The sequence below is a fragment of the Leptolyngbya iicbica LK genome (assembly GCF_004212215.1).
In the GTDB taxonomy this organism is placed as follows: domain Bacteria; phylum Cyanobacteriota; class Cyanobacteriia; order Phormidesmidales; family Phormidesmidaceae; genus Halomicronema; species Halomicronema iicbica.
The window spans coordinates 89,601-183,807 of record NZ_QVFV01000008.1; the positions used below are offsets into that span (position 1 = coordinate 89,601).

Sequence of the window (94,207 nt, forward strand, 5' to 3'; positions counted from 1 at the left end):
GGTGTAGACATAGGAGTGCTGACGCTGAACGCCCCCCTCGCAGGGCAATGGCTCCCCCGTTTCAGGATCACACGCCAAGCCCTTGTCGTTGATCACGTTCGTAAAATGCTTGGCACAAATCACGCTATTTTCGCGGTCTAAATAGATCAAAAAATAACCGCCCGGATCAAGCTCAATAAAGCGGTGAGAGAGTCGGTTATCGAGATCAGTCAAAGCGTTGGGACTCAATTTTTGCGGCGTAGAGGTCTGTACCATTCAACAATTCTAGAAAAAATATTGGCAACGATGCGGCACTGAGTCGTGGAACTTTTGCCGGATGACCATTCTAACTTGAATGTCTGCGCGGCTTGGCAGCGGGGCCAATGACTAGGGCTATGCCAACGACGCCCGCCCGGTCTCGCAGCCAGCGCCATGAGCGCTGGTGGCAAGATTCAGGCTCAGCTCAAACTTTTAAGCGGCAAATCAGCGTTAATCGCATCAATTTCGTGCTGTTCTGCGACGTTAATTTCATCAATGTAGCTCACCAAAATCTTTTGCAGGCGATCGCTATAAAAGCGATGCAAACTGTAGTTTGGTCGTGCCGGAAAGCCCCGACGTTTTTTGTGACGCCCCCCCGCCCCTGGATCAAAGAGTTGGATGCCGTGGTCGATCGCCCATTCAATCGGCTTGTAATAGCAAGCGTTGAAATGCAGGTGGTTGTACTCTTCGCGGCAGCCCCAGTAGCGACCATAGAGGCGATCGCCCTTATACAGACAGAACGACATGCCGACGGGCTCATCCACATCGTCACTGTAGGCGGCAAACAGCGCCACCCGATGGGCATAGTCGGGATACAGCTGTTCAAAAAACTTGCGGGTGAGATACTTGCTGCCCCACCAGCCAAACTTGTTGCAGGTGTCGGCATAAAAGTCATACATCAGCGAGCAGTTGGCGCGGTGCATGTCGTCGGTGGTGATGGGTTCCAGCCGCAGTCCGGCTTTCTCTAATGATTTGCGCTCCCGCTTAATATTGCGGCGCTGATTGGCGTTGAACCGAGCGAGGTAATCATCAAAGGTGTCGTAACCGTCGTTTTGCCAAATGAAACTGTGGTGCAGCCACTTTTTGAACCCAATTTCTTCCATCAGCGATCGCCACTCGGGGTCGGCATAGAGAAAATGGCACCCGGAGATATGGTTGCGATCGCAAAACTGATCGATCGCCGCCACCATCATTTCGGTAATCAGGCGCTCATCTTCCCCCGGTGCGATGAGAAAGCGATAGCCTTCGGCGGGGGTAAACGGCGACATGCCCAGCAGCTTGGGATAATATTCCACCCCCAAGCGGCTCGCCAACTCGGCCCACTGATGGTCAAACACAAACTCGCCGTAGCTGTGGCTTTTGAGATACATCGGCGCGGCGGCGATCAGCTCTTGATTGCACCACACAGTCAAGTGGTTGGGCAACCAGCCCGCATTCGCCACCGCACTGCCCGAGTGCTCCATATTGTGCAGCCACGTCCATTCCAGGAAGGGTGTTTTCAGCGGCAACGCCATCGCATCCCACGCCGCTTGCGGAATTTCATGAATTTGGCGAATCCAGGCGAGAGTGTACTGGGGCTTCGGCTGCGGAACCATAGACTTTGGGGTGACAGAACGGCGATCGCAAAAACTTTCCCTAGCGTAAATCAATCCCCCTTGGGATGGCAGCGACGGTAGTGCAAAAACACCTCATGCTCGACCTGCCGCACGTCCACTAGCTGCAACGGTAATGCTTGGGCGATCGCCAATCCCTTCCCGTCAAAAGGCGTTGGCGCAGTTTTTCCCCCCAGCAGCAGCGGACACACCGTTAAATACACCTCATCGATCAAATCTTGCTCGGCAAAACTCGCGACCAAGGTGCCGCCCCCCAGCAACGCCACTCGCTCAAGTCCCATTGTGTGGAATCGTTGCAGCAGCGATCGCCAATCCATCGGCTCCGTCAAGTCCGGTACCACTCGATCAAAATAGGAAGCGTCATGCTGGGCGATCGCTGACCAGCGTTGCGCCCCCGCCGCTGACGTCAACAGCCAACGTGGCACCGATTGCTGAAAAAAACGCCACTGCGGATCGACATTGCCCGACTGCGAACACACGATCTGAATCGGTTGCGAAGTCTGATTTCGAGCTGCCCGCCGCTCCAACAATGCCGGCTGTCGGACAGATAGACAAGTCCCGTAAGCCTTGAGCGTACCAGCCCCAAACAACACCGCATCCGCCTGCGCCACCAGCGTTTCTAAATGGGCCAGGTCATTTGTAGAAGAGAAACGGGCGGCAGTGCGATCGCGATCGGCAATTTTGCCATCGGCACTCATCGCCAACACCACCGTGACCTGCGATCGCTCCTGACCTGTGTGCTCAATCCTCATTCGTGATCGCTAGACTACCCATCCAGTCGATATTACGCTTCTGTGGCCAACCACTCCGATCCAAACCTCACCGCCTGCGGCACCTCTCCAAATAAGGAGAGGTTTATGCACATGCTGGCAAAAATTTTAACCACATCAAGTAGGGCTTCCGGTTCCTCTCCTTACCAAGGAGGTACGTGTTTAGCGTCGATTTAAGCAGCGCGATTTTGCCGCACCATGGCTTGGGCGACTTGTTCGATGAACGAGTCGCCTCGTTNNNCCTATCAGCGCGATAGTCACTACCTTAAGCCTCCTTTTCTCTGCTGGGAGGAATGACAACCGAACACAGACGCTAAACACGTACCCAAGGAGAGGCTAGGTGAGGTCCCGTCAAGACTTCATGACAAAGCCGAGTGATTGCTTCAGTTTTATTAAAGAAGTGGCCGCTACCCCGGATCCGGCATATTAGGATGCACCTCTAAGCAACCACAGCCAAGAGGGCAAAAAGCGTATGTGTGGAATTGGTGGAGTCCTGTATGCCGATCCCCAACGACCCGTGAATCCGGAGGTGTTGGTGGGAATGGCGGCGATCCAGTATCACCGGGGGCCCGATGGTTTTGGCTATCAGGTGATCGACGATCGCGGCATTGGCTTTACCCATGCGCGACTCTCCATTATTGACCTCAATCCCGAGCGGGGACGGCAGCCCTTTCGCTCGCCCGATGGTCAGTACCTGATTGCTCACAACGGCGAATTTTACGACTACAAGCGGTTACGGGCCGATCTGGCGTCACGGGGCTATCAGTTCCGTACCAAAAGCGACACCGAGTTGGTGATGCACCTGACCGATCGCTTGGGCCTCGATCAAGCCCTGCCCTGTCTACGCGGTGAGTTTGCCTTTGCGCTGTATGAACGGCAGCAAGATCGACTGACCCTGGTACGCGATCGCTTTGGCATTAAACCGCTGTATTACGCGCAAATTCCTGGCGGGCTGGTGTTTGGATCAGAAATCAAAGTGGTCTTGGCCCATCCCGAAGTCAAGGCGCAGTTTTCGTCAGAGGGACTGTATCACCAGCTCATGCAAACGATGGTGCCCGGTACTACCTGCTTTGAGGGCATTTATGCGGTGGAGCCGGGGCAAAAAATTACTGTGCAGCGGCGCGATGGCGAGTTGCTGTTGCACAAAGAGCAGTACTGGGATCTCGACTTTCCGCTCAAGGGCACCCGCGACCTGCACCGCAGCGAAACGGACTATATCGAAGAGTTTCGGGCGCATTTTGTCGAAGCGATTCAACTGCGGCTAGAGGCGGATGTCCCGGTGGCCTGCTATCTCTCCGGCGGCATTGATTCTTGCTCCATCATGGGGGTGGCGGCCGCCTGCCAGCAGTCCGCCGTCAAAGCGTTCACCATCGGCTTTGATGACACCGATTACGACGAAACGGCGATCGCCCGCGAAATGGCCGAGGCGGTGAAAGCCGACCAGGACATCCTCGCGGTGGATGGCACCCAGCTCTACGACCACTTTGCCCGCACCATCTGGCACACCGAACGCAGCATCTACAACACCTTTACCGTCGCCAAAATGCTGATGAGTGAGCACGTGCGCGACGCGGGCTACAAGGTCGTGATCACGGGCGAAGGCTCCGACGAATTGTTTGCCGGGTATCCGCAACTGCGGCTCGACATGATCCTCCACGGCATGGACGACGCCACCCCCGAAGAACGCGCTGGTTTAGAAGCGTGGCTGGCGGAGAGTAATCGCCTATTTAAGGGCAATTTGCTGGCGGAAAAGCAACTCGATGATCCCGCTTTGACAGAACTCATCGGCTTTACCCCCAGCTCCCTCCAGTCTTGGCTATCCTCCGCCAGCCACGTACCGGGATTGTTGCATCCGCAGCACCGTCTGAAACTCGATGGCTATGCACCCGGACAATCCATTGCCGCCGCGTTGAATGGCGACCAACTGGACGATCGCCATCCCCTCGACAAAGCTCAGTACGTGTGGATCAAGACCCAGTTTGAGTCTCAAGTGTTGGGTTGGGCGGGCGATCGCGTCGATATGGCCAATTCCCTCGAAGCCCGTCCCGCGTTCCTCGATCATCCCCTGGTGGAATTTGCGGTGACCCTGCCTCCCTCGATGCGGTTGCGCGATCGCCAAGACAAATACATCCTGCGGGAAACCATGAAACCGCTACTGCCGGAGACCCTATACAAGCGCCAAAAATTCGCGTTCATGGCTCCCCCCTCCCACACGGATGAAGTCAAAGAGGCCGCGATGCGATCGCTCGCCAGCAACTACCTCTCCAAAAACCGCGTGCGGGATGCCGGATTACTCGACCCCGATGCCGTCCAGGCCATTCTGGATCGCCACGGTGATACTGCCACGCCAGTGGCTGAACGAGTCCAACTCGATGCCGTCATCAACCACATGCTGAGCGTGCAAATCTTGCACAATCATTTCGTCGCTAATGACGTGACCCAGCAAGCCCAAGCCGACGCCAAACGCTACGGCTGGTCAGCTCACGATCTGTCCGCAGTCTGACCGGCTTATTCACGCCATGCTGGCATTATGCCGTTCTTAGGGGTTGGTCAACGGCTTTAAATAGGCGTATTAATTGCGGCCAAGTCGAGCTGGTAGCGGTATAGGGCGACGGGGCGGTTCCCAGCGTCAAAATAGTTGGGCTCTTGGGGCGACAGGTAAACTGCGGTGACCTGATCGGCAGTCACATGATCGTCATCGACTTGGTGGTAAGCCGTGGTGGTTTCGACCTCGTTGAAATAGGGCTTGCCACCACCGCGAAACATCTGTTGGAAGAATTCGGTGGTGATAAATTCAGTGTCTGAAGGGGTTTCTGTAGCGCGCCCCGTCACTGTCGATTCCAGCATGTGATAATCCGCCAAAATCGTCAGTTGGCGATTGGGATCCTTTGCATCGACGACCACTTTTTTAACCGCTTCTTCGCCGAGATAGGCCTTTGCCAAGTTCAAGCCGTTGAAGGCGCGATCGGCCACAATCTTCTCTTGAGCGAGTCGGGGCTTTAACAAAAAGCTTTGGGTATACGATGTCAGGCGGGGTTCAAACCGCACTTTGCAGGTAATCGGCTCGTTCAACAGACTTTGGTTGCTTTCAAAGCCAGGTGTTTCAATCTCGGGGGCCAGTGGTGCGGCGATATCCACCAGGGTGCTGGTCATTTCCCACGTTCCGGCCAGCCAGTCAGGATACACGAGATCACCCGTTGCGGGTTTGGTCGGCGGTTTACTGTTCCAATCGGGAAAGGTTGCTAAGCGATCGCTCAATGGCCCCGCCCAGGCCGTGCCACTGCACAGCAACCAGACTAAGGCTAACAGCACCAACCAAACTAAATATCGACGGTTGCGCTTTGTTGGCTGTCGAGTCATATCACCTCACCTGGCAGTCGCCAATCAATAGTGTCAAAGGTAGGGCATTCAACCTGTAACATCAAACGCATTTATCCGTGCAAACCAGGCGTTGCTGGCGAATCACTTAGATGCCCATAGGGAGGATTGGCGAGTATTTGCTAGATGGCCATCATGGCCTTTCCAGCGTGCCTGGAAATTGATTAGAGACAAGGTGCGATCGCCCTGTGGCGTAGTAGTAAAAATCCATGATTTGACAGAGTCATGGACAAACTTTCAAAGGATGCTGCCAGTCCTGCTTGGCTGTGTCAGCAACGTCCTGCTGGTGTCTAAATCAGCGCCATTGATCTCACCACAATCATCTTTTTGCGAGAGATCGCGTGGGGTGAGGTATCCGATCGGATCAGACTGACATACACTTGCAGTGCATCATCGGATCTCACTAACCGCAGTGTTTCCCTCCGCGTCAGGGGGCCGAGCGAAATGACTGAATTACCGCTGCAATCCCTATCACAGCGCTCGCGCTATTCTGTTCACCGATCGCCTTGGTTGAGGCTAGCAGTCATTTGTGGCGGGGGCGTGATGGGGGGACTGGCCGCTTGGTTCGTGAGTGAACTTTTGCTCAACCGCGTCAGTTTTATCTGTTCGGTACCGGGATTCGCCAATCAGCAGATCGCCGCTTGTCGAGTGCCCGCAGCCAACCTGCCGATGGTTTCGAGTATCGTCGATCCTTTCCAAAGCACAGCTGCCTGGCTGGCTCAGGCTGACGATGGGCAAGTTCAGGGCATCCCATTGCGTCCGATGAAGGTGATGCCTGAGCAATTGCCCCAAATGCCGCCGGTAGCGATCGGGTCGACGTATCCGTTTGGACCACCCTCCTTTACTGACTCAGAACGTCTACAGGCTGTGGTCGCGCAACTAACCGCGATCGCTCAGGCGTCGGAATATCCGGTTGATGCTCTGAGTATTTCTCTCGTGGATTTGAGCACTGGAGAATACGCGGGATGGCACGATCGCACGCCACGTTATCCAGCGAGTGTCATCAAACCCTTTTGGGCGATCGCTGCCCTGGCTTACGGCGAAACCGGGCCAGATATCGAAGCCGCCATTACCCTTTCCGATAATGCGGCGTCTAATCGGCTGCTAAACGGTGTCGGCCATACAGTGATGAGAGATTACTGGCAGGCTGCAGGCTTTTCGATTAGTGCTCAATATCCAGTCGATGTCTGGGTGAGCGATCGTCCGGGCAATCGAGTGACGACCACTGATTTGGTGCGTCTGCTGCACGATCTTCATTCACCCCAGGGTCATCCCCGGATCGCCCAGGCCATGTGGCACGACATTGAAACTGAACGTCATAATGCAGCCGGAGCCATTCAGGGCTTCCTGGGGGCGGGACTGCCGGGGGGTGCATTACTCACGAAAGTCGGGCTCACGTCCGGAGTGCGGGCAGAAATGGCGATTTTGACGCTGGATGATCGGGCTTATGCGATCGCGATCGTGGGCGCTGATTCTACCTTTGCCCAGTCCGAAAGTATTTTCCCCGCCTTTGGCGACATCCTCTTTCAGCTGTTATCGTCACCGCCTGCGTGAGCAGAAAAAGTCTATTGGCAACTTAAAAAGGCGCCCCTCCGAAGAGAGACGCCTTTCATTAGGTTCTCAGACTAGCTGAGCTTCGAAGACTAACCGATGATTTCGGGAGCCTCAGCCGCCGCCAAGTCGAGGGGGAAGTTGTGAGCATTACGCTCGTGCATGACTTCCATACCCAAGTTGGCGCGGTTGATCACATCCGCCCAAGTGCCAATCACCCGACCCTGAGAGTCGAGGACGGACTGGTTGAAGTTGAAACCGTTCAAGTTGAACGCCATGGTGCTAATGCCCAAAGCGGTGAACCAGATGCCAATCACCGGCCATGCACCCAAGAAGAAGTGCAAGGAACGAGAGTTGTTGAAGCTCGCGTATTGGAAGATCAAACGACCGAAGTAGCCGTGAGCCGCCACGATGTTGTAGGTCTCTTCTTCCTGACCAAACTTGTAGCCATAGTTCTGAGACTCGGTCTCGGTGGTCTCACGCACCAAGGAAGAGGTCACCAAGGAACCGTGCATGGCGGAGAACAAGCTGCCACCGAACACTGCTGCCACACCCAACATGTGGAAGGGGTGCATCAAGATGTTGTGCTCAGCTTGGAAAACCAACATGAAGTTGAAGGTACCGGAGATACCCAAAGGCATCCCGTCAGAGAAGGAACCCTGACCCAAGGGGTAGATCAAGAACACTGCGGTTGCAGCTGCAACGGGAGCAGAGTAAGCAACACAGATCCAAGGACGCATACCTAAGCGGTAGGACAGTTCCCATTCACGACCCATGTAGCAGAAGACGCCGATGAGGAAGTGGAAGATGACGAACTGGTAAGGACCACCGTTGTACAACCACTCATCGAGGGAAGCGGCTTCCCAGATGGGGTAGAAGTGCAGACCGATGGCGTTGGAGGAAGGTACCACTGCACCGGAGATGATGTTGTTGCCGTACATCAAGGAGCCAGCGACGGGCTCACGGATGCCGTCGATGTCAACGGGAGGTGCGGCGATAAAGGCGATGACGAAGCAAGTGGTTGCAGCCAAGAGAGTGGGGATCATCAACACGCCGAACCAACCCACATACAGGCGGTTTTCGGTGCTGGTCACCCACTGACAGAACTGTTCCCACAAGCTAGCGCTTTGGCGCTGCTGTAAGGTAGTTGTCATGATGAATAATTCCTTTTTCAAGGTCAATATGTACTCAGAAGTTCAAGAAACATGAACCTCTGTATAACAACATTAACGAGATTGCTGAGTTTTGTAAAGCGAATTCATGTGAAGCTCATCTTAAGAAGTCGCTCTAGCTTGCTCTGGAGCGCTTGATTGCCAGGGGGGTGCGAGACGAGCGTCCATCGTCTGATATGAGAGGCGTGTGGGCAGAGTATTTCTTTGGCGGCGGAAAGCTTCTTGTTACTTCATGAATCTGGATGATTTTGTTACGTACCTTAGAAGAGGACGAAGCGATCGCTCCGCCCCTCACGCCGAAACTACGACATTTATGTTGACTGACCCGGATCGCGTCATCACTTACAGTCCAGCGCTCACTGTAGTGCCCACCTATGAGTGCTTTAACCGCTGCACGTACTGCAACTTTCGAGCTGAGCCGGGTCAGGCTACCTGGTTGTCGCGATCGCAGCTGGCAGAGCAACTCGCCAGGGCAAAATCGCACGGCTTGGTAGAAATTTTGGTGCTGAGTGGAGAAGTCCATCCCGAGAGTCCTCGCCGGGCGGCTTGGTTGCAGCATATTGTGGATATCTGCGACTACGCTCTGCAACAAGGCTTACTGCCCCATACCAATGTGGGGCCGCTGAGTGAAATGGAAATGGCTCAATTGCGAGCGGTCAACGTTTCCATGGGATTGATGCTGGAGCAGATGACGCCTAGCCTCTTGCAGACGGTGCATCGACACGCGCCCAGTAAAGTGCCAGAACGGCGTTTGGCGCAGATTGAGCAAGCTGGGCGGCTCCGGATTCCCTTTACAACAGGACTGCTATTGGGGATTGGTGAGTCAGAGCATGATCGGCTTGAGACGCTACGGGCGATCGCTCAGAGCCATGATCGCTGGGGCCATATTCAAGAAGTGATTTTGCAGCCGCATCAACCGGGTCATCGCCAACAGCAAGCTCGCAGTGGGTTTAGTGCAGCCGCATTAGCCGAGTTTGTTAAAACGGCCAAACAATATTTGCCCGCTGAAATTACGGTGCAAATTCCTCCCAATTTAATTGCCGACCATCAATATGTATTGACGGCGATCGCCAATGGAGCGCGTGATCTTGGCGGACTGGGTCCGAAAGATGAGGTGAATCCGGACTATCACCATCCTACGCCGGAGCGTTTGCGTCCGTTTTTGCGGTCGGCGGGGTGGCAGTTGCGTCCCCGCTTGCCGATTTATCCGCAATATGATGACTGGCTAACCCCCCAATTACAGCAGAGGGTCAAGGCTTGGCGCGGTCGGTTAGTCGAGGCCCCCTCCCCTGACCTGACGCCACATCCCAGCTATGAAGCGGTATCTCGATAGAGGAGGATGCATGCTGCGTTGTCGATCGCTGCTGGTTGGGAGTGAGCTGTTGTGACAATGGCGATCGATGCGGTCTTGATTCCGGGGGGTGGCCTATCGGCATTGGGTGAAGTCACGCCCTGGGTACAGGCGCGATTAGAGCGGGCGATCGCCCTCCAGCCTGCCCCTCGGTGGTTTATGCCGTTGAGTGCGGGCACGACGCATAAACCACCGCCCCTGGACGCCCACGGTTTCCCGATTTTGGAGTCGGTGGCGGCGGCCCATTACTTGCATCAGCGAGGCATTGAGGGCGATCGCATTGTGCCTGAGACGGTTTCGCTCGATACGATTGGCAACGCCTATTTTGCGCGGGTGCAGCATGTGGAGCCCCTGTAACTCAAGCGTCTGCACATCATCACCTCAGCGTTTCACCTGCCCCGAACGCAGGCAATTTTTGACTGGATTTTTTCTCTCTCCCCGCAAACGATATCCTGGCACCTCACTTTTGAAGCCGTTCCCAATGTGGGCATGACGGCGGCTGCGTTGCAGGCCCGGTGCGATCGCGAGCAGGCCAGCTTGGTCCACTTTCAAACTTTAAAACCTCGATTTACCCATCTGGCGGCGGTTCATCGTTGGTTATATGCCGAGCATGGGGCGTATGCGATCGCCCAGACGCCCCAACGCCTCAATAATTCCGCTTTAGAAACCTACTGATGACCTGATTAGTCAGCGTCAGCAGCGCGAAACTCGACCTCGCCGTTGGGGCGCAACAGCAGCAGTACGCGCTGCGGATCACCTGACGGCAGGCCGACGGTGCCAACCGGGGGAATGCCCGTGCGATCGCGATACTCAGCCGCCAACTCATCAGCAGGGATCACGTCCACCAGAGTGCCATCAGCCGCAAATACCAGGGTGTAAGTCAACGTTTGCTCTAGATCTGCGGGGGGTGTCCAGCGATCGCGCACTTGCTGCACAAGCTCGGCCAACGATCCCGGGGCGGGTGCGATAGCGGCCCTTTGCGGAGCATTATCGCTAAAGGTTTCAGCCGTCTCAGCCGTCGAATCAGTGGCTGCTTCAGGGCGAGCAGAGGGTTGAGCGGGCACCGCTTCAGCGGGAGCCGGAACCGAGGGAGACGCACCAGAGGAGTTCGATGCTGCGGTGGGTGAGGTCGCCGCATTGCCAGGCGCCTCATCTGAGAAGGTCTGGGAGCGGGGCTCTGACTCAGCCGGGGCAGAACTGGTGATCGGTGGTTCAGCTGTGGGCGCTGGGGCGGCGGGAACGTCGTTGGCGGCTGATGGGGCACGGGGTTCAACGGGCGCGATCGCCCCCGACTCGTCTGCTGCTGGCGCATCTGAGGGGTCAGCACTGCTGGCTTCTGATTCCTCTGAGGTGGCGATCTCCGGCTCAGCCTGTTCATCCAGCTCCAATGAATCGGGGGAGAGCGCGGTTTCTTGATCGGCAGTCGGCCCCGGTTGAGCCGTTTCTAAACCGGTTTGCGACTGGTAATTGGGCCACAGCATAGTGGTGACGCCCACCGCCGCCACCAAGCCTGCCGCCGTCGCCCCCCATTGCCGCCAGGGACGTCGTTGACGCGCCGCTACCAAGCTCACCGGTAGGGGCCGCACCGTCTGGTTTAGATCATCCAGCACCTGTGCTAAGTCGGCCAGTTGAATGGCACCTAACGTGATTTGGGACTGTCCGGTCGTGGTGCGATCGCGGCCCAAATGGAGAGTGTGTTGCGTGAGCCCCTGCGCTGCTAAATACGGAGCCTGGGCGGGTGCCGAACTCGCGCCATTGTCCCCAAGTTGGTCTTGCACATAGGTTTCAACGGCCTGCAGCAAGGGGAGAAAAGAGGTGCGATCGCCCCGAATGTCAAACGGTTCGGCCTCCCCACTTAGGTCACGAATCTGAATTTGATAACGCAATACCTGCACCACCGGTTTGTCAGACCATTGCGAAACCGCAGCTTCCCGCGTCATCACTTCGAGGGTGACGGTGGGAGCGTCGTAGCGCAAGGGGGTGAGTTGAGTGGTAGAGGTCATCAGGCAGCGGTATTCTGATGCAGGAAATGAGCATTACAAAGATCTGGGGGCAACGGGGCACGGGGGGCGAGCGGAGACTTTAGCGCGATCGCTCCAGCAGGGCGAGCCACAGTTTACGAGTGCCCCCGGTTTGACTGTAAAACAGTAAATCAACCAGCAATTTGAGGGCTAAATCGCGGAGAGTGTCGGGCGAAGGTAAATCATCAGGGGTCATACGCTCCTCATAGAAATTGTTGAAGGTATCCAGATAGTCACCCAGCAGAGCCACCCGATGGGGCGGCTGTTGCTTTGCTGTTGTACTTTCTAGTTTGGTGACCGCTTCGCGAATTTTGGCTTGGTGCTGCTGGGCTAGATGCGCACTCACCAAAACCAATCCTCGCGCTTCGTCCACATCCAGCTTTTTGCGACCCTGCCCTTTGCGGAGGGGGCTCGCCTGTCGCAAGCGCCACAGGGTGACGCGATCGCCCATCAAGGTTTGCAAACCGAGTTGGGCAGCGGCCTCCAACATCGCTTCTGAGCCCAAACCCACAAGCGACTCCAACGCCAACAACACCAGATCAAGTTGGGCCTTAATACTGTCCAACTGTTCGGGTGCCGGGGTTGGCCCCAAGGGACTGGCTGGATTGGCAGACGACGAAGACTCCACAATGACGCCCCAACTCTACGGTACAGATTAGCGATAGATGTCGTGGTTAGGTTACCAGTCTTGAAACCGAATCCGTGACTTAAAGGGCAAGCGGTATCGGCAGGCGCGCAGAGTACAAACAGCCCCGCCCCCAGCCTTAATCATTTTGAATAAAGAGCTCCATGCGATCGCCGCGAAACTGCGTCACACCGTACTCAATGGCTCGCCCATATTGATCGACATTAATCGATTCGGATACCAAGATCGGTTTAGTCGCAGGCATTCGCAAGATTCGCGCATCTTGAGCACTGGGCAAACGCGCCGACAAGCGGGTCGAGCGGCGAATATGGTCACAGTCATATTCCGTCTGAAACAGCGCTGAAACCGAACAGTAACCCTGACAATGCTCGGCCAGTCCGGGAAATAGCGCGGCTGGAAAATAGCTCCTGGCCAAACTCAACGGCACTTGGTCGGCCAAACTCACCCGCTCATACAGCACCACAGTTGCAGCAATCGCGATTGCTAAACTTTGAGCAATCCGGGGATCTGCGGGCAACTGGGTAACCTGTAAGATTTGCCATCGTGGCTCCACCGACTGTGCCTTCAGCGATTCGTTAAACCGCACTCGCTTACCAATAGGCACCGTAATGGGAGCCGCCATGACAAACGTGCCTCGGCCTTGCTCGACCCGCACCGTGCCTTCCTGCCGCAGCACTTCAATGGCGCGGCGCAGGGTGTGGCGATTGACCCCAAACTGCTGGCTCAACTCAGCTTCTGTCGGCAAGCGATCGCCCACCTGAAAAACCGTATCTTGAATGTTTTGGCGCAACTCATCAGCAATTTGCTGATAAATCGGCGTGGCATCTTGGCTCATCGTCGACTCAGAAACATGCGATCGGTAGCGGCCCGAATCATCATCGCTAGCAGGCTAGCGGCTAATTCTTCCAAAACTGTACGCTAATTCGCGATGGTCGGGCGACTGGCGACTGATTTGTCTGCTGGACAATTCTCAGTTAAAGAGGCGCGTCGCTGGTCTGAAAAGAGCATTTGCACCTTGTGCCGTCACTGCCAGATGACCAGCGAGACATTGATGCATAGAGCCGCGCTGAAGCTCACCCAGCCAACTTATGGACTGAGAATGACTTGGTAAAAATCATGCTTTTGACCCAGCAAAGCGGCGCCTTCTGCCGATAAATGTCGCGCGTCGCGATATAGCGGCACATCCCCAGCATATGCCTGACAAATGCCATTTTGACAAAGCAGACTCTCTAGGCGGAGTATCCGAAATTGCCCCGCCAATTCATCGAGAAATTGATAGGCTTGAACCCGTTTATCGGACATTTCTGCTTCTAAAAAATTGCAGTTTTTCTGTGAAAGCCCGAGCCATTCAGCCCGAGTAATACAGCGACCTAAATCTAGATCATTCGTCGGGGGGGGCGACACCACGATGGGCTCAATGCCTAAACGTTGCAGTTCCCGCAGGGTCGTTTGAAATTGCTGTAACGCCAGGGTTGGGCTGGCCGTCTTGACTTCGCCATTCCGCAACAACACTTTATTTTCGCTGAGTAAGTATTGGCTAAAAGGGGATGACAAAACAGCGTATTTAACTGAATTTTGCTCTTGCTGTAGCCATTCCCTCACTTGCTGGTTAAAGGCTAAACAGCCCTCAGCCCAACGTTTGGGATAGTTCGGTTCGGCGATCGGGGCGACATCAAAAAATGGGCCACAAACGCTTTTGGTCATTTGAATCAGCTTGACCTCGGGGTTAGAGGCCAAAATGCCTGGGGCCAGCTGCATCGCAAATGAGTCACCCCACAGCAAAATTTCAGGATTATCATCGGTGCGACATTCCGGTGCAGTGATGGCAGCCCCGTCACACACTGAACCTAAGCCAAACACCTGAGCATTGGCTTGCTGTGCCTGAAATGCTGAATCAGCCGAATCTAGCGGGATCTGAAGAATGGCATTGTCGTGGAGCAGACGCGCAACGGAATTTTGGCGAACTTGCCTGGCAATGGGTGTCGAGATGATCGGTGTGATGGTGTCTTGATGAAAAGTGCGGGCCGCTGCGCGATCGCTAAACCCTGCTGTTAAGTGACCCAAAATGCCAATTTCCACAAAGACCAGAGAGCCAATTAGCCAAAACAGAAAAAAAGCTTTGCGATTGACTTCACGATGATTTCGAAACGGTTTTTCGACGTATTGCCAGGTTAAATAGGCAAAGCCAAATGAGGCGATCGCTAGAATCCAGATAATGATTGGTGCTGGTTGTGTGAGGCTACGATGTCGCGCAAACACAAATAGGGGATGATGCCAAAGATAAGCCCCGTAACTGAGCAAACCAATATTGACTAATAGAGGATGACTTAAAAAGCGACCCGCCAGCGTCTGACTAGAAGAAAAGGCTAAAATCAGCCCTGTTCCCACTGTGGGAAACAAGGCAAAAGCGCTGGGAAAAGGCAGATTACCGTTTAAAGTCAGGAGACTAGCAATGATTAAAATAAAGCCCAAGATTCCCGACAATTCTCTCACCAGAGCGGCATTCGTCTTTTGATAAGAAAAAAGCGGATAGGATGACGGCTTGTGGTTGAGCAAAGCAATGCCAATTGCGGCCCCCAGTGCTAATTCCCACAGTCGAGAGGGCAATAAATAAAAATTGGCGGTGGGAAAGGTGTATGCTCCCCACTGAGCAATCATAAAGCTCAGAATACCGACCAGAATGGTGAGGGGCAGTAGCCAACGCCGACACCAACGCCACATCAGCAATAACAGCAGCGGAAAGGTTAGATAAAATTGGCCTTCGATCGCGAGCGTCCAGGTGTGCAATAACGGTTTCAGCTCGCTGGCCGTGTCCCAATATCCGGCTTCTGACCAATACAAAATATTGGAAACAAAGTAAGGCGTGGCAATCAGGCTATGGGAAAAACTTTGCATGTCCGCCGGTTGGAGCCAAAACCAGGCTAAACTCACGCAGACCAGTATCACCAGAAACAATGCTGGCAGAATCCGACGAGCGCGGCGCTCATAAAAACCCAATAGGGAAAATCGCTGACGCTGTAGGTCGGTCAGGATGGTGAGCGCAATCAGATAGCCGCTGATCACAAAGAAGATATCAACGCCAACAAACCCGCCCTGAAAGGTTTTGACTCCAGCGTGAAAAAGAATGACAGCAACGACAGCGATCGCTCTCAGCCCATCAATTTCTGCCCGATACTGCATTCTAGTGCGTCGTTAAATCTTGGAAAAAACACTCAAATCTGCGCCCGATGTCAGTCGTCACACCAGCCGCCGTGACTCAGTTTATCCGCCCATCATATAAGCAGATGGCGAGGGTGTACCGAACTTTCTACTCCTAAAGAATTCCTTCCCTATGACCAACTGGGCGATGCTGGACACAGCCCGGCATGGTGGTGCTGTTGTGACTCTGTAAGCTTTGCAAGATTGGGGACAATCGCCTGGCGACTTGCGATCGCGTCCCGCAGGCAAGGTCGTCCCAGCGGAACTGATCTGCCCTGTATCCTATAAACAGTTCACCAAATTGCTGAACCTCTTTGTTAAAAACGTTGTTTTGCCGTTGACTGCTAATGACAGCGGATGATCCCCGACTTGCCGAAATTCGCGACCAGCTACAGATTTATCAAGCCATTGCCCAAAGTGATTACTCAGTGCCGCCTCGGCAAGCTTTTCCCATTGCTTCGCGGCCCGATATTGCTTTTCGCCCCAGCTGTTATCAGCTCGAACCCGTGTGGGAGCCCACAGCCACGGCTTGGGTTTGGGAAGATGAAATTCTGTACCGTACGCCAGGCGCTTCACTCGCGACAGAAGACGTCTTAGCAGAGTTAGCTTCTTCAGGTATTTGTCTGGTTGGCAGTAATATTCGCCAAATCCAAATCGTGCCGACCGATGAGGTCTTCGCGAAGTTTCAAGCAGCGGTGACGGCTACTGAGGTCGTCGAAGAGCCGCAACCAACGGCAACAACCAATGCCGAACGCTGGAGTCAACAATGGGATTTGATTATTTGGCTGGCTTTACCCCTGTTGGCGATTAGTGCTGTAATGGTTGCGTTGAGTCGGCGATCGCCAGATTAACCCCCGCGCTTGACCAGAGCATTAATTAAAGAGACTATCCTCGACCGGCGGCGCGACATCGGTAGACGGTACGGTCTCAACCGCAGGGTTACAGCGTTCCGCTAGCAATGTGGTAATTGCGGTATACCAGGCGTCAGCCATTTTGTTGTAGCCACCTGCGTTTGGGTGGACCCCATCCGCCAGGTCTCCGACCTCTAAGACGCGGTGCATGTCTACGAAAGTCACTCGACGGCCTTGGTCAGCCCGCCTATCGACGATCGCCTGCACGTCTTGACTCAAGTGGCGCGCTCGGTCGTTCGCGATCGGATCTTGTAAAGTCGGCACTGAGGCCACAATGACTTCTGAATTGGGAGCGATCGCCGTAATTTGCCCGACGAGTGCGTCTAACCGAGCGGCCGCCCCAGCAAAATCATGAGCTTCGGGATAGAGCACATCGTTGGTACCAACCATCAACAAAACGATGTGAGGACGACTGGCATAAAGCCAGCCTCGCACCCCTTCACGAATGAATTGAATTGCTTTGCCAGGGTGGCCCTCATGATTGCCATCAATCGTCACGGGGCCATTCACTTCTGAGCCCACCAAATCGACCATGGGGAGATCGAATAGCAGACGTTCCCACAGCCGGATACGGTAGCCCCCCGGCACCGTCGCGCCATGGGTAATCGAGTCGCCCAGCGGCATGATGCGTAACGTGGTGGCATCACAAACGGATTCTTGTTGCAAGCGGCTGAGCTGCAAAATCTGGGGGGAAGTGCTCAAAGCCCAGCCCGCCATCGGCACTGCGGCTTTGGCAAAGCAAGTGAGACCCAAAAGGGTAAACAGTAGTTTGATCAGATAAGTATTCACAACTGCTGAGAAGCCTAAATCAAAATGATGCAGACATCAAAATTATATAGTACGTTTGAACCGCTCGCGATTTTGGCGATCGCGCTTGACGATTTCTGGCTGCCTGGATTGTGTGACCGTGCTGACCACCGAAAGGTTCCTAAACAATAGGCTACACAATTCCTGGCTCCTGAGCATATAGGGCTAGTGTCCTGAGGATGCTGTACACACTACTGATGGTGTCCTCATGTGCAAAACGGGGATGCCATCGCCGATCTGGGCATGATAAAACTTATTAGGGTGCTACCGATGCAAAGAAACAATTTGGTCTGTAGCGACGGCAATTGAGGCTGGTAAATCGGTAACGGTGTCGCTGCGGACTAAATGAGTGCAGCCAAGTTGTTGTTAATTTATGCCGGAGTACACCGATGGAACAATTTGTGGCCACGGCTCACCCCGACGCAGAACACCTGGCCCACTTATTGCGCCAACGCCGATCGCAGCCAGCGTGGCAAACCATAGTTGATGCGGAAATTCGCGATCGCTTCCTAACCACCTGCGCCATTGTGGTCGTGGATATGGCCGACTTTTCGCGCTTGACTCAGACCGAAGGCATCATTGCCACGTTGCAGCAAATTCAAACCATGCGCGATTTATCAGTGCCACTGATCCAAAATCGCGGCGGGCAACTGCTCAAAGTCGAGGCGGATAATTTGTACCTGAGTTTCGACAGGGCTGAGGCAGCGCTGTGGACGATGCAAGAATTGAGGGCGCATCTCAAGGTGGCCGACATTCATATCAGCGTGGGTATTGGCTATGGCGAGGTTTTGCGGGTGGGCGATCGCGACCTCTATGGTCATGAAATGAATTTGGCCTCCAAACTGGGGGAAGACCTCGCCGCTGATGATGAAATTTTGCTGACAGAGTCGGCCTATCAAGCGCTATCAACGCAGCGATCGCAGTTCAGTAGCGTGACTCGGGCGATTTCTGATGTCACCTTTACTTACTACCAATTGCGCTCTGACACCGCGCCATCGTGAATTCAGGAATGCCATCAGCGTTAGCTGCAGCACTAGCGGTTAAGGGCTGAGCACTTAAAAGAATCTCCCCAAGACCGAAAAGTGACTGTAGGGGTTTGGCACTGCCAAACCCCTACAAGCATCTCTCTCAACTGTGCTGTGCTGCTTGCGCGCTATGCCTTGGCCGCTTTGCGAGCAGCGGCTTTTTCTTGCTGTTTTTCTTTTTGCTTGCGGCGTTTGGCAGACTGCTTGGCCGCCCGTTCGGCTTCGGTCACTTTACGGCGAGCCTCCTCTTTTTCTGCCTCAACCTTGTCCAGATAGTAATGATAGTCACCGCGATAAAGCCGCAGTTCACCGTCGCGAATTTCCACAATTTTATTGGCGACTTGCGAGATGAAATAGCGATCGTGGGAGACGATGAGCACTGTCCCTTCGTACTGGCATAGTGCCGCTTCCAGCGTTTCCTTCGCGGGAATGTCGAGATGGTTGGTCGGCTCGTCCAAAATCAACAAGTTGGCTGGCTGCACGAGCATGGCGGCCATCGCCAAACGAGCTTTTTCACCACCGCTCAAGGCTCCTACCTGTTTAAACACCATGTCGCCGCTAAAGAGGAACTGACCCAGCAGCGTCCGCACCTGCTCCATTTTCCAGTCGGGCACGATGTCTTGCACGGTGTCGAAGACGGTTTTGTCGAGGTCCAGAGCTTCGGCTTGATTTTGCTCGAAATATTTGGGGATCACGTTGTGGCGGCCTAGACGCACGATGCCCTCGGTCGGTGCTTCGCGACCAAGAATCAGTCGTAGTAGCGTTGATTTGCCCGCTCCGTTGGGGCCGAGAAACGCGATGCGATCGCCCCGCTCAATCTCCAAGTTGGCCCCCAGGAACAAGATCTTCTCGTCATAACAGTGGGTCAAATCTTCAATGCGCACTACTTCTTCGCCACTGCGGATCGCTGGGGGAAACTGAAACTTTAGGGTCCGCACATCAGAGTCAGGCGCTTCAATTAACGCCACCTTGCTGAGCTGCTTTTCGCGGCTCTTGGCCTGGGTGCTGCGGGTAGCACTGGCGCGAAAGCGATCAATATAGGCTTGCTGTTGCGCGATGTCTTTTTGCTGCCGCTCGTAAGCGCTTTGCTGAGCCAGGCGGTTTTCGGCCTTTTGCTCTAAATACTTGGTGTAGTTGCCGAGATAAGTGGTGGAAATCCCCCGTTCAGTTTCCACAATTTGAGTACACAGGCGATCTAAAAATTCGCGATCGTGGGAGACGATGACCATTGGCGTATTCACGCCTCTGAGGTAGTTTTCCAGCCACTCAATGGTTTCCAGATCCAGATGGTTGGTCGGCTCGTCCAGCAGCAAAATATCGGGATCTTGTAGCAGCACCTTGCCCAAGCCCATACGCATTTTCCAGCCGCCGCTAAACTCGCTGACGAGGCGATCGCCATCTTCTGGGTTAAAGCCCATTTCCGGCAAAATTTTCTCGATGCGAGCATCCAGACCATAGCCGTCCAAAGCTTCAAACTGACGCTGCTGGCGATCGAGCTCGTGAATCAAGTCTTCAAGCGTGTCAGGATCGGCCTCCTCCATGTGATGGGGAATCTCCATCAACCGCTGATGGATCGTGTTGGCCTCATGAAACACCGTCCAAAATTCATCGCGCACGGTGCGCCCTTCTTCCACTTCAAACTCTTGGTTTAAGTAGCCGATCTTGAGGCTGGCAGGGCGGATGATGTTGCCTGTCGTCGGTTCCACATCGCCGCGAATAATCTTCAGCTGAGTTGATTTGCCAGCCCCGTTGACGCCGACTAAGCCGATGCGATCGCCGGGCTTGACCTCCCAGTTCACATCTTTGAGCACCTCGCCCGTCGGGTAAATTTTCGAAATATTTTCCAGGCGCAACATAGTGAAGAGTCCGATTGGGCAAACAAGGCAACTGTTAGTAGCATTAAGACGCCGATTCAGCGATGACGCCATCCACTTAACGAGTGGTGATAGCTAAGAGCTACTGCCAGCACCTTAACATTTCTTAAGGGCGGATTGCACTCTACAAGGCTCTTCCCTGAGCACCATTACCGCAAGCTAGGATCAGCAATACCAGTCATTCGCTCAGCTATGAAAACGTGTCTGATGTGGTGTATCCAAGGCTATCGTCGCTTTGTGTCGCCACTGTTCCTGCCCACCTGTCGCTATACGCCCTCATGCTCGCAATATGCCCTAGACGCCATCCAGCAATACGGGGCGAGACGGGGCGCTTGGCTGGCTTGCCGCCGTATTTTACGGTGTCATCCCTTTCATGCGGGGGGCTATGATCCCGTGCCTCAAGGATTGTGGCAAGTCGGGGAGACGTCGTTGGCAGAGGCGATCAAGCAACAATCCATCGATGCTGCCACGCCGGTGCAGGATGAAACGTCGTCCTCGGCGGCACAACGGGAACAATAGGATATGACGCAGACATCAAGAAAATTGAGTCGTGCGGCTGGGTGCTCTTCATCACTGAACAATCGCCATGATTGAAGTTCTGCTTGCGATCGCCATCTTAGGCGCTGCCATCTGGTGGTTAAATCGGCGCAAATCTGGCAGTCGTCAGTTAGTGGCGACCCGTAGCCAGGGGGCGCGTAGCCGAGGCGCGACCGTGCCGGATAACTTGATGCGGCGACTGGATCGGTTGACGAAAGATCGTCGCGTTTCTGAACGATTGATTGAACGGAACGCTTTCAATCATCCGGGTCGTTCTAAACGTTGGTGTGTGGAAAAGGCGATTTACGATATTCAGCGCGATCGCCGTAGCTAGTTGAAAATCCTGAAATATGCCCACTTTTGCACATCGTTTTTATCCGCACTTCTCAGAACATTTACGGATCCTGACACGTTATGTCTGTTAGCTTAAATGAAGCCTGATCACGCTGAGTGATGTGTTCTCGTCGTGCGCTGCCTCGCTCCACTAATCGTCTGTTGCCTTCTCTATACCTATGTCTCGACGTATTTTTATTGGCGATATTCATGGTCACTACGTGGGCCTGAGACATTTGCTCGACAAAGTCGATCCCACTGCGACCGATCAAGTTTATTGTGTGGGCGATCTGATTGATCGAGGCCCCCAAAGTGCCAAGGTTGTCAGCTTTGTGCGTGAGCAGGAGTTCATCTGCGTTTTAGGCAATCATGAGCAGCTGCTGCTCGACGCCTTTGCCAAAACTCAGTCCGCCACGAATATGCTGCAAGCCTGGCTTTACAGCGGCGGGCAATCGACCTTGGCCAGCTACGATCGCGATGTAGATCTGCTGTCCGAGCATATGGAATGGTTTCGGACGCTGCCGCTGCATCTGGACTTGGGCGATATTTGGCTAGTGCATGCGGGCTTAGACCCCACCCTGGCGATTGATGAGCAAACCGCGAATGAATTCTGTTGGATTCGCGATGCCTTTCACAGCGCGCCGAACCCGTACTTTCAAAACAAACTGATCATTACCGGCCACACCATCACCTTTACGTTTCCCGATATTGAGCCAGGGCAAATTGTCGAAGGGCCGGGCTGGCTAGACATTGACACAGGGGCGTATCACCCCCGCAGCGGTTGGCTGACCGCTCTGGATATTGATAACGAAATCGTGCATCAGTTCAACGTGTTTGAGGCGACATACCGCACGCGATCGCTCGAAGAGGCCTGTAGTCCCTTTACTCAGGGCCGTCGCCGCGCCACCGTTTCCTAAAGTTGGCGTCCGTCTCCCCAAGATTCAACCCTTCGCACCGGGGAGCAGTTGTCGCCCAACGCTAAGCAATACTGCCGCGTTTTCGCGCTTCTTTGAATGAGGTCGTGACGTTTTGCAAGCCCGCGCGAATCATCTCCCGTTCGAGCAGGGCAAAAAAGCGCGTGCGATCGCCCCCTCGCACCACGGCTTGATTGTGCGCTTCTGCCAACGCGATGGGATAGCCGTAGCCCTTTTGCACTTGGGTAATCACCATCTCCAGCGCACTATCGCGCAGGGGTGGACTCAATGCGACCCATTCCGGCATTTCGACCCGCGCCACTTCGGTGCCGACATTCACGTAGCAAAAGTAAATGTGGTGAGCGCCATAGTCTTCCAAAATGCTGACGGAACTGCGCCACAGCGGTCCCCGCTGGCCGGACTCTAGCACAGTCGCCTCAAGGGCCACATCCCGTAGGGGCGAAAATACCTGACAGGGAGCGCGATCTCGCTCTTCTGCACAATGAGTCAGGCAATCGGGCACCTCAAACGGACAGCTCTGCAACCGCAAAAAGTTCAACGCTTCCCCACTGCGAGAGGCGCTGATATAACCCACCAGGGGAATGCGCTGGGCCTGTAATCGATCCCACGCCTCCAGAATGGGGGGCAGAATGCGATCGCGGGCCTCACGAGGCATCTCTTCTAAAAACCAGTAGATCAGGGAGCCATCGGTGAGGGCCAAGGTGGGGGGCTGGTCGTCTTCGGCAGTGTCAATTTGTAGACCCTCAGCCAAATCGGCCAGGGTTTCGACTTCGGCGACAGTGCGGCGGTGGCCCATCCACTCTTCGGTGCTGATGCCCCACTGGCGCGAAATGTAGAGGTCTTCGGGCCGATAGACCACTTCAGGCAGGCTATCCAGCAGGGGAAAGCGGCTTTGACCATAGTGCAAAATGATCCGCCCCACGTTGAGCAAGTAGCAGTAGGCAATTTCGTGGTGGCTGGGGGAAATTTGGGAGCCGTCCGTTGCCAGCACGGTATGGGCGTCGGGCGCGGCCTGGATGGGGAGACACGTATTCAACGGCTCCACGGGACAAGCCATGGCAAAGGGAATGCGATCGCGCCAGGTTTCCCACAGTTCCACCAGTTCGTCTTGATGGCCTTGAGCACGGTCCATGAGTTGGTTGGCGATGGTCACGCGCCGACCAGCGGCCTCGGCCTCATCTTTCAGATGCTGACTAATGCCCTGCATTTGTTGGGCCAGCTTCATTAAATCCAACATAAAAATGTCTCTTCCCAACCAGCGATGGGAATCTCCGGGAGATAGCTCGGGACTGATTCAAGGGCATGACCCGACGGATAAATACAGTCCCTTTTAAATAGTATGCCTGAACCAGGCAAGATGTGACTGAGTTTGCTGCGGGGCGTTAAGTATCTGGTTAAGAATTCCGTAACAGTAGCGTTGCTAGGACACTGGCGCACTAAGAAAAAATGGGAGTGTCGCTGCTGACACTCCCACGGTGGTGTGAGTAACACTGAAATTCGGAGCCTGGGGTTAGCCGTTAGGTAAGGCTTCTGGCTGCACGGTAACGGTCTCGACGCGGCCATTGCGGCGCACCTGCAAGGAGAGATTTTGACCCACGCCCGCTGCTTCGACCAAGTTTTGCACTTCGGCGGCTTCGGTCACGGGTTGACCCCCCACGGAAACCAGAATGTCGCCTTGTTTGAGGCCAGCGCGAGCGGCTGGTGAGTTGCCAACCACATCAGCGATCAAAATGCCTTCTTCGTTGGCGACGTCGAGGCCCGTTTGAGCGGCGATCGCCTCTTTATTTTGGGCGGTCAGTTCCACCATGCGGATGCCCACGTAAGGGTGAGCCACCTCACCATTGGTTACCAGCTGTTCGGCAATGCGTCCCACATCGTTAATGGGAATGGCGAAGCCGATGCCCTGGGCATTTTGAATGATGGCGGTGTTCATGCCGATGACTTCACCCCGCTCATTGAGCAAGGGACCACCGGAGTTACCGGGGTTAATGGCAGCGTCAGTTTGGATGAAATCGACGCGCTTGTCAGCGACGCCGATTTGACCACTGGTGCGGCCCGTGGCGCTGACGATGCCGACGGTGACAGTGTTGTCGAGCCCGAGGGGATTGCCGATCGCGATCGCCCATTCGCCCGGTTGCAACTGGTTCGAGTCGCTGAGAGGCACAGTGGGCAAATTATCCGCATCGATGTCAATCACCGCCACATCCGTCAGGGGATCGGTGCCGACCACAGTGCCATCCACGACGCGACCATCTTTGAGCGTCACTTGTACGGTATCTGCCCCATCCACCACGTGGGCGTTGGTAAAGATGGTGCCGTCTTCTGACACGATGAAGCCAGAGCCGATGCCCTGCTCTACGCGCTGCTGACTCTCCGGCATGTTGCCAAAGAATTCCTGAAAGAAGGGATTTTGAAATGCCTCGGGGACGCTGCTGGTGACTGTACGCGATGCGTCAATGCGGACGACGGCTTGGCCCGCTTCCTGCACAATATCAGCAACGAAACTAGACGTGCTGGGCGCGTTGATGCGCGGAGCGATCGCGGTGGAGGGAGCCGCCTCTTCGGGTTGGCTCTGGGCCTGGGGCTCTTCCAAAAAGCTCGGCTGCATTGCTTGCAGAGCGCCCGTGCCTGCGGTGGCTAATCCGGCACCGGCAAGCATGAGGAGTAAAGATTGCCCGGTACGCGAAACCCACCGAGCGGGGTGGTGTGAGGAGTCTGTCGATGTCACGTGGTCTCTCATGGGTGTCTCCCTGTTTGGTTTAGGGACGTTTGCTGTCTAACATTCTTAGAGTAGACAGTGGGTGTGACAGTGCTATTACAGCGATGTGATAACTCTGTGAAACTTCGAGATTTCTACGTTCAAGAGCCTTAGAGGGCGATCGCGCTGTTCGTCCTGAATCGAAAAGAGAGGGGGCGATCGTAGCCTTGGTAGCGTTTTTCACAGTTCAACCTCGCCTACGATACAGACAGTTTTGGTCACTGCCATGCAAACCTCTTTTCAGCGAATTGTCACCGGCATTGCCACCTTCCTGCTGACGGTCGTCATCGCGGTCACGGGCTACGTCAGCGCCGGGTGGACGCTGCTCGATGCCATTTACATGGTGGTGATTACGATTTTTGGTGTGGGGTATGGCGAAGTGCAGCCGCTCACCTCCACCACGCTCAAAGTTTTTACCATTCTCGTCATTATTGCGGGCGTGTTGTCTGTGGCCTACACCGTATCAGGCTTTGTGCAACTCATCACCGAAGGCGAAATACGCAAGCTTCTCAACGTCAAACGTATGAACAAAGATATTGAACTGCTCGACGAACACGTCATTATTTGTGGCTTTGGGCGCATTGGTCAAATGGTGGCGCGGCAGCTCAAAGTGGCCCACCAGCCCTTCGTCGTTTTAGATAACGACCCCGATCGCATCGAACTGGCGCGTGAGCAGGGCTACCTCATGTACCTGGGCAACGCCACCGACGAGATGAATCTGGAAGCCGTGCAAATTCAAAAGGCGAAAGTCTTAGCCACGGTGCTACCGAACGATGCCGCCAACGTCTTCATCACCCTGACAGCGCGAGAAATGAACCCCAATTTAGTCATTTTGGCGCGGGGCGAAATTCCCTCCACTGAGAAGAAGTTGCGCCTGGCAGGTGCCAATCACGTGGTGCTGCCTGCAACGATCAGCGCGGCGCGCATGGCTCATTTGATTACCAACCCAGCGGCGGTGGATTTTTTGGCCCAGCCGGATGGACAAGCGGGTCTCAACGAGCTGTTGGCAGAACTCGACATCCAAATCCAGGAAGTCGTCATTGAGGACTCGCTGGTCGGTGGCACCATTGGCGATGTGGAAGTGCGGGGCAAAGGCACGTTCATCATCGTGGCACTCCGCCGGACTGACGGCGAAGTTATTGTGCATCCGGGTCGGAGTCTCTATCTGGCCAAGGGCGACACGCTGATGCTGATGGGACATCAAGGCGATATGCCCAACTTTGCTCAACAAGCAGCGATGCGGCGTGAAATGCGCTATCGGGGCGCTCGTTTGCGTCGGTAAGGAGAGGTTACAGCCCCTTAGACGCCAGCGATCGCCTTCACGCATTCGCTGCGCTGCCAGCATTCAACAGTCGCTCTGGGACTTATGGGACACCAGCGGCTGCAGACATCGGTGAAATTGAGAGATTGCCCCGATCGCCCCCTAGAGTAATTGCACTTGGCACCTACCCTTGAATTGCCGCAGCAGCAAAGAGCTTTGGGCCATCAGGGTAGGCTGGGATCATCATCCCCGCTAGAACCGGACAAATCATCGATATCGGGGAGAGGACCCGTCACTAATACTGGCGTTTGGGTACTGTCTTCTTCGTTCTTCGCGACTTGAGTCACATAAATTTCAACGTCACGCTGAATGACCTCTTCCACCTGATTCGCAAAGTCTTGAAACGCCGTCGTGTGGTTAGGATATTTAGCATAGCGACCGCTCAACTGCGAAAATTGCCAGCCATAGGTTTTGAGCGACTCTACCGTGCGGCGATAGTGATACCAGCGCTCACCATAGTGAAAAAATTCTTCTACAGCGGCACTAACAGCCACAATCGCACTAAGGCTGATCGTGGCGTATTGTAGTGCCTTCGCAACTTTTGGATTGCCCGGATTAATCCCAATCAAAATTGGCACAATGACGCCCAGAATGATGGCTGACAAGCGGAGCCGATAATGGCGATCGCGGCATTGATTCGCCTTCTTTTCCATCCACAGCACTTGATCTAGCCAGCGAGAGGCCAAAAATTTCCGCTGAATCGGGGTCAATTCCATCTGACCAAACAAATCATTGAAATCTTCCTTGAGAAACTCGACGTAGGGATCTTTCTTGGCCATGGTGCGCCCTCTGATTCTGTAGTGATTGGCGGCGATCGCCACACTTCTTTTTTACCGGGATTTCGTTCAGAATTTCCTTTTATGGCAAATTGTTTATGTTTGCGGGCTGCCGCTCATGATTGACGCGATGATCCAGCTCTGTCGCTCTTTTGGTGTCGATGGCCGACACCAAAAAACCGCCGCTGTTGATCTGCGTGATCGACAGCGGCGGCAGCAAAATATGGTGTAGCCAATTGCTTACGCAGCGCCTGGCGGTGGAGCCGAAGGAGACGCGCCCACCGCTTCGGCCGCAGGCAAACCATCCGATTCCGAAAAGTCTTCGGTCAACGGCACCTTGAGCGTCAAATAGCGAATGACATTTTCACTCAGACGCATCGCCCGCTCCATCGGCGCAACTACGTTGCCAGGGCCTTGATAGTTCATCTGGATGTAGATGCCTTCACGGTGGTTCTGAATTTCGTAGGCCAGACGACGCTTGCCGCGATGCTGGGTCTCTAAAATCGTCGCGCCGTTCTCTTGCAAAATTTCTTGATAACGCGCGATCTCACCATCTACGACCTCTTCTTGAATGTCGGGCCGCAGAATGTACATCGTCTCGTACATCATGCTTGTCATAACTGTGCTCCTTGTGGACAAATGGCCTTTCCCGGTATAAATGGCCTCAGGCAACGCGCTGGTCAGTTAAGCGCTAGACGCTGGGCCGAAAGGCAAGGATCTACAATCATATCACCAGTAGTTGAAGGAATCCATGGCGCAACGGTACGTTCGAGTTCAATCGCAAGCGGGACCACTCCACTATGGTCTGTTGCAGTCTGACCGCAGCGTGCGGGTACTAGATGCGCCACCGTGGCTCCAGGGGGAAGTCACCGATACGATCTTAGAAGCGGATAGCTATCAGCTCTTAGCCCCCTGTGCGCCATCAAAAATCATTGCTGTGGGCAAAAACTATGCTAAACACGCCGCCGAAATGGGGGGCGATCTACCGGAAGAGCCCCTGCTGTTTATGAAGCCGTCGACCGCTGTCATTGCCACCAACACCCCGATTCTGTATCCACCGCAATCGCAGCGGGTGGATTATGAAGGGGAACTGGCATTGGTGATTGGCGATCGCTGTCTGGACTGTGATGCCGACATGGCCCAAGACAAAATCTGGGGCTACACCATTGCCAACGACGTCACCGCCCGCGATTTGCAAGCCCGCGATCATCAATGGATTCGGGCAAAGGGGTTCGACACATTTTGTCCCCTCGGTCCGTGGATTGTGCGCGAACTTAATCCCGAAGCCAAATTGCAGACCTTCTTGAATGAACATCCTGAACCCGTTCAAAGTGGCGAAATCAGTGACATGATTTTTTCGCCGGAGGCGTTGGTGGCCTACATTAGCCAGATTATGACGCTCTTGCCGGGAGATGTCGTGCTGACGGGGACTCCGGCGGGAATTGGACCACTGGCGATCGGCGATCGCGTGCGAGTCGAAATCGAAGGCATCGGCTCCCTGGAAAACTCCGTTCAGGCCCGGCCCATACCCGCCCAGTTGCTCTCGATGGACTCGCTAGATTCTGGCGAGTCGATGGAATCCATGGAATCGCAAAGTTGGTAGATGGGACCGCCTCAATGCAGCATTAGCCAGCTGTTGTCACCACCTGCCGACAGACTGCCCAACAGCAAAAATGGCTCTCCAATGATGGAGAACCATTTCAAGAGGATTGCCAAGACGCGACGCCGAGCGGCTAGTCAGCGTTAACGCACCTGCATATGAACCGCTTCTGACAGCGTGGGAATTTCGGGATATTCGCCTCGGATGCACTGCACCACGGAGAAAGCCACCGCACTGAGAATGCCCAACAGCACCACATTCAAAATAGTGTCCACAAAGAGCCCTGTGCCCAGTGTGGGGACTAGCACCAAATCCAGAATGATCTGTCCCAGAATCAGCAGGATATCGAGCAGAATCGCCTGCATCGTGTTGAAGCGGATGAAGTGGCTAATATTGGTATTCCGCACGACCAGCGTCAACAGCAGAATAAATACGATCAGCCCGGCGAAGGGGAAACCCGTATAAATCCGAATCAGGGGACTGAGCGGCACCAGGATGAGGCCCAAGGCCGGAAACTGAGAAAACAGGCCGATGCCGGATCTCACGGCAAAGGACATCCCCAGTAGCGAAACTTCGATGAGGGGCAGTAAATAGGGCAAGCAAGCAAAGAAGCGATCTTGTGCTGTTGTTGTGCCACGCCAGGTCATAGAGAGCGCTCAGCCTCCGCGAACAAATAACATTACATATGCTAACTGACAAATCGCTAGCGCACAGAAAGCACAGGTGACTTTCACATTTGCACCGATGACCCGCCCGCTGTTTGGCTTAACCGATATCGGCAATTTTGAAGCCCATTTGACATTCGTACTGGGGGGGCTGTCCTTCTTGCAGATTGGTCAGAGAACGCCCACAGGTCAACCGACCGTGATGAAAACGCGGTTGCCCTCCCTGGTCTGCCATGAGGCAGGTTTGGCACACAGCGGTGGGAGCCAGCAGTTGATCCTTCATCATGACAACCAGCATTAAATCTACCTCCCAGAATGCTCAAGCGCGTTCTTATTAAATATGAGTTTGATGTAGCTCTATTCTAGGCGAGGGGTCCCCGTAAGTTGTGTGCAAAAATACACACCTTAATGGCTGTCGGGTCTACAGCACAGGCAACTGAGGCACACGGCGACGAGCGATCGCGCCCATCCGTAGAGACCATCTAGGTCTGATGCTCGGTCAGCCAGCGGGCAAATTCTTGGGCTGGGGCAATGCGAATTCCCCCTTCACCGATATAGGCGACCTCAGGCAAATATTCAGCAGGCGGATGCTCCGGTGGACGGGCCACTTTGTCCGCAATGCGGAGTTGGGTTGGCTCCATATGCAGGGTCATGATGCGACATTGGCGATTGCCTTTAGCCCCGGCGTGAGCCAAACCTTTGAGGCGGCCCCAGACGACGATATCGCCTTCGGCAATGAGGCTCCCACCCGGATTCACATCTCCAAGGATAATCACCGTGCCTGCATGGCGAATTTCCATGCCGGAGCGAATGGTACTTTGCAGATAAAGCGGATCGTCGAGGGGCGTGCCGGGCTGAGGCGTTGCTTGGGTGAGATGACTGAGTGAGGTTTGCTGTTCCACCGAGTAGCCCGCCGTCACGGCGGCCACGGCTGTCTGACGACGACTGGTGTAAACCCGCTTGAGCGTCAGGTCAACCTCGGTCAAGGCATCGACAATCATTTGCAGCTGGCGGGCATCAAGCAGGCGATCGCGGGCCATGAGATGCACCGCTGTTTGAGGTTGCCAAAAGCGCTCTCCCGCCGACAACCGATGCTTGAGCTGTTCCCACACTTCTTCCCAGGGTGAAGTTGTGCTCTCGGTCGGTTCCGGTGGCAATAGCAGTAAAGTTTTGCCATTGTCGGTCTTAAACCGCACCTGGAGAGCGGGGTCGACCTCAACTTTAGCGGGCTCTGGGGCAGCCTCGGCAGACTCAATATCCACAGTCTCTGGGGTAGAATCCAAGCTCATAGTTGGCGACAGCGTCACAATAGGGCAGTCTCGCCATGCCATCTTAGAGCAGGATGTCTGTACTGTGTTGCCCGATCGAAAAAGTTGTTGGCGGTCGGTCGGGTCGCATGAGGAGCCTACAGCCATGAAGCCTTGGAGTCCTTTACACGCCCAATTGCACCAGACCTTGCGATCGCACCGCGTGGATACCCCTGCCAGACTATCCACAGGTTTATTACCCCAAGCCTCAAAGCTGTTAGTCGCCGTATCGGGGGGGCAAGACTCTCAGTGTTTGTTGCGTTTGCTGGTTGATTTGCAGCACCGATGGCAGTGGCAATTGCACACAATTCACTGCAACCATGGCTGGCGCGAGGATGCCGATGCGAATGCTGATTTTGTGGCGCAATGGGTGGCTGACCTGGGGATCGCCCACACAACGCAGGTGGCGGCGCAACCTCCCCGTAGTGAAGCGGCGGCCCGTGAGTGGCGTTATCAAGTTTTTGGGGAGATGGCGATCGCGTTGGGCTGCACCCACGTTGTGACGGGGCATACTGCTAGCGATCGTGCCGAAACGCTCCTATTTAACCTCGTGCGCGGCAGTGGTTTGGAGGGTTTGCAAGCGTTGACTTGGTGGCGATCGCTCAGCCCTGAGACGCCCCACATTGCTCTGGTGCGTCCACTACTCGATATCACTCGCGACCAAACGGGACAGTTCTGCCAGGACTTTGGCGTGCCGATTTGGGAGGATGCGACGAACCGCGATCGCGCTTACCGCCGCAACCGCCTCCGTCTCGATGTGCTGCCGATGCTACGCACGCAGTTCAATCCTCAAGTAGATGCGACCTTAGCCCAGACTGCGGACATTTTGGCGGCGGAGGTCGCTTACCTGCAAGCGGAAGCCAATCGAGTGTACGAACAGTGCGTGCTGAATGAGCAGATCCAACGGCGATCGCTGCGCACCATGCCTCTGGCCTTGCAACGTCGGGTCATTCGTCAGTGGCTGATGGAGCAGGTAGCGATGGCGCCCCAATTTGCTCAGGTGGAAAAAGTGGTCGCATTGCTCACGGCTCCCAATCGCAGTCAAACGGATCCCTTTCCGGGGGGCGCGATCGCGATCGTCGATGATCCCTGGATTCGATTACAGGCTCAACCATAACGAGGCTTGAAAGCGACCGTGGCGCAATCCATAAATTGCCCCGCTGTCGACCGACGCCGGGAGTCGCGTCGCCCGGTATACTGACGGGGGAGATACAGGAGAACAAAAGGCTTTGGGCGTTGATCTGCGCAGCTACGTATATATTGACAGTCTGCAACCGCAGCACGCCGCTTTCATGGGAACGGTTTCGGTAGGCTTTTTGCCCCTGCCGGGTGATTCGTCCCTGTGGCTCGAAATTTCACCGGGTATCGAAGTCAACCGCCTGATGGATATTGCCCTGAAATCGGCGGTGGTGCGCCCCGCTGTGCTCATGGTCGAGCGCCTGTACGGCACGTTAGAAATTCACTCCAGCAGTCAAGCCGAAATCCGGGCGGCGAGTCAGGCCATGCTTGATGTCTTGGGGGTTGATCGCCGTGACTGCTTGCGGCCTCAAGTTAAGTCGAGCCAGGTCATTCGCAACCTCGACTCGCACCATGTGCAGCTCATCAATCGCAGCCGTCGCGGCAACATGATCGTGGCGGGTCAGACGCTTTACGTGTTTGAAGTCGAGCCAGCAGCCTACGCTTCCCTGGCTGCCAACGAAGCGGAAAAAGCGGCGTTAATCAATATCTTGCAAATTACGTCGGTCGGCAGTTTTGGGCGCTTGTACCTGGGCGGCGAAGAGCGCGATATCTTAGCTGCGCAGCAAGCCGTACTCGGGGCGATGGAACGCTTGCCCGGTCGCGATCGCGACGATTTCCGTAACGAATAACCGCCTCTCAACTTTGGCATGACGACGCAGAGGTGCGTAGGACCACCGTTGGACGACCCACGCTACGAGTTCCCCTCATTCATCAGCTGGGCAGAGCGCTAGGTTGTCCCCTGCTGCACCGGAATGGTGACGTGGAAGGTGGTGCCCTGCCCCGGTTGGGAATCGCAGACCAGGGTGCCCCGATGCTGCTGGGTCACGATTTGATAGCTGATGGAGAGGCCGATGCCGGTGCCTTTGCCAATCGGCTTGGTGGTGTAAAAGGGTTCGAAAATGTGCGGCTGCTTGTCTGTCGGAATGCCCGCGCCATTGTCGGTAATGCTAATGCGGACTTGGTCGGGGATGATGGTCGTCGTGGCGATCGCGAGCTGCGGGGGCTCGATCTGATCGCCTGTTGCGAGTTTTTCATCTAGCGCATCGATCGCATTACTCAACAAATTCATAAACACCTGATTGAGCTTGCCGGCATAACATTCCACCATGGGCAGGTCGCCGTAATGACGGGTGAGTTGAATCTGGGGGCGATCGCCGTGCGCCTTGAGGCGATGCTGCAAAATCATGAGGGTACTGTCTAACCCCTCATGCAGGTTCACGGCCTTAATTTCCGCCTCGTCCATGCGCGAAAAAGTGCGCAGTGACGCCACGATACTTTTGATGCGTTCCGCTCCGATCCGCATCGATTCCAGCAGTTTGGGAAAGTCTTCGGCTAAGAAATCCAAATCCACCGCGTCGATGGCTTGTTGCAAGGTGGGCGGTGGGTCGGGGTAGGTTTGCCGATAGTGCGCGATTAACGTGAGCAAATCTTCGGTGTACTCTGCTGCGTGCACCACGTTGCCGTCAATAAAACTGACTGGATTGTTAATTTCATGGGCCACACCCGCTACAAGCTGGCCCAAACTCGACATCTTTTCCGTCTGCACGAGTTGTGATTGAGTGCGCTGCAACTCCGCCAGAGTCGCCTTGAGGTCAGCGGCTTGCTGTCGAGCTCGCACCGCATTTTCGGTGGCTTGCTCGTACAGGTCGGCCTGACCAATGGCAATGCCCACTTGGTCGGCCAAGGCTTTCAGGAGTTCGCTTTCCCCCACCGTCCACTGCCGTGGGCCACGACATTCGTGGGCAATGAGTAACCCCCATAGCTGTTGTTTGAGCAAAATCGGCACGATGAGGTTGGCCCGCACCTGCAAGCTTTCGAGATATTGCACATGGTCAGGGTGAAAGCCTGCCTGATAAATATCGGGGATGTCGCGCACCCGGTTAGGTAAGTTGTCGTCGACCCACCCGGCTGGGAAGCAGTTATCAAGCCCCGTGGCCCCGAGAATGGAAGGCCAAGCGGGGGCGCAATCTTCGACAATGACGACTCCCTGCCCATCAGCTTGAAACCGACAGACGGCTACGCGATCGGTGATGAGTTGGCTGCGCACCGCTTCGACGGTGGTTTGTAGCAATGGCATCAGCTCTAAAGAGTGGCGAATCTGAGTCGAGATGCGATTAATTAACCCTTGGCGACGCGCGAGTTCTTGGAGTCGCGTTTCGGACTCTTTGCGGCGGGTGATATCGGTCAAGACGCCGTCAATGAGCTGCACGGTGCCGGTGCTGTCGCTGATCGGTTGTCCGGTTTCTAAGACCCAGCGGGTGCTACCGTCGGCGTGGCGAATGCGATATTCCACTTCGAAGGGTTGACGACGGCCGATCGCGGCGGTAATTTCGCGGTCCACCCGATCGCGGTCAGCCCCATGAATGAGGCGCCACTCTTCTTGGTGAATGGGATGATCCACCGGATATCCGGTCATTTCGGCGATCGCGTCACTTTGAAATAGCAGCGTCCAATTGGCGTCCGCTTTGCAGCGGTATACCGCCCCCGGAATGTTGTTGATTAAGGTGCGATTGCGCTCTTCACTCTCTTGCAGAGCGGCCTCGGCCAGGCGGCGATCAGTAATGTCGATGACGGTGCCCATGAGCCCCAGCACCAATTCGTCGGGGTCACGCCACAGGCCGCCCCGTTCTTCGACCCAGCGGATGGTGTCGTCTCCCAGCAAGAGTCGGTATTGGATTTGATACTCGTGGCCGGTATTGACCGCTTGACTGACCGCTTGTTGCAGTCGCTCGCGATCGTGGGGATGGACATTCTGCAAATATGTGTGGAACGTGTCGCAGAAACTGACTGCCGACGCTTCAAATAATGTGCCGGGTTCTGTCGTCCAGGCCATTTGATCCGTCGCCATGTCCCACGTCCACACCCCCATGGCCGACACCTTGAGCGCCATCCGCAACTGTCGCTCATTTTCGCGGTAAGCCTCTTCAATAGTTTTGCGCTCGGTGACATCTAGCAAAACGCCACAAAAGACGACCTCGCCCAGTTCTTGCGGCACGGGCATGGCATCTAAGCGCCACCAGCGCGTGTCGCCATTGAGGGCCACAATCCGCCCTTCAAATTTCCAGGGGCTAAGGGTTTGAGCCGCCTCGTTAATGGTGGCTTGAAAGCGTTGACTATCGCGGGGATGGAGCCGATCTAAAAAAGTTTGGGCGTCGGCCATTAACGCCGCTGGTGTCAGGCCGGTCAGGGCTTGGATGCGATCGCTCACAAAATCGATCGCATAGCCCTCATCTAGCACCCGCAGTTGCAGCAGCGCTCCGGGAATCGTTTCCGTGATGGTGCGAAAGCGGGTTTCGTTATCCGCGATCGCCTGCTCCATCACCGCTTGTTCAATGGTGGCCGCCTCGGCTTGCTTACGGCTGGTCACATCCATCATCAGGCCATCCCACACCACCGCCCCGGTTGCGCCGACTTGGGGCCGACCAACCGTTTGGAGCCAGCCAACCTGGCCAGTGGGTTTGTAATAGCGGCCTTCCCAACGCCATGCGACTAAAGTGGCCGCCGACTCTAACAACGTCTCGGTAAATTGCGGGCGATCGAGCGGATGAATGCGGTCTAACACCTGCGCGGCATTCGCCAAGATCAGGTCAGAGCCTAACCCAAATACCTCATACGCCCCCGGACTGATAAATCCAAACTGTAAATCTCCCTGAGTCGAGCGTTGGAGTTGATAAATGACCGCTGGTACATTGGCCAACAAGGCTTCTAACTGAGCACTGGGCCAGGTCTCAGGCAATTTACCTGAGGTAACTGCCGCACTCGCCGTGACGGCCTCTAAATAGCAAATTAATGATGCGCCATCGGCCGATACCTGAGTGCGTCGCATGGCGGTGTAGGACGACTGATGCTCCGGCGTCAACACCACCGTGACCGAATTGTTATGCCCCTGCCCGTGCCAGGTTGCCGTATCTAAAGCGGCCAACTGTTGAGCGATCGCAGGCGATAACAAGTCCGCTTCTGTTGCCCCATTTAGGTCACGACGCTGCCAGCCGACCAGTTGGCAGCAGGCCTGGTTGATAAACTGCAATCGTTGCTCACGATCTTTGATGTAAATCGCCGTTGAGACTTCATTCAGGGCCTGATGCAGCAAATCTTGAGTGAGCTCCACAGTCGTTGTCATGTCGGGCATTGATTTGGAACGGTGATTGACCATGGCCAGTTTGATTTCAGTTTCCGCCACCCAGATTTACCCTTTTCGCCCTGATTCAGCGTCTTTTTTGGAACCCGCCCACCCTCGCCGTTCTGGTCCAGAGGTGAGGGACTGTGGTGACCTGCGCTCGCCCTGAGTTGAGAAAAGCGCCGCCCTGGCTTCCTGGCATTCGTTCCGTTTGCTTTGGAACCTGCTGCCGCTGAACGATGCAAAACCCCCTGGCCTCTGGCTCACATCGACCGATGGCTCAATGATCCCCAGCGTGAGCACACCGGAGTATTGAGCTCACTGGGTAGTACTAATATCCCCAAATTGACCCCAAAAACTGCGATCGCGTCAGCAATCTTTGCGATTAAACCCCATGGCTTCAAGCAACATGCTCTTCACCTTTTGGGAAGTCATAGCTGCCGCCGGGGCAACAACATCACTGGTTAACCCGAGAAGGAGGTGATCAAATCATCGATAAATGGCACGATGAGCGCGGCACACTCGGCGGGCAGCTCTTTTTGAATTTCCGCCTTGAGACAGGTGTAAGCGCGGGCGGCGGAGTTGCCTTTGTGAACCGCGCGAGTAATATTTTCCATCCACAGCGAAAAGCTCTGACGAAAGACTTCTGGATCCCCCGTCAACACGGCCTTTGCAATTTCTTGCAGGGCATAACTCATGTCGCGCTTGCATTTGGCGCTATGGGTTTGCACCTCTTGCCGATGGGTCAAGGCCAGCTGTCGCAGTGAGGCCATCACAAGGGCCTCGCCGCGTTGACTCAAGAGCTGATACGTCGCCAAACGCGCCTTGTAAGACTGCACATAAGTTTGCAAATTCCGGAGTTCTTCATCATTGAGAAAGCGGCCATCCGCCTGGACTGCCGCATTGTGTAAGGTAGCTAACATGGTGAAAGATTGCCTCCAAAATTTGTGTGCTTCATCGGTGCGATCGCGGCTGTGAGCTAACCGCTTCGGCTGCCAAACGTTTGCCGATATCAATGAATTGACCAGTCATCTAAGGATCAAAGCTGAGGCTTGAGAGCCTAGAAACGTCCCAGCCGCAGATTGCTGTAACGACTTGCCGCCAGTCTGCCCTTCAACAGACTTGAGGTATCGCAATATCTCTTTAAGATTCATCAAAGTTCATGTTTGCGGAGTGAGCGCTCTCGGACGGGCATCGATGAGGTGAGTGAGCGCAGCCCTGATCGTCATCGGGTGAAAGTTTCTGCCTGATCGCTCCGAGACTGCGCGAGACTGCGATCGCTGCTCCGCTCTGACTCAATCCTTCATTAAGAAATATCTCTCAAATTTAACCTTGGTTGCAGCTATGGGCCTGATCCTCAAATCACTCACAGCGTGGTGATAACTTGAGGGCTGCGACAGAATTTTCTTTTTACCAAGCGTAAATCTCATGTATCAAAAGCGCGAAAAAGACTGGCTCGGTTCCTTTGTAGTGGCTGCCATCGGCGCTGGCATTATTACGTCATTAGCAGTCGCTCAAGGACAAAGCCCCTGGTTAGCTATGGGCATTACCGGCTTTGCCGCATCCCTGGCAGTTGTAATTGATCACTATCTCTAAAGTTCTGTTGGGTAGGCAAGTCGGCTCAGTGAGTGAGGCGAGCCCGCAGTCAAATGAGCTCACGCCATCGGCAGTCAAGCTGACCTTGATCCTTAGCTCTGTTGTTTCTGAAGCTGGTCAGTTCTGCGGGTGGCAGATGTCTCGGCCCGAGCTTTGGTCGGCATGATTTTTACCTAGTCCAGATAGACTTCTAGCAGCGATAAGTCGTCGGAAAAGGTAGTGTGCTCTTGGGCGCGGCGGCTCACCTGCATCAAAATCTCGTCGATTGACTCACTCAAGTCGTGGGTTGAGAGAATCTCGATAAAGTCTTCTAGCCCCATGATGGTGTTGTCCCACTGCTTGATTTCGTAAACACCATCGCTGAATAAGTACAGGCGACTGCCGGGGGGAATCTCGCAGCGATTCCAACTGTATTGGACGTCGGGCAGCATACCAATCGGCAATCCTGGCGTCTTCAACGGTTCCACCGAGTGCTTTTGGCCTGTCTGGGGTGAAATCAACACGGCGGGTGGATGTCCGGCACTGGTGTACATCAGTTGGCGATTGGCGCGATTGTAGACGCCGTACCACATGGTGAAATACTTTTCATTCTGGTCGTTCATCTGAAACGTGTCGTTCAGCGCCTGGAGCACTTTTTCGGGACGATAAAAGTTCACATCGGGGAGCGCTTGCGATCGCAACATGTTCAACACAGACGTCGACAGTAGCGCTGAGCCCAGACCATGGCCCGACACATCTAACAAATAAATCACCAGGTAATCAGGATCGAGCCAGTAAAAGTCGTAGCAGTCGCCTCCTAGCGAACTGGAGGGAATAAAGCGGGCATTGATCGGCACCTTTTTGGTGAGATCTTGCGGCAGTAGCGATCGGACATAAGCTTCTGCTTCCGCTAGTTCCGCTTGCAGTTGGGCTTTTTGGGCTTGCAAGTCTTGACGGAGCTGCAAGACTTGCTGGCAAGCTAAGAGTCGCGCGCGCAAAGTCACCTCATCCAGCGGGTAGGCGAGCCAATCGTCAACCCCCGCTGACAGTGCTGGCATCACATCAGCCAGCCGATCAGCCGCCACCAACATGAGACAAAAAAGTGGGGGAGTGTCTGGGTGCTCTTTCCAGCTCTGCCAGAGCGATAAATCATCCGTTGCTGATGCTTGTTGCCAGTCGCCAATGATCAACAGCGGTTCACTCAAGTGGGTGAGATCAAGAGCTCGCGGGTCTTCATCCCAAAAGGTGATGTCATACTCGGCGGCGTCGAGCCACTGAAGAAGGCAATGACGAACGGCTGCATCTGAGTTGACCACCAGAATCTGCATCATCCAGAGAAATCCTATCCAAATTGACGAACTGCCATAGTCAGGCTGACGGCTGAGTGTTGCCCCTAGCTACCACGCTTGCATAACTAAGATGACCCGCCACCAGTGGTAATGTGCCCCCAACTCACCAACCTCAATAAAATGTGCTGTTCACGCCTGACGATTCTCACAGATTAATCTGATTTTGCCGAAACGATGCATCAGGCGGCTAATGGACTGTCAGTGGGGATAGCTACAGGTGTGCGTGATCTAACTTGAGATACGGAGATTTGGAGTCCTGGGCGCTTCTATAAAACATGCTCTGACCGGGAAAATCATCAGTGTTAGTACCCCGTTATCGTGGGCTGTATGGAGCGATCGCTGCACACACGATACTGCTCTCTCGGCTGGCAAAACAACCGATGTAGCGCCGCTGGTAATACTGATCACTAAGCACCCGCGAGCAATGGTTATGGAGTCCCGCGCAGCTCAATGACTAGCACCACCTCGTCCGAGGCGATCGCGACCCCATCATCCTGCGCCGGTACGAGTGGTGGCAGTTGCGGTGCCAACGTTTCAATACACTGCAGAACGGCAGCAGGCACAGTAGCATTCTCCTCCCAGGGTAAAAACTGCATGATCTGACCTTGAGCATCAATTGCTGGCCACATCGTTATCCGAACGGTCGAACCCACTGGAATCAGGCCAGTTGAGCAGGCGGCCCCTTGTAATACAGCCGCCGTCTCAGTTTGCCAACCAGGGGGTAACTGGGGCGGCTGATCGTGAATATCGGAGCCCCCCCCTGGCACTGGCTGCAAGGACCACCAAGACTGGAGTCCAGTGGCCGATGGCCCCGTTGGCCCCTCAGAAACCGGGGGGGCGTCACTATTCTCACCGCCGGAGTCACCCGGCAAACTCGGCGGCACGACAGGACTTGACGCTTCACCGCTGGGTGGCACCGGGGTGACGGACTGTGGCGGAGACGATGTGGCGGGAGGCGACCCCGAGGGTGCAGGCGGTGGTGTGACTGTTGAGGGCGGCGGGGTCGGGGCGGCGACTGGCGGCGGAGTTGCCGGGGAAGGCGGTTGAGGTGGCGTTGGTGCTGGCACCCCTGGCGTTGTGGGGGCAACGGCAGGCGCGACGGGCTGAGTCGTCGTCGGTGTCACTGGTGTACGCGACGGCGTGGATGGTGGTGACACCGGGGCGAGTTCGCTGGTGGTGGGGACGCGCTCAGTTGCTGGCGGCGGGGGTGGGCTGGCAGCAGTATTGTCGGACTGATGGGTGGTGACCTCCTCTGCGATCGGGGTCGTCGCGGGGGTAGGCTCCGCTGTAGCGGGCGATAAGGTAATGAACTTAATCGGTACAGGCGTCGCCACCTCGCTCTGCCGCTGTTGCCAAGCGGCTAATCCCCACCAAGCCACCAGAGAGTGGAGCAGGGCAGCCGCGATCGCGCTGTTGACCCAAACCCAGCGCGGGGTCTGAAACTGATTTCGGCTCAACACAGCTCTGGCAGCACCCTATCGTCACGCGACATCATGACCTAGCTTAGCGGTTCCACACATGAGCGCCGCTCTGAGTCAACCAGTTCGCTAGATGCCACAACTCAGTCCCCGTGAATCTGGAGACACTGTCGCCAGATTCAGCACTATGCGCCCCCGCAGACAATGCCGCTGATGGCTCACAGTTGAATGCTACAAACCTTGAGCGGCAGTTGGAGGCCACGGAGCTGGGCGGCAAAACACGAGACTATAGTCTCCTGGGATAAATGCTGGGCCAATGTCCAAGACACCAAAACCCCATTGGGCTCAGCCACTTCCTGGAGTCGTGAGGCGATGTTGACGCAGGGGCCGATCGCGGTATAGTCCGCCCGGACTTCTCCGCCAAACATCCCTACTACCGCGTCGCCCTGGTGAATGCCATAGCGCACCCGGATTTCGGGAATATCTTGGGTTCGCCATTTCTGATTCAGCTCATCCAGAGTGTCGTGCATGCGATGGACTGCTGCGATCGCCCGTCGGGCCTGTTCATCGGGCGGCAATTCTTCTGGTGCGCCAAACAGCGCCAACACCCCATCCCCCATGAATTTATCGACTGTGCCACCACTGGCAAAAATCGCTTCTGTCATAGCGTTGAGATATTCATTCAACACCTGGGCCAGGCGACGCGGGCCTAACTGATCAGACAAGGGGGTAAAGCTGACAATGTCGCTAAACAGCACCGTAATCTGGCGCGGTTCAGGTTGCAGGGCGAGTTGTAAATCTCCCGCTGCGGCTTTCGTCACCAGCGTCTCGGGCAAAAACCGCCGCAGCACCGACTCTGTCAAATACTGATTGAGTTCCCGTACCTTTTGCTCGTTGGCTTTGAGGGCCAACAAATTGCGCACTTCGGCCAGCAGTTCGCGATCGTTAAATGGTTTGCCCAAATAGGCATCTGCTCCCTGCTCGACGCCTTCAATGCGGGTTTCATCATCGACCTTGGCCGTTAACAGCACAATGGGAATGCTGCTCAAAGCTTCGGTTTGGCGAATCTGCTGCAACAGTTCCAGCCCCGACATCCCCGGCATCATTAAATCGGTCAAAATCAAGTTGGGCGTGAAGGTTTCGAGCATCGCCAAAGCGGCGACCCCATCGTGGGCTGTGCGCACTTGATAGCCTTGGCGTTGCAATACATTCGAAATGTACGATCGCAAATCAGCATTATCATCCACCACTAGGATGTGCGGCATTCCCGTCAGCGTATTGGATGAGGTGTTCGTCGTGATCGCTGGTGACGAGGCTTCCGGCATCATCGAGATATCAGCTAGTTCGACTTCGGCACGGCTGATCTCAATGGCAGCGGCCTGGGTCAATATTTGCTCAGCTGGTAAGTGCTGGTGGCCGGTGGGTAACGTAACCACAAAGGTTGTTCCCTGACCATGGGTTGAAGTCACATCAATGGTGCCGTGATGCAAAGACACCAGTTCTTTGACGAGGGCGAGGCCCAGCCCGGTGCCTTCATAACGCCGATTGGTCGAGCCATCGGCTTGTCGAAAGCGATCAAATAAATGAGGCAGTTGATCATCACGGATGCCGATGCCCGTATCACTGACTTTGACGACACAGTGCCCGGCTGTCGCTTCTAAAACGACGGTGATGGTACCGCCCGCAGGCGTAAATTTCACCGCATTCGACAAGAGGTTGTAGAGCACCTTGTCGAACTTTTCGAGATCGAGAAAGGCAGTGACACCTGCCGTCAGGTGGGTCTGTAGCTGCAACCCCTGGCGTTCACAATAGGGCTGAAACGCGGTCACCACATCTTTGATAAAAGCGGCCACATCCACGGGACGAAAGGTCGGCTGCATCCGACCCGCATCCAGCCGTTGCAAATCGAGCAGTTGATTCACCAATCGCAGTAACCGCCGGGCATTGCGGAGGGCAACGGTGGACTCTTCCAGATTTAAGCCCCGCTGATGGCTGACGGCGGCTTCTAACGGACCTAAGGTCAGCGTCAGCGGGGTGCGAAACTCATGGGAAATATTTTGAAAGAATTCAGTTTTTTGGCGATCAAGCGCCATGAGTTGTTCCGTCTGCTCGCGGGTTTTTTGATACAGGCGGGATTGCTGCACCGCGATCGCCGCCTGACTCGCGACCGCCTGCGCCAACTCAATTTCTCCCGGTTGCCAGGGGTGAGGGCGATGAATATGACGGAGCGAAATGCTGCCAATAATTTGGTCCTCAGTCATCAATGGCACGACGAGTAGCGATCGCGCCCCTCCTGAGCGGAGGGGTTGATCTTGCATCGTCATTTCGGGATGCTGACTCAGATCATCAATCTGAATTGGTTGTTGCGTTGTCAATAGCTCTTGCAAGACCGGGTTTTGACTAACGGGCGTTTGCGATCGCGGCAACACCGGATCTGACTCCGAGGTGTGGGGCACCGGACTGCCGTCAGGATGGGCTTCATACAGCCCCACACACTGCATATAGTCATTGGCCGCCGTCCACAGCGACAGCACACAGCTATCAACGGATAACACCTGCCCTAGTTCCCGCGTGATCGCTGCAAAAATGGCCTGGGGCTCCAAACTAGAGCGAATGGCCTGTGTCACCGTATTGAGTAATTGTTCACGCCGCGCCAGCGCTTGCATCTGCTCGTAGGTCAGCGCTTGCGACAGGGCCAGGGCCGTTTGATCGGCAACGGTCGCCAGCAGTTGGCGATCGCCCTCATGCCAAGCCTCAACCTCGCCACAGCGATGGAGGGCTAGCACGGCCAGCGGTTGTTGTTGACTAATCAGTGGGACCAGTAAGCTAGCTTGTACATTGAGGTCAGCTAACCGACTGACAACTAAGCGATCATCGTCGTTCGTCAAGACTGTCTCAGGGCTGAGCATCGTCATCTCGGTCACCGGCCAAGCCAAGTCTGACGGCAGCAAAGGGGCTGCGCTGGTAACTTGAGCCGCATTGGTGTAAATCGTGGCGGTGACCGCAGTACTGGCGGTGCCCAACGGCTGCAAGACGCAAATATCGGCTCCCATATGCTGACCCACCGTTTCGACCACAGTCTGCATCATTATTTGCGCTGTGGTTGCACTGCGGATGGTGTTCGTCATCGCGTTCAGCAACGTTTCTTGTTGCAAGACGCGCTCTAATTCTTCGGTGCGCGATCGCAATAACTGATGGGCATCCAGCGCTTGGGAGACCACCGTCTTCAGGTCCTGCGCTTCCCAGGGTTTAGTGACATATTTAAACACCTTGCCCTGGTTAATCGCCCCGACTAAATCCTCAACATCTGTATACCCCGTCAAAATGATCCGCATGATATTGGGGTATTGCACCGCTGTCTGGCGCAAAAATTCGGTGCCACTCATGCCCGGCATCCGCTGATCGGAAATAATGACCGCGACGTCTGGGTGCTCCGTGAGAGTCTCTAAAGCCGCATGACCACTTTCTGCCCGCAGTACCTTGAACTGTCTGTAAAACGTGCGATACAGCAAATCAAGATTGTCTGGCTCATCATCGACAACCAGCAACTTGGGTTTAGTGTTAAGTTCTCGACGCGGCTTAATAGACAACCCTCGATACCTGATATTTGACGTTCCTAAAGTTGATGCACAATTCCTGATGCTCCAGGCCAGACTCAATCGTGCTGTCTAAAATCGATGACCGCACAGGCACTCCATAGTTTGCCCCAGAACCCTGTCAGAAATTGCTAATTCAGCCTCAACAATTTGTCTGAGCGCCGACTCAGTCTCCCTGAGCGCCCGGGCTAGATAGTTGCCTACCAGCGGCTACACCGCTCGACTTGCTTGACTTAGACTGCACCCAGCTAACGTTGATTTGGCTGAGTTTAGATGCCTGAGTGATGGTGGCCCCAGAGTTGATCCCAGTTAGTTTTACTTCACACCTTGTGACAGTCAGGATAATTGCTGCCCCCCTTTAACCCGACCCTGAGTCGGTACAGACGCCCCCTTGTTCAGTTCGCGATGGGCCTGATCCGGGCTCTCGTATTTTGCCAGTTAACCTGCAATCACCCCCCAATTTGAGCATCGTCTGCAGCCACAAACAAAACATTGAGATCAGGCAGGGTAAACTGACGGATAGTTCGATATACCGGCTTGGCACACCTCTAAGAGAATGCCCAATCCTGGTGTTACAAACGCAATGCCTCGGTCACTTTGTTCCCCATGCCAGTGTCTCGATCTGCTGAATTTGAATCAGTTTCGTTTTATATCCGGCCGGCAGTGCTAACGGATTTACAGGACGTGGCCACTGTTTTAGCCAGCAGCTTTTATCCGCCTTTGGGTTGGCAGCGGTGGTTGTATCCTCTGTTTCGCTTTAGCATTCACGAAGATCTGAAGCAGCGGCTACAAGGGGGACATCCGCACTATCGCTGCCTGACGGCGATCGCGCCTGATCGCATCACCCGCCAACCGACTGTCATTGGCACGGTCGAAGTCGCTTACCGTCAACCCCATTTATGGACCTTTCACCGTTTGCCCTGGGTCTACCTCTCGAACTTGGCCGTCTGCCCTCACTATCGTCGTCAGGGGGTGGCACGGCGGCTCTTGCAAGCGGCTGAGCAGCTGACTCTTGACTGGGGCTTTGGGGATTTGTCTCTGCATGTCATGACAGATAACAGCCAGGCTCGGCAGCTCTATGAGGGCATGGGGTATCAACTCCATCGGGTCGAACCGACGCTCTTGTCTCTCTTTAACTTTCAGCCCTCGCGCTTATTGTTGAGAAAGACGATCTCACCACCACAGCGATCGTCGTCCGTTTTTCAGTATGTTGATCCCACCGCTTCGGAGCCTTCACACTGACCTCTCAGCTCACTAGCAGAGCCGGACTGCGGAGATGAAGGGGGGCTAGGAAGAATGGTCAGCCGTCATCCCTCAGAGTCTGTATAGCGAGCAGGAGGCGATCGCTGACTCAGCGCCAGGATTTTAGTGTCACAGGTTTTATGAGGATTGGTATACTTGCCGCAGTTCCATCGCGGTGAAAGGAACTAATGACACTATCCTTGGCTCAATCGGGGACGCCAGACCCGTTGGTCACCCACAGATAGTGTTGACCGCCGTAGCCTTGCGGTTGCTTTGTGGCAATGCCTTGCGCTTGCCAATCATCTCAATTTCTGGAAGGAAACGAGCCTGAACCCATGGCCTCTAACGCGCGTGTGAAACTTATTCGGTATCTGCTGCCCGTCATCGATCCGGCGACTCAGCATTGGTCACGAGAATCGCGTCTTATTCGTTGGCTGACGCTAGTGTGGTTGTCGATTGGCCTGATTACTTTGTTTTCGGCTTCTTACCCGGTTGCCCTAGCTGAAACGGGGATCGGTTGGCGATTTTTAGCGATTCAGCTGCTGTGGGTATTTTTAGGGCTCAATCTGTTTAATTGGATTGTGCGGCAGCCGATTACTAGTCTGATCCGGCTGTCGGGCATCGCCTTTTTTGTGTTGATCGGGCTACTATTTCTGACGCTGATCCCAGCTCTGGGCGTCACGATTAATGGCGCGACGCGGTGGCTAGCTCTCGGCCCATTTTTGATCCAACCCTCAGAGCTACTAAAACCGCTGCTCGTATTGCAAGCCGCTCGACTGTTTGGCCGCTGGCCGCAGTTGTCATGGTCGACCCGGGGTTGGTGGATTGGGTTATTTGCGATCGCGATCGCGGCCATCTTGTTGCAGCCCAACCTCAGCACCGCCGCGATTTGTGGTCTCTCTGTATGGTTAGTCGCATTGGCGGCGGGCTTGCCCTATCGGTTGCTGCTGGGCACGGCGATGACGGGGTTGACGACGGCTTTGGTGAGTCTCAGTGCCAATGCTTATCAGCGCGAGCGGATTACGGCCTTTCTCAATCCCTGGGCCGACCCCATGGGTAATGGGTATCAGCTGATTCAAAGTTTGCTGGCGATTGGCTCTGGTGGCTGGTTAGGCAGTGGCTTAGGTTTGTCAGAACAAAAACTGGACTTTTTGCCGATTCAGTACACCGATTTTATTTTTTCGGTTTACGCCGAGGAATTTGGGTTCATCGGTGGCCTCTTTTTACTTACGCTGCTAATGTCTTATGCCACCCTGGCGACTTTGGTCGCGATGCGCATTCAGCATCCGATTCACCGTCTCATTGCGATCGGGGCCATGGTGCTCTTAGTGGGGCAATCGCTATTAAATATTGGGGTGGCGGTTGGAGCTTTGCCGACGACTGGCTTGCCATTGCCGTTGTTTAGCTATGGGGGGAGCTCGATGATTGCCAGCTTAGCGATCGCGGCTTTGTTGACCCGCGTCGCCCGTGAAGTTAACACCGACAATGTCGTTTCCCTGCCGCTCGGGCAACCCCTCAGCAAGCCCCAAGCTTGAAAGTCTCAGCAGTGAGTGTTGGCACTGGCATGGCCGAACGCTTTCGCCAGTCTTGCGCTGCAAGGTGAAGGAACTTACTGCAAAACACCGCCTTCCACTTCGCGGATGTCAGCTCCCCCAAACCGAGGTGCCCGACCCGCCCAGTCAAATTCGTTGATGCGAAAGCCTAAGAAGCCCGCTGAGCGAGTTGGACTATAGCGAAGAAAGAGGCCGTAGGTTCGACGATTGTATTCAAACACGTAGTCTGTATTGATGATTTCGCCAGTGTCGAGGTTGACTGAAGTCTGGAAACCAAGGCGAAACGGCCCGTATAGCTGCTGAATGATGCCACCGCTGAGTCGATTGCTATCCACATTGCGGTCAAAGAAAAACGGTGATGTTGCGGCATCGCTGACAAACGAGCGTGTGTAAGTCACATTGAACACAGTCGAGTCGAAGAAGTCACGCGAAAAATGACCGAACTCGCCCGACAGGCGGACACTCGCCGATAGATCGTCTTGAGTGTCGTCGCTGGTGTAATACGTGTAGGTGCCCCGACCAAACAATGCTAGGCGAATATTTGGAACGCGAGGCGTGGAAGTAAATCGAAGTCCCTCTTCCGGAGTTGCCGGCAACGCCTCACCGCGCCACAGGTCAAAGCTACGACCGATGGCCACGCTGCCTTGAAATCGCCCTAGACTAGCTCGAAACGGAGGGGTTGTACTGTTGACTAGCTCAAGTCGATCAGTGTCAGCCGTAATGTATTGGGCCGCAACCTGATAACTGAAGGTAATGCCAGTATCGCCAATGCGGAAGCTAGGGGACACCAGTACCGCTCCAAGATTGCTCTGGACATTTTGAAAACCCAAGGAGCCATTGAAGAGGCGATCGCGGTAACTGTACTCCAGATTGAGCACGTGCCTGCCAAGTAGCTGGCGGACGCGGACGCTGGAGCGGAGTCGATCCTCCAGGTTTTGCAGATCAAGCCCTGAAAAACTAGCGTTAAATCGGACACTGGTACGTGGACCCAGCAATCCCACCACGTCGGCTTCGAGGCCCAAATTGCTCAAAAATGATTCGTCTTCGGGGGGCGGGTCTTCACCTGCTAACAAACGCTGCACCAAGACCTGTGGCGTGATAAATGCCCGCCATGAGCCCGCTCGATAGACCTCAAAAGAGCGTTCAACAAATAGACCATCTCGATCTGTGCCGTCGTAACCGAAGGTCACAAACAAAGGATTAGCACTCTGTTCGCCTCGGGTCAGCAAGATGCGATCGCGTAGCAGAGGCACGGTAAAGCTTTGGTCAAAAACCAGTCGGGCATTCTCGATATAGAGTTCGTCTTGCAGGTCAGTCAACCGAGTCAGAGTGGCTGAGTTACCACGAAACTCTAATTCTGGCGGCGAAAACGGGTCATTCGTCAGGCTGATTTCCTGGGCATACCAACCTTCCGCATCAAAGTCGAGTTGTGCCGCCTCAAATCGAAATCGGCGTACTGCTCCCCCCGCAGTAGGCTGGGGCAATCCTGAAGCGCTAGAAGGCACCGTGAGTCCGGTACCAAAGGAGAGGTTGCCCGTACCCTCAACATTGTTAATGGGATCAGCGGCGAGAATATCAGGATCAGTTGTGCCTGGTGTTAGGTCTCCGGCTAAATCACTCCCCGCACTGGGAATAAAGAGCGTCCCTCGGGCATCAAACAAACTGCCGGCCCCTTGAATGAGGTTGTATTCACCGCGATCAGCCTCAATCACCTGTTCTCCACGGGTGAAGAGCACATCGCCATCGACCACCACAAATCGGTTGGCTAGGTTGGCCCACAGGCGATCTGCCCTCAAAATGCCGTTGCCCAGCCGTAACACCACATCCCCCTGGGCGGTCAGCACCTGGGTTTGGGGTTCAAACTCTTGATAGTCAGCCGTCAAATTCAACGGGGTGGGAGGACGGTTGGTGGGTTGAGTCGGCGTCAGCAACGCGCCATCAACCACCGCTCCGTTGGACCAGTCACGTTCGGGGGTGGCGGCCCGGGGATAAACGGGGCCATCCTCTTCTTCGTCTAGCGTTGTTGACGATTCAGGATCGTCGCCTTCTACCACCTCATCTTCATCCGAGTTGGTATCGGTTTGGGGCGCTTGATCGGGCGGCGGTGGGTTAGGAACGTTCTCTGCATCAGGCGCGGCATCGCGATCGCCCAATTGCGATACCCAAGGAGCCCGTATCGAAGCAAAGTTTCGTTGAGAGGGAGGAGCCGATGCCTCTTCTAAACCCAGTGGTGCGGATATAGGCTCAGCCTGGAGGAATTGGGCCTGAGTTGCCGATGCGGCTAGGGAAGGAACATCCGTCGCTCTGATGACAGAGGCGATATCGGAAAACTGCACCGGACGAGTCAACGCTTCGGGTGCTGAGAAGGCAGCCGGATCTGGCCGTCCCTGGTGAGAGGAAGTTGCCGCGCGATCGCTGGGATCAGACCGAGGTGTCGCTTCGTCCGGGGTCGCCGTCGACACTGTCTGAACAAGGGCAGGAGGAGGCAGATCAGCAGGAGGAATAAAGGGCATAGACGGCCAGCCAATCAAAACAAAAGCCCGACAAGCGGGCTTTAAGATTCAGATATCAGTAGAAACCTGAAGGCAATCTTGTGTCAGCCAGATATTAAGTCGGCACGATGCTGAACGATTGATTCAGCTTTACCTGCAATATCAAGCAGATGACTGACTTATTCCATGTCGGAACGACCAGGATTACGGGAAGGATCTCCGCTCAGGAAACCAAAAATGAATAAGCCCACAAAGAAGGCCACGACGAGATAAACAACAATCTTAAGAGTCAGCATTGCAGACTTCCCATCTATAGACAGCAATCGGTAAGGTCTATCATATCGCCAAACGGCACATGCTCTTGATCGGGCCTAGCGACAGTTGCTATGACTCGGTGACGGCTGAGCAAGTTCCCTAAAGGATAAAATCGCGGATTGAGAAATTGCTATGAATGATGCTTCGAGGGTTGAGAGCAAGTCTCCCAAAACCGCGATATCAGCAACGGTGCAACGACTCCAGGGATTGTCTCAGCGATCGCTGCAAACTGCCTGGCATCTGACTCAGGAGGATTTACCCAAGGCCGCTGTGCTGGGGCAAAATGACTGGCAATCATGGCCGATCGCCTCAACCAACGCAAGGGATCACATTGCCTGGGAACGGGGCCAAAAGCCGCTGTGGCTCTGTCAACAAATCGTGGTACCCGAAACGTTGAATGATTTCCCCCTCGAGGGGTTGACCTTGCAGTTGAGTCTGACGTGGTGGGCCGAGGCTGTCGCCATTTATGTTGACGGTGAACTGCGACAAGAGGGCGACCTCTTCGATTACTTTGGGCGCATTAAGCTGAGCGATCGCGTTACTCCCGGCGACACCTTCCACGTCGCGATTTACCTGGTCAGCCCCGGTCATGACGACGGGGCCTTAGTGCGTTCTACCGTGATGTACGAGACAGCGAATCCAGCCCTGCCAGAGCCCGGATTCGTAGCGGATGAGCTCACTGTGCTGCAAACCTTTGCCGACCCATTCGCGCCGGATAAGTTATCGGATCTGGCGGCGGCGATCGCTCCCCTCGATTGGACGACGGTGACTCAGCAAACTCCTTTTCTCAAGGAACTGCGGGCCTTGCGCGATCGCCTGCAACCCTTCAGCGCTTGGATCAAGCAGCGGCAAATTACCTGCGTCGGTCATGCTCACCTTGACCTGGCGTGGCTGTGGCCTGTGGCCGATACCTGGCGGGCGGCTGAACGCACCTTTCGCTCGGTGCTGGCCCTACAGCAAGACTTTCCCGAAATGACCTATACCCACTCCAGTCCGGCGTTGTTTGACTGGCTAGAAACCCATCAGCCGGACCTGTTTCAGGCGGTGTTAACGGCGGTCAAAGGAGGCCACTGGTCGATTGATGCGGGGCTGTGGGTGGAACCGGAGCTCAATACCCTGGGGGGCGAGTCGTTAGCGCGGCAAATTTTGTATGGGCAGCGCTATGCCCAATCGCGGTTTGGGCAAATGAGCGCGATCGCTTGGCTCCCCGACAGTTTCGGCTTTTCTTGGCAGTTGCCGCAATTACTCAAACTAGGCGGCGTAGACTATTTTGCCACCCAAAAGCTCCGCTGGAACGAAGCCACCCCCTTTCCCCACAGTCTGTTTGAGTGGCAGGGGTTGGACGAAACGCGCATCACGAGTTTGACTCTGCCCCCCATCGGCAGCGACATTGACGCCCCGCAAATGGCGAGTTACGCCGCCGAGTGGGAAGCGAAAACGGGCCTCACAGAAATGCTGTGGCTCCCAGGTATGGGGGATCATGGCGGTGGTCCCACCCGCGACATGCTAGAACGGGCGCGGCGCTGGGCCGACTCCCCCTTCTTTCCTGAATTACGCTTTGATACCCCGCTGAATCACCTCCAGCGATTGACTGCAGGGACGGAAACTGTTGACTCGACGAATCGGCCACTCACTGCCAACGGGGGATCTTCATCCCAGGCGGCAACTTCGCCAACGGGTGAAGCCACGGCGACACCGCTCCCAGTCTGGAACGATGAACTGTACCTAGAGCTGCATCGCGGCTGCTACACCGTCCACGCGGATCAGAAGTGGTATAACCGCCGCTGCGAAGATGCCCTGCGCGAAGCGGAACTGTACAGCGCGATCGCGCAAATGTTAGGCCACTTCGCCTATCCCCAAGCCGCGTTAGAAACGGCCTGGAAGCGAGTCTTGTTCAACCAATTTCACGATATTCTGCCCGGCACCGCCATCCCGGAAGTCTTTGAGACTACCAATCCTGATTGGCAAGCCGCATATGATGCTGCTCAGGGCATCCGCACGGACGCTCTGGCGGCGATCGCGGCGCAACTGCTTCCACGCCCATTGCCTCCCACGGGCGCGATCTCGGTCTGCCTTTTTAACTCCCTCAGTTGGGAGCAGACGGCTCTGGTCGAGGTGCCGTTGGCCGATTTGCCTAATCATTCAGATTGGGGATGGCGCGTGGTTGATCCGGCAACGGGGGCAACCGTTGTTAGCCAACTCAGCCCCTACAGCGATCGCTCTGACACGCCGCCCTGCCAAGCCGCCCCACCGATGGAACGCGGCGACTATTTATTGTTTGAGGCGACTGTGCCCCCGGTGGGCTACCGTCGCTATTGGTTGGTGCCCGAGGCGACTGAGTCGACTGCCTCAGACTTGCCTCATCAGCCATCCGACCCCACAACATTTGAATTGAAAAATGACTTTCTCAGCGCCGAGGTTGATCCCGTAAGTGGTGAGCTGCGATCGCTGACGACGCCCGCAACGCCACAGTCAGTCTTGCGAAATTCTGCCAACCAACTCCAAGCCTTTCGCGATGCTGAGCAGTACTGGGATGCGTGGGATATTGCGCCGGATTATCAAGATCATCCCTTGCCAGCGGCCACGGTGGCATCGATCACCTGGCTGGAATCAGGCCCGCTGCGGCAGCGGTTGCGCGTCGTGCGTCATGTGGCCGATTCCCGGATTCAGCAAGATTATGTGTTGGAGCGATCGCAGCCTTACCTGAAGGTCGTGACCACGGCTGACTGGCAAGCCTGCCAAGTTGTCCTCAAAGCCGCTTTCCCCGTGACGTTTGAAGCTGAAGCCGCCACTTACGAGATTCCGTTTGGGGCGATCGCCCGCCCTACAGCACCGACCGATCCCCATGAGCAGGCCAAATGGGAAGTGCCCGCCTACCGCTGGGCAGATCTCAGCAGTGAGACCATGGGCCTCAGCATTTTGACTGACTACAAACACGGCTTTGATGCCCACCCCGACCAGTTGCGGCTGACCCTGCTGAAAGCGCCCTTGTGGCCCAATCCCCAGGCCGATCGCGGCCGCCACCAATTCACCTATGGGCTGTATCCCCACGCGGGTGACTGGCGGACGGGCCAAACGCCCCAGCACGCGATCGCTTTCAACACGCCCCTACAGTTGGTGGTTGGCCAGCCTGAAAATCCCGCTTTATCCACAGATGTGGAAAAGCTAGAGGGAGAAGGACACGAGGGAAGCCTACTCCGCTGGTCAGCTGCAACGACGCACCTCGCCGCCCTGAAACAGTCTGAAGATGACCCAGGGCAGTACATTTTGCGGGTGTGGGATCTCTACGGTGCGGGAGCCCAGCTGGATGTCGACTTACTTGTTGACGGGCATCAAGTTCAGCGGACGAGTTTGTTGGAGGCAGCGATCGCCGTCGAACAGCCCGCTCAGCTCCGACCGTGGGAAATTGCCACGTTGAAAACCCCGGCTTTCATCAACAAGTCTTGCAAGCCGCAGCCATCCGCCGCTGCATCGAAATAGCATAGAGAACAGTTCACTGCCACCATTGCCGCGATCGCCCCTATGGAAAATACCGTTCGCCAACCTGCCCTGCTCCAGCTCTACACCTCACCCATTGGCAAAAAGCTGATCACGGGGGTGACCGGGGTGGGGCTCGTCACCTTTGTGCTGGTGCATATGGTGGGCAACCTGCTGCTGTTTGCGGGGCACGATGCCTACAACGCCTACGCCCATCATTTAGAAAGTTGGGGGCCACTATTGTGGCTGGTGGAATCGATCTTGGTGGCGGTGTTTGCCCTGCATGCGATCGCGGGCATTCACATCTTTGTCAGCAAACTCAACGCCCGCCCCGACCGTTACGCGACCTACGCCAGCAAAGGCGGGCCGAGTCTGCAATCTATCAGCTCGCGCACCATGATTGTCACGGGACTGGTGTTGGCGACCTTTTTGGGGCTGCACCTGTGGAGCTTCAAGTTTGGCACCTATTACACGACGCAGCTAGCGGATGAGCCCGTCCGCGATTTGGCGCGCCTCGTGGTGGAAAAATTTCACCATCCCCTCTACGCCTTTGGCTACAGCAGCGTCATGGTATTGCTGGGCTTTCACCTGCGCCATGGCATTTGGAGCGCGTTGCAGTCCCTGGGGCTGCAGTCCAAAGCGATTCGCTACACCGTTTATGGCTTGAGTTTGGGAGGGGCGATCGCGATCGCTACCGGCTTTGTCTTACTCCCCCTCACCATTTACTTCGGCCTTTTAACCTAGCGATCGACCAGCCGGCGGGTAGCGCCATAGCCAACGGTACCAGCCATGTCCCCCCCTCTTGTCGCCGCTACAAACTCCGGCAGTTATAGCAAGCTGCAGTCAGGTGCCAACAGGCAAGGGGCTTAAGTCCCTTGTTCTCAAGCCAGAGAGATGAACGGAAATATCTGCGTGACACCATACCTCGCCCCTGGGTGAAATGTTGCTTGGAATACGGTTGCCGAATCAACGGTCGCCTTTGATGATGTTGGGGATCACCCGCGCTCAACACACACGAGGAAACAGGCATGGCAAGTTGGACCCGATGGCTCGCGTCACATATGCCCAAAGTGGCGATGATGACGGGCGTCACGCTACTCGCAGGTGGGTTTGTCCGTCCATGGGTCGCACCCGCAACGGCCATTCCATTCTCCCTCGATCCTCCAATGGCCGCCCCAGATTTGCCAACAGACCGAGGGGCCGTCGAGCAGTTTTGTCCCACCGATTTGCCGGCAGCGCTGGATGCCATTGTGCGGCGATCGCAATTTGGCACCGCCGCTTGGGGCGTGGAAGTGTATGGCCTCGCCGATGAACAAGCTCTTTACACCCACAATTCTCAACGCCTTTTCATTCCCGCCTCGAATATCAAGTTGCTCACCACCGCGGCCGCGATTTACACCATTTTGGAGCAGGCTCCTGATCGCCTCTCGTACTTTCAGGACGACCTCAATTTAGTTAATCGCGACAGCAACAATGGGCGAGCTGACGAGCTATTGCGGAATATTGGTGGTCAAAGCCGAGTCAAGGCCATGCTCGAACCGCTGGGGGTTGATCCCGACAGTTATGTGCAGGCCGATGGCTCCGGGCTATCGCGCAGTAATAAGGCAGAGCCCTCGACCTTTGTCGCCCTGCTCAAGGCCATGCATGCAACAGAGGAACGGGAACTGTTTTACAACTCATTGCCTATCGGCGGCGTCAGCGGCACCCTACGCAACCGCTTTAAAGGCACGATTGTGCAGGGCCAGGTGCGGGCTAAAACGGGAACGCTCAACGGGGTAAGGGCGCTATCCGGCTATTTAGAAACGGACGATTACGGCACCGTCATTTTTAGCATTATGGTCAATCAACCTGGGCAGTCCGGCCAGAGGATGCTGGCGGCGATCGACGATATGGTCTTGACCATGGCCCAACTCGAAGACTGCGATTGATTGGGTTTCAAACTACATTAGTCAGATCGCATGGGGACTTTTCATCGCAGCCACATCGCTCACCTGCCCCTCAATGAGTTCAACCCGCCGCCCTTGAAAAAAGTCGAGATCAGTGAGTCGGTAGTATTCATCCCGCGTCCATAAATGCACCTGCGGTTCTGTCGTAGGTAACATAGGCTGTCTCATCAATACTGATAGCTGAAGTTTAGCTTGTAGGAGGCGATCGCCCCACTCTGCCAACCGCCCACCGCTTCTGCAAATCTCATTGAGCCTCAAGATGATGCTTGACACAAGCTATCCAAGCATCCCGATTTTTATGTATGCACCACCTAACTTCAGGATACTTACTGCGCAAATTGGTTTTAGTCCATTTCAACTTTGATAGTTCCTCCCAATGATCTTTGGGCAAAAAGTAAGTGGCATGCCCATAAACAGGTTTCTCCAAAACGGCAATACTCGAATAATCAAAAATAAAACAGATATAGCCATCAAACTTATTCTCGCCAATAAAAATCTGATCTGGCAAAATCTCACGAATACTTTCAATACGCCACCACTCTAGTCGCTCATCATAAATTCTCTTAAATTGAGACCGCAAAGAATCAAAGAAAACATCTATATCTTCAGGAGTGTGCTCCTCCAAAAGCTTCCAGTTCATGAAAGTTATCGAAATTCCCTTAAAATCCTGACGTGAAGGCCTGATAAGTTTACTTTTATATTTTGCTTTATATTCATCAATCCTAGAGATTCTTTCTTTATACATTTTTATTGACTGAATATATTCTTGTTCCAAAACTTCATTCGAAGATGATTCGAAAACCCATTTGTAACCTTTTCTATATTTCTGCTTCTTGAGACCGAATTTCTCAAGGGCTGTCTTTTGGATATCCGACCAGTTTCTCCTAAGACTCTCTATCTGTTCACGCAAAGGTGGAATTTCAACAACAAGCTTGCAATACGTATCTAGCAGTTCCTTGGCCTCCGATCTAGAGGGCATTCTGCCAAGAACCATAGCCAAAGACTCACGCTCCCTTTTATTCGGCTGAATCTGCGCTATTCTTGTCTTTCCAAAAACTTTTAACTCTTTAAAGTAACGTGATAAATCTACCGCAAGTTTATCATGATAGGTATTATTTATTTTTGTCTCTTCTTCAAAAAAATCTTCCTCTGTGAATCCAAAAAAATCTTCATGATTCAAGGTATAAAATGGAATTTCTATAGAATAGTCTTGATAACCCATCTCCACGAAGGCAGAGATCTCAAACTCTAAAAAAGTTGCCAAGATGTATAATTGAGAATCTTTATTTTCATTGATACTGCTTGCAATCTTCTCTTTCAATTCTGCAATTTCTTGGAATTTTTCGAGAATGTGTTTCTCCATTTCTTCTAACTGTCTAAACTCTTCAATCTCCTGAAAACTTGGGATGCCAGGAGGATTTTCAAGAAAGTTGATGGCCGTTCGATTAAGCCCTTCTAGCTTTATTGATTCCAACTCCTTTATTAGCTGTTTGACTTTCTTCAAAGATTCTTTGTCTTGGCAGAGCAGCATCTTATCTAACTCTTCGCATTTCTCTAGAAAAACTGAATTCGTCAACGACATATTGCTATATTTAGGATAGGATTTTTATTATATTCAGTTTAGGTGTTCGGCTCGAAAGTTTTGAGAACACAAGTGTCGCCAGCTACATCCATTTCAAGACTTCGTTGAACATTGGCTATCCAACTATCAAAGTCATAATGAATACATCGTTTTACTTCAGGATATTCTGTAAGCAAAGTTCTTCTAGTCAGCTTTGACAGCTCCTTCCAATTGTCCTCAGGTAATAAGTAAGTGGCATTGCCGTATAAAGGTTTTTCCAAGACAGCAGTGTGCTTGTCTTTAAAGAGAAAACAAATGTAACCTCTAAGATTCTTATTGCCAATATAAATTGCGTTCGGACGAAGTTGATTAATCTTCTCAACTCTCTGCCAGTCGAGTTTTTCGCCATGAATATTTTCCAGGTAGGATCTCAAAGCTTTCATCAATTCTTCGAGTGAATCGTTGAGGCAATATTCTTCTAAAAGCTTCCAATCAAGTCTCTTAAGCTCTGCATCATCAGCCCAAGAGTACTCCAACTCAGGGTATTCGCTCTGTTTTGAAGCATCAGCTTTAAGTCTTGATTCTATATCTCTAGTGATCTTTAATTTTGCAATAACATCATCAACTAATCCTTGGTTCTCATGTAAAAGTGCTTTCTGCGCGTCACTCAAATACAATCGGTTTTTGTAGAACAAATATTCGTCTGCTTTAGATTTCTCCCTCTTCATAGCCGTTCTCTTTGTGAATTCTTTTCTAAGTGTTATTAAATTTGCGTCAATTTCATCGATCTCTCTTTCCATCCTTAAAATAGGAGCGATGTGAAGTGTGAAGAATTCAGCTAAGTCGTTTAGCTCTTCACCATTGAGCTTTTTGAACGGACGCAAAGGACCACAAAATACTTTGGAAATAAGATTGGCATTATCAAAACCGCCAAGCCCTGCTTTAAAGTCATTTTTATCAGATAACAACTGATGTTTGAAATTCCCCAAAAAATCAATAACTCCTTTTTCTCTGTCACGTTCCTGAAGAAGCCTAATCAAAGGCTTTTTTTTGTTTTCTGGCTTGTACTTGAAGAAAAATTTTGTTAATAGCTTAAAGTGTTCATATATTTCACACTTAGAAGAAGTGAGTATAGCAGCTAGAGCCTCAACAGCTTTACATCTCTGCTCCCATTGTTGGCTTGCTTCGTGCTCATAGCTTATTATCTGCGCTTCTAAGTTGGCTAAGTCAAAATCCCTGAGCCCTCTGAACTTTGGCGGATCGTCTATCACTTTAACGATCTCAACTAAGGCTGGATTAAGTTTGCTGTACACATTTTCTCTTAATTTCTCCAACAACTCATCTGCTTCCTCTCGTGTTAAGTGAGTTCGATTATCGAGATAATCCTCTAAAGATCTTTGTAAGATGACAAAGCTTGACATAGTGAAGAATTGTGATGTCTCAAGTAATGATTTAGATTATTTCAACTCGTAGTTACTGATGCTTTACATGCATTATGGCTTATCAGGTTTCCAGGGTAGGGCGATCGCGCCTTTTGGCATACGGCATCACGCACCTGAAAAATATCGAAATCCTTCATAGTTAATAGAGAGGCGGCGGGTCAGAACTCAGAAATGAGCGGCTGCGAGGTGAGCAAGGCTGACTTCTGATTTCTGCATACTGACTGCTTCACAGATTCTGACTAGCCGGAGACGATACCCCTATGCAACCCACCAACCCGAATCAATTTACCGAAAAGGCGTGGCAGGCCATTGTCCGCACGCCGGAAATTGCCAAAGAGTCGAAGCACCAGCAGATTGAGAGTGAGCACCTGATGCGGGCGCTGCTGGAGCAGGAAGGCTTGGCGACCTCCGTGTTCAACAAGGCCGAAGTGAACGTGCAGAACCTGCGCGATCGCACCACCGAGTTCATCAACAAGCAGCCCAAGATCAGCAATGCGGGCGGCTCGGTGTACCTGGGCAACAGCTTGGACAAGCTGCTCGATCGCGCCGATGGCTACCGCAAAGACTTGGGCGACGAGTACATTTCCATCGAGCACCTGCTGTTGGCCTACGCGAAGGACGATCGCTTTGGGCAAGCGGTGTTCAGAGAATTTGGTTTAGACGAAAATAAGCTCAGAGGCATTATCAAAGAAGTGCGAGGGAATCAGAAAGTGACCGACCAGAACCCCGAAGGCAAGTACGAAGCGCTGGAAAAATATGGCCGCGACCTGACGGAACTGGCGCGGTTGGGCAAGCTCGACCCGGTGATTGGGCGGGACGATGAGATTCGTCGCACGATTCAGATTTTGTCGCGGCGGACGAAGAATAACCCGGTGCTGATTGGTGAACCCGGTGTCGGTAAGACCGCGATCGCCGAAGGACTGGCCCAGCGCATCGTCAGTAAAGATGTGCCGGAGTCGTTACGCGATCGCAAAATCATCGCCCTCGACATGGGTGCCCTGATTGCCGGGGCCAAGTATCGCGGCGAATTTGAGGAGCGTCTGAAGGCCGTTCTCAAGGAAGTGCAAGAGTCCGAAGGGCAGATGGTGCTGTTTATCGACGAGATTCACACCGTCGTTGGCGCGGGGGCGACCCAGGGCGCGATGGACGCCGGGAACCTGCTGAAGCCGATGCTGGCGCGGGGCGAACTGCGCTGTATTGGGGCGACGACCCTGGACGAGTACCGCAAGTACATCGAGAAGGATGCGGCTCTGGAACGCCGCTTCCAGCAGGTGTTTATCGACCAGCCCACCATTGAGGACACGATCTCGATTTTGCGGGGTCTGAAGGAGCGCTACGAAGTCCACCACGGGGTGAAGATTTCTGACAGTGCGCTGGTGGCAGCGGCGGTACTTTCCACGCGGTACATCAGCGATCGCTTCTTGCCCGACAAGGCGATCGACCTGGTGGACGAGTCCGCCGCCAAGCTGAAGATGGAAATCACCTCCAAGCCGGAAGAGTTGGACGAAGTAGATCGCAAGATCCTCCAGCTCGAAATGGAGCGGCTGTCTCTAAAGAATGAGACGGATGCGGCCTCCCTGGATCGGCTAGAACGCCTCGACAAAGAACTGGCGGATCTGAAGGAAACCCAATCCGGCCTCAACGCCCAATGGCAGTCGGAAAAAGACCTGATCGATGACATTCAAGCCCTGCGCGAAGAGTTGGATCACGTCAACATTGAAGTGCAGCAGGCCGAGCGTAACTACGACCTGAACCGCGCCGCCGAGCTGAAGTACGGCAAGCTCACGGACCTGCAACGCAAAGTTGAGCAGGCAGAAGAGAAGCTGGAAAATGCCCAAACCAGCGGTCAATCTCTGCTGCGGGAAGAGGTGACGGAGGAAGACATCGCCGAGATCATCTCCAAGTGGACAGGCATTCCGGTGAGCAAGCTGGTGGCGTCGGAAATGGAGAAGCTGCTGCACCTGGAAGACGAACTGCACCAGCGGGTGGTCGGTCAGGAGGAAGCGGTGACGGCGGTGGCCGACGCGATTCAGCGGAGCCGCGCCGGACTCGCGGACCCCAATCGCCCCATTGCGAGCTTCATCTTCCTCGGTCCCACCGGGGTCGGGAAGACGGAACTGGCGAAGGCGCTGGCCTCCTATATGTTTGACACGGAAGACGCGATCGTCCGCATCGATATGTCCGAGTACATGGAGAAGCACGCGGTGGCGCGGCTGATCGGGGCTCCTCCCGGCTACGTCGGCTTTGAGGAAGGCGGTCAGCTCACGGAAGCGATCCGCCGTCGGCCCTACGCGGTCATCCTGTTCGACGAAATCGAGAAGGCCCACCCCGATGTGTTCAACATCATGCTGCAAATTCTGGATGATGGTCGCCTCACCGACTCCCAGGGGCGCACGGTGGATTTCCGCAACTCGGTGCTGATCATGACCAGCAACATCGGCTCCCAGTACATTCTGGATTTGGCGGGCGATGACACCAAGTACGACCTGATGCGCGATCGCGTGATGGATGCCATGCGTTCCGAGTTCCGCCCTGAGTTCCTGAACCGGGTGGATGAGCTGATCATCTTCCACAGTTTGAAGCAGGAGCAACTGAAGGAAATCGTCAAGCTGCAAATCCAACGGCTGGAGCAGCGGTTGGGCGATCGCAAGATGTCTCTCGTGCTCTCCGAAGACGCGCTGGATTGGGTGGCCCAGGTCGGCTACGACCCCGTCTACGGTGCTCGCCCCCTCAAGCGCGCCATCCAGAAGGAGCTAGAAACGCCCATCGCGAAGGGCATCCTGCGGGGCGATTTTGTGAACGGCGATCGGATCTACGCCGATGTGGAAAACGAACGCCTCGTCTTCAAACGTCAAGCCACTGAACTCGCGACCGTGTAGCACCCAAAGAACCCCGGCTTCTTCGAGAAGCCGGGGTTCTGAGCAACCTTAAGGTGATGGGCGCTGCCATCGCTACTGCCTTTGCCAACATTCAGGCGCACAGCTGTGCGCCCCTACAGTTCACAACGATTGAATCACTAAAGCCCATGAACACTCGACTATTTAGCACTCTGGGGGCGATCGCCCTCATCGGTACCACGACGGCCTGTGTGGCACCGCCCTCCACCGAAACGCCCACGGAGCGATCGGCCTATGGCGAAATCTCGCTGCCGCCCGAAAGCCAACGGTTTGGCCAAGATCTCGAAATCATCGCCATTGATGCCTTTGGCACGGCTGAAATGCCCACTGAAGGCAATTTCAACCAAGAGGTCACCATCGTGGAACAAACCTCAACCGATGCGATTGTCACGCTCACTCAAACGGGACGCCTCGACGACTCGGTTGAGGGCGTGCGCTACTGGTTGGAATTTGACGCGGGCGAAAATGCCTGGGAAATGGTCTGGGCGGGGCGTCAGGTGCGCTGCTATCCCGGGCGTGGCTCCCAAGATTGGACTACGGAATTGTGTAACTAGCGGTTTCCATCCCATTTGTTGTCGGGGTGGATGGCCGGCAGCTGTCAGAAAATGAGTTGAGCTCAGCGATCGCCCCCCTTTCTCTGGGCTCCATCAGCGACACTCCAGACACTGTAATTGAGGCTGAAATGAGAGCATCCTGGCACCTAGACGATCTAGCTGTGCCCTGTTAGCCACCGATCGCGAGATAGATCCAGTAAGTCGCCATGGGAATCACCGTCGCTGCTACTAAAAACCCGACCACAATCCAGGTGGAACTGCCGCGATTTTCTTCCGTTTCTTCAGCGGAGGCGAAGGTGCTTTCCATTTCAAAGGAATTGACTTCGGCTGGCGGACCCGGATCGGTTTCACCCGACAGCACTGCGACGAGGCGATCGCTGGCGGTCAGCAATGCTTGATTATATTTGTTGCCCTGGCGCAGGGGAATGGCGATCGTTTCATCCACCACGCTGGTTGCGATATCTGCCGACAGCATCTCAGCAGAAGCGTCACCCACTTTGAGGGCGGCTCCATTGGTCACATCATCCAACACCAGAATGCTCTGATTGGTGCGGCTCTCGGGGGCCGGAAACCACTTTTCCATCAGGGCATCCGCAAAAGTTGCCGGGGTTTCACCATAGTCAAGGCGGTGAATGGTGACGAAGCGCACTTCATTGCCAGTGCTTTGCGCCAAGTCTTGCAGTCGTTCGGTGATTTTGCCTTCGTTGATGCGGCTAATCAGCCCGGCATCATCCACAATCCAGGTGCTATCTGACAACGGTGGGATTTGATAAACGCCCGTGGCCAACGCCGGAGCCGCGATCGCGAGCGTGCTCACCAACAGGCAAAGAGTAAGAACAGCGCCAAAGAGTGGCTTGATTACACGGTGCAGCATAGAAATGATAAATGTATGGCAGCTACTCATTACTATACTGGAATGCTTTGGCATCCGAAGCTGATTCGCATGGCGACAGCCAGGAGATCTGGGTCGTATCGGTTGAGTTTGTAGCCGTGGAAAAATCTGGTCGTTAATGCTCGAAAAACGAGCCTTGGCCGATATCGGTGCTAAATGATGGTTGGCAACGCCTGAGCCGTTGTTCATCTGACTGTAGTGAATCTTGGCTGCACTTAGCGAATAGTCATCGCTGGCAGACAACCCTTCTCAAGCAGCAGCTACCCTAGACCGCCAATAGCCCCAGCGACCTCATCCCAAGAGATGAAAGGCGGCGCGTACCCATGGCAGCGTGCGGTCCAGCATTGACGTGGGGGCCATAGCCTCGTCCTCGCGGGGGGGCAGGTTGCAAATTGCCCGGTCCGCATCCGTTGCTTTGCCATACTCCAGGTAGTTGTGCAACCACTCGCAGCCCCAGTCTATGAGCTCGGGCAAGGTCTCAATATCGTAGGTCTGCACGCGGCCATTCACCACCGTCGCCACTCGCTGCCCGTCGGGACTCATGACAGCTAACTTGCCCTCATAAATCGCCAGTTGCCGTCCCTGCAAATCCCATACCCGTATCGTGCGATCGGCTGAGGCCGTGACGACATAGGTGCCGTCGGGGCTAAACTCCGCACTGGTGACTCTATTCTCATGACCTGCTGAGACTGCCAGGGTTTGTCCAGTTGCAGTATCCCACACCCGTACTGTGCGATCGTCTGAGGCCGTGACGACCTGGGTGCCATCCGGGCTAAACGCCGCACTGGTGACGCCACCATTGTGCCCGGTCAAAGTCGCCACAGATTTCCCAGTTTTGGCATTCCATACCCGTACCGTGCCATCGTTTGAGGCTGTGACGACTTGGGTGCCATCCGGGCTAAACGCCGCACTGTTGACGTTACTATCGTGCTCAGTCAAAGTCGCTACAGCTTTCCCGGTTGTTGCCTCCCACACCCGTGCTGTGCCATCGTTTGAGGCCGTGACGATGTAGGTGCCGTCGGGACTAAACTCCGTACTCCTGACGGCCTCTTCATGGCCAGTCAACGTGGCCATCGCTTTCCCGGTCGTGGCATCCCACACTCTGGTCATGCCACTGTATGACGCCGTGACGACCTGGGTACCATCCGGGCTAAACCCCGCACTCCAGACGGCACCTTCATGGCCAGTCAACGTGGCCATCGCTTTCCCGGTTGTTGCCTCCCACACCCGTGCCGTGCCATCGTCTGAGGCCGTGACGACCTGGGTGCCGTCTGGATTAAACTTCGCACTAATGATCCCTCCCTCATGGCCAGTCAACGTGGCCATCGCGTTCCCGGTCGCTGCCTCCCACACCCGTGCCGTGCCATCGTCTGAGGTCGTGACGATGTAGGTGCCGTCGGGACTAAACTCCGCACTGGTAACGGCACCTTCATCGCCGGTCAACGTGGTCATCGCGTTCCCGGTTGTTGCCTCCCAGACCCGTACTGTGCCATCGTCTGAGGCGGTGACGATGTAGGTGCCGTCGGGGCTAAACTCCGTGCTGGTGACGGCACCTACGCCCGCTAAAACTGATATTTCTTGCCCGGTCACAGCATCCCATACTCTGGTCATGCCACTGAATGACGCAGTGACGACCTGGGTGCCATCCGGGCTAAACTCCGTACTTAAGAATGGGCTCTCGTGGCCCACTAAAGTCGCCATCGCGTTCCCGGTCGCTGCCTCCCACACCCGTGCCGTGCCATCGAGTGAAGCGGTGACGATCTGGGTGCCATCCGGGCTAAACGCTGCACTCCAGACGACACCTTCATGGCCAGTCAACGTCGTCATCACGTTCCCGGTTGTTGCCTCCCACACCCGTGCCGTGCCATCGAGTGAAGCGGTGACGATCTGGGTGCCATCCGGGCTAAACGCTGCACTTCTGATCCCTCCCGCATGGCCAGTCAACGTCGTCATCGCGTTCCCGGTCGCTGCCTCCCACACCCATGCCGTGCCATCGTCTGAGGCCGTGACGATGTAGGTGCCGTCGGGACTAAACTCCGCACTGAAGACGCCACCTTCGTGGCCAGTCAAAGTCGCTATCGCGTTCCCGGTCGTTGCCTCCCACACCCGTGCCGTGCCATCGTCTGAGGCCGTGGTAATGTGGGTGCCGTCGGGACTAAACTCCGCACTGAAGACGGCACCTTCATGGCCAGTCAAAGTCGCTATCGCGTTCCCGGTTGTTACCTCCCACACTCGTGCCGTGCCATCGTCTGAGGCCGTGGCAATGTGGGTGCCGTCGGGACTAAACTCCGCACTGAAGACGGCACCTTCATGGCCAGTCAAAGTCGCTATCGCGTTCCCGGTCATTGCCTCCCACACCCGTGCCGTGCCATCAAATGAGGCAGTGGTAACGTGGGTGCCGTCGGGACTAAACGCCGCACTGAAGACGGCACTTTGATGAGCTAGTAAGCGTTCCTGAGCAATCTGAGACTTAATTTGCTGCAACGCGAGTAGCGGACTAGCTGCTGGGTAGTCAGAGGTAGCCTGTAGTTCTTCCTGAACAACGATTTCATTGAGTGCAGTCCCAGCTTCCAAGGCTTTTCGTAAAGCTGCAACTGGCTCAAACCCGGCACGATTGAGGGCTGCCGTACCTGCTTGTTCGAGGCGAGTCGCAGTTTTTGCCATCTGAATAGTTTTTTCGGCTTCAGCGAGCCGTGCTTGGGCGACCAATCCCGCCCCCACAGCAATAATGATGCCCGCCACCGCCGTCATCGCCCCGATCGCCGCACCCCGTCGCAGCTTCTTCTCTGCCGCATCCTGCGCCGCCTGCCGCGCCGTACTCGCCCGCACATACTCCTGCTGCAAGCCCGTCGGCAACGGTTCCACCTCAGCATTAGTCACCAACCAGGCACTCGCTGTTGCCAACTCCTGACCCCGCAGCAACAAACTCTCATCCCGCCCTTTGCGATCCCACTCACCCGCCCGCAGCAGTAAACGGGTGTGGACTTCCAAATGCTCACGATCGGTATCTAACGTGTGCAACAAATGCTGAAAATTGACCTGAAAGTCACCATCATGATCGCGAAAGTCAAGCCACTGCAGCTTCGCCAGAATGGGGTGCAGATCCGCCGTGTCGATCGGGCGATGCAGCACCGTCACGATGCGCTTGTTGAGACCGTTGGCATATTCCACCTCATCGGCACAGTAGGGCGAATTGATCGACTGCGGTGAGAGCACAAACAAAAATACATCCGAACTTTCAATGCCGCGATAAATTTCCTGCTGAAAGTCCGTTCCCGAGGCAATACTCTCCTGGTCAAACCAGGTGCGCTTGCCCTGAATCTGCAACGTTTCATTTAACCGCCGGGCAAAGTCTGAGTCTACCCGCGAGTAAGAGATAAACACATCCAGCGACGGGTTCGGCGGCTGCCGCAGACTCTCGGCAATAAAGGTTTGCTGCAGTTCGATGGGGGGATAGCGGTGAGTGCGGGCCACCTTCAGCCAGTTTTCCGCTCGCCGCAAGTTATAGCCCCGCAGCAGCATGGTGGGGTTCTGCTGCTGTCGCTGCCATTTCAACGCTTGGGAGAGCCAGGTTTTGTGTTCGGTGTAGTAGGCGGCGTCGGTGTTGAGAATCTTCAGCAGTTCACTTTCATCCGCAAGATAGTCACTCTCGTTGAGGTTGTCCGTCAGGTCGATTTGTTGGAGCGATTTGAGAGACTCCGGCACCTGCGCCGGGTCAGTCGGTTGAGTGAGAATCGGAATGATCCGTTTGTGTAAGTCCAGGGCTTGCTGCAGTTCTCGCTGACAATACTCCGACTGGGCTGAAGCGGGCGACAGCATAAACAGCACGTTGTCAGCGGTTTCAATGCCCTGGGTAATGGCGCTGTGATAGTTCTGACTGGTCTGAATGTCGGTGCGGTAGTTCCATACTGTAATGCCCTGGCGCATCAAGGAGCGGCGGATTTGTTCGGCACTGTCGCGATCGCTCTCTGCATGACAGAGAAACACCTGGGTCATCAAGTTATTGGCGTTCTTGATGCTCTCGGTGATGAATTCACAATGTAGATCCGTGGGCACACAGGGCGGCTGTTCGTCGGTGAAGCGAGTGGCCAGCCAGGTGTGGGCCTGTTGGCGAGCTTGGCCGGTGAGCAGGAACTGCGATCGCTGCTGGTGCTTTTCCCAATGCAAAGCGGCGGCCAACAGCTCGGTATGCTGCCGCACGTAGTCTTGATGGCGATCGCAGATGGCCAGCAGTCCTTGCAGTGCCGCGTCAAAGTCATCAATCCCTTCGCGGAAGTAGACCCAGTTAATCTTGCCGATGGCGGGATGCATGTTGGGAAAGCTGGAATGCTTCCCGGCGGCCTGATACTCGGCCCACTGTGCGTCGGTCCCTTCAGGATTCCGTTCCTGCCAGGTCTCCCAGCTAATCTGTTCCACATGCAGCAGGGGAATGATGCGTTTACCCCGTTTGAGGGCCAGTTCAACTTCCAGACCGCAGTAGGGGGAGTTGACGGAGTGGGGGGAGATTAAGAACAGAAAGTTGTCGGCTTTTTCAATGCCGTCATCAATCTGCTTTTGATAGTCCACCCCCAGAGGAATATCTTCAAAGTCGAACCAGACGGTGAGGCCAGCGGCAACGAGGCGTTGATGCAGGCGGGCGGCAAAGGCTTTGCTATCGGCTCGACCGTAGGAGATGAAGGCGTTCTGGAAAGTCGGCATGGGTCAGCAGTCAGCGGGGGACAGGGCAGGCTCACTCATAACTTGCCCAATTCCTCGGCGCGATCGGGATTTCTGGAGGCTGGAAAATTCCGGTGGGGAGATGGCGGGTAACTTCTGACGGTTCGAACTCACATCAGGTTGAGCGGATCGACATCGATGGTCAGGCTGACGTGGGCAGGACATTGTTTCGCCAGGTCGGTGAGGTCAGGAATGGGAGCCGCGATCGCCCCTTTTAACAAAACTTGCCAACGGTAGCGTCGGGCCACCCGCAAAATGGGGGCGGGTACTGGCCCGAGGAGCGACCAAGCCTCATCTAATCGACTAGCCAAGTGCGCGGCGAGGTCTTGGGCTGTGTGTTCGGCGGCGGCGCGATCAGGGCTGGTGATGCGCAACAGCACCAACCGTCCCGCTGGGGGATAGTCGAGGGCTTGGCGCTGCTGCTGCTCCGTGGTGAGAAAGTGCTGGATGTCTTGCGATTTGACTGCCTGCACCACGGGATTTTCGGGATTATAGGTTTGCAAAATCACCCGGCCCGGTTGCTCGCCCCGCCCCGCGCGTCCGGCCACCTGAGTGAGGACTTGAAAGGCCCGCTCACTGGCGCGATAGTCGGCCATGTATAGCAAACCGTCGGCGGCGATGATGCCGACGACTGTGACCTGGGGCAAATCGATGCCCTTGGTCAACATTTGGGTGCCGACGAGGACATCCGCCTCCCCTTGGGCAAAGCGGGCGAGCAGAGCGCGATGGGCACCTTTAGCGCGGGTGGTGTCGCTATCAAACCGCAGACAGCGGAGTTCGGGCAGTTCTTGGGCGATCGCCTGCTCTACCCGTTGGGTGCCGCTGCCAAAGTGTTTGAGATATTGAGAATCACACGCCGGACATCGGGGCGGCTGCATTTGTCCAAAGCCGCAATAGTGGCACCGCAGCATTTCGGCGGCCCCGGATCGCGATTGGTGGTAAGACAGCGACACATCGCAGTGGGGGCACATCATCACATGGCCGCATTCGCGACAAGAGACAAAACTGCTGTGGCCCCGGCGCTGGATGAACAAAATCCCCTGTTCTTCCCGAGATTTCATCGTCTCCAACGCCGATCGCAGCGAACGGCTAAAGATGGAGCGGTTGCCGATTTGCAATTCCAACCGCATGTCGACCACGGTGATGGGCGGCGGGGGCCGCTGATGAACGCGATCGGGTAGCACCAAATAATGACGGGGCGGTAACGTCGCCGCCGACTGGGAGGTGGCCTCGGGAGACGCTGGTTGGGGCTCGGTGGCCTCAGCGATCGCGCGGAGTTGCTGCGCTGACCAACTTTCGAGGGATGGGGTGGCGGTACCGAGGACGAGGGGACAGTCGTCTAACTCAGCGCGCCACTGGGCCACGGTGCGGGCGTGGTAGCAGGGCATCGGCTGATCTTGCTTAAAGCTGCCGTCGTGCTCTTCATCCAAAATAATGATGCCGAGCTGGGGCAATGGCGAAAACACCGCCGATCGCGTGCCAATCACCACCATCGGCTCGCCCTGGAGCATCCGCCGCCAGGCGTCGTAGCGTTCACCATCAGACAAACCACTGTGATAAACGTAAACGCGATCGCCAAACCGTTGTTGAAAGCGATCCGTTAATTGCGGCGTTAGGCCAATTTCAGGTACGAGCACCAGGGCAGACTGACCCGCGGCGAGTCGGGGCGCGATCGCCTGCAAATACACCTCCGTTTTGCCCGACCCGGTGACGCCATGCAGCAAAACCATGGCAAAACTCTGGTCGGTTCGTAAGGTTTCCACGGCTGTCTGCTGCGGCGCGGTGAGCACTTTGGGGTGATCGGCCCCGAGTTCTGGCGAGGCGGGTTGCCGCAGCACTTCGCGTTCTTCAATGACGAGCAAGCCTTTTCGGGCCAGCGATCGCATCGTGGCACTGGTGGTGCGGCAATATTGCAGGGCCTCTTGCAGCCACAGGTCACCGCCCCGCCGCTGCAAGAGCGACAACACTTCGCGCTGGCGCTTGGTGACGGTGGGGTCTTCGGGGGTGGGTACCTGCACCACGGTCACGGCCTGCCGTCGCTGGGGCCGGGGTGGCGTTGGCAACGCCAGATAACTCTCTGCCCAGCCGCGATCGACCAGCGCTTGAATGCCGCGATAGGCACCGCGACATTTTTGCCGCAGATATTGCCAGGTGTAGTCACCCTGGGCGGACTGCTGGAGCTGACTGAGCACACACACTGCCGCTGGCGAGAGGAACATCTCCGCCTCGGGGGGAATCGCGTCCGGCAAGAGTCGGAGGCGGCGCTGCGATCGCCCTAACAGTCCCGGCGGCAGCGCCGTACGAATCACCTGGATCAAAGAAGTTTGATAATAAGCCGCTACCCGTTCCAGCAATTGCCAGTAAGTCGGTGAAAACATGCCCCGGCTAATGACCGCTGCGACCGGGCGAATGTCGGCGGGTGCGAGGTCAGGCGGTGGGGTGCTCAAGAGCTGAATCGCGATCGCCCCGAGCTGTTGCGACCCAAACGGCACACTCAAAATGTCGCCGACTGCCACCTTTAAATCAGGTGGCAAACGATAGGTATAGAGTCCCTGAGCACCGACACTATCGACTAATGCCGCCACCCATTTTGGTGCCCCGCTACTAATATCAACCTCACTTGATCAATTCGAACTCTAGTGTAGCGATCGGCGGTCAAAAAAGTTGGCATTTTTCCGCGTTTGCCGCTATCCTTGCTAAGCCCTGAAAAAGCTTAAGGTTTCCGTTAGATTCCTGTCGGAAATTCCCGGCCTTTTACAAGCGGTTACATTCTCTGATAATCGTTACATCAGCGCAAATCAGCCCAATCCCTTGATGGAGAGATCATTGCCCCTGTGGATAAATATTAAATTTCTGAAATGGGTTGCTATTTTGCTACGAATTCGAGTATAAACGCCTCAAAAGCAAAGGCATTGGAAGCCTCATGTAATCCCTATGGAAGCCTTCTTTATTTCTCCTGAAACTGATTCTGAAACGTTAGCGCATGTCGGCCTCGCTGATGATGAGTTGAATGCGACTCAAACTGATGAGCAGTCGGAGGCATCATCGACGCAATCGCGCAAAGAGGATGCTTCTTGGGGTGACGATACTGATGTGTCAGCTCAGTACACAACCCGCGATTCTCTTTCAGAACTGAGTCTGCCTGGCTATCAAAAAACCATCACTGATGATGCGGTGGGTGCGTTCTTTAAAGAGATGGCTCGCTATCCCTTGCTGAAGCCCGCCGAGGAAATTGAATTGGCTCGGCAAGTGCGATTTCTCGGTCAAGTTGAAGAGTTTAGAGAAAGCTGGATTGAAGAGAAGGGGCAGCCCCCAACGCTGCCAGAGATGGTCGAAGCCTTTGGCCTAAGCGAAGCAGAATTTCGCCAAAAGCTGCATTATGGTCGTGCGGCTAAGCGGCGGATGATTCGTTCAAACCTGCGATTAGTGGTGTCCATCGCTAAGCGTTATTTAAATCGAGGTGTCCCATTTCTCGATTTGATTCAGGAAGGGGCGTTAGGTTTAAATCGGGCGACCGAGAAATTTGATCCCGATAAAGGATATAAATTTTCGACTTATGCTTATTGGTGGATTCGCCAAGGCATTACTCGCACGATCGCGAACGATGCCCGCACCATCCGTTTGCCCATTCATATTGTTGAAAAGCTCAACAAATTAAAGAAAGCCCATCGCGAATTGCGCCGTGATTTGCAACGCAATCCGACCGAGGCCGAGCTGGCCGAAGCATTGGATATGGCTCCCGATCAACTGCGGAGTTTGCAGCAAGTGCGACGGCGATCGCTCTCCCTCAATCATCGCGTTGGCAAAGGCGAAGATACCGAGCTGATGGAATTATTGGAAGACGGCAACACCCAAACGCCGGAAGCCAAGATCAGTGAGTCCATGATGCGCAAAGAAATAACGGGCGTCTTGTCCGAGGTTTTGACGGAGCGCGAGAAGGATATTATTACTCTGAGATATGGCTTAACGACGGGAGAAACGCACACCCTTGAAGAAGTTGGGAATATGTTTAACCTGTCTCGGGAACGGGTGCGCCAAATCCAAACTAAGGCCATGCGCAAGCTCAGAAGACCGCAAGTGGCCTCGCGCCTCAAGGGGTGGTTACGTTAACCCCAGGTGTTGGGTTGGGCAGCGTGACGTGGGGGCTTTTGCCGTAGCGTGCCTAACAGACCATTCTCCCAAAAGCCTGAATGATGTTGGCGTAACTTAGAGGGAGAGAGGTTTTGTGGACTATAAGCAGGATCTCATCACAACGATTCACGACTTAGGCTGCGATATTGAGCGGCTCGATAATCATCTCACCGAGGTAAGTCAGTCCTTACCCACGGCGGTGTTGATTCCCTCTTTATATGAAGAGCTGCAGCGTCCGGCGCTGACCCAGATTCGGGATCAGCTGATGCACTGCCGCTTTGTGAACAACGTCGTGATCAGCCTTTATGCCCAAACCGCCGAAGAATATTTTCAGGCGGTGGACTTTTTTGGCACGTTGCCGCAGCCGACTTACGTGCTGTGGGAAAATGGCCCGCGCATCACCAAGCTACTGGCGCAGCTACAAGAACAAGGGCTCGATTTGTTGCAGCATCGGGGCAAGGGTCGGGCCGTTTGGCTGGGCTTAGGCGTGGCGAGTTTGGAAGCCGCTGCGATCGCCCTCCACGACGCCGACATCATCACCTACGACAAAACCTATCCGCTCAAGCTGCTCTTTCCTCTGCTAGAGCGAGAATTTGGCATTGCCTTTAGCAAGGCTTACTACACCCGATTAAGTGAAGCCCCGCGCCGGATGCATGGCCGCGTCACTCGCCTATTTGTGACGCCGCTGATTACTTCCCTCATGGAAGTGTTTGGCTATCGCGACTACCTGCGCTATCTCAACTCCTACCGCTATCCCTTGTCGGGCGAATTTGCCCTAACCAGTGACTTGGCCCTGAATACTCGCATCCCTGCCGACTGGGGTTTGGAAGTGGGCCTACTGGCCGAGGTGTATCGAAACTTGGCCCGCAAGCGCATTGCCCAGGTCGATCTTGGCATCTTTGAGCACAAACATCAGGACATGGGCACTTCGTCTGACAAGGGGTTGCAAAAAATGTGCCGTGACATTCTCAAATCGGTATTGCGCACCCTGACCGAAACCGAGCAAGTCGCCATCTCTCGCGATCACATTCGGGCGTTGAGTGTGAAGTTTCGCCGAGAAGCCCAAAACCTGACCCGGCAATATTTCGTGGATGCCCGTTTTAACGGCATTGAATACGATCGCCATAAAGAAGAAGTCACTCTGGAAAATTTTGAAAAGATTATTCTGAAAGCCGGTGACGAATATCTGGAAGACGCCACCGGCACCCAGATTCCTGACTGGACCCGTGCCCTGGCAGTCATGCCACAATTGCGAGAACAGTTGCGAGATGCCGTCGTGGCCGACATGAGCGACGCCCGCGAGCAAAACGAGCAAACCCGAGCGGTGACGACGCCGTCCTTAACGGTGATTCCTCAATAGGGAGTGTGTCGGGTCGCCCCCTCGGTCGGGGCTACCCCCGGACCTTGGGGCAGGGGCGATCGCCGGGCGCGGCCATCGTGCAATCTTGGGCAAGGCAGGGCTGTTGATAGCAGTCTTCCGTTTCCAAAGCGGGCGGGGGAGCGCCGAAGACCATCTCACAACTGAAGTCCTCAAAGTTGGGCGTCATGGTGAGGGGAATGCCGAAGTCTTCAGTAAAGAAGCGCTGGGTCGGTAGTTTGCACATGTTGACACACATGCCGACACAGCGACTCTGTTCCAGATAGCGGCACTTTTGAATGTGGACGCCGCTGGTTTGTTGGCGCGGTTCACCGTTGGCGTCCGTCACGGTGACTTCGGTGACTTCGCAAGGGCCGACTAACCATTCAAACAAGACGGTGGCAAACCAGGCGTTGAGTTCGCATACCAGGCGAGTTGGGGAAAAGAGGGTGCGGATCAGCCATAGTGCTGGTGCGGGCACCAGAGACTTCAGCACGACAGCGACCAGCGCTTGCTGTTCCTCGGCGTTGCGCCCTTTCATGATTTTTTGCGATAGGTCAACGAAGCCGTCGTAACCCTGCAGCGCAGTTTTTTGCCCCACGGCATGGGCCATTTTGCGGCTAAAGAGGCGAATGAACAGCCGATCAAACAGGCCGTCCTGATATTCCGTAGGGGGTTGCCGAGTCTGCATAGCGGACTGGTGAGTTGCATTCAAGGGGCTTGAATACTGTAGCGCGATCGCTCTCTTCCCTTCCGAGCGGCTGAGCCTATCGGCTGGGTTTCACAGCCAGAGCATCGCGCCCAAAATCATCAATAAGACTGACAGCAGCGCTTGAAAGCGTTCGATCGGGAGGCGGTGATTAATCCAGCCGCCGATCGCGATCGCCCCCAGTATCCCGGGCAGCGACAGGCCATAGAGTTGAAAAATGCGCTCAGTCCACAGTCCGGCCAGGGCATGGCTGCCCAAAATGCCCAGTCCCGTGGGCAAAAAGTAACTTTGCAAGCTGGCCCGAAACTCGCTGGGCGACCACCGCCGCATTTCGCCATAAATGACGACTGGGGGGCCATTGGTGTTGTAAGCGCCGCCCAGCACTCCCGCCACAAAGCCAAAGAGCGCAGCCCAGCGCGCCGAGTCCAGCTTCATCAACCGCAGATTGCCTAAGCGATAGAGCCCAAAGCCGATGAGGAACAGTCCCAGTAGGCGGGTGACAATCTCACTGGGGACTTGCGTGACCAGCCAGATGCCTACAGGGATGCCCGCCAAAGTCGCCAGCACTAAGCGCCACACCGACCCCACCTCGACCAAGCGCCAATTGCGCAGCAAAATAATGCTGGCGATGGTGGGGCCGACCAAGCCAAACAAGGGGGTGGCGGTGGTAATGCCCAACAGCAGCGTCAGCAGGGGCATGGCAAACAGGGCACTACCAAAGCCAAAGGTCGAGGAGATCAGCGTCGCCCCAAAGAAAATCAGTGCCGTAAAGAGTGCTTCAGCCATGCCAGTTCTGCAAATGCCCCGTCTATGATGAGAGCATGAAACCAGGATGTAGGCAGTATGGGTGATATCAATCCGTTTCGGCTAAAGATTTCGCAGTTGCGCGCCTTAGTGGCGATCGCCGACAGCGGCACCTTTAGCGATGCGGCCCTTGACCTCGATCTCTCCCAATCTGCCGTCAGCCACGCGATCGCCATCCTCGAAGACGAGTTAGGCGTCGTGTTGCTTAACCGCGGTCGCCAAGGGGCGGCCCTAACTCCTTTGGGTGAAGAAGTCACCGCTGAAGCCCGCCGCCTGATGGACTCGCTAGAGCGGATTGGCCAGCTGGCGCAGCAGTCCCGGGGCTTGCAGCAAGGCACCGTGCGCATTGCTGGATTCCGGAGTGTCGCGACTCACATCTTGCCAGAGGTGATCCAGCAGTTTCGCAACGATTATCCCGGCATTCAGGTCAAGATCGAAGAATACCACCAGTCGCAACAGGTGGAACGCGAAGTGCGTCAGGGCAATGCCGACATTGGCTTTACTTACTTACCCACTACGCCAGAGTTTACGGCGTGGGAACTGTTGCGCGATCGCTATGTGCTATTGCTGCCCCCCCACAGCGATTACCTGAAGGGTCCCAACACTTGGGAGCGGTTGGTGAAGCTGCCCCTCATTCTGGCCCCACCCGATGACGGCTGTCGCAACCTGATTGAGCAGCATTTTGCCCATACCCATTTGGCGGTTAAGCCCGTTTATGAAGTGCGGGAGGATTCCACCATTTTGAGCATGGTGCAAAAGGGGCTGGGGGCGACGATCATGGCGCAGCTCGCGGCAGAACCGATTCCCGCTAATCTGACGCTGACTGAGTTACCAACGCCGTTGGTGCGCGTGATTGGGGTGATTCAACTGACTGAGGCGCTGCAAACGCCGCCGGTCTTTGCCTTTATGGATACCTTGAAGCAAGTTTGGACCGCTGCCCAGCGGGTGATGCAGCCCGTGGCTGGAGGCTGGTGACGAATACGGCCCATGCGTTTCCAAAGGTGATCACTGCAGAGCTGTCGCCGTTGAGAGCGATCGGATAAACGCTGCATTCCCCACTGGTCGAAATGACCGCGATCCGAGATGATAGGGGGATATCAAAACGCAGTTTGGGATTGGCATCGGTCGCATGGGGGCAGCATCACACTGGAATACCTTGCCAGAACAACTGCTCGATTTGGCCCAGCAGGCAGGCGCGGAAGCAGCGGAAGTCTTTCAGTCGAGCTCGTCGGCCCATCCCGTTTTTTTTGAAGCGAATCGGCTGAAACAGCTTGAGAGCAATAATTTAGCTGGCACGGCGCTCCGGCTCTGGCGAGATGGACGACCGGGCATTGCGGTGGCCCACGGACCGATCGCGCCTCAAGCCCTGGTGGATAAGGCGATCGCCATTAGCCAGCTCAACGACCCCGAAGAGATTCAACTCAACGAAGGCACGGCGCAGCATTTTCCCGATGTGGGGGCAGCGGTCTCGGTAGCGCAAATGATCGAGTGGGGCAACACCGCGATCGCCCTGATCCGCGATCAGTATCCCGAAGTGCTGTGCGAAGCGGAATTGGAGTGCGACACAGAAATTACCCGCCTGGTGAACTCGCGGGGGCTGGACTATGGCTACAGCGACATTACGCTGAGCGCTTACCTGGGGGTCGAATGGGTGCGCGGCGACGACTTCTTGAGCGTGGGCGATGGCCAGGTGAAACGCTATGCGCTGGCCCCTGAAGCCCTGGCCGAGCAGATTTTGAAACGGTTGGCCTGGGCCGACCGCAACGTTGAGCCGGTGGTTGGCCGCGTCCCGGTGCTGTTCACCGCCAAAGCCGCCGACATCCTCTGGGGGACGGTGCAGGCGGCGCTCAGTGGCAAGCGCGTGCGCGAAGGCTCCTCACCGTGGAGCGATCGCCTGGGCGAAAAAGTCACCTCTGAGGCCCTCACCCTCTATCAAGATCCCGACACCGGGCCATTTAGCTGTCCCTTTGATGATGAGGGCACCCCCGCCCAAAAGCTCACCTTTATTGAGCAGGGCGTGCTGCGATTGTTCTACACCGATCGCACAGTGGGGCAAGAGCTCGGTGGCGGTTCCACCGGTAATGGGTTTCGTCCTGGGTTGGGCAGTGCCCCCACGCCGGGCCTCTTCAATACCCTGATCGAACCAGGGCAATTGACTCTGGCGGAACTGATCCAACAACTGGATGATGCGATCGTGGTGGATCAGATTTTGGGCGAAACCGCTGGCATCTCTGGCGATTTTTCCATCAATATCGACCTGGGCTACCGGGTGCGGCGGGGCGAGATTCAGGGGCGGGTAAAGGATACGATGGTGTCAGGGAATGTCTATACTGCTTTGATGAATCTACAGGCGATGGGGCGAGACGCGGATTGGAATGGTGCCTGTTTTACGCCCTCGGTCCTGTTAGCGGGTCTCTCGGTGACGGGAGCCCGATAAGCCCGCGATCGCTCGGCGAGAGCCCGGGTTCGCTCTCCCGCGTTGCGTCCCAAACGGTGAACTGGGCATTCTCTCGATTGTTGTTTCACGCCCCCACGCTATGCTGCGCTTTCGGCGCTTGCACCGATTTTTTGGTCCCAAACGGGTTGCCTTCCTTGAGGCCTGCATCATCGGAGTTGTCTCCGGTTTAGCCGCCGTCGCGCTCAAACAAAGCGTGGAAATTTTAACCGGGTGGCGGCTGACCAGTGCGTTGCCCCCATGGCTGCTGTTGCCGCTGGTCGGGTTCTTGGGGGGCACAATGTCGGGTTGGTTGCTCGAACGGGTGGCACCGGAAGCCGCTGGCAGTGGCATTCCCAAGGTCAAAGCGGCCCTCGCCTATGTGGATATTCCCCTGAACTTGCGGGTGGCGCTGGCGAAGCTGGGCAGCACCATTTTGGCGCTCGGCTCGGGGCTATCGTTGGGACGGCAGGGGCCGACGGTGCAGATTGGCGCGGCCCTGGCAGCGCAACTGAGTCAGTGGGTGCCCACCTCACCGGAATATCGGCGGCAGTTGATTGCGGCAGGCGCGGCAGCGGGCTTAGCCGCCGGGTTCAATGCGCCCATTGCTGGGGTGCTGTTTGTCGTTGAGGAACTGCTGCAAGACTTTTCGAACTTGACGTTGGGCACCGCCATCCTGGCGTCCTTTGTCGGGGCGGTGGTGTCGCGGTTGCTCGGCGGCCAGGGGCTCAACCTGAGTACCTTTGGCACCATGCAAACGGGGCTATCGGTGCAGGATATTCCTTTTTTGGTGCTGCTCGGCATTCTCGCGGGGATTTTTGGCGGCCTATTTAGCAAGGGCATTTTTACCAGTCTGCATCTGTTTCAGCAGATGAAAACAGTCAGCTTGCCGTTGCGGATTGGCTTGGCGGGGGGCTTTACCGGGCTGGTGGGTGCGGTCTTGCCGATCGCGGCCCAAGACAATACTGGCCTGCGAGAAATTCTCGTGACGGGCAATGCCGCCTGGCAGGTGATCGCGATCGCCTTTGTGTTGAAATTTTTGCTCACACTGCTGGCCTATGGTTCTGGCGCTTCGGGGGGCCTGTTTGCCCCCGCTCTGGTGTTGGGGTCGGCGCTGGGCTGTTTGGTCAGCTTTGTTGCCCAAACCAGCCACGGTTTAATGGGGTTGCCGGTAGATACCCTGGCGAGCAGCAACACCACGACCTATGCCCTGACGGGGATGGGGGCATTTTTTAGCGCCGTAACTCGTGGTCCCATTACCGCGATCGTCATCGTGTTTGAGATGACCGCCAACTTCAATCTGGTGCTGCCGCTGATGATTGGCTCGGGGCTGGCCTACATTTTCAGCGACCGCATTTCGTCCGGCTCGATTTACGATCGCCTGCTGGCGTTTCAGGGCATTCACCTGAGCGCGACACCGGCAGACGCGAATCCCTGGGCCAACCTCACGGCGGAAGATTTGATGCAGCGTCGGGTCGAAACGCTGTCCGCCACGATGACGGTGTCCGAAGCGTTGGAGGCCTTCTCGCGATCTCACCATCGCGGCTTTCCTGTGTTGCACCAGGGCAAACTGGTGGGCATTGTGACCCAGACGGATCTGGGGGATAAAACCCAGAGTCGCGCCAGCGATTTGCTCTTGCAAGACATCATGACCCCAGAGCCGTTGACGGTGACGCCGGAGTCTTCGCTGCCCCACGTGCTGGATTTGTTGAATCGGCTGAAGGTGAGCCGCATTCCCGTCACGGATGGCAACAAGCTGGTGGGCATCATCACGCGCGGCGATATCATTCGGGCCGAATCAGAACGGTTGAGCGGCACCTCGACGGAAGCTGGCCCCGCGACGACCCCCTCCTGTGGCATTTACCGCACGCGATCGCCCGCTGTGGGGCGGGGGCGGCTGCTGGTGCCCCTCAGCGATCCTGAAACGGCTCCGTTATTGCTCAATATGGCGGTGGCGATCGCCCGCCAGCAGGAATACGAACTGGAATGTGTGCATGTTGTCATCGTGCCCCGGGCCATTCCCCCGGAAGAAGCGGCGGTCGATCTGGGTCCCAGCCAACAGCTGTTGCGTCTGGCTCAGCAGCGGGTTCAGGGCACCAAAGTGCCGCTGCACACCCAGATTCGGGTGGCCCATGATGTCGCCACCACGCTGTTAGAAGTGATTAAAAAACGCCACATCGATCAGGTGATGATCGGTTGGCGACGCCCCACCCTGACGCCGGGGCGACTGGTCGGCAATGTGGTCGACACCCTCTTGCGCCAGGCTCCCTGTCCGGTGATTGTGGTGAAACCGGGCACGACGCCCCAGTTCAATCGCTGGCTGTTGCCCTCGGCGGGTGGCCCCAATTCAAAGCTGGCGCTGCGGCTGATGCCCGCCCTGATGAGCTTGGGCCACGAGCCCCAGGTGCATTTGTGCGCGATCGCTACTAAGCGCGATGACCAACACTGTATGCACCGGCAATTGGTGCGCCGGGCGGGCATTCTTGAACGTCGTCTGCAGGCCACCGTCAAAACCCACATGACAGTGCAGGAAGACATCGCCACCGCGATCGTCGATTTGAGTACCCAGTTTCAGACGGATGTGATGATTGTCGGGGCCAGTCGCGAGAGCCTGTTTAGCCATGTGATCAAGGGCAACATTCCCCTCGAAGTGGCCCAACGGAGCAGCGCTACCGTGATTTTGGTGCAGTACAACTCCATCAACGCCAAAGCCATTCGCATTGTGGATAGTGAAGATGGCAAAGATCGCGTGATCACCACAGAAATCTTTTAGCCCACCAGGCTGGCATAGCAATCCGCCGTTAGGTGCCGAGAGCACAAAAGTTTCCAGCATGGGAATTAAATTTAGGCGTGGACAGCCGTCTCGGCTGTCCCGGAGCAGGCCAGATGCCTGCCCGATCAAACTTAGACTTTATAACATCACTGCTTCCTAATCCCCTCATTTTTCTGCCAAAGAGATACACGGAGCTATCTGCACAAGCCTATAAAACTGCCATTCAGTTGCAACTGAGGCTTTCAACGTTGGGGGCTTTCACTGATCACCCGGCGGTGGTTCTCAGGTCTTTTTTAGATCGTCCAGAGTTTGCTCAGCGCTTTCTCAGGGCACAGTCCCGGCTTTCTCACCCAGGGCCGTGACGATAGTCATCAAGCAACTCATGTACCGATTTAGGAGATTTGACCCATGCAGCGTTTAATTCTAGCCACCCTATCCACCCTGACTGTTGGCTTCACTTTGGCCTCTGGCGCAAATGCGCTGAAGCCGTTGAATTTGGCCGCGATCGCCCCCGTTCCTCAAGCGTCTGAAACCGTCGCGATCGCCCAAGCGACAGGACAGTTTGTCACCGTAGACCAAGCAAAAGCCACGACCGGCACCGCCAGCATCGTTACGGAGAATGGCCAGACCTATCTGGTCTTTGACAGCGCTTTTAGCACGGCCAATGGCCCTGATGTGCAGGTCGTCCTCTATGCCGATGGTGCTACCGTACCCGTCAACATCGAAGGCTCGAACTATGCGGTAGTCGGCGACTTGCAAAGCTTTGAGGGCGGGCAGCGCTATTTGGTCGATGCCAGCATTGATGTGGACGATTACACGGCGGTCGCGATTTGGTGCCGTGAGTTCGACGTCACCTTTGGTTACGCGCCGCTCTAGCAACTGGTTATGCCAGTCGTCCACGATGCGGTTGCGACGCCCCCACCGATAAAAAGGGGCGACCTCTGGGGTGTGAGGGACCGGGTGCCTGGAGCGATCGGCTGGGGGTATTTTCAGGGCACTTTTCTGAAGCAGAACTACAAAAACCGTCTCTTCAAAGCTTCTCTCCCTTTTTTGAATGCCCCTTGGGCTATCCCTTGGGACAGGGGTGGGATGAGGGCCAAGGGTAGCGGCAAAGTCCAGAACTGGTATGAGTTTTCTAGACGGGTGCGATCGCTCGGTAACTACCGAACGATCGCACCCGTTGCAGTTCTTGAAACTGAGCCCAGGTTTGCGGTTGCCCTTTCCATACTGTGAACAACAAGTTGGTCGCAAGGTGAGCAAGATGCGTTTAGGAACTCGTAGCGTTCAATCCAAAACCGTTTGGGCCGTCGGTCTGTTGAGTGCGATCGCCCTCGTCGGCTGCAGTGGTGCGCCCAGTAACCTGGCGCCGAGCGAAACCGCGATGTCAGATTTGGAAGTGGCGACATCCGGCGACCAGGCTCCGGCTGCGAGGGAGGCGGCTCCCGCAAGTCCCGTCGCGACGAGCAACTTTCAGAGTCGTACGCAGCTCATCAAGCAGGCGACTCTGCAGCTAGAAATGGCGGATGTGGATGCGGCGATCGCCGCCGTGTCAGACATTCTGGCTCAGTATCAGGGTGATTTGCTGCAGTTGTCTGACGCGGGCACTGCCGAAGATCAGCCCCGTCAGGTGACGTTGCAACTGCGGGTGCCGCAGGCCAATCTAGAGGCTACTTTGACGGCCTTAAAGCAGCTGGGTGAGGTCAATCATCAAGCCATCACTGCGTCGGATGTCTCGGGTCAACTGGTCGATTTGCAGGCGCGCATCCGCAATTTGCGCAAGTCCGAAGAGTCACTGCTGGCCATTATGGAACGCTCGGGCTCCATTGCCGAAGTGTTGGAAGTGAGTCGCGAACTGAGCACCGTGCGCGAAGCGATCGAGCGCAATGACGCGCAACTTCAAAGCCTGCAAAACCAAGTCGCCTATTCCACCATTAACCTGACGCTGATGAGTGACCAAGCGGTTGCTCCCCCCTCGTCGCCTATTGGCGAGACCCTGAGTCAAACCTGGGAGACTGCCAGTGGGGCCATGCAAACCATGAGCGTAGGATTGCTCCAGGTCTTACTGTGGCTCTTGGCCTTTAGCCCCTACATTGGCATTTTGGTGTTGAGCGGCTGGTTGGGCCGGCGGACTTGGCAGCAGCGGCGATCGCTGCAGCCTCCTATCGACTAGGGCGGATTGTTGCCAAGGGAGTTAGTCGCCCGCTTAACAGCCACCCCTGCTCTCGCAATAATTTTGGCTACCCAGTCATTGCGAGAGCCTACCCCGCTGCCCCGCTGCACACCGGGCTGGTTTGCTCGGACAAGAGCGCAAGCTATCTTGTCCCCACTCCATTACTCCAACCCTCCTCCGCAACTTGCAAGGGCATCATCCTTGGCGAAAAGAGTGACGCGCCAGCCGGTAAATAGTGGCCCCGTTGGTGCAACTGGGGCGAGTGGATTGCCAACTTTTACTGGCTAGATATCGTTGCGGCATGCCAGGTGTAGCACCATTCAAAAAGCAAAATTGAGGTCCTTATAAAACTCAGCCGCTAGCAGTTTTAGGCGGCACAACTAATAGGGATTCGCGACAAAAAGGTTGAGAGGTAGCGAGTGCTGTTGTTTGAGACGACTCGGTCGTGACTTTTCAAGTTCGCACGTATCTGAGCGTCGTTAATGAGGGTGGTCTTGATTGCCGAATTTTTAAGGCTGAGGTGTCGCGATCGCAGCGCTGAGCCGATGACAAGATACCCTTGTGGCTGAACATCACGCCGATAAATCTGTTGAAGGCCATAACAGAATCCTACCCGCACTAGCCTCAAAGTTAAGCAACAGAGTGAGCGTCTTCATCCTCTGATCGTTTGCCACTATTTAGATAAAGCGTTCTATCTAATGGCAGCGATCGATGTTAACGATCGATGCCGCAAGGTTTTGAAAACTTGCCCAATAAATTTAAAATTGCACTGAAGAGAAGTACGGTAAAAGATTTAACAATTCATAAAAACAGGCTTTATTTTTACAAAAACAAGCTTTGTATCGAATTTTCTAGTCCCTGAACGCTTCCTGTCCTGTTTAAGTAACTTGAATATAAGGGGTCGAGCTGTATGACCTGGGTATGATTAGGGTGCTGATTGGTGGATGAACCCATCAAAGCTTCACACTGCGGTTAAGCCAGATCAGCGACAATAGTAAATGCAATCCTGCAGTTAGGATGCGGGCTGGCATGGTTTTATCCGATACCATGTGAAAAATCCTTTTAGTCAGGCTGATGGATTCGGCATTTTTTACAATTCATGCAATTGAAATCCGCGATAGGCACATCAAATAATCCGCTGCCACAAAATTTAAGTTCAGCAGTCGTACGATCACTGACGGTGGTTTCACCGAACACTTATTTGCTCGATGCCATTGCTTTGATGACGCCAGATATGGCATCTTTTGGTGATCTAAAGACGTCAAAATCTTGTGATCCAAATCACGTTTGGGTGCTCGAAGGCGATCGCATTTTAGGGGTTCTGACGGTTGCCACAGTGGTTCACTTAAGTGCTAACCCTGCCGCACTGCCGCAGCTTTCCTTGTCAGAAGTGCTAGTGTCACCGCAGGCAATATTGTCAGAGGTCGCTTTGAGTGATGGCGATGTCATTACTGATGTCTGGCGATCGCCCCCTGTCGTCCCCATCGCCGTGGTTGATGAGCAGCAGCGTCTCGTTGGCATGATTACGCGAGAGAGTTTGTGGTCTGCCGTGGCCGCTGTCCCGATTCCTGCCTCAACAGCGCAAGAGATGTCACCCCCATCGCCTGCAGAAACAGCTCCAGCGGTGAATTCGCTGAGGGGAACCCCGCTGTCGGTGATGAGTGTTGAGGCCATCTTTGACACCTTACTGGCCGGGTATTGGGACTGGGATATTCCGGCGAATCAAGAATATTTGAGTCCGGGATTTAAGCGGATGTTTGGCTATGCCGACCACGAACTACCGAATGCGCCGGAAGCCTGGCAAAATCTGATTTTTCCGGAAGATTTGGCCAAAGTGATGGCGAGCTTTGAACGCCATGTATCGAGTCGAGGGCAAGAACCGTTTGATAACGAGGTGCGCTATCACCACAAAAATGGGGACATCGTTTGGGTGAACTGCGTCGGGGAAGTGGTGGCCTGGGACGAGCAGGGGCAGCCCCTACGGATGATTGGCTGTCACATTGACATTACTCAGCAAAAACGAGCTGAACTAGAGACGCAGCAGACCAAGGAAGAACTCGAAAATTTCTTCACGGTGGCGCTTGATTTGCTATGCATTGCTGATACTGAAGGCTACTTTCGGCGCGTTAACCAGGCCTGGGAAACCACGCTGGGATATGCCCCGGCGGAACTGGAGGGACAGTCATTTTTAGCACTGGTGCATCCTGACGATATCGAAGAGACCCTGGCGGCGATCGCGCAACTCACCCATCAAGAGCGGGTTCAGTCCTTTGTCAATCGGTATCGTTGCCGCGATGGCAGCTACCGCTACATCGAATGGTATTCGCAGCCCCAGGGGGACTTGATTTACGCTGCGGCTCGCGACATCACCGAGCATCGCCAGCTGGAAATGAAGCTGCGTCGCCGCGAAGCTCACCTCAAAACGGCGCAGCGCATCGCGAAGCTGGGCAGCTGGGAATTTGAGGTGGCGACGGGCCGCATCATCTGGTCGGATGAAGTGTTTGAGATTTTTGGTCGCGATCCAGCTTTGGGGCCACCAAGCTATGCCGAACTGCTGACCATTTATCATCCTGACGACCAGGCATATCACGATCGCGTGGTGCAAGAAGCGATCAAAACCCAGCAACCTTACGATCTGGATTTGCGCGCCTTTCATCCGGACGGGCGGCTGATGTATTTGCAAGCCCGAGGCGAACCGATTTTCAATGCGGCGGGTGAATTGGTGCAGCTCGTCGGTGTCTTGCTCGATATCACCGAGCGCAAGCAGACAGAAGCGCAACTGCGACAAACGTCGGCCCAATTAGCGGCTTCGAATGATGAGTTAGAGGCGTTTGCTTATTCCGTTTCCCATGATTTGCGAGCACCATTGCGGGCGATCGAGGGCTTTAGTCAAGCGCTTTTAGAAGACTATGGCGATCAATTTGATCAACTCGGGCAAAGGTACTTTGATCGCATTCGCCACAATGTGGCCCGCATGAATGACTTAATCAATGCTCTGTTGGCGTTGAGTCGGGTATCCCGGAGTGCGATGACTTGTACGTGGGTCAATCTGAGTGACTTAGTGACAGCGGAAATCACTGAACTGCAAACCATCAACCCCGATCGCCAAGTCACCCTGATCGTGCCGCCACAGGTAGTGGCCTGGGGCGATCGCACCTTGCTCGGTGTGGTGATCAGCAACTTGGTCCAAAATTCCTGGAAATTTACCCAGCATCACCCCACCGCCCAGATCGAACTGGGGCAGTGCGATCGCGGCGAGCAGCCCACTTATTTCATCCGCGATGACGGCGCTGGTTTCGATATGGCCCATGCTGACATGCTGTTTGGGGTCTTTCAGCGATTGCACAATATGACCGAATTTCCGGGCACTGGCGTGGGTTTGGCAACGGCCAAGCGCATTATTCAGCGGCATGGGGGCAAGATGTGGGGCACTGGGGCCGTTGAAGCTGGGGCCACCATTTACTTTTCTTTGCCGATGGCCTCAGACAACGCCACAAATCAAGGGACGAGAGGATGATGACGCATCTTAGAAGTATCTTGCTGGTTGAGGATAACCCCGACGATGAAGCCCTGACCCTGCGGGCTCTGCGTCGAAACAATCTGCAAAACGAAATCATTGTGGCTCGCAGCGGCCAAGAAGCGCTGGATACGCTGTCTCAGTTATCGGTGCTGCCCTGTGTGGTGCTGTTAGATCTTAGACTGCCCAAAATTCCTGGTTTAGAGGTGCTCCGGCAGATTCGCGCCCATGATCGTTGGCACTCGTTGCCGGTGGTGTTGCTCACTTCGTCAAAGGAAGACCGGGATATTGCTGAAGGTTATGCGCTTGGCGCCAATAGCTACGTCTGTAAGCCGGTCGATTTTCAGCAATTTACGACGGCAGTGAGTCAACTCGGTCTGTACTGGGCCGTGATTAATGAACCGATGCCTCCTTAAGAGTTCATCCTGTCGCGGGTTGCCTGGTAAACGGCCGCCATTGAATATGGCACCCCTGAGAGCACGACTGGCGATCGCGATGTTATCGACTCCAGTTCTGTCGTACTTCGGTCGGCAAAGTTGCGAACCTATCGCCCTTGTCGTCGGTGGAATGATGCTACCGGCACCCCACGGCCCAGGCCGCTCGAACGGCCATCGTGACCGTTAAATAAGACAGCGTAAAACTTCTACCGGATTAGCCTGAAGCATGGGGGGTGAGGCAGACACCCAGCACCGGGCTAGCTACCGAGTCTACTGGTAACAAACATTGACATGATGGATCCAAATTCTTTAACCCTGTTGTTACTTGAAGATTCTGAAGATGATGAGTTGTTGCTGCTGCGTCACCTCAAACGCAGTGGCTTTGATGTCGTGTGGGAACGAGTGCAAACCGCGACTGAGCTGATCACGGCGTTGCCAAAGTGTCCCTGGAATCTCATCATTTCGGACTACAACATGTCCGGCTTCACCGCCTCAGAGGCGTTATCACTGGTGCAACAGAGCCGTCTCGACATTCCCTTTATTGTGGTCTCGGGCACCATCGGTGAAACGGTGGCGGTCGCCCTGATGAAAGCGGGTGCCAATGATTACTTAATGAAAAACAATTTGACTCGGTTAGCCGAGTCGATTCGCCGGGAACTGCGAGAAGCCAACGTGCGCAAGCAGCGGCGACGGGCAGAAACCGCACTGCTGTACAGCCAGACCCAAACGCGGGCGTTTCTGGCGGGCATTCCTGACATCATTTTTGTGATTGGCGCAGATGGTATTTATCAAGAGGTGTTGTCTATTCCCCCCGATCGCGATGTGTGCTTCGGGGGCATCGATCCGGTGGGTCATTCTGTCTTTGACTTTTCCCTCCCAGAACTGGCTGAACTGAAAATGCGGGCGACGCTGCAAGCGATATCGACTGGCGAGCTGCAAGTCTATGAGCAAGCGATTGAAATTAACGGCGAACAGCACTATGAAGAAGTGCGCGTCGTGAAAGTTGACACCGATGAAGCGATGTTGATTATCCGCGACATCACGGAACAGAAACAGGCAGAGTTGAAACTGGCTAAGCGCGATCGCTACATGACAGCGCTGGTCGAGATCCAGCAGTTGCTACTCAGCACCCCCGTCAATCAAGCTTTATATGATTTTATTTTGCCGGTCTTGGCCGAAATGTCTGGCGCTGATCGAGCCTATGTATTTGAGCAGGTGCGAGATGAGGCCCATGACTGCTGGGTGAGTCAGACGGTGGAATGGTGTCAGCCGGGCGTGGCGTCACAACAGAATAATCCTCGCTTGCAAAATCTGCATTGTCAGCGAGATCTGCCGTGGTTGTATGAGCAATTTCGCACGGTCGGTGTGGTGAACTGTCCCGTCTCCCAAATTCCTTGGCCGGAGCGACAGTATTTAGTCGATCAAGGTATTCGCTCCATCTTAGAGGTGCCTCTAATTGCCAATGGGGAGATGTTTGGCTTTATCGGGCTCGATGATTGCCATGCGGAAAAAGAATGGGATGCCGTAGAAGCGGAGATGCTACGGTCTTTGGCGACCGCGATCGCCCTTGCGAAGGAACGTGAACAAGCCGCCACCGCCCTGGCCAACCTCAATCAGGAACTGGAAAGTCGAGTCGCCCAACGTACCGCCGCACTGCAGAAAAGCGAAGCGCAGTTGCAGGCGTTTCTCAATTTTGCGCCCTCAATCATCTATGCCAAAGATTTGCAGGGACGCTATACACTCGTCAATCATGCCTTTTTAGAACTGTTTGCTTGCCGCTTTGATGACATCATTGGCAAAACTGAAGATGCCATTTTTTTACCTCAAGATGCTGCGCAAGTCCGACAAAATGATCAGTCAATTTTGGCTGACGAAGAGTTCCGTCGCTTTGAAGAAGTGCTGACAATTCATGGTAAGCAGCGCACATTTTTGTCTAATAAATTTTTGCTGCGAGATTCAGAGGGCAATCTCAGCAACCTTTGTGGCATTTCGATTGATATTACAGAACGCCAAGAAGCGCAGCAGCTTTTAGCCAGTAGCGAAGAGAAGTTTCGCAACTTGGTCGAAAATGCTAACGACATTATTTATATCTTGAATAGCGACGGCATTTTTAACTACATCTCTCCGAATTGGACCGAGATTTTAGGACATGACATCGACGAAGTTCTCAATCAGCCTTTTCAACCCTTCGTCCATCCCAAAGACGTGTCTCAATGCCTGGCTTTTTTGGACAGGATCCTTGATACCGGTCAGAAACAACAGGGCGTGGAGTATCGCGTCAAGCATAAAGATGGGAGTTGGCGCTGGCATACGTCAAATGCCTCACCCCACTATGACAGTGACGGCAATATCGTGGGTTGTTTAGGCATTGCCCATGACATTAGCGATCGCAAACAAGCCGAGGCCAAACTGCAACGCACCAACACTCAACTCGCGCGGGCGACGCGGCTAAAGGATGAGTTCTTAGCCAACATGAGTCACGAGCTACGCACTCCCCTGAATGCCATTTTGGGGATGACTGAAGGATTGCAAGAGCAGGTTTTTGGCTCCCTCAATGAGGGCCAACTTAAAGCCCTCGGCACGATCGAACGGAGTAGTAACCATCTGCTCACTTTGATTAACGACATTCTGGATCTCTCTAAGGTCGAAGCCGGCCAGATGGAACTGCATCTAGCTCCCACTTCGGTCGCCACACTTTGTCAGAACAGTCTGTCGTTTGTGCGCCAGCAAGCGTTGAAGAAGCAAATTCAATTGCAGGCTGACATCCCCGATCGACTGCCAGACATTGTGGTGGATGAACGGCGCATCAATCAGGTGTTGATTAATTTGCTCAGCAATGCCGTCAAGTTTACGCCCACCGGCGGAGAAATCACCCTCAAAGTAGAGTTGTTAGACGCTAATGACCAGCAGTCCTTAGCTGATATTCAAACCATGCGCTTGTCTGTAATCGACACCGGAATCGGCATTGCCTCCCACGATCGCCACAAGCTCTTCCGGCCATTTGTACAAATTGACGGTGCCCTCAATCGTCGACAAATGGGCACGGGCCTCGGTTTGGCATTGGTTAAACGGATTGTGCAGTTACATGGTGGCCAAGTCGAGGTGACCAGTGAGGTGGGGGTCGGCAGTTGCTTTAGGGTTGATCTCCCCTTGGGCACCGGCAGTACAATGCCTCAGCAGACGTCTCCCCTAAAGCCTGCTTCATCAGATCCCAATTTGCCTGCTTCCCCTCACCAGCCGCTCATCTTACTGGCTGAAGACAATGAGGCCAATCTCAGTACGCTCTCGAGTTACTTGCAGGCCAAAGGCTATGAACTGATTGTTGCCAGGACCGGCCGCGAGGCGCTAGACCAAGTCGCAGTTCATGCCCCGCATCTCATTTTGATGGATGTGCAGATGCCGGAAATGGATGGTCTCGAAGCCATTCGGCAGATTCGCCAAATGCCTAATCCAGCGCTGGCACAGGTGCCCATTATCGCGTTGACAGCCCTCGCGATGAAGGGCGATCGCGATCGATGTATTGCCGCTGGGGCCAATTACTATCTGAGCAAGCCGGTCAAACTTCGAGACCTCGTGACACAAATTCAAGGGTTGCTCGGCCGTCCTTGACCCGATCGCGCCACGATCGAGGAGGCTTTAGCGGAGGATGTTGCACCGCAACGGCGTCTGTCACCATTGAATCGCGCCCACCGAAACCGATGCTGCACGAGATCTTCAAGGAGAGGAGTCTCACATCGGCAAGACGACTTTGCCCATTCACTCTGATGCTCACGAATTGGCGAGTATGAGTCTATAGGCGGAATGAAAGCGGAGTCGGCTCAATCGTTAGCGTCGTGCTCCGGTTGGGTAGCTTAAGAGGTAATGCATCTAAAAGCGGCTCTATGTCAGCGGCCTATATTGAATTGCCGAGTGACTCTCAGCTTGACTGTCGATCACGGTGAGTAACATCAATCTCAAAACCATAGATAACCTTAGTTCGGGATAAGAAATTCGAGCGCCTTTGCTCACCTGTGGGATCGCCAATCCCCTCTTCGGGAGGGGTGTCCGAAGGACGGGGTGGGCGCTGTCAGTGGCTTACCCACCCCATCAGTCCCTCTTAGGAGGGGAAAGTAAAGGGTTTTTGGCTTAACCCGCACTGACGTTAGATAGGGCACTTGAGAAGACCGATAAAAAGCACTACGCTTAGCCAGTAGTCATGCTATTTGGCAATGTATAAAGTTGGCCTGGTCAAAAGGATTGCGCTCTAAAAGTATGAATAAAAGCTGTATCTTGGTGGTCGATGATGACCCCATCAACTTTGACGTAATTGAGGCTTTATTAGATCGGTGCGACTACGAGTTTCACTATGTCAATAGTGGTGAATCAGCTTTGGTGGCACTGAATAAAGTAAACCCCGATTTGATCTTGCTAGATGTCATGATGCCGGGTATTAATGGGGCCGAAACCTGTCAAAAAATTCGGGCTCAAGCTCAATGGAAGACTGTGCCGATCATCATGGTGACAGCTTTAGATAACAACCTGATCATGTCCCATTGTCTGACGGCTGGGGCCAACGATTTTGTGACTAAACCCATTAACTCAATTGAGTTAAAAGCCCGCATTCAGTCAATGTTGCGGATGAAACAACAGTATGATGAAATTCAAAATTTATCGGCTCTGCAAGCCAACACAGTCTCATTTTTACAAGAAACTTTAGATGAGCTGCGAGGTAATTTAGCTCGGAGCCTATCCCATGAATTGAACACGCCCATTAACGGTATTTTAGGCACCCTATCGCTTCTTAAAGATGACCTTGAAGAGATGGATGTGGATGAGATCAAGGAAATCTTAGACTGGACTGAAACATCAACTCGCCGTTTAGAAGGTCTGACTCAGAAGTTTTTAATTTATCTGGAACTGGAGTTAAAGCACTCGTCTTCATCTTCTCAAGAGGACTCAGAGGATTGGCTATTTCCGGGTGATGGATTACTCGCAGAACTGTCTACCTGTGCTCAAAAAATGGGGCGAGCCTCAGACTTAATGTGTGATTTTGACGCTGGGCCAGTATCGATATCGCAGCGGTATTTGGTGATTGCCCTGCGAGAGCTGGTGGATAATGCCTTGAAGTTTTCACAACCCGATACCCCTATTAACGTAATGGGGAAAATTGATCAGAATCAACTAACCCTGACAGTGCAAGACTTTGGCCGTGGTATGACACCTGAGCAAACCACCAAAATTGGTGCTTTTATGCAGTTTGATCGACAGCTGTATGAACAACAAGGCGTGGGAATTGGCTTGCGTATCGTGCATAAAATTGTCGAACAGGCTGGTGGGACGTTTGAAGTACACAGCCAAGTGGCATCTGGTACGAAGGTGATGATCCATTTACCCCTGAATTTAGCGATCGCCCCTGACGTCAACACAGCATCCATCAACCCTTCTCAGGACTGACCAAACCGCAAGTAACACGTCCTTGCAATGGATTTAGCCGTCATGGCTGAGGGCTTTGAAACTCTAGAGTCGATGGTGCGTTGTTGCTCAAGGGCGATCGCCTCTACCAGTGGTGTCGGCCACCTGCGCCAGGGTCAAGGTATCTGCCATGCCCGCTGCTATCCTCAAGCGAGACTGTCTGCTGTCAGCGCTGGTACTGCATGATTGTCTTCCTTGGCGCCACAAGCGGCCTGCATAAAGCCTAAAAATAGGGGATGCGGCGCACTGGGACGAGATTGAAACTCGGGGTGGAACTGACTGGCAATAAAGAACGGGTGGTGGGGATATTCGATCATCTCCACTAGGCGACCGTCTGGTGAGGTGCCGCTAATCACGTAGCCTGACTCGTCAAACAGATTGCGAAAGGCGTTGTTGAATTCGTAGCGATGGCGGTGCCGTTCGTAAATCACTTCGTCGTGGTACAGCCGACTCGCCAGGGTATCGGGTTTAATCCGGCAGGGATAGAGCCCCAGCCGCATGGTGCCGCCCAAATCCACCACGTCCTGCTGTTCGGGGAGCAGGCTAATGACCGGGTTGGGCGTGTCGGGGTCCATTTCTGAACTGTTAGCTCTTTCCAGATGGGCCACGTTGCGCGCCCATTCCACCACCGAACACTGCATCCCTAAACACAGCCCCAGAAAAGGAATCTGGTTTTCTCGCACATATTGGATGGCGCGAATTTTGCCATCGACGCCCCGGGTACCAAAGCCCCCTGGCACCACGATGCCGTCAATGCCCTTGAGCAAAATTTCCGGTGACTGTTCTTCCAGATCTTCGGAGTTGACCCAGCGAATTTTGAGATTGGCGTGGGCGGCGATCGCCGCGTGCTGCAACGCTTCCGAGACAGATTTATAGGCATCGTTGAGGCTGACATATTTGCCCACGATCGCAATTTCCACATCGCGATAGGTGTTGTGCATGCCATCGACGATCGCTTGCCAGTGAGTCAGATCGGGCTCTCGCTGCTCCAGACCAAAAATGTCGAGCACTTGATGGGCTAATCCTTCCTGCTCCACCATCAGCGGCACTTCGTAAATGCTGCCGACATCATGGGTGGTGATGACACAGTCTGTTGGGACGTTGCAAAACTCGGAAATCTTTTCCTTAATGCTGTAGGGGATAGGCTTTTCGGAACGGCAGACGAGGATATCAGGCTGAATGCCGATGGAGCGCAGTTCCTTGACCGAATGCTGAGTGGGCTTCGTTTTGACCTCGCCCGCTGCGGCGATGTAAGGCACCAGGGTGACGTGCATATAAATCACATCATGGCGACCCACGTCTTTGCGAAACTGCCGGATCGCTTCTAAAAACGGCAGGGACTCGATGTCGCCCACCGTGCCGCCAATTTCGGTAATCACCACGTCGGGATTGGTGTTGCGGGCCACCCGGTGAATCCGTTCTTTGATCTCATTGGTGATGTGCGGGATCACCTGCACCGTGCCGCCTTCGTAGTCGCCGCGCCGCTCTTTGTTAATCACTGCCTGGTAAATCGAACCCGTGGTCACGCTGTTGAGTCGTGACATGGCCGTGTCGGTAAAGCGCTCGTAATGGCCGAGGTCGAGGTCGGTTTCGGCCCCGTCTTCGGTGACAAAGACTTCGCCATGCTGAAAGGGACTCATCGTGCCCGGATCGACGTTGATGTAGGGATCGAGCTTCAAAATGGAAACGGAGTAGCCCCGCGATTTGAGCAGCCGCCCCAAACTTGCGGCGGCGATGCCCTTCCCAATGCTGGAAACCACGCCACCCGTGACAAAGACAAACTTAGCCATATTCCCTCTATCTCAGTGCCTACTGGCGATCTCGCGCCCTCTCCTCACCCAGTTGCCAGGGGCGATCGCCACGTCCCGTTGAAATTTCAACCCATTAATTTTGCCACAGCCCTGCAAATTCACGCGGGAGATTTGTCCAGGGTCTCTTAACCACGAATTGCAAAAATTTCTCTAGGACTTAGGGCAAATTCCGGTACCACAGTTGACTTCAGTTTTTCGCTGTCGGTATACACGCTGTCCTCGTAGCGTCCATTGACCCAGAGGCAAAGCGTCACCTGCTGAGTGGCTGGGTCAACGATCCAATATTCAGCGATGCCCCGAGCGGCGTACTCGGTATGCTTATAGCGATAATCTCGTTCTTGATTGACTTGTCCAGGGCTGACAATCTCGACCACGAGGGCTGGTGGTGGCATATCGCGGGTAATGGTGGCGCGACGGGCGTCGGCGATCGCGGCTTTTGACTCTGCTGTATGCACCAGCAAATCAGGAATGCGGCAGGTGGCCCGTCGTCCGGTTACTTCAATCTCAGTATCTTTGTAGGCGATCAGCGTAATCGGTAGCAGCTTAGCGAGCTCAAACAGCAGCTTTCTAGCAATGTCGTTGTTGCCTTCAGATTCGGGTGGCATCTCGACGATCGCTCCATTCACGAGTTCTTGCCGCTGGTCGGTGTCGCGATCACGGGCCAGGTATTCCTCAAAGGTTAAGTAATTGGATGGGCGAGAGACGGCTTGGCTCATGGGAACGATCTCCGCAGCAATAAACCTATTTTAACGATGGGATGTTCTGGGCGATCAAGACCGACTGCTCAACGATTCCCGCCCGGCTCTGAATGGTTCCCACCTAACCCCGAAGCGTTCCCGCCTGCCGCGCAATGAATGTTGACGACGGCGAAGGACACGTCCTGTTTGCGCAGGCGATCGCGCACAGTAGAGACAGAGTGATCGGCCATCATTGGGATGTCTCGCCAACCTCGTCAGCTACTTGCAGGCTATTGCTACCACGTCACAGTGCGATGCAACAATCGCGAATTTCGGCGCACGCAGTTTGAGTGTCGGGAATTGTTGCTGTCTGCCATTAAACGCTGCCAGGAGAAATTTGGCTTTGCTATCGTACTGGATGACTTGAAATCCAAGCCCGAATAGTGGTCAAAACGGCTTCCGTTTCATGCTGTACCTCACTATTCTGAAATCGTAGAAAGTTAATACCTAAAGATTCAAGCCGTGATTGTCGATAGCGATCTTGAATTTGAGACTCTTTGCAATTATGAGAAGAACCATCGACCTCAATTGCTAGTTTCAGCCGCTTGCAGTAGAAGTCAACAATGTATTCATCAATTGGTTTTTGGCGATCAAAGTCAAAGCCAGCCATCTGTTTACCTTTGAGATGCTGCCATAAGGTTATTTCAGCTGGCGTCATGTTGTTTCTTAGCCGCCGAGCGATCGCTTTTAGCTTTGGGTTATAGGGTAGAAAGTCAGGAGTTTTGCCCATCGCTCATCTTTGTCTGGGATAGTTGTAGCATTCCCAGACAATCATCCTGAAGCGGTCTGGTAAGTGACAAGAACCCACCCCTAGCCCCTCCCTCGGAGGGGAATTGGCTAAGTCCAACCAAAGTACAGGGACAAAACTATGGCGGTGAAAGCTGCAAGCTAACCGTGGTCGGGATTTGACAAATCGAGGAGCGAGGCG

At 54.8% G+C, this 94,207-nt stretch carries 70 protein-coding genes (1 of these 70 running past the window's edge); 34 read left to right on the forward strand and 36 right to left on the reverse strand.

From position 1 onward, the window contains the following. The 3 genes from DYY88_RS20995 to DYY88_RS21005 all read right to left on the reverse strand — a co-directional run. On the reverse strand, positions 1-255 hold the 5' portion of the coding sequence (locus tag DYY88_RS20995) for a DUF4346 domain-containing protein (protein ID WP_044151123.1). Its footprint begins 153 nt before the window's first position; the window shows 255 of its 408 coding nt (coding positions 1-255); the start codon lies at positions 253-255; the stop codon falls past the left edge of the window. Between the two features lie 182 nt (positions 256-437). Continuing rightward, positions 438-1,613, reverse strand: a complete 1,176-nt coding sequence (locus tag DYY88_RS21000; protein WP_039726248.1) for a GNAT family N-acetyltransferase — start codon at positions 1,611-1,613, stop codon at positions 438-440. A gap of 50 nt (positions 1,614-1,663) precedes the next feature. Continuing rightward, positions 1,664-2,383 (reverse strand): RibD family protein, encoded by a 720-nt coding sequence (locus DYY88_RS21005; RefSeq protein ID WP_044151124.1) that lies wholly within the window; start codon positions 2,381-2,383, stop codon positions 1,664-1,666. A gap of 490 nt (positions 2,384-2,873) precedes the next feature. Here DYY88_RS21005 and asnB point away from each other — a divergent pair, with 490 nt between their 5' ends. Beyond that, positions 2,874-4,904, forward strand: a complete 2,031-nt coding sequence (gene asnB, locus DYY88_RS21010) for an asparagine synthase (glutamine-hydrolyzing) (RefSeq protein WP_039726250.1) — start codon at positions 2,874-2,876, stop codon at positions 4,902-4,904. A 56-nt stretch (positions 4,905-4,960) separates the two neighbouring features. On the opposite strand, the gene DYY88_RS21015 is transcribed toward asnB, so the two are convergent. Beyond that, positions 4,961-5,761, reverse strand: coding sequence for a DUF6816 family protein (locus DYY88_RS21015; protein WP_039726251.1), 801 nt, complete (start codon positions 5,759-5,761; stop codon positions 4,961-4,963). A gap of 462 nt (positions 5,762-6,223) precedes the next feature. On the opposite strand from DYY88_RS21015, the gene DYY88_RS21020 reads away from it, so the two are divergent. Then, complete coding sequence (locus DYY88_RS21020) at positions 6,224-7,333, forward strand: serine hydrolase (RefSeq protein ID WP_084607021.1); 1,110 nt, start codon at positions 6,224-6,226, stop codon at positions 7,331-7,333. A gap of 89 nt (positions 7,334-7,422) precedes the next feature. Here the strand turns inward: DYY88_RS21020 and psbA are convergent, their stop codons facing one another. Beyond that, the gene (gene psbA / locus DYY88_RS21025; RefSeq protein WP_039728034.1) at positions 7,423-8,484 is read right to left on the reverse strand and encodes a photosystem II q(b) protein; all 1,062 of its coding nucleotides are present in this window, start codon (positions 8,482-8,484) and stop codon (positions 7,423-7,425) included. A 331-nt stretch (positions 8,485-8,815) separates the two neighbouring features. Between psbA and cofG the strand changes: the two genes are divergently transcribed. From cofG to DYY88_RS21040, 3 genes are all read left to right on the forward strand, one after another. Then, positions 8,816-9,835 carry a 7,8-didemethyl-8-hydroxy-5-deazariboflavin synthase subunit CofG gene (gene cofG / locus DYY88_RS21030; protein ID WP_044151126.1) on the forward strand — a complete coding sequence of 340 codons (1,020 nt, stop codon included), beginning with the start codon at positions 8,816-8,818 and terminating at the stop codon, positions 9,833-9,835. A gap of 57 nt (positions 9,836-9,892) precedes the next feature. Continuing rightward, complete coding sequence (locus DYY88_RS21035; RefSeq protein WP_039726253.1) at positions 9,893-10,210, forward strand: ElyC/SanA/YdcF family protein; 318 nt, start codon at positions 9,893-9,895, stop codon at positions 10,208-10,210. A 132-nt stretch (positions 10,211-10,342) separates the two neighbouring features. Beyond that, positions 10,343-10,528 (forward strand): hypothetical protein, encoded by a 186-nt coding sequence (locus tag DYY88_RS21040; protein ID WP_039726254.1) that lies wholly within the window; start codon positions 10,343-10,345, stop codon positions 10,526-10,528. 8 nt (positions 10,529-10,536) lie between these two features. On the opposite strand, the gene DYY88_RS21045 is transcribed toward DYY88_RS21040, so the two are convergent. The 4 genes from DYY88_RS21045 to DYY88_RS21060 all read right to left on the reverse strand — a co-directional run bounded on the left by DYY88_RS21045 (position 10,537) and on the right by DYY88_RS21060 (position 15,700). Further along, a complete protein-coding gene (locus tag DYY88_RS21045) occupies positions 10,537-11,856 on the reverse strand; it encodes a DUF4335 domain-containing protein (RefSeq protein WP_039726256.1) in 1,320 nt (439 codons plus the stop codon). A 79-nt stretch (positions 11,857-11,935) separates the two neighbouring features. Continuing rightward, positions 11,936-12,502 carry a DUF3038 domain-containing protein gene (locus DYY88_RS21050; protein ID WP_039726257.1) on the reverse strand — a complete coding sequence of 189 codons (567 nt, stop codon included), beginning with the start codon at positions 12,500-12,502 and terminating at the stop codon, positions 11,936-11,938. 136 nt (positions 12,503-12,638) lie between these two features. Then, complete coding sequence (gene phnF / locus DYY88_RS21055) at positions 12,639-13,355, reverse strand: phosphonate metabolism transcriptional regulator PhnF (protein WP_039726259.1); 717 nt, start codon at positions 13,353-13,355, stop codon at positions 12,639-12,641. Positions 13,356-13,606: 251 nt separating this feature from the next. Next, positions 13,607-15,700, reverse strand: a complete 2,094-nt coding sequence (locus tag DYY88_RS21060; RefSeq protein ID WP_052288324.1) for an acyltransferase family protein — start codon at positions 15,698-15,700, stop codon at positions 13,607-13,609. A gap of 365 nt (positions 15,701-16,065) precedes the next feature. On the opposite strand from DYY88_RS21060, the gene DYY88_RS21065 reads away from it, so the two are divergent. Then, the gene (locus DYY88_RS21065) at positions 16,066-16,569 is read left to right on the forward strand and encodes a hypothetical protein (RefSeq protein ID WP_039726260.1); all 504 of its coding nucleotides are present in this window, start codon (positions 16,066-16,068) and stop codon (positions 16,567-16,569) included. A gap of 21 nt (positions 16,570-16,590) precedes the next feature. On the opposite strand, the gene DYY88_RS21070 is transcribed toward DYY88_RS21065, so the two are convergent. Then, the gene (locus DYY88_RS21070) at positions 16,591-17,418 is read right to left on the reverse strand and encodes an SGNH/GDSL hydrolase family protein (RefSeq protein ID WP_052288325.1); all 828 of its coding nucleotides are present in this window, start codon (positions 17,416-17,418) and stop codon (positions 16,591-16,593) included. A gap of 407 nt (positions 17,419-17,825) precedes the next feature. On the opposite strand from DYY88_RS21070, the gene DYY88_RS21075 reads away from it, so the two are divergent. Further along, on the forward strand, positions 17,826-18,437 hold the full coding sequence (locus tag DYY88_RS21075; RefSeq protein WP_044151128.1) for an adenylate/guanylate cyclase domain-containing protein: 612 nt from the start codon (positions 17,826-17,828) through the stop codon (positions 18,435-18,437). Positions 18,438-18,589: 152 nt separating this feature from the next. On the opposite strand, the gene DYY88_RS21080 is transcribed toward DYY88_RS21075, so the two are convergent. Further along, the gene (locus DYY88_RS21080; RefSeq protein ID WP_039726261.1) at positions 18,590-20,317 is read right to left on the reverse strand and encodes an ABC transporter ATP-binding protein; all 1,728 of its coding nucleotides are present in this window, start codon (positions 20,315-20,317) and stop codon (positions 18,590-18,592) included. Positions 20,318-20,527: 210 nt separating this feature from the next. Between DYY88_RS21080 and yidD the strand changes: the two genes are divergently transcribed. The 3 genes from yidD to DYY88_RS21095 all read left to right on the forward strand — a co-directional run bounded on the left by yidD (position 20,528) and on the right by DYY88_RS21095 (position 22,122). Continuing rightward, complete coding sequence (gene yidD / locus DYY88_RS21085; protein ID WP_044151129.1) at positions 20,528-20,854, forward strand: membrane protein insertion efficiency factor YidD; 327 nt, start codon at positions 20,528-20,530, stop codon at positions 20,852-20,854. Between the two features lie 67 nt (positions 20,855-20,921). Beyond that, entirely contained in the window at positions 20,922-21,206 is a 285-nt protein-coding gene (locus DYY88_RS21090) for a hypothetical protein (protein WP_039726262.1), read from the forward strand. Between the two features lie 178 nt (positions 21,207-21,384). Further along, positions 21,385-22,122: a metallophosphoesterase family protein gene (locus tag DYY88_RS21095; RefSeq protein ID WP_044151130.1), complete on the forward strand. Its 738-nt coding sequence runs from the start codon at positions 21,385-21,387 to the stop codon at positions 22,120-22,122. A gap of 61 nt (positions 22,123-22,183) precedes the next feature. On the opposite strand, the gene DYY88_RS21100 is transcribed toward DYY88_RS21095, so the two are convergent. Next, on the reverse strand, positions 22,184-23,377 hold the full coding sequence (locus DYY88_RS21100; protein WP_039726264.1) for a DNA double-strand break repair nuclease NurA: 1,194 nt from the start codon (positions 23,375-23,377) through the stop codon (positions 22,184-22,186). A 273-nt stretch (positions 23,378-23,650) separates the two neighbouring features. Continuing rightward, positions 23,651-24,880 carry an HhoA/HhoB/HtrA family serine endopeptidase gene (locus tag DYY88_RS21105; RefSeq protein WP_039726265.1) on the reverse strand — a complete coding sequence of 410 codons (1,230 nt, stop codon included), beginning with the start codon at positions 24,878-24,880 and terminating at the stop codon, positions 23,651-23,653. Between the two features lie 244 nt (positions 24,881-25,124). Between DYY88_RS21105 and DYY88_RS21110 the strand changes: the two genes are divergently transcribed. Then, the gene (locus tag DYY88_RS21110; RefSeq protein WP_039726266.1) at positions 25,125-26,180 is read left to right on the forward strand and encodes a potassium channel family protein; all 1,056 of its coding nucleotides are present in this window, start codon (positions 25,125-25,127) and stop codon (positions 26,178-26,180) included. Positions 26,181-26,383: 203 nt separating this feature from the next. On the opposite strand, the gene DYY88_RS21115 is transcribed toward DYY88_RS21110, so the two are convergent. After that, positions 26,384-26,998 (reverse strand): DUF4231 domain-containing protein, encoded by a 615-nt coding sequence (locus DYY88_RS21115; RefSeq protein WP_039726267.1) that lies wholly within the window; start codon positions 26,996-26,998, stop codon positions 26,384-26,386. Positions 26,999-27,023: 25 nt separating this feature from the next. On the opposite strand from DYY88_RS21115, the gene DYY88_RS21120 reads away from it, so the two are divergent. Continuing rightward, positions 27,024-27,227 carry a hypothetical protein gene (locus DYY88_RS21120; RefSeq protein ID WP_130199550.1) on the forward strand — a complete coding sequence of 68 codons (204 nt, stop codon included), beginning with the start codon at positions 27,024-27,026 and terminating at the stop codon, positions 27,225-27,227. 8 nt (positions 27,228-27,235) lie between these two features. Here the strand turns inward: DYY88_RS21120 and rpsF are convergent, their stop codons facing one another. Next, entirely contained in the window at positions 27,236-27,613 is a 378-nt protein-coding gene (gene rpsF, locus DYY88_RS21125) for a 30S ribosomal protein S6 (protein WP_039726268.1), read from the reverse strand. Between the two features lie 133 nt (positions 27,614-27,746). On the opposite strand from rpsF, the gene DYY88_RS21130 reads away from it, so the two are divergent. Next, entirely contained in the window at positions 27,747-28,598 is an 852-nt protein-coding gene (locus DYY88_RS21130; RefSeq protein ID WP_084607022.1) for a fumarylacetoacetate hydrolase family protein, read from the forward strand. 140 nt (positions 28,599-28,738) lie between these two features. Here DYY88_RS21130 and DYY88_RS21135 read toward each other — a convergent pair whose 3' ends face one another. The 3 genes from DYY88_RS21135 to minC form a co-directional block, all read right to left on the reverse strand. Then, on the reverse strand, positions 28,739-29,242 hold the full coding sequence (locus tag DYY88_RS21135) for a Tic20 family protein (RefSeq protein WP_039726269.1): 504 nt from the start codon (positions 29,240-29,242) through the stop codon (positions 28,739-28,741). Positions 29,243-29,360: 118 nt separating this feature from the next. Further along, the gene (locus DYY88_RS21140; protein WP_039726271.1) at positions 29,361-29,558 is read right to left on the reverse strand and encodes a hypothetical protein; all 198 of its coding nucleotides are present in this window, start codon (positions 29,556-29,558) and stop codon (positions 29,361-29,363) included. Between the two features lie 184 nt (positions 29,559-29,742). Further along, positions 29,743-30,549: a septum site-determining protein MinC gene (gene minC, locus DYY88_RS21145; RefSeq protein ID WP_039726273.1), complete on the reverse strand. Its 807-nt coding sequence runs from the start codon at positions 30,547-30,549 to the stop codon at positions 29,743-29,745. A 124-nt stretch (positions 30,550-30,673) separates the two neighbouring features. On the opposite strand from minC, the gene tilS reads away from it, so the two are divergent. Both tilS and ccmP read left to right on the forward strand, forming a co-directional pair. Continuing rightward, positions 30,674-31,684, forward strand: a complete 1,011-nt coding sequence (gene tilS / locus DYY88_RS21150; protein ID WP_039726274.1) for a tRNA lysidine(34) synthetase TilS — start codon at positions 30,674-30,676, stop codon at positions 31,682-31,684. A 112-nt stretch (positions 31,685-31,796) separates the two neighbouring features. Continuing rightward, entirely contained in the window at positions 31,797-32,435 is a 639-nt protein-coding gene (gene ccmP, locus DYY88_RS21155; protein ID WP_039726275.1) for a beta-carboxysome protein CcmP, read from the forward strand. Between the two features lie 98 nt (positions 32,436-32,533). Here ccmP and DYY88_RS21160 read toward each other — a convergent pair whose 3' ends face one another. Further along, positions 32,534-35,935 carry a PAS domain-containing protein gene (locus DYY88_RS21160; RefSeq protein WP_207223366.1) on the reverse strand — a complete coding sequence of 1,134 codons (3,402 nt, stop codon included), beginning with the start codon at positions 35,933-35,935 and terminating at the stop codon, positions 32,534-32,536. Between the two features lie 452 nt (positions 35,936-36,387). Next, positions 36,388-36,846, reverse strand: coding sequence for a globin family protein (locus DYY88_RS21165; protein WP_039726276.1), 459 nt, complete (start codon positions 36,844-36,846; stop codon positions 36,388-36,390). 505 nt (positions 36,847-37,351) lie between these two features. Here DYY88_RS21165 and DYY88_RS24345 point away from each other — a divergent pair. Further along, complete coding sequence (locus tag DYY88_RS24345; RefSeq protein WP_165390135.1) at positions 37,352-37,519, forward strand: hypothetical protein; 168 nt, start codon at positions 37,352-37,354, stop codon at positions 37,517-37,519. Positions 37,520-37,692: 173 nt separating this feature from the next. Here the strand turns inward: DYY88_RS24345 and DYY88_RS21170 are convergent, their stop codons facing one another. From DYY88_RS21170 to DYY88_RS21180, 3 genes are all read right to left on the reverse strand, one after another. Further along, positions 37,693-38,829: a PP2C family protein-serine/threonine phosphatase gene (locus DYY88_RS21170; protein ID WP_039726278.1), complete on the reverse strand. Its 1,137-nt coding sequence runs from the start codon at positions 38,827-38,829 to the stop codon at positions 37,693-37,695. 446 nt (positions 38,830-39,275) lie between these two features. Next, the gene (locus DYY88_RS21175; RefSeq protein WP_039726279.1) at positions 39,276-40,307 is read right to left on the reverse strand and encodes a hypothetical protein; all 1,032 of its coding nucleotides are present in this window, start codon (positions 40,305-40,307) and stop codon (positions 39,276-39,278) included. 176 nt (positions 40,308-40,483) lie between these two features. Next, positions 40,484-43,813 carry a response regulator gene (locus DYY88_RS21180; protein ID WP_236146335.1) on the reverse strand — a complete coding sequence of 1,110 codons (3,330 nt, stop codon included), beginning with the start codon at positions 43,811-43,813 and terminating at the stop codon, positions 40,484-40,486. A gap of 732 nt (positions 43,814-44,545) precedes the next feature. On the opposite strand from DYY88_RS21180, the gene DYY88_RS21185 reads away from it, so the two are divergent. Together DYY88_RS21185 and DYY88_RS21190 are read left to right on the forward strand one after the other, a co-directional pair. Beyond that, positions 44,546-45,103 (forward strand): GNAT family N-acetyltransferase, encoded by a 558-nt coding sequence (locus DYY88_RS21185; protein WP_165390136.1) that lies wholly within the window; start codon positions 44,546-44,548, stop codon positions 45,101-45,103. A gap of 335 nt (positions 45,104-45,438) precedes the next feature. Beyond that, positions 45,439-46,638 (forward strand): FtsW/RodA/SpoVE family cell cycle protein, encoded by a 1,200-nt coding sequence (locus DYY88_RS21190; RefSeq protein ID WP_039726280.1) that lies wholly within the window; start codon positions 45,439-45,441, stop codon positions 46,636-46,638. Between the two features lie 74 nt (positions 46,639-46,712). Here DYY88_RS21190 and DYY88_RS21195 read toward each other — a convergent pair whose 3' ends face one another. Beyond that, on the reverse strand, positions 46,713-49,169 hold the full coding sequence (locus DYY88_RS21195; RefSeq protein WP_052456679.1) for a DUF3769 domain-containing protein: 2,457 nt from the start codon (positions 49,167-49,169) through the stop codon (positions 46,713-46,715). A 158-nt stretch (positions 49,170-49,327) separates the two neighbouring features. Further along, positions 49,328-49,444 (reverse strand): photosystem II reaction center protein I, encoded by a 117-nt coding sequence (locus tag DYY88_RS21200; protein ID WP_072041312.1) that lies wholly within the window; start codon positions 49,442-49,444, stop codon positions 49,328-49,330. Between the two features lie 151 nt (positions 49,445-49,595). Between DYY88_RS21200 and DYY88_RS21205 the strand changes: the two genes are divergently transcribed. The 3 genes from DYY88_RS21205 (at position 49,596) to DYY88_RS21215 (ending at position 54,868) form a co-directional block, all read left to right on the forward strand. Next, complete coding sequence (locus tag DYY88_RS21205; RefSeq protein ID WP_044151132.1) at positions 49,596-52,943, forward strand: alpha-mannosidase; 3,348 nt, start codon at positions 49,596-49,598, stop codon at positions 52,941-52,943. A gap of 42 nt (positions 52,944-52,985) precedes the next feature. Then, entirely contained in the window at positions 52,986-53,684 is a 699-nt protein-coding gene (locus DYY88_RS21210) for a succinate dehydrogenase cytochrome b subunit (protein WP_039726281.1), read from the forward strand. Positions 53,685-53,968: 284 nt separating this feature from the next. After that, positions 53,969-54,868 carry a D-alanyl-D-alanine carboxypeptidase gene (locus DYY88_RS21215; protein ID WP_072041313.1) on the forward strand — a complete coding sequence of 300 codons (900 nt, stop codon included), beginning with the start codon at positions 53,969-53,971 and terminating at the stop codon, positions 54,866-54,868. Positions 54,869-54,889: 21 nt separating this feature from the next. On the opposite strand, the gene DYY88_RS24350 is transcribed toward DYY88_RS21215, so the two are convergent. From DYY88_RS24350 to DYY88_RS21225, 3 genes are all read right to left on the reverse strand, one after another. Then, complete coding sequence (locus tag DYY88_RS24350) at positions 54,890-55,042, reverse strand: hypothetical protein (protein WP_160299529.1); 153 nt, start codon at positions 55,040-55,042, stop codon at positions 54,890-54,892. Positions 55,043-55,130: 88 nt separating this feature from the next. Then, entirely contained in the window at positions 55,131-56,468 is a 1,338-nt protein-coding gene (locus tag DYY88_RS21220; protein ID WP_039726283.1) for a hypothetical protein, read from the reverse strand. A 38-nt stretch (positions 56,469-56,506) separates the two neighbouring features. After that, positions 56,507-57,868, reverse strand: coding sequence for a hypothetical protein (locus DYY88_RS21225; RefSeq protein ID WP_039726284.1), 1,362 nt, complete (start codon positions 57,866-57,868; stop codon positions 56,507-56,509). A gap of 281 nt (positions 57,869-58,149) precedes the next feature. Here DYY88_RS21225 and clpB point away from each other — a divergent pair, with 281 nt between their 5' ends. Both clpB and DYY88_RS21235 read left to right on the forward strand, forming a co-directional pair. Next, positions 58,150-60,768, forward strand: coding sequence for an ATP-dependent chaperone ClpB (gene clpB / locus DYY88_RS21230; RefSeq protein WP_039726285.1), 2,619 nt, complete (start codon positions 58,150-58,152; stop codon positions 60,766-60,768). Positions 60,769-60,914: 146 nt separating this feature from the next. Next, on the forward strand, positions 60,915-61,340 hold the full coding sequence (locus tag DYY88_RS21235; protein ID WP_130199551.1) for a hypothetical protein: 426 nt from the start codon (positions 60,915-60,917) through the stop codon (positions 61,338-61,340). A gap of 169 nt (positions 61,341-61,509) precedes the next feature. On the opposite strand, the gene psb32 is transcribed toward DYY88_RS21235, so the two are convergent. From psb32 to priA, 3 genes are all read right to left on the reverse strand, one after another. Continuing rightward, positions 61,510-62,157, reverse strand: coding sequence for a photosystem II repair protein Psb32 (psb32, locus tag DYY88_RS21240; RefSeq protein ID WP_242517653.1), 648 nt, complete (start codon positions 62,155-62,157; stop codon positions 61,510-61,512). A gap of 366 nt (positions 62,158-62,523) precedes the next feature. Continuing rightward, complete coding sequence (locus DYY88_RS21245; RefSeq protein ID WP_052288331.1) at positions 62,524-66,930, reverse strand: toll/interleukin-1 receptor domain-containing protein; 4,407 nt, start codon at positions 66,928-66,930, stop codon at positions 62,524-62,526. A gap of 128 nt (positions 66,931-67,058) precedes the next feature. Then, complete coding sequence (priA, locus tag DYY88_RS21250) at positions 67,059-69,533, reverse strand: primosomal protein N' (RefSeq protein WP_242517652.1); 2,475 nt, start codon at positions 69,531-69,533, stop codon at positions 67,059-67,061. A 349-nt stretch (positions 69,534-69,882) separates the two neighbouring features. Here priA and DYY88_RS21255 point away from each other — a divergent pair, with 349 nt between their 5' ends. Together DYY88_RS21255 and DYY88_RS21260 are read left to right on the forward strand one after the other, a co-directional pair. Further along, a complete protein-coding gene (locus DYY88_RS21255; RefSeq protein WP_084607023.1) occupies positions 69,883-71,058 on the forward strand; it encodes an RNA polymerase sigma factor, RpoD/SigA family in 1,176 nt (391 codons plus the stop codon). Between the two features lie 115 nt (positions 71,059-71,173). Beyond that, positions 71,174-72,439, forward strand: a complete 1,266-nt coding sequence (locus tag DYY88_RS21260) for a glycosyltransferase family protein (RefSeq protein ID WP_044151135.1) — start codon at positions 71,174-71,176, stop codon at positions 72,437-72,439. Positions 72,440-72,470: 31 nt separating this feature from the next. Here DYY88_RS21260 and DYY88_RS21265 read toward each other — a convergent pair whose 3' ends face one another. Then, the gene (locus tag DYY88_RS21265) at positions 72,471-73,127 is read right to left on the reverse strand and encodes a beta-carotene isomerase domain-containing protein (protein ID WP_039726288.1); all 657 of its coding nucleotides are present in this window, start codon (positions 73,125-73,127) and stop codon (positions 72,471-72,473) included. A 90-nt stretch (positions 73,128-73,217) separates the two neighbouring features. Further along, positions 73,218-73,931 (reverse strand): sulfite exporter TauE/SafE family protein, encoded by a 714-nt coding sequence (locus DYY88_RS21270; protein ID WP_039726290.1) that lies wholly within the window; start codon positions 73,929-73,931, stop codon positions 73,218-73,220. Positions 73,932-73,988: 57 nt separating this feature from the next. On the opposite strand from DYY88_RS21270, the gene DYY88_RS21275 reads away from it, so the two are divergent. From DYY88_RS21275 to DYY88_RS21315, 9 genes are all read left to right on the forward strand, one after another. Further along, the gene (locus DYY88_RS21275; protein WP_039726292.1) at positions 73,989-74,924 is read left to right on the forward strand and encodes a LysR family transcriptional regulator; all 936 of its coding nucleotides are present in this window, start codon (positions 73,989-73,991) and stop codon (positions 74,922-74,924) included. 154 nt (positions 74,925-75,078) lie between these two features. Beyond that, positions 75,079-76,386 (forward strand): TldD/PmbA family protein, encoded by a 1,308-nt coding sequence (locus DYY88_RS21280; RefSeq protein ID WP_039726293.1) that lies wholly within the window; start codon positions 75,079-75,081, stop codon positions 76,384-76,386. Between the two features lie 100 nt (positions 76,387-76,486). Beyond that, complete coding sequence (locus DYY88_RS21285) at positions 76,487-79,156, forward strand: chloride channel protein (RefSeq protein WP_044151136.1); 2,670 nt, start codon at positions 76,487-76,489, stop codon at positions 79,154-79,156. Between the two features lie 408 nt (positions 79,157-79,564). Beyond that, positions 79,565-80,032: a DM13 domain-containing protein gene (locus tag DYY88_RS21290; RefSeq protein ID WP_039726294.1), complete on the forward strand. Its 468-nt coding sequence runs from the start codon at positions 79,565-79,567 to the stop codon at positions 80,030-80,032. A 385-nt stretch (positions 80,033-80,417) separates the two neighbouring features. Beyond that, positions 80,418-81,326, forward strand: a complete 909-nt coding sequence (locus DYY88_RS21295) for a DUF4349 domain-containing protein (protein WP_039726297.1) — start codon at positions 80,418-80,420, stop codon at positions 81,324-81,326. A gap of 1,180 nt (positions 81,327-82,506) precedes the next feature. Next, the gene (locus DYY88_RS21300; protein ID WP_052288332.1) at positions 82,507-84,843 is read left to right on the forward strand and encodes a PAS domain-containing protein; all 2,337 of its coding nucleotides are present in this window, start codon (positions 82,507-82,509) and stop codon (positions 84,841-84,843) included. After that, complete coding sequence (locus tag DYY88_RS21305; RefSeq protein ID WP_039729687.1) at positions 84,843-85,259, forward strand: response regulator; 417 nt, start codon at positions 84,843-84,845, stop codon at positions 85,257-85,259. The genes DYY88_RS21300 and DYY88_RS21305 overlap by 1 nt, the downstream gene beginning before the upstream one ends. A gap of 312 nt (positions 85,260-85,571) precedes the next feature. Beyond that, positions 85,572-88,889 (forward strand): PAS domain S-box protein, encoded by a 3,318-nt coding sequence (locus DYY88_RS21310; RefSeq protein ID WP_084607026.1) that lies wholly within the window; start codon positions 85,572-85,574, stop codon positions 88,887-88,889. Positions 88,890-89,531: 642 nt separating this feature from the next. Beyond that, the gene (locus DYY88_RS21315) at positions 89,532-90,713 is read left to right on the forward strand and encodes a hybrid sensor histidine kinase/response regulator (protein ID WP_039726298.1); all 1,182 of its coding nucleotides are present in this window, start codon (positions 89,532-89,534) and stop codon (positions 90,711-90,713) included. Positions 90,714-90,877: 164 nt separating this feature from the next. Here DYY88_RS21315 and pyrG read toward each other — a convergent pair whose 3' ends face one another. The 3 genes from pyrG to DYY88_RS21335 form a co-directional block, all read right to left on the reverse strand. Next, a complete protein-coding gene (pyrG, locus tag DYY88_RS21320) occupies positions 90,878-92,521 on the reverse strand; it encodes a CTP synthase (protein WP_044151137.1) in 1,644 nt (547 codons plus the stop codon). 146 nt (positions 92,522-92,667) lie between these two features. Next, positions 92,668-93,258 carry a Uma2 family endonuclease gene (locus tag DYY88_RS21325; protein ID WP_039726299.1) on the reverse strand — a complete coding sequence of 197 codons (591 nt, stop codon included), beginning with the start codon at positions 93,256-93,258 and terminating at the stop codon, positions 92,668-92,670. A 367-nt stretch (positions 93,259-93,625) separates the two neighbouring features. Then, the gene (locus DYY88_RS21335) at positions 93,626-94,009 is read right to left on the reverse strand and encodes an endonuclease domain-containing protein (RefSeq protein WP_039726300.1); all 384 of its coding nucleotides are present in this window, start codon (positions 94,007-94,009) and stop codon (positions 93,626-93,628) included. Positions 94,010-94,207 lie beyond the last annotated feature (198 nt).

What these genes read in the sequence shown, in the direction of transcription:
- pyrG (WP_044151137.1), bottom strand. Translation starts at nt 92,521, where the DNA reads ATGGCTAAGTTTGTCTTTGTCACGGGTGGCGTGGTTTCCAGCATTGGG.
- DYY88_RS21220 (WP_039726283.1), bottom strand. Translation starts at nt 56,468, where the DNA reads ATGTCGTTGACGAATTCAGTTTTTCTAGAGAAATGCGAAGAGTTAGAT.
- DYY88_RS21275 (WP_039726292.1), top strand. Translation starts at nt 73,989, where the DNA reads ATGGGTGATATCAATCCGTTTCGGCTAAAGATTTCGCAGTTGCGCGCC.
- DYY88_RS21285 (WP_044151136.1), top strand. Translation starts at nt 76,487, where the DNA reads ATGCTGCGCTTTCGGCGCTTGCACCGATTTTTTGGTCCCAAACGGGTT.
- DYY88_RS21305 (WP_039729687.1), top strand. Translation starts at nt 84,843, where the DNA reads ATGACGCATCTTAGAAGTATCTTGCTGGTTGAGGATAACCCCGACGAT.
- DYY88_RS21110 (WP_039726266.1), top strand. Translation starts at nt 25,125, where the DNA reads ATGCAAACCTCTTTTCAGCGAATTGTCACCGGCATTGCCACCTTCCTG.
- DYY88_RS21195 (WP_052456679.1), bottom strand. Translation starts at nt 49,169, where the DNA reads ATGCCCTTTATTCCTCCTGCTGATCTGCCTCCTCCTGCCCTTGTTCAG.
- DYY88_RS21005 (WP_044151124.1), bottom strand. Translation starts at nt 2,383, where the DNA reads ATGAGGATTGAGCACACAGGTCAGGAGCGATCGCAGGTCACGGTGGTG.
- DYY88_RS21270 (WP_039726290.1), bottom strand. Translation starts at nt 73,931, where the DNA reads ATGGCTGAAGCACTCTTTACGGCACTGATTTTCTTTGGGGCGACGCTG.
- DYY88_RS24350 (WP_160299529.1), bottom strand. Translation starts at nt 55,042, where the DNA reads ATGTTACCTACGACAGAACCGCAGGTGCATTTATGGACGCGGGATGAA.
- rpsF (WP_039726268.1), bottom strand. Translation starts at nt 27,613, where the DNA reads ATGACAAGCATGATGTACGAGACGATGTACATTCTGCGGCCCGACATT.
- DYY88_RS21105 (WP_039726265.1), bottom strand. Translation starts at nt 24,880, where the DNA reads ATGAGAGACCACGTGACATCGACAGACTCCTCACACCACCCCGCTCGG.
- DYY88_RS21215 (WP_072041313.1), top strand. Translation starts at nt 53,969, where the DNA reads ATGGCAAGTTGGACCCGATGGCTCGCGTCACATATGCCCAAAGTGGCG.
- DYY88_RS21310 (WP_084607026.1), top strand. Translation starts at nt 85,572, where the DNA reads ATGATGGATCCAAATTCTTTAACCCTGTTGTTACTTGAAGATTCTGAA.
- yidD (WP_044151129.1), top strand. Translation starts at nt 20,528, where the DNA reads ATGAAAACGTGTCTGATGTGGTGTATCCAAGGCTATCGTCGCTTTGTG.
- DYY88_RS21315 (WP_039726298.1), top strand. Translation starts at nt 89,532, where the DNA reads ATGAATAAAAGCTGTATCTTGGTGGTCGATGATGACCCCATCAACTTT.
- DYY88_RS21075 (WP_044151128.1), top strand. Translation starts at nt 17,826, where the DNA reads ATGGAACAATTTGTGGCCACGGCTCACCCCGACGCAGAACACCTGGCC.
- DYY88_RS21135 (WP_039726269.1), bottom strand. Translation starts at nt 29,242, where the DNA reads ATGACCTGGCGTGGCACAACAACAGCACAAGATCGCTTCTTTGCTTGC.
- DYY88_RS21090 (WP_039726262.1), top strand. Translation starts at nt 20,922, where the DNA reads ATGATTGAAGTTCTGCTTGCGATCGCCATCTTAGGCGCTGCCATCTGG.
- DYY88_RS21160 (WP_207223366.1), bottom strand. Translation starts at nt 35,935, where the DNA reads ATGCCCGACATGACAACGACTGTGGAGCTCACTCAAGATTTGCTGCAT.
- DYY88_RS21205 (WP_044151132.1), top strand. Translation starts at nt 49,596, where the DNA reads ATGAATGATGCTTCGAGGGTTGAGAGCAAGTCTCCCAAAACCGCGATA.
- DYY88_RS21045 (WP_039726256.1), bottom strand. Translation starts at nt 11,856, where the DNA reads ATGACCTCTACCACTCAACTCACCCCCTTGCGCTACGACGCTCCCACC.
- DYY88_RS21295 (WP_039726297.1), top strand. Translation starts at nt 80,418, where the DNA reads ATGCGTTTAGGAACTCGTAGCGTTCAATCCAAAACCGTTTGGGCCGTC.
- DYY88_RS21040 (WP_039726254.1), top strand. Translation starts at nt 10,343, where the DNA reads ATGACGGCGGCTGCGTTGCAGGCCCGGTGCGATCGCGAGCAGGCCAGC.
- DYY88_RS21170 (WP_039726278.1), bottom strand. Translation starts at nt 38,829, where the DNA reads ATGATGCAGATTCTGGTGGTCAACTCAGATGCAGCCGTTCGTCATTGC.
- asnB (WP_039726250.1), top strand. Translation starts at nt 2,874, where the DNA reads ATGTGTGGAATTGGTGGAGTCCTGTATGCCGATCCCCAACGACCCGTG.
- DYY88_RS21335 (WP_039726300.1), bottom strand. Translation starts at nt 94,009, where the DNA reads ATGGGCAAAACTCCTGACTTTCTACCCTATAACCCAAAGCTAAAAGCG.
- DYY88_RS21290 (WP_039726294.1), top strand. Translation starts at nt 79,565, where the DNA reads ATGCAGCGTTTAATTCTAGCCACCCTATCCACCCTGACTGTTGGCTTC.
- DYY88_RS21200 (WP_072041312.1), bottom strand. Translation starts at nt 49,444, where the DNA reads ATGCTGACTCTTAAGATTGTTGTTTATCTCGTCGTGGCCTTCTTTGTG.
- DYY88_RS21280 (WP_039726293.1), top strand. Translation starts at nt 75,079, where the DNA reads ATGGGGGCAGCATCACACTGGAATACCTTGCCAGAACAACTGCTCGAT.
- cofG (WP_044151126.1), top strand. Translation starts at nt 8,816, where the DNA reads ATGTTGACTGACCCGGATCGCGTCATCACTTACAGTCCAGCGCTCACT.
- DYY88_RS21100 (WP_039726264.1), bottom strand. Translation starts at nt 23,377, where the DNA reads ATGTTGGATTTAATGAAGCTGGCCCAACAAATGCAGGGCATTAGTCAG.
- DYY88_RS21190 (WP_039726280.1), top strand. Translation starts at nt 45,439, where the DNA reads ATGGCCTCTAACGCGCGTGTGAAACTTATTCGGTATCTGCTGCCCGTC.
- DYY88_RS21165 (WP_039726276.1), bottom strand. Translation starts at nt 36,846, where the DNA reads ATGTTAGCTACCTTACACAATGCGGCAGTCCAGGCGGATGGCCGCTTT.
- DYY88_RS21140 (WP_039726271.1), bottom strand. Translation starts at nt 29,558, where the DNA reads ATGCTGGTTGTCATGATGAAGGATCAACTGCTGGCTCCCACCGCTGTG.
- DYY88_RS21000 (WP_039726248.1), bottom strand. Translation starts at nt 1,613, where the DNA reads ATGGTTCCGCAGCCGAAGCCCCAGTACACTCTCGCCTGGATTCGCCAA.
- DYY88_RS21015 (WP_039726251.1), bottom strand. Translation starts at nt 5,761, where the DNA reads ATGACTCGACAGCCAACAAAGCGCAACCGTCGATATTTAGTTTGGTTG.
- DYY88_RS21065 (WP_039726260.1), top strand. Translation starts at nt 16,066, where the DNA reads ATGACAGCGGATGATCCCCGACTTGCCGAAATTCGCGACCAGCTACAG.
- DYY88_RS21245 (WP_052288331.1), bottom strand. Translation starts at nt 66,930, where the DNA reads ATGCCGACTTTCCAGAACGCCTTCATCTCCTACGGTCGAGCCGATAGC.
- DYY88_RS21255 (WP_084607023.1), top strand. Translation starts at nt 69,883, where the DNA reads ATGGAAGCCTTCTTTATTTCTCCTGAAACTGATTCTGAAACGTTAGCG.
- tilS (WP_039726274.1), top strand. Translation starts at nt 30,674, where the DNA reads ATGAAGCCTTGGAGTCCTTTACACGCCCAATTGCACCAGACCTTGCGA.
- psbA (WP_039728034.1), bottom strand. Translation starts at nt 8,484, where the DNA reads ATGACAACTACCTTACAGCAGCGCCAAAGCGCTAGCTTGTGGGAACAG.
- phnF (WP_039726259.1), bottom strand. Translation starts at nt 13,355, where the DNA reads ATGAGCCAAGATGCCACGCCGATTTATCAGCAAATTGCTGATGAGTTG.
- DYY88_RS21080 (WP_039726261.1), bottom strand. Translation starts at nt 20,317, where the DNA reads ATGTTGCGCCTGGAAAATATTTCGAAAATTTACCCGACGGGCGAGGTG.
- DYY88_RS21210 (WP_039726281.1), top strand. Translation starts at nt 52,986, where the DNA reads ATGGAAAATACCGTTCGCCAACCTGCCCTGCTCCAGCTCTACACCTCA.
- DYY88_RS21060 (WP_052288324.1), bottom strand. Translation starts at nt 15,700, where the DNA reads ATGCAGTATCGGGCAGAAATTGATGGGCTGAGAGCGATCGCTGTCGTT.
- DYY88_RS21235 (WP_130199551.1), top strand. Translation starts at nt 60,915, where the DNA reads ATGAACACTCGACTATTTAGCACTCTGGGGGCGATCGCCCTCATCGGT.
- DYY88_RS21265 (WP_039726288.1), bottom strand. Translation starts at nt 73,127, where the DNA reads ATGCAGACTCGGCAACCCCCTACGGAATATCAGGACGGCCTGTTTGAT.
- minC (WP_039726273.1), bottom strand. Translation starts at nt 30,549, where the DNA reads ATGAGCTTGGATTCTACCCCAGAGACTGTGGATATTGAGTCTGCCGAG.
- DYY88_RS21130 (WP_084607022.1), top strand. Translation starts at nt 27,747, where the DNA reads ATGGCGCAACGGTACGTTCGAGTTCAATCGCAAGCGGGACCACTCCAC.
- DYY88_RS21035 (WP_039726253.1), top strand. Translation starts at nt 9,893, where the DNA reads ATGGCGATCGATGCGGTCTTGATTCCGGGGGGTGGCCTATCGGCATTG.
- DYY88_RS24345 (WP_165390135.1), top strand. Translation starts at nt 37,352, where the DNA reads ATGTATCAAAAGCGCGAAAAAGACTGGCTCGGTTCCTTTGTAGTGGCT.
- DYY88_RS21095 (WP_044151130.1), top strand. Translation starts at nt 21,385, where the DNA reads ATGTCTCGACGTATTTTTATTGGCGATATTCATGGTCACTACGTGGGC.
- clpB (WP_039726285.1), top strand. Translation starts at nt 58,150, where the DNA reads ATGCAACCCACCAACCCGAATCAATTTACCGAAAAGGCGTGGCAGGCC.
- DYY88_RS21225 (WP_039726284.1), bottom strand. Translation starts at nt 57,868, where the DNA reads ATGTCAAGCTTTGTCATCTTACAAAGATCTTTAGAGGATTATCTCGAT.
- DYY88_RS21115 (WP_039726267.1), bottom strand. Translation starts at nt 26,998, where the DNA reads ATGGCCAAGAAAGATCCCTACGTCGAGTTTCTCAAGGAAGATTTCAAT.
- DYY88_RS21325 (WP_039726299.1), bottom strand. Translation starts at nt 93,258, where the DNA reads ATGAGCCAAGCCGTCTCTCGCCCATCCAATTACTTAACCTTTGAGGAA.
- DYY88_RS21020 (WP_084607021.1), top strand. Translation starts at nt 6,224, where the DNA reads ATGACTGAATTACCGCTGCAATCCCTATCACAGCGCTCGCGCTATTCT.